This window comes from Chitinophaga sp., assembly GCF_039596135.1.
Lineage (GTDB): Bacteria > Bacteroidota > Bacteroidia > Chitinophagales > Chitinophagaceae > Chitinophaga.
Window position 1 is genome coordinate 1 of the sequence record NZ_JBCNKH010000009.1, and the last position, 115,343, is coordinate 115,343.

A 115,343-nucleotide genomic window follows, 5' to 3' on the forward strand; every position below is an offset into this window, starting at 1 on the left:
AGAATCACTAAGACGAAGAAATAAATAATCATTGTATTTTACATAGCATTTAGCTCTTACTTTTATTACCTGCTACGCAGGTGGGGCAACATCCCAGAGACCCGGGTCAACATAAACAGAATCTACAATCATACGCGGGCCTCACTCTTTTCCTGTCCTGCTGTTTGGTCGGTTCGGCAGTAGAGAGTGATAGCCTTAAATATTTCTCAGGCGTAAATATAGCCTAAGATATAAAATAAAATTAAATAAACAGTTATAACTGCTGCTAATTTAAATGCGGCTGTTATAATAGATGTTGTTTTAACTGTCTTTGTTTAAATTGCTCAAATGAAGGAGAAAAAACAAGAAGAAGAAGCTCAATTTGAGATTGTATATTCCAAGATAGGAAAACGCTTACGTAAGCTCAGGAAAGAAAAGGACTTCACCAGCGGTGAACACTTTGCCCACGAATATGGCATAAAAACTTCACAATATATGAGCTGGGAGAGAGGTCAAAATATGACACTTGCTTCCTTACTCAAATTAGCCAGAATCCACGAAATTAAATTATCCGAGCTTTTGAGTGACGTAGATTAATCTATTTGTAATAGATACCCTCATTAGCAAAGTTCAAATGAAAGGTGTTTTAAAATAATAGATTAGTACAAAACATCTTGTCATCAGATCCTCTTTAATGATCTTATAGCCAGTATAAAGAATTAATACTACATCGTTATGAAATTATCCCCTTTGGTACTTAGAAAATTGGAACAATTTATTACTGGTGAAGATGAAGTAATGCCTACAAAATCTGGAAAGGACTTAATTGCACTTTTTAATGCTGTTGGAATTAAAGATGTCTATGAACAGGGTATGCCTGAAAGTCTAAGCCGAACACAATATACACGGAAACAGCTTACTGAAATAAATGGAACTATTAAACTTCAAAACCTATTGGAATTATTAGTATCACCGGCATGGTTTGATGTGTATATGCCAATAGCAGCTGCCATTAAGAAAATGAATACTGTATTAATGATGGATGGATTTAGATTTGAAGAAATAGATGATACTTATAAAATAATTGGTGATAATTTAATTGAAGAAACTTCAACAGAAGTGCATTTTGAAGAAATACAGGCCCAAATAATTGAACAAATCCAACAAGCAAAATTTTTAATTTGGGTAGCAGTCGCTTGGATTACCGACCCTGTTATTCTTCGGGAAATTTATAAAAGAAAATTGCAGGGAGTAAATGTTCAAATAATAATGATTGATGATGAGATCAACCAAAAATCAGGCTTAAATGTAGACAAGCATTTTGATACTTATCTTAAAAAACCTTCTGGCCCATATTCCAATATAATGCATGATAAATTCTGCGTTATTGATTTAAAAGTTGTAATACATGGATCTTATAATTGGACAAAAAAAGCCCAATACAATAAAGAAACATTTGTAATTGAAAAAGGTAGAGAAAATGCCGAAAAATTTGCAACCGAATTTATTAAGTTAAAATTATCGTAACTAACTATATATTTTTATTCTGCGATAACAAATCCAGAACCGAACTAAATGGATTCAAGGTTTGTATTTTTGAATTAGTATCATAAAATTCTTACAGCTTATTGCTTAATTCATTATTTTTCTAGAATTGTTTGGTGAAGCCCAAAATAAAGTAATGCTAGAAATACCCTATCAGCATACAGTTCACTAAAATGACCTTCTTCTGTTATCCCATGACAAATTAAATTGCGAAGGTTCCAGCCGACGTTAGATGTAAAGATGGCTCTAAAATAAATTGATACATCTACACCAACCACGTCTATAAATACCTTGTCGTTTAAAATATTGTCCAAGATTCTCCAATTCATCCCATCGTTCTTCTTTGCGCCCGTTAACGTTGCTTCACCAGCATTTTCAAGAATTGCAAGGCAAGCTGCTTCAATTTGAGGAATCATAAGATGTAGTGATATTATATAATCTCCTTTTAGGTATGCTGCTAATGCCTTTTCGATTATCGGATATTTGGATGGCGCAATTGTATAAGATTGTTTTATAAAATCCATTATATTATCCATGGTAATAATTCCCCTTTCTATACCTTTTCTAAGTGGATAATGAATTACTGGAGAAGACGCCTTTAAAAAGGTTCCGTAATAATTAATTACTTGTCCTTCCTTATCCTTATCAATTGGCTTTATTGTCGCAACTTTTCTTCCAGTATTATCGTGTAAGGTTCTGGTAATAATAGAAGCCAAATTACTATTGGAATCTACTGATGTAAAAACATCATGTGGGTTAAATATGAAACCATAAGCTAGTTTACTCAAAATAGTATAACTATCCCCTGATAGAGTTTCCTCAACTACATTATTAACCATTTCCATTGATATATCAATCTCAATTGATAAAGGCTTCATTTCATCCAATATTTTTGGATTATTATTTTGGATGGCTTTGTATATTGGAGGTAACATGCTTTTATCTCCAAATTCATCAGCAATGTTTAATAGCTTTTCATAATAGTGATTGGCCATTAATGGATTTGCAATTTTAGCAACAGCCCAATATTGATTGGACATAGCTATTAATAAATTCTTTAAGTTCTCAGGGAATTTATGCTTCTTGAAATAAGGTGCTAATTTTGAAAAAGCAGCTTCTGACCCTGATAAATCAAACTTTCCATCCTTATCAGCTACTAGGGAAGCATTAAATCTGTAAGCAAGTTCATTAATAATTTCATTCCTTAATTCGTCTGGAATATTAAACTTCTTATCAATTAGAAGTTCGAAGGATTTTACCCACGTACCAGGCTTACTTTGTTCTGAATACTTATGCTCTAAGCTTCTTACTGCATCAATGCTATCCTTAAAAATAACATCTAGTTTTAGACTACTTGATAAATCAAGTAATCGTTCAAGCTTTAAATAACAAATTAATGGGTTTGTTAAATAACCATCTAAAACACTCTTCAGCAGGTTCTCCAAATAAAGAGTTATAATATTCAAATCTGTTTTTGATCCAGTAACTTTTTTCTTAAATGAATGTACTAGCCCCGCATATCGTGCAATTAATATTGGATGCGAACACTCTTTTGCTCTAGTCTCCCAATAAATTATCATATCCTCACTAATATCCTGCAAGGTAAATGAAGGTTTAACAGTACCATCTATAAATCTAATAAATGAAGGGCCGTAGTAAATATTCCAATTATCACCCTCATATCTACTTCCTTCTACCGCAATAAATGCATACCACTCAGCCAGCTCTTTGCCTACTAACTTATGACCTACCGGCAAGGATGACCTTATAGCTTGTGAAATATCTGCTTCTGACCGAATAGTTTGTTTTTCATTTAAAATGAAATCAATGGCTCCCAGAATAATTGTATGAACATTTGACATTATGAAAATTTTATATGATAAGAGTATTAGCAAATATTGGAACAAACTGCGTAATCTTTTTGCGTAGATGGGCACAAATTTTTTATACCTTTTAAATAAAGCTTTTATCGCCAATTATTATCCTTGTATATAATGTTAATGATATACTAAGACATACTATTATGACATTAATACTATGTTATTTACTTTTTTAATTTAATTATGAGTTTGAAATTTGCATCTGTTAACAACTTTATAGAGTTTATAAACCCGTAAAAAGGTATACTCAGTTTTACATCTTCCATAAATTCTTTCATATGTCCACTCTCATTTTAAGGATATTTAAACAGGAAGTTCTGTGTATTCGTGGCTTTTAAAACAAGAAAGTTATGATAAAAAAGTATAATAATTTTAATGAAATCGCAGATGAGATTAGAAGTAATACACCACCGACTGTGTATAAATACAGAACATGGGAGAATGATAATCACAAAAGAATTATTATAGACAAGGAGGTTTGGTTTGCACACCCTCATTCGTTAAATGACCCATATGATGTACGACCTCCTTATAACTTTGTGATAGGAGCAATTGACTGGAATACAGCAAGAACCAAAATACGGGAAGCAGGAAGGGTATTTGAGCCTGATTTAACAGCGCAGGAATTAGAAGAACAGGTGGATATACGGATTGAGGCGATGAGAGCTGATCCAGTAGCCTATTTTCAACAGAACCGTGGGGAGTACATTTTAGAAAGAGAACATTACGATCCCATCGGTGTGCTTAGTTGCTGTAAATCTGCTGAAAATGAGGCAATGTGGGCCTATTACGGAAATCATTTCGGCTTTGCCGTCGGGTTTAATACAGTGGAACTGGCAAGAGCGCTACATTGCACTGTTGGGGATATAAAGTACGATGATACCCCTGTCGATTACCATGTTCTTGGCAATAATGAAGGCATCTTAGATAATGAATTATTCCAAAAATCAACCCGTTGGCAAACGGAAGAGGAATTACGCTTTATTACAGCCGGAATTGGTCTGATAAGGCCGAGAGCGGCGAATTTTCCAATCGAGGCTGTATCGGAAATCGTCTTTGGACTTAATACTTCTCAACAGGCACAGGATGAGATGGTCGCAGCTGCTGCAATCTCTCTTCCCGGTGTGCCGATTTATCGTGTTCGTACCAGAGCAAATGCGTACGGGCTTGAGAAGGTAAGACTATAAGGAATAAAGAGCCTGCTGTTGCAGCAGGCTCTTTATTTTTAGCATTAAAATGCAAAGCCGAACATTTAGTAACCCTTGCTAAAAATTAGCTGCTAAGATTTGTACTTAAAAAAGTAAATTTATCCCCCAGGCAACACATTCCTTATATGAAATCCAACAACAAAATTCCTTGGCATGAGGTGTACAGTAAAATTGCCGCGGAGCTGCATCTTTTCTTTAAGAAAAATAAAGAATTATCCGGGCAGAGATTATACAAATTACTCGCAAAGTCAAAAGTATATAGGGATAACAATGATTGGCTGTCGAATACTTCCCGCATTAAAACTCCATCTTTAGACCCAATTCAACTATTCGTAAGTTTTAACCGCAGCAGACAAAAAGAAGAAAACCGTTTAAAAATAATAAATGCAATATGGGCAGTGTTATCGCCTCTGCAGCCACAAAGATGGAAGGATATCAATTTTGAAGGATGCCCAACACCAATGGCCCTTAAACTTCAATATGTACGGTCAGAAACAACGCAGGCTGACATCTGGGATACTTTTGACCACATAATGACAAATGGGAAGAATGCATTAACGCAGGAAATATGGGAAAAACCAAAGAAATGGCGCGGCATTGAAATACCGTCTTTCACTATTTTCTTGTTTTGGATTAAAAGTTCAGATTTTTTGCCTCTGGATAATAACACACAGCAATACTTAATATACAGGGAATTAATGTCAGCAAGAGGTAGCTTGTCGTTCCCTAACTATCAGTCATTACTTGCCAATCAAGAGATTGAAGACTATCCTCTATTATCAGAGCAAGCGTATTACTTTATTAATTTTCCAGACCTATATACAAAAAAATTTCAAGAATACACCTCCAATGAACTTAGGCGTAAAGCTAGGTTCAGGCTTGTAGGCATACGAACATTGACTAAAAGCAAAAACATTCATAAAATACTCTCTCCATTTCAATACTATCCTATAGATCAAACAATAGAACCTGAAAACCCGGCAATAAAGGGTAAGAATAGCATCCAAAAATTTATCCAGACACCGATTGAAGCTGAAGCATTATACAGGCTGGAAAACAGGTGGGTCAATATTAGTGCTATTGTTGGCAAGAATGGTTCAGGTAAAAGCAGCTTGCTAGATTTAATACTTATGGGTATTTACAACTTTTCATTGCAGCAGAAATATATTGACCATCTTGAAAATGAACCATTGAAGTATCTGAATTTTGAACTGTACTGGCTTGCCGACACTTTATACAAAATGGTTTTTGAAGATAAAATAACGCTTTATCGATTTGACCAGGATAATTCAGAAAAAAGCCAGAATATAATTTATAAATTAAATAGAACCCCCATTTCCATTAAAAACATCACAAGCAGTTTCTTTTACACCATACTGGTCAATTTTTCACATTACGCATTAAATAGTGTAGATTATACCACAGACTGGATTACGCCTTTGTCTCATAAAAATGACGGCTACCTTACGCCAATAGTAATTAATCCTCAGCGAACGCGGGGAAACATAGACATTAATGCGGAAAGGACATTGTTAAATATGCGACTTTTGGTGAATTTATTGGAATTGCATGATGCAAATATTCTTGACCAAAGTTTCCGTGTTTTAGACGACGGTAAACGCATTGACTACTTTTCCGTGTACTTTAATAAAGGGAAAGCCAATTCTGTCAGGCAATCTGTCAATCAAAAAGTATATCAAAACGAGAAGATTGTGCAAATAATAGCACATGCTGTAATACGTGCATTTGAGCTGGATGAAGATTTATTACAGCAATGTGAATACAAGACTGAATGTGAATACTACATTGCTTACAAAGCCTTAACGATCATTGACAGATATACCTATTACTTAAAGGAATACAATGGGCTTCATAGATTAATCGAACTGTCCTCTGTATCTCAACCGGCCAACGTGAATGAGCAGGCAGAAATAGCTTTTGAAGAAAGGATAGGCGAGTTTTTCAATGATATTAAAAACGATAACAGCCACGTTACATTAAAGCTGAAACAAACAATATATTACTTAAAGCATCCTCAACTGCAAACTATTGTAACACAATCCATAAAAAATAAAATCACCGTTATTCAATTAGATGAGTATAATAAAATAGCAACCGATATCATTAATACAAACGATGAAATTCAATCAATAGCAGAATTATTGCCTCCGGCAATTTTTAATCTTGATTTTCATTTGAATGACGAAAGTAAAAGCAGTTTCAGCAAGGCAAGTTCAGGAGAATATCAGATTGTTAGTGTTTTGAGTAGCATATTATACCACATACGAAATATTGATTCAATCCAGGACGATGAGAATAAGTATAATTACGTTACAATCCTCCTCGATGAAATTGAACTATACTTTCATCCAAACATGCAGCGGCTTTTCATCAAGAAGTTATTACATGCATTATCAAAGTTAGATAGTGGTCTTTACGGCATCCATATTTTGCTTGCAACACATTCTCCCTTTATACTCTCTGACCTGCAGCAACAAAAAATTCTCAAACTGAAAAAAGGAAAAGTTGAATCGTCAGAAAACGGATATAATAGTTTTGCCGCTAACATACATGACTTACTGGCTGACGAATTCTTTTTAAACGATGGTTTTATGGGGGCATTTGCAAAAGAAAAGATTGAGATTACAATCAACATACTCAATTATCTAATAGCGAAAGGCAAGGGCTTGAAAGACGAAATGAAGCTATATAAAAATAATTTAGAGATGCTGGATTATTGGACTGGTAAACCTCAAGGGTGGGATGTTGAACTTGAAAAATCCAACATAAGCCAGTTAATAGACATAATAGGAGAACCGTTAATAAAGGATAAGCTGAACGCAATGTATCGCATTGCGTTCCCGGACGACACAATCTCAGATGTTGAAAAATACAAAGCAAGAGAAGACATTTTGCGCATAATGAAGGAGTATAATCTAAAAACAGAAGACCTTTAAAATCTATGTTGTATATAAACGATAGCTTGCCACATATAGCGGCAGCACGCCAAACGCACGTAAAAAACACCTCTTGTTACATTAAGAGAAAGCTATATGGTAATACGAGAGCAAGTAGATGTTCTGATTCGGCCTGCTCTATATGCACTTCCCGAATGGGAAAGGTAAAGACCGTTCCCGCAGCCTGGGTTAAAGCATTTGAAGATGTAGGTATTGAAAAAATAGTTGAAAGCACTCCAAAGCAATTACTCACTTTAAACAAAAAATTCTGGAACAAAGTCGGAACTCAATATAAAAACCTATCTGTTGCAAAAAAGAATTTGTTCGAAAAAATCATTAATTATACCGATTGGTCCTCAAAGCCCCAAAGTGGCCAGAATCGGTATAGTGCTTATGACCTGTGCAGTAATCTAAAAATATCCACCTGCATTTATTGTAATAGACTTTATACAGTAACCGTAGTTACAAATTCAAAAAAGAATGAAAGAATTATTCGCCCTACTCTTGACCATTGGTATTCTCAAGAGGTGTATCCTTTATTAGCTCTTTCCTTTTACAATCTGATACCATCTTGCACTCCTTGCAATACTTCTGTAAAGCATCGCATGAAATTCAATTTAAAGAATACTATTCATCCTTACATTGACCAAAAAATAACCGCAGATTACCAATTAGTTTCTACATTTGATAGTAAAATTAATTCTTATAAGATTACAGTCGACAGTCGAAATAAAAAAGTCAAATCCACTATAGAAAGGATGAAGATCAAAGAAATTTATGAACATCATCAATCTGAATTGGCTGATCTTAATTTATTGAAGCAAAAATATAATGAAAAATACTTAACTAGCTTAGGTAAGCTCCTAGATAAAACCTTAACGAAAAGAGATGTTTACCGTATTCTATTTGGAGTAGAATATGAGGACGAAAACTTTACTAACCGCCCTCTTAGCAAACTAAAGAAAGACATTCTTAGCTTAAAAATATAAGCTAACTCATTAAATAATCGTATACCACCGGGCAAGTGCATGTTCATAGCTCCATTGCTTGGCGCTAGATTTGGCATCTAATAATTTAATAAATGTCAGATCCCAAAAGCCGGCCTGTAAATTATCGCAGATCAGTAACTTAAAAGAAACGCTTGCTAACCTAATGGCAGGCCAGTACTTTAAAAATGAAAGATTCCTGTGAGAAGAATGGTGTTACATTATCCAGTCTTAAAAACATGGGTAACGCAATATAACATAGGCCGTAAGCACTGTATAGGAAGCAATACGACAGCAGGATTTGTCAATTAAAAATTAGGGAGGCGGCCATTTTATATGATTCTATAATCATTTTTATTAAAATATGAATAGTAAAATACGATTTTCAAAATATTTATCTTCTTCTTTGCAGGCGGCTTTTTCGCAAGAATGACGGCCTGAATATTTCAATTATTGACCACATCGCTTTGGAAAATATACATTAACAACCAAATGATTTACATTGCAGCGCCATGATTTTTACATTATCATAATGATACATGATTTCCCAATCATAAATAAAAAGCAGTGTAAATATGATTATCTTCATTTGCTTGTTCCATTCTTCAGCACTTCTGATTTGACAGTCATTCAAGCCTAATTTTTTTTGTTTTTAAAATAAATCCTATGCAAAAAAATTTTCATTGCATGTATAACAATCTTTTAGAGTAGGCTTTGGTTGGTTACTAATATCTGCTTCAAAATACCATCAACATTCTTTCTGATTGATAATTTCAACACTGCGAATGCTTATCGGTAGATGCTGTTAGTTTTTACCTTAAATTTTGAACATAATATTATCATACTTTTGCGGAAGCGGTTACATCAACTTGCAAATCTATTTTTATTGGAACTAGTGCAGAATATTCATTCCTAACCTTCGAATAAATATCCATTTTTGCCTTAGGAGCATCTACAGTTAAAACTAGAGCGAATTTAACTTTGTTACTCATTGTTCTTGCTCCTGCTCTGTTAATTGCGTGAAGATGAAATACTGGATAATTTATCCCAGAGGCTCGTTTAGAAATAGCCCGAGTGTCAACACTATCCCATTTAAGATCCGCCCTTAAATCATGTTCTGTTTGAAAACCAGATGACTTTGATGCTGTTTTTGGATATGCTGAGCGTTTCCATCCATCCATTTCCAACTGAGCAACTTCATCTGCCTTAAGCTCGACATTTAAATATTTAGGTGATTGACCTGCTTTAGTAAACCCGTATATTTTAGAATTAGGGTAGAATGCTATTTCAATTGTTGATGAAGTGTAATCGTCTGGACTTTGCGGATCAACCCCTGTTAATACAGCTAATGTCCATCTAAAGTTTACAGTTCCCTGTGTCAAATCTTTGGGCCATGGAATTTGATATTCGCCATATTTACCTGGATCAATCTCTCCTTGATATATTAGTGTATAAGACATCTGAGGGCATACAGCTATGTCATTTATATTATCTGGTAACGTACCATGCCCCATTTCAAAGCAATGCTTCTTTTCAGTTTTCTCAGCGGTTGAGTGAACCAGAAGTGCTCTGGCAACGGTTGAATCAATAGCAGAGTTACTCTTGTCTATTAGGCGGGCGGCAACACTTGCCACAATTGGACTAGCGAAGCTTGTACCTGATGTATATGATTTATGCCCAGCTGTAGTGGAAAGTAGCTGGATAGGATTGCGGTCGCAGCCACCGAATCCAAGTAAATCTGGTTTTAGTTTATTACCTTCACGGCCCGGTCCTATACAACTATACGGTGCACGAACTTTGTCATTACCGATAATAGTATATGCACCAATGGCTAATCCATTTACCATATCGGAAGGAGATTGTATTCTATCATATCCAGTCTGCAGCCCATCATTGCCAACAGCTGTACAAAATAAAATATTGTGCTGAGCAGACAGCAAATCTAGTGCGAAAGTGAAACGGCTGATAACATCATCTAGAATGGGACCTCGGGGACCGATACTCAAATTATATACTTTGATGTCTGGATTTTTAGGAACCAAGCCTTCAATCGCGTCAATCGTTTCATACAATTCCCTGTCACGAATATTTTTTGAAGAGAGAACCCTAAAATTTCTGACGAAAACTTTTGGCTCCGGTAAAGTCTCATTATTATTGTAATGATTTAGTGGACCGAATAATGCAGCACTTGAAACTTGAGTTCCATGTTCTATTCCAGCAGCTAATGCCTCATCAGGTACAGCATCAATAGCCTCCACATAGTTTTTCAAATGATCGCTAGTTGGCTCAATTCCTCCATCCAATACTCCTAGTATTGTGGATGGCCGAGAGGAAAAGATGGGAGCTTTGGGGATTCCTAAAGAGACTGTACCACGAATTAAGCTAGGTAAATCCCGAATACTAAGAGGATGAACCATACGTAATGGATTGTAGCCTTGTAAGATATCTAGAAGCTTTCGGTCCCCATCTATGCTGACAAATGTCACTCCCCCGTCGTATTGTTTATATTTCAGACTATTGGGATCAATTCCATTTTTCTGGAGAAGTTGAACAAAATGAAAAAAAACCTGCTCGCTATCCAAAGCAAATGGATGTAGTACTGCTTCAATTCTACCTGCCTGCCATTCTTTATGAAATCCCAAAACTTGTTCTTCATTTCTCAAAAGATCTATACCTGATAACTTGCGCACATCTTTCATGAAACTCTTGCTCAGTAAGTCTTCCGCACTGTTCAATTTCTTTTGCAAAGTTACTAGTGCTTCTTCCGTTGTGCGTACGAAGAGTAGCTTACCTGGTTTACTTTCAATATTTTCATCCCCCTTATTTTCTTGTTTAGGACGCCAAAGCCGTGAACCTATCTCCTGCATTCCATCTATATCATCAAATGCGCTGAATAATGAAGACGGATAATAGCTTTTGGCTGAAAATTCAGGCTGCATCCTTAAGCACACAATTGCCTCATTAGGCATTCGCATTTGGGCTGGGACATTTCGTAATTCATTTGAAGTTGACTGGATGTCCTTAATTAAAAGATCACGTGCTTCCTCATAGCTTATTTTAGGTTCAGGTAACGTTCGCTTTCCTCCCTTTAGTATAGGAGAACTATACTGTTCTCCTCGATATAAAATTGGCCGTCTAGAATTGTCACTCATGAGATATCTTTTTTAAATGATGTTGTACTGCTGTAGAACTAAGCTTAGTAATCTCAGCGATTCTCCTAACCGTTATTTTAGCACCAAAATGTTGTTTAAGTAAGATGCAAATAGTGCCTCTTGTTTTCTTCTCTGATTTGTCAATATCAAGTTCATTAAAACAAGCTTCAATAGGATCTTGTTCATTAAGAATAATTTTTCTTTTAACATTATTACAAAACTTAATAACATCTGCGGCACTTTTCCCTTCTAAGAGCTTTGCTATAACTACAATTATGCCGCCGCCTTCTTTTTCAATATTAACAAAAGAGCCCAAATCTCTTTCTAACAATAAAATCCGCTGCTTTTCTTCAGGCACGCCAACTTCAATGCTATGATCAAATCGACGCCAAATTGCACGATCTAAAAGTTCCGGATGATTACTCGTTGCTATTAAAACGGAAGAAACAGGCCATTCTTCCAATTCCATCAATAGAACATTTACGACACGTTTAATTTCTCCTAAATCCGTTGAATCATCACGCCTTTTTGCAATTGCATCAAATTCATCAAGTAAAAGCACTGCGGAAGTCTTTTTTGCATATTCAAGAACCTTTTTTAGATTATGGCCTGTTTTTCCCAAAAGGCTAGAAATACTAGCAGATAAATCTAGGACAACAAGATTTTTATTCAACTCACGCGCAATATAGTGTGCTAGCATCGTTTTCCCAGTTCCGGGCAATCCTACAAATAATAAACTATTTGAGGGCTTTATTCCATTCTCAATTAATTTTCCCACATTCACTCTTTCATTTAGAAAGGCCTTTATTCGCACCTCAGTTTCTAAATTTAAAATTGGCAGACTCAATGTGAGATTTGCGGGTGATATAACTTTTGCCATTTCAGCATGTGTATCTGCGTCAATTGGAGGTGGAGGAACATCACCTCCGCGCATAGCTGAAGAACCTCTCAGAGAAAACAAACTTAATGCATCGTCAATCTTTTTAGCTACAATAAGATTTTCTTTCCGCAAACTTCTTGATAAACTTAATGCAATAACCTCGGCACGCTGAGAATTTCCTTCTAAAGCTGCTGTAACCAAATCCACTAAGTATTTTCCCACAACCTGTTCTACTATATCCATTTTTTAATTTTAACAGTACAACAAATTTAACAATAAATAAAGCAACAAAACAACTCTTTGTTCTACTGAATTAAATTTAATCAATTATTAGAACAATATCCAGATTAATGAATCTTTTTTTGATGACAATACCATCTATCAGAAGCTTAACACAATCTCCAAAGGAAGAGTTCGATATTTCTTACACCTCTCATCGCATTCCTAAAGAATTCCCCCCTCGGCATTAAATGATTCAGCCGCAGCACAAGTAGCCCAGTTGTTGAAGAGATTAACCTTCTTCATAAAACGTGAAGGATACATATATCTATTGATTTTTAGGGTTTGGCTATGTTACCCTCTTACAGTAAGAAAAAAACAGGTGTAACTATTATTTGAGCAGGTTTCAACCTCGGATTAAAAAAACTTGGAGACAATATTCCATTTCTGATCATTTCGTTGGAAATGATATACCACCATAAAAAATAATTAGACAACCAATTTGTGTCATCCTATTCACTAATAGATATTATGTTGCTAACCTAGTAAAGTAATTATCTACTAACTATTCTGTAGTTTTCCAAATGACCCTGAAGTAAGATTGATTGCTGATTTTGTTCTAACGACCTCAAAATCAGCAATTCTATTCCAGACGGATTATCTATCCCTTCTATTTTATATGGCTCGCCTTCGCTAGGCTTCAGAAAGCGAAATTCAACCTGATACTCCCAGCTAACAATTGAATATTGATAAGGATACTCAAGCTGATTTTCAATATTAAGAATAGCTGTAGATTCTTCAATCTGGTCTTCAATTTTAAGCGTGAGCTGGATTACAACTACTAATCCTCTTTGGGGTGGTTTCTCTTTTAACATGATAATATTTCTTAATTAATCAAATAGCAAAAAGTATTGAAATGTCCTTTTGAGGTTGCTCTAATTGGCCTAACAAAGATAGGCTGCTAAATAAATAACAATATTGTTTGTTTTCAACATATGGGGAAATCAAATTTGATTTTTCTCGAAAGTTACGCCCATCGGGGTTATACAGTCATTTCTAACTTATCACAGATCCAAGCATTGCAAGGGCAAGGTTGAATAAAATAATTTTGGAGGTGTATGTTAGAAATTGTGCATGTTAAATCAAGAGGCAAATAGAAAATTTAACTATCAGCTTGATAATTTATTATTCAAATTAATGTAAAAAATGAGCAATTTTAGACAAATCTTCACTAAAAAGATTCGAAAGTTGTCCCTCGTAGCCCGCGAAATTCCGAAGAAACCCGCGCTAGTCGCGGGTTTTCTATTTAGTTCGATTAGTTAGTCGATTTCACCCCATAGCGATTGACAATATTATTTTCTTCACACACCTTATGCTTGACAATGCAAAAGTCTATAGAAGTATAGTGACTGCACTGGAACTAAATCGTAAGTTCAGTGTGTAGTAAATCACATTATTTCGAAATCAGGCTTAGGGTTTCTTTTTAAACAATGCACTATTCATACAGACCGGGGAACTCGTAAAGGCTAAAGTTTCCGAACTCACACAACTAACATGATGATACAAATCTTCATCATCACCTCGTAGGCTGACAGCAGTTACTGACAGTTCTTGTTACTATATCCCATCCTGGAGATTTATTGAGGGTATAATTAGAATATTAAGCGGGAAGTTCAGCTTGGGTTGCTACTATTTGGTACATAGAAAAGTAAAAACAAAGCTACAAACTACTTAACGTATTCTGCGGCTTTGCTCTTCTGCTCTCTTAACAGATAAAGGTAATCGACGTTTTTAAACATCCAACTATTAGTATCTGGGTCTAAATCCAGGTCTTGGGCCGGATCTGGAGAAACGATTATTTTCTGGTCCTTCAGGTTTTGGACGAGCCTCATACACTACTATTGTCTGGCCAGCAACTACTGAATTATTCAATTCCTTAATTGCCTGTACTGCATTGGAATCGTCTGGCATTTCAACGAATGCAAAGCCTTTAGAACGGCCACTGTACTTATCATAAGCCACATTAATACTATATACAACTCCAAATGGGTCAAATAAAGACCATATTTCATCTTCAGTTGTTCTTTCACTTATATTACCTACAAAAATATTCACAATTATAATTTTAATTAAACACATATACTGCTAAAAAACAGCAACTTAGGAAGAAAAAGAAACCCAAAATAAATCAGAAGGGGCCAAATGCAACCTTGCTAAAGTTAGAGCAATAAATTGGGTAATACAGGATTAATTTATAGGGATATTACATTATTATTAAATTCTCTAATAAGGATTGCTGTATTAGTAATAAATACGAGCTACAAAATGGTTGACGTAGAAAGCGTTTTTCCTCACAGTATGTTTAAAATAGAATTAACTATTCCTGTACTGCGAAGGTGATAGCTGTAACTGTCTTTTAATAAAAGTACTGAAATGTGTAGGCCCTTCAAAACCCAGGGCATAGGCAATATCTGCAATTGGCCAGGAGGTATGTTTTAGCATGATCTTAGCTTCCTGCAGGAGCCTTTGCATGATAATACCAGTAGTTGATTTATTAGTGATTTCCTTCACAGATTTATTCAGATGATTAACATGTACGGCCATTTGATTGGCAAAGTCAGAAGGTGTACGTAATTGTACTTCTGCAGAAGTACTGTCGATAGGGAACTGACGTTCCAGTAATTCTAAAAATAAAGTAGTGATCCTGCGGGCTGCGGTTACTTTTTCGGGTGAAGTTGTCATAGCAGGACGTATTTTTAGTGCGCTATAGATCAATTGCAGTACCAGGGTACGGATCGCATCATCTTTAAATGCAAATGCCCCGTTCTTTTCTGACATGATCTGTTCAAAGATGACTTTGATAGCGGATAGTTCTGCTGGCGTCAATTCATATACAGGAAAGCCTCCTGGCTTAAATACAGGGTATTCTTTTATTCTGCCAAAGTGTTCAAAGTATCCTTCATTGAAGATACAGCTAAATCCCTGCTGGTTGGTGGATAAGGGTTCCCAGTTGTAAGGGATCTGTGGATTGGCAAATAATAACCCATGTTCCTTTACTTCAAATGTTCTGTCGGCATAATGGATAAGACTGTTGCCTGTGATAATACAGATCTTGAAGAAATCTTTCCGGCCAAATTGATTGGGGATGTCCTGTATATCCGGATCACCTATTTGAAAGATATTAAAATGAGCGGTGTCTTTTCCTGTCCCTGTGGCAGCAAGGAAAGGGCGGCTTGCATAGTATTCTTCTATTGTTTCCGGTTTAGCCATTTTCTTTATCAGGATCTGTTTCGGAAAAATAAAATTACGCAAAAAATTCATCGGTCATATATTAAAACGACCGCAAACAAGGGTTTGCGGTCGTTATGTGTTGAAGGTTCAGGATACGAAACTGGCAAGTGGTTGATTGATAGATTCCATTGCCACCAGTGGGTTCCAGAAGTCCACATATTTCACGATCTTCCCATCTTCATTTGTTGTCACCACTGATATGTATTTCTGATTGTAAGGCTTGCCGGTTGAAATGGCGTGTCCGCGGCTGGTAAATTCTGCGATCACAAGGGTTGGATCTTCTGTACCATGGAAATGCAGGTTTTCAAATTCAACCTTAAAGTGTTCCGGGAAGTTTTTCATGTAATCATACAGGGCTGTTTTACCAGCTACATGGCTGGGAAAATCTGCCGGGCCATAAGGGAATTCAAGTACACCATCTGCTGTGAAAAGGTCTACCCATTCACTGATACGGCCTGAAGATAAATAAGTAAGATGGTTCTGAAATGCCTGTTGAGCAAGTGTCCTGATCTGATCTTTTGTTTTCATGGTATTGTGTGTGTTTTTGTTATTACTTGTAATGCAAAAGTAGTTGTAGAGCTACCCCTGCTGCTACAAAAAATCAAACCAATACTTTTAAAATTCAATCAATTTTTCAGGAGAATAGAAAAGATAATTTTCACTACGCAGAAAATCTGCGCAAGTACCTGGTAACTTTGTAATATCAACAAAAGGGATAGAAAAGCTACCCCTTTGCAATTTGGACTGATTGTTTGTTAACCCAGGTTTGTTTTCCCTAAAGCTATTTTATCCATTGGTTCTGTTAACCCCGGGGTTTGTTAATTTCCTTACTTAATAGATATTTATAGAAGGATATTTCGTAATGATTGCCCGCAAAAAATCACCACGCAAATCTAACGTGTAATATGAGATCACACTCTACTTTCCTTTCGCATCATGCTTAAGAACGCCGGCGTGATGCCTAAATAGCTGGCGATATGTTTTTGGGCGATGCGTTGCTCCAGCCCCGGGTGGCACTTGCGGAACTCGAGGTAGCGTTCTTCGGCACTCTTGTAAAGTTGAGAGGTGATGCGGCGCTGGTACAGCTCAAAACCATTTTGGGTGAGGATACGAAAAAAGCGCTCAAACTTCGGAATGGTTTGGAACAGTGTTTCCAGTTGTGGTAACGAAATATAGTATACCTCGCTATTTTCCAGTGTTTGAATCGCATTCGATGCGGGTTTCTCATTAAAGAAGCTCACAATATCGCAGACCCACCAGTTTTCGGGGTAAAAACCGATGTTGTGCTCCTCGCCACTCTTATCGGTATAAAGCATCCGTAAACATCCGCTTTTAACGAAATAAATATAGCGGCCGTTTTTTCCCGCATGCAGCAACCAGGTTCGTTTCTTCACCTCTCTGAGCTGAAAGAAGGCAAGCGCTTGCTCCTGTTCATGAGGGGCAAGCGCTACATGAAGGGCAAAATTGTTCAGGATTAGCTGGTGCATGTACTAAGGTAGGTATTACAACGCAAACTGGCACGTCATGTACAATTTTAGGTTGGCAAGAGAAGCCACACGCAGCGGTTCGGCTATATCGTGGTAAGCACCGCTAGCAGTTCCATCACACGGTGAAATGCCGGGAGGTATTCATCCATGTACAGGCGGCGGTCCGCGAATTTAAGCAGATCCCTGTGCCTTGCACGGTGTCCGGAATCGTTACAACTGTCATGCTTAAAAGAAACCCACAATACGGGTAATGCGGTTCTGTTCGTCGAACTCAAAATAATCCATGCCCTCTGCCGGGTAACCCTCGGGTCGGATGACCAGCCAGCGGAAACGGCCGCTGTGGTTGTGCGTAACCGGCTCAGCCAGTACTATAAAAGTCCGCGGACCCATTTGACCGTACGAACTGATAATAAGGTCGGTAATAGCATCCCGTCCCGTAATGGTGTTGGTTACTTTGTCGGTGAATGTTCCTTCTGTCGACCAGCATTGGTCGATCTTTTCGCGGATGGCTTCACGTTCGGTCTCGTTCCACGCACTGGTGTAGATGAGAATGATTTCTTCTATGCTTTTTATATTTTCCATAATACAAAGGTCACCCGACCCGGCTACAAAAAAGTTCATCTAGTTGAAGATTTTAAAAAAGTAAAAGTGGTGCCGGCACGGTTTCTTCCCGAAAGCATCGAAATGTTCTGTATCACCTTAATTGTGTGAGTCTTTTTACCACTTTGTACCAGTAATGTAGCGATTCGCTCTTCGTAACGGCTCACATTATCCGGATAACTGAGTTTGACCCAGGCAATGCCTTTGCCGGCAGCAGGGGTTACAGTCAGCCAATTTGAAGTATCACTAATACTCCAGCTATCCGATGCAATTATCTCAATGGAGTCTATCCCCCTAAAGGGCCCAGGTAAAGGGTGTCTTTTAATACTGTTAACATCGAATCCGACTGTTCGGGTTGTGATTTTAAGCAAGAAATCAACATAACAATCACAGACAACAGGAATATAACCTGGAAATTTCGTTCATTTAGGTATATGGATATAATTAACTTATTGACAACTCGCTCATTCTTCTCAACTCAATCTACTATTTATACGTATTCGAATTACGTATAAGCTGTATCGAATATTATACTGGTTACAAGTTAGTGCTAAAATTTTGACTCCTCAAAGGCTGTTTTTTCAACAACAGCGGCTACCAGTTAAGCAATTCACAACCAGGCTATTACATGCAGCGAAGCCTCTTTAACTCGTAATATGTGTCCTTTCTCAGTTTGTTATGTTGGTGCCTTACTTTTGAACGCATAGATAATGGGGTCTGGCTATGTATCCTTAAAAGCGGTACAAAGTGGTATTTACATGGATACACTTAGCAACCAACAAAATATAGCATTATGTGTATCGGACCTGGCGAAAGGGTATGAGCAGCAATCACACAATTATTACGATGGATTTATCCTTAAATGTTGTGACCTGGCATTATCATACTATCCCCTGAATGTACAGGCTATATTATTGAATGCAGAAACGATTAAACGAATATACCTAAAGCAAAAAGCGAAAGCAGAACCGAAGCAGCAACAACCTATGCCCAAATGGAAGTACTTTTTGGAAAGCCGGCAGCATTAGGATACCGTGAAATGCCTGAGAAAATGTACCATAAATGGTTAAACGAGCTTAATAATGCAAAATATTCCAACCAACATTTGGTATCCACTCTCTCCTCCAGAAAATAACGGAATCCCCACTAATAATTGTGAACAGCACTTTAAATAGCAAATCGCACTAATAAATCAGTGAATATTAGATAAATTTTCTAAAAAACCAATTTGAAATTAGTTCCAACCTGCATTAAAATAAAAAGCTCATGCCAGGGATGAGTTTTTTATTTTAATGATTGGACGCTATTTTTTGAAATTATTCCTATTACTTCAGTTTAGCTTTTATTACTTTTGTCAAGTTAGTATTTAAGCGTTGCCCAATAGTTATAAACCTATACTTTAATTACCCTGATAAGTTTATACATAAAATTTGCAACGAGCCTCCCGCCACGCTGTATGCGGCCCATTAAAATGCATTGTTCAGGTGACTTCGAGGCTAATTAACATAGTGAACTTTCCACAAGACGAATTTTATATGAGTTTTAAGTTGTGTTACCTATCATTGCCTATTATGGCCTTTATTAACAGATATGGAGGAATTGTTCGGTCAAAACTGTTTACAGACATGCCCCATATATCGTCCTTCCCATAGGCGGGAATATAGTCTATATCTGCCAATAGATAATTTTTACCGGATACCCACTTAACTGGATAAATTACAAAATTAATTGTAGCATGAAACTTCTCTATACCATACTATCCTGTGCTGTCATTATATCACCTTTTTATGTGAAAGCACAGAATAATTACCCTAATGGTTCCACGCTTCCGGCTGCTACGCCGGTCAGTAAACCTGGCGCTACGGCGGACGCTAACCAACCCAATTATCTTACCACCTGGGAACCCAATATGCCTATCAGCGATACGGCGAATGTTGTTAATAAGACCCGGACAATCAGAGAGATAAGACAATCTACTACCTATTATGACGGTTTGGGACGTGTAAAACAGGCCGTCACAAAGGGCGCCTCTTTTGGTGGCAGGGACATGGTGTTACCTTATGTATATGATGCTTATGGGCGTGAACAATATATATACATGCCATATGCCCAAACGACTGATAATACCAATGATGGTAAGTTTAAAACGAATCCATTTTCTGCCCAGGAAACATTCTATAAAAATGCTACCCTGAATCCCGGTATGGCAGGTGAAAGCATTTTTTACAGAACAATAGAATATGAAGCCTCCCCATTGAACAGGGTAGTGAAAAATTATGCTGCCGGCAATAGCTGGAGTACCCGTGCAACTGAAAACAGGCATATGGTTAATACCGTGGCAGACTCTGTTCGGATATGGAACATGGGTACAGGTATTCCAACAAGTCCAGGTTTCTATGCTGCCGGCCAATTATTCAAAGAAGTATTCACAGATGAACAGCAAAACCAGATAGTTGTATTCAGGGATAAAGAAAGTAATGTAGTGCTTAAGAAAGTACTGCAATCTGCTACCTATACCGCACATGTAGGCTGGTTATGTACTTACTATGTATATAATGACAATAGCCAGGTGGGCTTTGTAATTCCTCCTGCTGCGACCAATTATGCAATGATTAATAGCTGGAGTAAGGTGAGCGATGTGGCTAAAGAGTTGTGTTACCGCTATGTATATGACGATCGTAATCGATTGGTAGTCGAAGAAATACCTGGGCATGGAGAGGTATATAAAGTATATGATCTTCGTGACCGGCTTGTTTTTACACAGGATGCTGAACAGCGGGCGAAGTCACCAATGGAATGGTATACCGTATTTTACGATAATACGAATCGTACTATCATGACGGGTATTTATAAGAGTAATACAACGAGAGAGGCTTTACAGACTGCTATGAATTCCGCTACTGCTACTTCGTCTATTTCCTACCAGGCACCTGTGGAAAAAGGGTTGACTTTATATGCTGATGATGGAAGTGCAAACTATAATGCAACCGATGAGATCTACTTTATGCCCGGCTTTGAATCCATTACCAGTACATCGTTTGTAGCTGAATTAGTATCAGCTGCTTCGGGAACTACTACCAGTATGACGGCTACCTATTCATTGCCTGGCATCAATATGTCTTCAATAACGCCGTTGATTTATATGTATTATGATAATTATAATTATCCGGGTGTATATAAATTTAGAACGGATGATTTTGCAAAGCTGACTGCAGCAGACAGCCTCTATCCTGAAACGTTTTCAGGTAGCTACAGTACGCTCACCAATGACCTTCCCACAGGAATGAAAGTACGGGTGTTGGGTACTGATCAATGGATCATGACGACTACTTATTACAATGATAAAAGCAGACCTATACAGGTGATCAGCAGCAATAGTGTGGGCGGAAAGGATATAACGAGCTTTTTGTATAGCTTCGGTGGCAATATGCTGGCAAACTATATGCGGCATCAGGCCCCTAAAAGCATTACTGCTGAAATTACGTTGTTAACCACTCAGACATATGATCATCGGGATAGATTAATCAGCGTGAAAAAGAAACTAAATGATGATTCAAGGTTTGAACGAACTATTGCTTCTTATAGTTATGATGAACTGAATCGGGTGAATAAGAAGTGGTTGGGTATTCCAACAGGCGGCACGCCGATAGACTCCATGTTATTAACGTACAATGCTCGTGGTTGGTTAAATAGCATCAATAAGGATTATGTGGGAATGGATGGTAGCACAAAAAATTGGTTTGGTGAAGAACTGAGTTATGATTATGGATTTACCTCCAATTACTATAATGGTACAATAGCCGGTAAAAAGTGGAAGACGCGCTCAGATGGTATTCCCCGTTCTTATGGTTATTCTTATGATAAAACTAATCGTTTAACGGCCGCTGACTTTTCACAGCAGGATGTAGCAGGTGCAAACTGGGGAAATGCTAAAATGGATTTCTCTGTAAGCAACCTGACGTACGATGCAAATGGAGGCATACAAACGATGGTACAGCAGGGTATGAATGGTCTTTCCAGGGAGACAATGGATAACCTGACCTATCAATACGTTGGTAATTCCAATAAATTAAAGACAGTTGCAGACGGAAATACGAAGACAAGTACGACATTAGGTGACTTCATCAACGGTACGAATTCAGGGAATGATTACACCTATAACCTGAATGGCAATATGACATCAGATGAGAATAGAAATATATCTTCCATCACTTATAATCATTTGAATCTGCCTGATGTTATAACTGTAAGGGAAAAAGGCAGTATTACCTATCAGTATGATGCTTTGGGAAATAAAATTCGTAAGACAGTAGTTGATAATAGTAGTGGAACGACAGTAAAAACAGTTACAGATTATTCCGGAGGGTTCACTTATCAGAATGACAGTCTTCTTACGATCGGACATGAGGAGGGCCGGATCCGCCCTTTGTACATTACCGGAAAGCCTGTTAGCTATGCTTTTGATTACTTTGAGAAAGACCATCTGGGTAGTATCCGAATGGTATTGACTGATCAGCCTGATTCCAGTGCATATGCAGCTACGATGGAGACAGAAAATAATGCCGTAGAAACTGCTACCTTCAGTAATATCGAAACTACCCGGGTAGAAACACCAACAGGGTATAATCAGGCAGGGTCAACAACTACTAACAAATATGTAGCTAAAACCAATGGTAGCACTGGTGGCAATAAAATAGGTCCTTCCATCGTATTGCGGGTAATGGCTGGTGATACGATTCAGATTGGTGCAGACGCCTTTTATAAATCTTCTGCATCTGTTGGGAATACGAGCAATTCTCCTGTATCCTCAATAGTAGCAGGATTTTTGCAGGCACTTACAGGTAGCAGTTCTACCAGTGGGGAACATAGCCTGACAGCAGCAGATAATTCAGTTATGACTACCAGCCTGAACAACAATGATTATAGTCAATTGATAAATAGTGATAATGGGGATGCTGATCCTAATCGCCCGAAGGCTTATTTGAATTATGTCCTTTTTGACGATCAGTTTAATATGGTTAATCAGAATAGTGGTTTGAAGCGGATAGCCGCTAATCCGGATGCGGTGCAGCATTTAGGAGTGGATAAAATGGTGATGCAGAAAACTGGGTTTCTGTATGTATATACAGATAATGAAACAACTGAAAATGTTTATTTTAATAATGTACAGGTATTGCTGCTGAATGGGCCGGCATTGGAAGAGACGCATTATTATCCATATGGTTTGACAATGGAGGCGATTTCTTATAATGCGTTGAAAGGGTTAAATTATGCAGAGAATAAGTATAAGTTTAATGGCATTGAGTCAAACCGCGATTTGGGACTGAATCAGTATGATGCGTTTTATAGGAATTATGATCCGCAGATTGGGAAATGGATGGAGATAGATCCGAAGCCAAATGAAGGTTCCAGTTTATATACAGGGATGGGTAATAATCCGGTGTTGCTGAGTGATTTGTTGGGTGATACTGCTATAGTAGGGACGCTTACATTACCTGTAGTTGAGGTAAATGGTCGGTCTTATCGCAGAGATGACCTAATCCAGGCATTGATTGATCAATGGTCCCGGATATCAGGACTTGATTTGAGTGTTGTAAATAATAGGATCCAAAATAATGGAATAAAAACAAATATAGGTATAAGTATGGAGGCACGTGCGGATATATTAAAGACACTTGATGAAGGTAAAATATATATCGATTTTCGTAAAGGTGGATCTCAGACATTACCACATTGGGTTTATAATATTGTGGATCCCAAAACTGATTATATAGTTATCGACCCAAATCAGATTGAAAGACTTGTAGAAGGTACTTCATCAGACCTGGATCCGATGACAGTTGGTATAGGAATGGTAGTATTGCATGAGATGGAGCATACATTTTTATTTAACAATCGTACTCACAATGAATATACTAAACTCTATTTAGGAAATATTGATCGGTCTGATGAAAGAGGGAATAGAATAAGAGCTGAACTAGGTAAAAAATGGGGCCAACGATTATCTTATAAACTAGAGCGGTTTGGCCGTTATAGTTACTTGCCTATGTCAAAAAGTGCTTTACAGCTTTTGCAAACAGCAACAAAATATAGAGAGATAGCAATGCGGTCCAAATCTCCTATCGGGGCATTCAATGCAGCGAGTAAGATAGTATTGCCTACTAAAGGTGTAGTAATATACAGGAACTAAAAAAACAAATTACAATATGGTAAAATATTTGGTAATAATTGTAATATTAAATGTCTTTCAACCTGGTATTGAGGGGGTATATACTAAGTCAATACAAGAAGCTTCTTTTGTTGAGTCAGTGAATAAAAGGTGGGAATTGACAATAAAAAATGATTCGAGTTTTAATTATACTATTCATGAAAGATTCCCGTCATCAAATCTGGATTCTACCTATCGTGCCACTGGAAAATGGGATTTAATTCATGATACGCTAATACTAAAAACATACACTTATCCCTACCTTTTTGAGTTTGTCGTGAAAGGTGATAGGCTAATACCAATTGCTGACAAGCCGGTAAGAAGAGGAAGTTTAATCATCAAGCTGGATTATTTATCAAGAGACCCGTCGTAACTTTTTTTTCATAAAACTGAACAGATTAACTGTTCAGTTTTATGAACGCCTGTCATCTTTTGAACTGCTCCTTTCAAGGATTAAGATCCTGTCATTATATTATCTTTTAAATTATACCTACCAATCCCTATGTTATGAATAGAATTAGTAGCTTTTTTATTCTCACTGTCATTTGTCTGTTCCCATTGTTAACGATAGCCCAAACAATGAAGACAACCGTTGATGCTAAGACGCCCGAAGTAGTCGCTTTTAACCGGTTTATAGAAACCCCTGTCTCCTACTTTACAGGTGTCCCTGCTATCAGCATTCCATTATATGAAATCACGATAAATGGGGTTTCGGTTCCTATCTCACTAGACTATCATGCCGGTGGTATACGTGTAGACCAGGATGCGACCTGGGTTGGACTGGGTTGGAGCCTTAACTATGGAGGACAAATATCAAGAACTGTAAGAGGCGGAATTGCTGATGAGAAATGTTTTTTCCTGGATACAACTATTAAACGCTATCTGGCCCTGCCCAATGCAGCAGAAGATCAATATCTGGTACAGAGAGGCATGTTTATGTGGTATGCCAAGCATCCGGCACTTATCCAGAATGATTTGATGCCTGACGAATTTTATTACAACTTTCTTGGGTTTTCCGGAAGATACATGTACGATCAGAACAACAAAAAGTTCGTGCTCTTTCCAAAAGAAGATCTTACGGTTAAATACCAACTTAAAAGCACATATAATATCGATTACTGGACTTTGCAGTTACCAGATGGTACAAAAGGTACCTTCAAAAGAGGTACAGAAAGCTCTATTGGCGGCCCCAATTCCTATGCAGATAATAGCTGGGTGCCAACCAAAATAGAAAATCAGTATAACGATAGTATCACCTTCTCTTACGATACACTTCCTGCTTATACAATCGATAAAGTTTTAAATGAAAGTTTTACTAAATATAGAAGCATAAGTTCTCCTGGTTATGTGATCAGCTCCGGCACATGTTACTATCATGAAAATATCCTAAAGCAAATAAAATTCAGGGACGGTAAGATTGATTTTTATACCACGACCAGGGTAGATATGCCCAATAAAGCTTTGAGTAAAATAGTGGTATCAGACAATCAGGGTAAAGTAATAAAATCAATCGTTTTTAATTATAGTTACTTCACTGCAGACGCATACAAGTCAGTTAATTATACCTGGCCTGTAGCTACTTCAGATTATGCCAATAAGCGATTGAAACTTGATTCACTGGATATTTATGGTAGTGATGTAGCTAAGGTCAATACTTATAAGTTTGACTACTATACTTATAGTCAAATGCCATCTAAATTTTCTGCAGCGCAGGATCATTGGGGATTTTTTAATGCTTATTCCAATACGACAACCATCCCTAATATTGCTCCTGATTACATTGTAGGAGGAGACCGAAGGGTAAAAGGAGATACCAGTAAAGTCTTTTCACTGAAGAGCATCACCTTCCCTGAAGGAGGCAAAACTGAATATATTTATGAAGGAAACAATATAGCTAAGGGATATGGGCAAAATAATATTCCATGGGAACTTGAGTCTACATACCAGGATGACAACTTCACAGAGAAAAGTATGTCAATCAGCATATCTGGTTACGATAGAAATAATTTTACGCCCGCTCCCGATTCTACAACTGCGATAGCAGGAGAACGCTATTATAAGAAATATTTCACAGTACCGGAAGGTAGTTTCTTTACATTAGATTGGGACTTTATTTCTTCTACGAACATCGGTCAGACTTCAATTGATAAAAGCCTTAATATCAGCTGTATGTCAGCCAATGTAAACTTTGATCTGTATCTGCTCAATAATGATGGTAGCATTTCGAGAAGAATAACCAGTCATACGGCTGTTGACTGTAGCTCAGGCACAAGAACACCTTCCACCAACCAATTTGTGAAAATGTCTGCGGGGAAATATCTTATGCAGGTGCAGATATTTTCAAATGTGAGTGGTACTGCACTGAATCAACCACATAGTACATTTTTTCAGATCAAATGGAGAGAGCCGGATGCCAATGGGCATAAGTTAAATATCGGAGGTATCAGGGTGAAACAGATCAATACCTATGATATGGATGGGAGTTTAGCATTACAGAAGCAGTATGATTATGCTGATCCTAATACGAAAGTTACTTCCGGACAGGTATTATCCATGCCACAGTACATTAAGTATATGTATAAGCAGGAATCCTCTGGTAATGCGGGCTATGGCCTGCAGTTCCTGGCTACATCCAAATTGCCGCTGGAATCTACCTCCGGCTCTTATGCGGGGTATAAATACGTGACAGAGAAAGCAATTGGTAAGGCGGGTGATACTTTGAAAACAAGATATAGTTTTGATTTTAGTCCATCACTCTTTAGTGAGTTTTATAGTGGTACAGATCTATGGCAATATGAACAGAAGGAATGGTCAAGAGGTAAATTATTGACAAAAGAATATTTGAAGGGAAATGCTACAATTGCTAAAGAGGAATATACCTATAACTTCTACTCACCTCATTTGAATGGGAATAGTTATGAAGATACCGTCAGAGAAATTAATACGGATTTTATCAGCTTCTGGAAAGTGACTTATCATATAACTCCGAGTGAAACGGAAGATTTCTATGATCCGCAAGTAAACCCCGGAGGGACATATCCAGGATTTCATTATGGCGAGGATGATTACAAAACATATACGATCTCTGGTAATCCTATTGAATATTATCAGGTACAACTGCCAATATTTTATCGCCTTACCGGGTTTGATAAAATCCAGTCTAAAAAAATAACTACATACGATGATAACGGTAATAGTATCGTTCAGACTGAAAACTATTACTATGATAAAACACCCGGTCATTACCAGTTAACACGTATGGAAACAACAGACAGTAAAAATAACGTACTGAAAACTGTGCTCAAATATCCTTTGGACAAGTCATCTCTTTCAGGTACTACTACCAATTCTTCCAGGGCGATTGATAGTCTGGTAAAAAGAGAGGTTAAAAACACTTTGCTGGAAACTGATAAATTTAAAGCAGGCACATTAGTGGAACGTGTCCGAAATGACTATAGGGTATGGCCTACCGGCAATACTATCCTGCAGGAATACAGTCAATTTCAGAAAGGAACGGCAACAATGACTACTCAGTGGCAGGCATTTAATTATGATAGTTCAGGTAATCTGTTGGAACAGGCTAATTACAATGACGCCCATACCGCATATATCTGGAATTACAATCGTACCAGTCCGATCGCAATTGTACATAATGCAACTATTGCTGATGTCGCTTATTGCGGGTTTGAGGATGCAGGAACAGGCAACTGGACCGTACCATCTACAGGTGTCAGTGTTACCGGGGGAATTACAGGAGCTAAATCCTGGACCATTAGTGGCAATATTACAAAAAGCGGGCTAACAGCTTCTCAGACATATATCATTTCTTATTGGAGTAAAACAGGTTCTGCAACAGTGAATGGATCAACAGCTACTTCCACTGTCAGCAAAAGAGGATGGAATTACTTTGAACATAAGGTGTCAGGTGTTACATCTGTGACCATTACAGGGAGTATTACTATTGACGAATTGAGGCTTTATCCTGCTGATGCGAAGATGACTACTAATACGTATAATCCACTAGTAGGGTTGACTAGTCAGTGTGATCCTGCTAATCATATTTTTTACTATGAGTATGATGGAATAGGCCGGTTGAAAGTAGTGAGAGATATGGATGGTAATGTAATGAAAGTACATGATTACCATTATAAAAACTAAGTTTCTTTACGGTTCCTCAGTGCCTTTTCCTAAAGAGTAAATGCTGTATCCTATCATATCCATTTATTTAGGCATACTAAAAATATAACGACAAGTTTAAAGCATTTTAAAAGAAGCTGCCTCATTTATTTATGAGACAGCTTCTTTTTTTATAAAAGCCTTTTCGTATTTCAGAAATCGGTTTAGTTTTATTTTGGTTGTTGAAATTTTTCTTATTAGTTTCTTATAATGAAACTAGAATTTCAGATAAATCGTCTACAAACAGTTTCGATACTTGCTCCTGCTATATCCATTTTTGGGCAAATTCATCAGCCTCCCTCTCTTTGATGAGATCTTTGTCGGAATATTCTACTTTCTCCAGGAAGATATCCTTTTTCCCATGTAAGAGAATATGTCCTGCCTCGTGAAAGAAGGTAAACCAAAAACTTTCGTTATTTTGTTCTGTTAACTGAATGAAAGGAGTATCATTTAGCCACCTGGTAGCTCCTCTTATAGGCGCTTTATTAATACGAGGAGTATACACTACTTTAACACCTGCTTCCAGACAAATTCTTTGTATTTGGTCAATTTTTTTTTCAGTGGAATTTGCATTGATTGATTTTAACTTCTTTAATGCATCTTTAAACTTCTTTTCTGAATACTCATTCGCCTGTAATTCCATTGCCTGCAATTCACCTTTGCGAAGCCATACAGATATAGCATAAGGTTCAATTGTTTGTGCAAGCGAAATACGGAAAGCTACTTTTAATTGTTGGTTAAAGTAATAGTCTTCCCATGCTGTATGATTAGAGAAGCCAAAAAAAGAAAGCATCTCAATTGTTTTTTCCTGTATGCTGGTTGCAGCGGGCAACCACTCTTTTCTTATCATTTCAGCCAATGGAAATTGCTTTGCCCATCCTATTGCTGACTGAATAACTATTTGTCTTTTTTCTCTTGCAAGAAATTCATCATAATGTCTCTGATGGTTCATCCAAAAATTAGCGGGTATCCTGGTAACGCTTTCAAATTGAACAGCCATGTCAGGGGTAATAGAACTATCACCTTTGATGATGGCAATAATGGTTTTTTCAGGCTTTCCAGTGCGAAGCGCGAATTCTTTTGGCCCCATCATCATTTCCTCCAGTTTTTCCCTTAAGGTTTCTCCCGGATGAGGAACTGACTGTGGAAAGTATTGATTCTGTTTTACCATTTTATTTCTCTTTATGATAGTTGACTATTTCTAAAATTTCTATTCCTATGATCTCCATCCAAATGTACTGACCATGCTTGTTGGTCGGTATTGGTTCATTATGAGGTTTAAATACCAACCTATAAGGTTGATCAAGATTGCAAGCCCATTCCCCTTTCCGACCATTGCTAAGTTCATGAAATACACCCACGGGGTTCCATAAACCGAAGGTATAATAAGCCTGTAAATATTAGGGGTGCTGGGGCAGGGGTTTGCTTCACCGGTTATACTTTGCGCGAGCATAGGGGCATAGCAGGACAGCACTAAGCTGAACATTAGTAGAATTTTCTTCATGGTTATTTATTCGAGTTATAAATTCAATGAATATGGGTTGTTATGGGTTTAAAATAGAGATTGGGTTGGTATATTTTAATTCTAGTGTACAGGTATTTTCTTTAAATATTTTCAATCAATCTTGCGAAGATATATATTTCCCTGATTTTGGGTTTGTGAAATAATAATGGTTGATTTTAAATTTTATTCCTCGTTGAATCAATAAGCCCGTCTTTATGAAGCAACACAGAAATAGCCTTCATTCTCATATAAGCAACACTCAGGTACATAAACCCATGCTGTCCTGCTGTTGGCCCCCACGAGTTTTTACATGTATAGTAAATATTACCGTACTGGTCTTTTGCTTTGCCCACGATGTGCATTAAATGATCATCGGAAGTGGCGAAAGTTTCAAATGCACCCTGTCGCAATTGCTGGGTCACTTTCTTTTCCGGGCGCACATTATACCGGATGGAATCATTGTCCGCCGGATTTTCGGGTAAGACTCCGATGCCTTGTTCTACGAAAAATGTGGGTTCTGTCCCATCCAGATCAAGGGAGAGCGAAAAACCAGCATCCAGTGCATGATCGATATTTGCCATAAATTCATCCAGTGGAAGATTATAAAATTGTCCATTTGCCCAGTTGGCAGGGATACTTAATATAAATGGCTTGTAAAAAGGTACGTGGGAGAATGATGTAATGGTTAGATAATCTTCGGGATGTAATTGCGTGTAAGTTAAAAAACTGGTCGGTGTGTATGACTTGCCTTCGTATTGAAAATCCACCGGCACCTTCCCCATAAAGGTATCTAACACCGCAGGCACATGAGTTCTCCATGCTGCACCTAATTGGTTTGATGGCTGGGCATATTGCTTCACCCGCTTTTCCAGTGTTTCGAACATTTTGGAATGGTTGTGGTTTGTGTTGCCATTTATTAATCCTGTATAACCTGATTCCGGCAACAGGCCGTATTCTGCGGCACTCAGGATAGGATCGTGACTAAGCCCGCCCTCAGTAAACCGGGAAGTGCCCTGGCGCAGGATGTAATTCTGCGCTTTTGCCAGATAGGCACTACGTACAAAATACATTTCTGACAATTTGATTTGCTCACCTTTTATTCGAATGATCTCACTTTCGAGAAAAGAAGTGGTCGCAAAACTCCAGCAGGTACCGGAATAACCTTGTCCACTAGTAACAGGCAATGCAGGAATGTCTACAACAGATGAAAAAACATAATTGATTTTTCGCGGTGGCTGTGGTTTTTGTTTTTTATTACAAGCCAGTAATAGCACTGCAACGGATGCATACAACAAATACTTTTTCATGAAAGGTCTTTTTGTTTTTTTAAATAGAGATAATATGCTCCAAAACCAAGAGAAATACAGATAATTAATATGCCAAATGGCAACGGCCCGGAAGGGAGCCGACTGGTCACAGCAAAACCAATACCAGCAGACAACAGGAGAAAAAACCATTTGACTGCACTATGCTTACTGGCAGTTCCTTTTTCCAGCATCCTTTCTGCTTCAGCCCCTACAATCCCCATGGTAATCATCTTGCTTTTAAGACGATGATTCAGTAGTATTTTTAATAGTTTTAATAAAAAGCTACTTACGATAAAAAAGAGCAATACCACGATGACTGTACGGACTATTACAGTAGGAATATCAACACCCTGTACCAATGTTATGACTTCAGAATCTGCGCGTGCTAAGGCGGGACAGGCCATTAGGAGGGTTATGAATGTTAGTTTTTTCATGTGCATAATTTGTTTTCGATTTGTGTAATAAAAATCCATTAACTGGATAGCGATCACCACTAAGAGTACTAATACGATCCCGATTATACCGATACCTGAAAAGAGCCAGCTGATGGTGCTCCAACAGGCTATTAATGTGGCCATCAATAACGCAAATGCGCCGGCCAGTAAGCTATAGAGATACCGGGATTCCTTACGGGATTCCTTCCTCACATCCGGGAGCTGAGCAGGAATAAATGCTGCTGTATTGAAATTCAGGGCAGGCAACTCTTCGGCTTTGATATGGCTATAGAGCAGCTGATATGCCCTGATCTGTAACTGGCAATGGTGACAGACTTGTACATGTGCGTTTGCCACTGGATTCATTGCATATTCCTGCAATTGTTCTTCACTTAAATGCTCATTGTTCATAAATCCTCCTTTGAATAATAATCAAGTAATCGCTCTTTCAGCATTTTTCTCGCCCTGAACAAATAACTTTTAATCGTACCTGCAGGGAGGCCGGTAATGTTTATTATTTCGTCTATACTGAGTTCTTCCTTGTGAAATAAAGTAATGAGTGTACGATAGACGGGTGGTAGGGTGGCACTAATACTTTCCAGTATCTCTGATTTTTCTTTTATAGCAAGTTGCTGACCGGCGTCCGGGATATAGCCTTCGTCTTCGACAGGCAGATCGATGAGTTCCCGTTTGTTTTTTAAATGATCGAAACAGGTGGTATAACTTATCTGGGCCACCCAGGTAGATAGTTTGCATTGGAAACGGAACCGGGGCAGGTAGCGGAAGGTTTTTAAATAGATATCCTGCATAAGATCCTTTCGATCTGACGGGTCGGTGATCATTTTAAAAACGATATGTGTTACCAGCTTTTCGGTATCCCGGATCAACAACGACGCGGCATAGCGGTCTCCTGACAGGATCTTTTGGATCATGACTTCGTCAGAAAGCATAGTGGGTCGTCCAGGGTACATGTATACATGAGACGCTGGTTTGGGAAAAAGGTTGCAGGAAAATTAGAAATTTATGATTTTTTCAGGGGATAGGACTTGTTTCAGGAAAACAGAATGGTGTCTCATATTTCACGACCAAATAGATACTAATATATTTATCCTGATACGAATCTTATCATCACTATATTTGCATCATCCAATAACCTATTCTCATGGTAGAACCTGCGATTGTGTTATGTGTAAAATTTTATCTTCAATTTTTCTAAAAATATTATACAACGGAGTTGTCAAAATTTTCTGATATACACAGGTGGAAAACTGTTGCAATTCTTTTGGTATAAGATCGAAACTAAGTGTAGCATAATGTAAATAAGTACCCCGAACTCTTGTCTTTTCTTTGATGAGTTTCATCTCTTCCGGTGTGAAATCAATTTCATTAATGTTTTCCAGATATGTCATACCCTGCTTGTTTAACTCTACTATTATTGTTAATCGATGCCTGGAAGTAAAAACCTCTGGCATCCAGATTGTAAAGCAAACCGGGCAGGTTTGCGAAAAGAAATAACGTAATGAGGAGTGATACGGAGCACCTAATTTCAGTCCGAGCTCTATACAAGCTACGGACAATTGAGTGAACATATCAGCTTTAATAGTCTGCTCTAACCTACTAATAGAACGTATCTTCTCTTCGTATTGAAAGTAAAACGCATATTGGCTGGTAAGATCTTCAACCATAGAAAAAGATTGTATATGTGTGATAAATTCTTTTAACCAGAATACCTGCCTCGCATTTAGCTCTCCCCAAATATTGGATAGTTTTTCTTCTACTTTTGCAATTAATTCACTATGTGTAATATTAACATAACCTGGATGGGCAGGCACCTCCTTCCGTAAGGAAAGTACAACCCCCACTTTTCGGCCATGAACATCTATATAGTCAAAATAATCTTTCAGGTCATTGTATAATAATGCATTAATCTTATTTTCTATGATAATTGCATGACCGGCGATCGAACTTCCCTCCAAGGGCTCTATTACAACCAAATCGATGAAGTTCCCCATATTTGTGCATACCTCTGTTTGTACAATGGCCCACATAGTATTTTCCAATGTGGGTTGAGCCGTTTTTTCAGTAACCAGAACGCACAAAGCATTCAGGAATAAATCCCGTAGCCCATGGTCGGCAATGGGATTTAAATAATACGCATACAGGTTGCTGAATACTTTTTCGCTATATGTCAATCCTGCGATATCGAAAAAAGTTGAAGAACGTGATGGTAATTGTATATCTTCTTTCAGCAGATCGGCAAATTCAGCTTCAATCATTTCCATTTCGATGTAGCTTTTCTAGTAGTGGTAAATAATTATTTATCTGCATCTACACCTAACTCCCAGAATTCTTCTACCCGCCAATTAAACCATCCTACCTTACTTCTGACTAATTCCACTATTTTCCAATAATTATCGGAATCAAGCATTGTCCAGTTATACTTTGCTAACATTTGTAAACCATGTACCTCTTTAGACAGTTTTTGCAATAAAATTCTATCTAATGGTGGATGAATCACCTCACTTTTCTGGCAGGCGGCATTATTACAAAGAACTAAAGCCGTTTTCAAATAAACAGCAATAATCTTTGATGCCCGTCCATAACTCGCATTCTGGATATTTTTATTTTCAAGTGTGTCTATTATTGAGGCCGCAGAAGCTTTTTGAAAAAAGTCAAAATCATTACGGCTACTACTGCTACAACCTTCTACATAACCGCGCAGATTAGCATTTTCGACGGCTACCTTTATATCTTCTATTTTTACACTGAAGTTTCGTTGAACAGCCCTTGCCGCAGTCCAGATAGCATACCGGTGACGATGATCGTTAAATGTATAAGGCATATTATTATTTTGAGTCTTTTTATACTACAATATACTTATTACCTATTGCTTAGCCTCACCAGCCTGCTTCATTAGTAATAACATCTTCTTTTGTAATTCCATCTGGTGAGCAATTGTTTCATCATAGTCATTCTTCTCTTCTTTAAACTTACTAGCTACAATAAACAGCTCGAGCCCCAACAATAAAATAATCCATAAAATATAGATAAAAAGAGCTGAAGTAGATTCCTTTAAAATTAACACCATTACATCTATTTCATCCAAAAAACCAGTCTTTGATTTATACTCCCGCAGCAAGGTATTCCTTAACTCAATCAAAGCATTATCCTGCTTCTGTTTTTGCTTTCTCAATTCATCTATCTGCTGATTAACTCCTTTTTGAATCTCAATATTAGGGTTTGGAACAGGAACCGATCTAACAGTGGTTTGCTGGGCATTTTTAATAGTACTTACCTGGTTTCCCGATGAATCCATTTTTACAGTATTCATGGGTACAAACGACTTTTCTGTAGTAATACTATTAATCATGGGATGTTTATTAATATCGATCAACAACTCCCTGACCAGCCTTTCTTTCATCTGAATAGCCGAATCCGTCTCGGCTATTTGTTGCTTCAATTCTTCCGCCTTTGCCGGATAATCCCTACTTACTTTTGACTCAATCAGACTAATATTCCTCAAATCAATATCATCTTTAAAAATAATCTGATCAATGATCAGGGAACCTATTCCCGCCATCAGTAGACCAATCACAAAACGGAATGCCAGCAGTAAATTATTCTTTGCAGTTCCCATTATGATTTGTCGTTCGATCTGAATGACAATTATTAAGAGTACAACAGCTCCAATTATTGAGGCCACTGTATCTCCCCTTAGATACCTGTGCGTAAAATTATAACCAACAAATGCCCATAAAATGCATACAATAAGCAAGGCAGATGTATACTTTTTGACGGTCTGTGCTACGACTTCACTTTTTGTCCGTACAATATTATAATTATACCCTGTAAGGAAACACCCCGTTCTGAGCCACCATTTATTCATAAAAAATAATTTAAAAATCCTTTCTTATAATATTATGATGAGATATAGCTGCCAATCCATTCTTAAATCCGCGGGTATAACTTAGTATCAGTCCCTGGCTGTCTCCTTCATTGTTTTTTGTGTCTGTTTCAATTTCAATTACTTTTTTAATATGATCTTCCGCAATTTGCTTTTTCATTTTCAATTCTTCTACGGTATCTACCATTCCACTACGCCCCCTGCTCTCAATATGGAAATTTATTTCTCGGATGAAACTTTCATAAAATGTCTTTACCTTACGAATGGTACGTAAAAGTTCACTCTTTATTGCAGCAATATTCTCCTGGAGATTGACTGTATCAGGATTAATCATCGCATCATCATATCCCTGCACTTCAAGGTTTTTGTCGAGGAATGTAAATAGCATATTAATATTATCCTGCAGATCTGTGGTTCTTTTATCAGAAAGGCTCCCCTCATTTTTAACACTTTCCGTAAAGATGTGTTCTGGTATTTCAGGAGAGGGGAAATTGGAGCTTTCCTGCTCCAAAACGGGAGATCCATTAACAGGAACGGGGTCTGGTTTTCTGCTAAAAAACTTCATAACTAAATAATAATTATTGGAATTTTAAAAATATTATGACCTTTCTGATGACATTTGGTACAAAGAGTAATCAACAAACTGTTATCATAATCCCAGGGAGCCTTATACTTTTCAATTGTTTTCAGGTAATGATATTGACGATGGTGTACATGGAGGTCTTTATCTGCATGACAGATTATACATTGAAATTTATCTCTGGCTAATATTTCCTGTCTCTTATTTTTCCATCTGACATCAAACAATAGTCCCCCATAACTTCCGTGTATGGGATGTTTGCTGATTGGAGGTTTTGAAGTTTTTTGAGGTTGACTTAAATAACGTCCAATTTGAGAATAATAATACCTCCGAAAAGGTTTGTCTGTTGATAACATATGGATATTGGGGATTCGGTGTGTATAAAGTTCATGCTCATCAGAGACATTCAGGTAATTCTAATAAATTATCATTCCATTGATCATCTGCATATGTTCTGAGATACTTTCCAGCAGGAGCATTTACTATCCCTATCTCTGTCCTGTTGCCTCCAACAAGGGTATAAAATGATTCCGCTCCGCTTTCTATAGCTTGTATTACCTGGATTTTTGTCAATTTCCAACCATACCCTCCTAAATGAGTAATCCCATAATAACCGTGTTCAATAGGATGGCTACTAATGCATATTACCTGATGGCTTGCCATACGACTTATGTTTTTGAGTGATAACAACAAAGTTATGAAGGTATAATCAGCCCGGAGAGGGGGATTTTTCCGGTATTTTTGAACAAAAAATCTACTGATATTTAAAGAATCTTTCTAAAATACCGTTAAAAAAAATCCCTTAAATACTTTCATTCAGGGAATATATTTACTTTCTTTGTCCTACCAGACCAGTAGACTATTAATTAACATCGACCTTTTAAATTACCCAATTATGTTATTACGCCCATTTGGTCTTCTTTGCGTCTTGCTGACGACAGTGTTGTATATGCAGGCGCAAAACAGACCTAACATCATCTTTATCCTGTCTGACGACCATGCTTACCAGGCCACGAGTGCTTATGGCAATAAGCTGGTGCAGACACCGAATATAGACAGGATAGCCAATGCAGGGGCATTGCTGAATAACAACTTTGTGGCAAATTCTATTTGTGGACCCAGCCGTGCAACTTTGCTAACGGGAAAGTACAGTCATAAAAATGGGTATACGCTGAATGAGAAGCGGTACGATGTGAATCAGACTAACTTTCCTACTCTATTGCAGCAGGGCGAGTATCAGACGGCGTGGATCGGGAAACTTCATTTGGGAAGTTTACCAGTTGGTTTTGATTACTTCAATATCTTGCCAGGGCAGGGTCAGTATTATAATCCTGAGTTTATCAATAATCATAATGATACGATTCAATACAAGGGGTATGTGACTAATTTGATTTCTGAGTTCTTCTTTGACTGGTTAAAGCAGCGGGATACGAGTAAGCCATTTTTTGCGGTGGTAGGAGAGAAGGCAACGCATAGGGAGTGGTTGCCGGATGTGCAGGACCTGGGGGCGTATGATAATATTGATTTCCCATTGCCGGATGATTTCTTTGATAATTATGATACGAGGTTGGCTGCGAAGGATCAGGATATGACGATAGATAAGACGATGCGGCTGGATTTTGATTTGAAGGTGCATCAGAAATTTGGAAAATCTTTGAAGGATGGGGCTGGGGATTCGCCGGCCGCGAAGTATGTGAACAGGTCGTATAGCAGACTGGATGATGAGCAGGCGGCAGCGTTTGAGAAATATTATGGAAAGATTTCGGATGATTTTGATGCCCGGAAATTAAGTGGAAAGGAACTGGTGAAGTGGAAGTTTCAGCGATATCTGAAGGACTATTATGCGACGGCTAAGTCTTTGGACAGGAATATCGGGCGTATATTGGATTACCTGGATAGTACGGGGCTGAGCAGGAATACGGTAGTGATTTATGCTTCTGACCAGGGGTTCTATTTGGGAGAGCATGGATGGTTTGATAAGCGGTTTATTTATGAGCAGTCTTTGAAGACGGCGTTTTTGGCGAAGTATCCGGGGGTGATTCAACCGGGAACGAAGGTAGATGGATTTGTGTCTAATGTGGATTGGGCACCGACTATTCTGGATCTGGCGGGGATTAAGGCGCCGGCGGATATACAGGGGAGGTCGTTCTTTTCTTTGTTGAAGGGGAAGGAGCCGAAGGATTGGAGGAAGGATGTGTATTATCATTATTATGAGTATCCGCAGCCGCATCATGTGAGTCCGCATTTTGGGATAAGGGCGAAGGATTTTGTGTTGGTGAGGTTTTATACGGGGGTGGAGAGTTGGGAGTTGTTTGATTTGAAGAAGGACCCCGGGGAGAAGGTGAATGTGTATAAGGATGTGAAGTATGCGAAGGTGGTGAAGGATTTGAAGGAGCGGTTGAGGAAGTTGATAGTGGAGTATGAGGATAAGGAGGCGTTGGAGATATTTAATAAGGAGATATAGAGAGTAGCCCCCTGACGGGGGCTATTTTTATTTGATGGTGTCAGCCAATTCCAACCTGATTCTATCATCTTCAATCAATCGTTTTAATTCATTTTCATCTGGTAGATAGAGCCGATATTTGCTGGCGAATAATTTTTCATTCTCTGCAAGTATTGAATATTTTACGATTGTTTCGTCTTTTTCCGTACATAATATAATTCCGATAGTAGGATTATCATCATCTCCCTTTTTCAGGCTGTTATACATTCGAACATACATATCCATTTGTCCAATAGCCTCATGGGTAAGCTTGTGCGTTTTCAAATCTAATAAGACAAAGCATTTAAGATAGTAGTTATAAAATACGAGATCAATAAAAAAATCAGAAGTATCAGTTACAATATGTTGTTGTCTTGCAACAAATGCAAATCCCTTTCCCAATTCCATTAAAAATTGTTGTAAGTGGCTTATTAAAGCGGATTCGATTTTAGTTTCCCAATAGGTCTTCAATAAAATAGTATTAGTGCTTTTATAAACAGCTGTTCTTGCATCTACTATAACCTGTGCTATTGCATTATATAAAGCTTGATGGTTACTTTCTAAATTAGTATTCATCATGATGTGTATATGTATAAACGAATTTATCTTATTAAAAGACAATCAACAAAACTTATCACGAATAAACACAAACATAAAAACATGATTATCAACAATATAATCAACCATTCGATTTAACTTTGAAACCTCACAATTAATAATAATCTGGCGCTGATGTTCATATTAATTTCGCTGGGTAAAAATGGATTTCAAATCTTTTGGAGAAGCGCAGAAATACCATTGGAATATTAATCCGCAAAGAATGATCTGAACACATTAACAGCAAATATTTACAGTAAAGTCTCTGCACTAGTGCAGAAACTTTACTGTCATATAACTAATCGGTAACCACTCATATCCTTTCCCCTCCTTTTTCACATGTCCAATTCCGGGGAATGATAAATGGGGCGCTGCAATCCAATATCTTTCTTTCGCAGCTTCATCAAATGTTTTTGTACGTGCAGCTTCAGCACCTGCAAAATCTACATCGAAATCGATCGTCACTGCAGGATCGGCAAATTGTACTGCACCGGCATGAATGATATCACCTACAAAGAGGAGGTTCTCCCCCTTGCTGGTTAAGAGGAAAGCATTGTGACCAGGTGTATGCCCTGCTAATGCAATCGTACTGATACTGGGGAAGAGCTGCGCACCCGGTACATAGGTTTTTAACTTTCCTGCCTGCTGGTAAGGCGCTATTGATTGCTGGGCAGGGTCAAAGAACGGGGTGGCTCTTTTACTGGCAGTGGCTTTGTTTGCAGGGTTTAACCAAAAATCTGCTTCCGGCTGACTGATGTACAATGTCGCATTTGGGAAGACCATTTTACCTCCATCACTGAGGCCACCTACGTGATCTGCATGCAGGTGTGTTAGTAATACTGCATTGATGTCTTCTGGTTTATAACCTGCTGCTGCAAGGTTGTGACGGAGCTTACCGAGTGTGGTGCCCAGAAAGCTACCGCTACCAGCGTCGATCAGGATGAGTTGATGATTTGTTTTTACTAAAAAGGCAGAGATGGAAGTCTCGACGATGGTATCGAGGTAGTGCTGTTTTAACAGGGATGCGACTTCTCCGGGTTTCTTTTCGTGTAATAATCCTTTCATATTCAAGGGAACGGTACCGTCGGAGATGGCGATTACTTCGCAATCGCCTAATGCCATGCGGTAATAACCAGGCTGGTCTTGTGCTTGTGTAGCGAGTGTGCTTAAGAACAGCAATGAGAAGAACAAAAATTTCATGTCGTTTATAAATTTGAGACACAAAATTGCTGTTTGAGAGAGGTCTGTCGAAGGACATTTGTCACTTTAAAATTGTGACATTTCTGACATTATTTACAGTGTAAACAGCTTATAGCAAGGCAGACGGGGGATATTATTTACGGTATAAACGACTTATCGTCTCGCGGGTCACACCCAAGTAAGTAGCAATCATCGCCTTGGGGATACGGCTGTATAACTGTGGATATTGCTGTACAAAGTTTTCGAAACGCTCCCGCGCACTTCCCATAATCATGAGCTGCAACCTCTTTTGCAAAGCGACATAACCATGAGCGGACTTAACACTCTTATAATGTTCAAACTTCCAGAGCTCCCTGCCCAGCTTCATATTGTCTTCAAATGTCAGGGCAAGTAGTTCACAATCTTCCAGGCATTCAATGGCAGTTCTGGCAGGGGTATGTTTTAAAAAAGACTCTCTTTCAGATATCCACCAGTTCTCTGCAGCGAACTGATAGGTAAACTCTTTACCGGTTTTCTCATCTGTGATGTAACTACGCAAACAACCTTTCAATACAAAGTATTCACTCTTTACCAGCTCTCCCTCCCTGACTAACAGGTGATGTTTCTTCAGTTTTACAGGCGTAAAATGAGACAGTATATATTCAAATTCTTCATCTGTTACTTTGCTGATGGCTTCTATATGAGCTCGCAGTGGGTGCATCATGCTGCAAATGTAGGAAACTAATGTAAGATAACTTATGCCATGGATTTGAACACAACAACCTTAGATTTGAATACGTCCATGCCCTCCCTTATCAGGATTTTTGTGTTACAAAAATCAAACATCATGAAAATTGTATTAACAGGTTCATTAGGACATATTGGATTACCATTGGCACAGCTCCTTCACGAACATGAGCTGACTATCATCACCAGCAAGGAAGATAAAAAAGAGGCGATCAAAGCACTTGGCGCTACCCCCGCGGTGGGTTCCGTGACAGATGCAGCTTTCCTGGCTAAAACTTTTTCCGGTGCAGACCTGGTGTATACCATGATTCCGCCCATTGTCAACTACTTCGATCCCCACGTAGACCTGTTTGCCGAAGTTCAGAAAGTGGCGGACAGCTTTACACAAGCTATAAAACATGCCGGTGTAAAGAGAGTCATCCACCTGAGCAGCATTGGAGCACACCTGGAGCACGGTTCCGGATTGATTAAACTACATTACATTGTAGAACAGGCTTTGAATACCCTCACTGATGTAGACATCACCTTTATGCGACCAGTAGGTTTCTATTACAACTTATATGCTTTTATAGGTTTGATCAAACAACAGGGTGTGATTGCTTCCAATACCGGTGGAGACGATATTGCCACCTGGGTAGCGCCGTCAGATATTGCCGCCGCTATTGCAGATGAAATCACCCTGCCAGCCAGTCACCGAAAAGTTAGATATGTGGTGAGTGATGAAATAACCTGCAATGAAACTGCGCACATTTTAGGTGAAGCGATTGGCATGCCCGATCTGCAATGGATCACGCTTACCAATGAACAATACCTGCAAGGGTTAATAGCCGCAGGCATGCAACCCACCATTGCACAGGGTATGGTAGAAATGTATGCCTGTGCACATGAGGGCCACCTGGCTGCCGATTACTTCAAAAACAGACCTGTTGAATTTGGCAAGGTGAAGTTGAAAGATTTTGCTCAAGAATTTGCCATCGCCTTTGCAGCAAAATAATCAGCATTGATGGTTAACTCCTTTTTGCAGCAAAATAATTACCTTGTATCATGGCCGGAAAACGCATCTTTACTTTTAATACAATATCTGAATTTCATGAATTCAGGGGATTTCCCAAACCGGAGCATCCACTGATCAGTGTCATCGACGTGGCGCCTATCAAAGATATCCATAATGAAGAGCCTGTCAACATTGTGTTCAATTTTTATTTGATCAGTATGAAGAAAGGATACAATGTGAAAGTGAAATATGGGCAGCAGGAATATGATTTCAATGAAGGTGTGATGAGCTTCATGGCACCGGGGCAGGTATTTAGTATTGAGCCACTGGCAGAAGAAATAAATCAATCGGGATGGGTGTTACTGATCCATCCCGATTTTTTGTGGAATACACCACTGGCCAAAAAGATCAAACAGTACCAGTTCTTTGACTACGCCGTCAATGAAGCCTTGTTTCTTTCAGAGAAAGAAGAAGTGACGGTTTCTGCTATTGTTGAAAATATCAAAAGAGAGTACCATACCAATATCGACCAGTTCAGCCAGGAGATTATCATTGCACAGCTGGAATCGCTGCTGGCATATTCGGAACGGTTCTATCAGCGACAGTTCATTACCAGGAAAATCAGTCATCACCGGATTTTAGAAAAACTGGAAACATTGCTCAGTGAATATTTTAACAGTGATGAATTAGTACGAAAAGGGCTTCCCAGTGTGAAAGATATTTCAGCCTCTTTGAATGTTTCGCAGAACTACCTGAGCAACCTACTGAAGGTATTAACAGGGAAGAGTACACAGCAGCACATACAGGACAAAGTGATTGAGAAGGCCAAGGAACAGTTATCCACCACAGATCTGTCGGTAAGTGAAATTGCCTATGGATTAGGGTTTGATTATCCACAGTCATTTAGTAAATTGTTCAAGGCAAAGACACATTTGTCGCCATTGGAATTCCGGCAATCATTTAATTAATATGGCAGATTTTATCGTTGGATGAGGAAATATTGCAGGAACTAGTGCAACAAACAATTACTTATGGCAGATTTCACTCTGTATTGTCAGCAATTTTCACCGTTGGAAGAAGTGATATTGCAGGAACTGGTGCAACAAACAACTACCAAGACTTATAACAAAGGAGAATTTCTGCTGCGCAGCGGGGAGACCTGCAAGTATCTTTATTTTATCAATGAAGGATTGATCAAATCATTTTCAGAGAAGAATGATAAAGAATTTATCATGCGGTTCTTTTCTGAAAATGTACTCTTTTCTGTGTTCGACAGTTATGTTACCCAAACCCCGTCTAAGTTTAACCTGGTAGCACTGGAAGATACGATTGTCACCCTGATCCGTTATGAAACTATGGAAGCGTTATGTAAACAACATCACGCCATGGAAACGTTCTTTCGCAAGCTGGTAAGTGTGGCGACCACTAAGATGATGAAAAGGATCAGTGAGATGCTGGAAGAGAATGCGACGGATCGGTATCGATTGTTTGTAGAAGAGAATAATGCAATTCATCAAAGGATCAGTTTGGGAGATATGGCAAAGTACCTGGGGATCACACAGCAGTCGCTGAGCCGGATCAGAACTATTCGTTGATTTTTTACCCTATGGTAAAATATTCCTTCCCGCCCCGCTCTAGCTTTGACAAAAAAATCAAGCTATGACACAATGGAACATTGATCCCGGGCATTCCCAAATAGGCTTTAAGGTAAAACACCTTGGCATCGCCAATGTATCAGGATACTTCAGAAAGTTCAGCGGTACCGTGCAAACAAATAACGACACCTTTCAACAGGCCGTGATAACCTTTAGCCTGGAAGTACAAAGCATAGATACCAACAATACCGAACGCGATGGCCATCTTACTTCGAACATTTTCTTTGACGCTGTGCAATTTCCTGTCATTACATTCAGTGGTATACTAGACAATGATACGTTAAAAGGATCACTCACTATCTTGAATACTACCCGTCCTGTCACTTTGCAGGTAGAACATACAGGTAGCGGCATTGGTAGATTCAATGATTACAGGGCAGGATTTGAACTGAATGGAAAAATCAACCGAAAAGATTTTGGATTGAACTTCCACCTTCTCAATGACGCCGGCAACCTGATTGTGGGCGACGATGTAAAGTTATCTGGTGAAATAGAGCTGATCCGTATTTAGCAAGGTTTTTGTATATTCAGGCATATGAAATATACAATCCACCTCATCTGTTTGCTGATGAGCATCGTTTGTGCCGGTCAGACCAATAACCCGACTTTCAATCAGATTTATACGCTTATCATGCAAAAGAATTTCTTTCATGCAAAAGCGTTATATGACAGCAATCACGCCTCCCTTCCAGGTGCCCAACAAAATTATTTAGCCGCACTGCTGGACAACGCATTTAATAAAGTATCCCTTTCAGAACAGCGCATCGCCACCCTGAAGGGAGATTTTTCTGATAGCCTGTGGTTCCAGCTATACAAAGTAAAAGAAGACAATGCAGTCAAGGCATATGACTATAAAACCGCCAAAGGTGCCGCCCAGACCATGCTTCAGCAATATAAATACCTGCTATCGCCAGACGGGCAGGATGATCTGAAAAATAGTCTTCGCATGTGGACAGCGCTTGAAAACACACCGCCACAGCGGGTAGTAATACATGGCACGAACAAGTTAAAAATGAAAAAAGATAAAGCAGGGTTGAACAATCTGCTGGCAGTAGCAGGCAAAGACACAGCGGATTTCATTTTTGACACAGGGGCGAATATGTCGACCATTTCCCTTTCGACCGCCAGGCGGTTACATATGCAACTCATTCCGGCTGATATAGAAGTAGGCGCTATTACAGGTGCTACTGTAAAAGCCCAACTGGGGGTATGCAGGCAATTCAAACTGGGGAATATAGAAGTGAATAATGCAGTATTCCTGGTACTGGCCGATTCTGCATTGGCTTTTCCGCAGATTAATTATAAAATTGAAGGCATATTGGGGTTCCCCGTAATCAGTGCTTTGAAAGAAGTACAGCTCACACAGGATGGTTATCTCATTGTGCCGGAAAATGAAACTGTCATTCATAGTGTGCCTAATATGGCTATTGACAGGTTATCGCCCATGATCTTTATCGATGGTAAGCATTATACTTTTGATACGGGTGCTGATGAGACTTTCCTTTATCATAGTTTTTATGAAGCTAACAAGGAGGAGATTGCGGCCAGTTATCAACCTGTACATATCCGTTTTGGGGGTGCAGGTGGTAAGACGGAGCTGGAAGCTTATAAGATCAAACATCATTTTAATATTATGGAGAAGGATGTAGTGCTGGATAGTGTACCGGTCATCAAAGAGAAAATCAGCAATGAGATGGTATATGGCAATATAGGGCAGGATATTATCAGGCAATTCAAAACGATGACGATCAATTTTGATAGGATGTTTATCAGGTTTGACTAACAAAGAAATTGACAAAGGAGATATTTGACTACGAGAGAAATTGCCAAGGGCATATTTGACCTCCCAAAGAATATTGCTAAAATTTTGCACTGGCACCTACAGTCAGTATTTTCGCGGCATGTATTCCAAACAGGAAGTTTCCAAACTGAAAGAGAATTTCTGGACCGCCTTCGGTAAGTATATGAAACCCGTGCTATCTGCAGATGGGGAGGCCATTAGCTGGTTGAACTACAAAACAGGTATCCCCGGTGTATTTTTTAAAATGGATGCCGATAGCCGGCACGCCAGCATTGCTATTGTCATTACCCAATCCGATCCACGGTTCTATGAATTGTTTGTAAACAACAAAGCCATCCTGGAAACTACCCTTGGCGAAAACTGGCAGTGGCAGGCTAATGCCAGCGATGAATATGGCAAAACAATGAGTACCATCAGCACCCGGCTGGAAGATGTAAATGTGTTACGTGGCGAAGACTGGCCGGCGATTATCTCATTTTTCAAACCCCGTATCATAGCCCTGGATGAATTTTGGAGCATGGCTAAATATGGATTTGAAGGATTGTTATAACCCTGTACTATTGCACCAGCTTATAATAAATATTTGTTAAAATGAGTTGGACAGAATTACAACTAAAAAATTAGTTTATTTTTGATTTGATAACCTGGAGGGACACGTGTAGACGGATTAACCCATGCATCAAAATTTTACAAATGAAAGCAGGACCTATACTCCTTCTTTTTTGTTTGTGCTCATGTTACCTATATGCCCAGCAGCCTTATGCCGTAAAAGGAAGTTTGACCGATTCAGCTGCCGGAATAAAGATTACTGATGCCACGATCAGCGTACTCAGAGCAAAGGATTCCACCCTTTGCAAGTTCACCTGGAATAATTCCAGTCACAATTTTTCTGTGCCACTCAAAGAAAGCGGCCACTTTATTTTGCTCATATCCTACCCGGGATATGCAGATTACACGGCGGAGTTTAGCCTGGATTCAACTAAACCGGTATACGATTTTCAGGGCATCAACATGCTCCTGAAATCGCGACTATTAACGGAAGTACTGATCCAGGGCAAGAAAGCGGAAATGAAGATCAAAGGCGATACTACCGAGTATGATGCCTCTGCTTTTCATGTAGAGCCCAATGCCAAGGTAGAAGACCTGCTCAGGCAGTTTCCGGGAATGGCCGTTGACAAAGATGGAAAGATCACCGTTCAGGGCAAAACCGTCAATAAGGTGCTCGTGGATGGCGAGGAATTCTTTGGCGACGACCCTACACTTGTAACCAAAAACATCCGTGCCGACATGGTAGACAAAGTACAGGTCTACGATCGATCCAGCGACCAGGCAAACTTTACAGGGATTGATGATGGTAAGAAAGAGAAAACTATCAACATCAAACTCAAGGAAGATAAGAAAAATGGTTACTTCGGCAAGGTGGAGGCTTCCGGCGGTACTGATAAATTCTATACCGGCAAGCTTATGTTCAATGCCTTCAAGGGCAAGGAAAGGTTCTCTGCTTATGGTATACTTGACAACACCGGCCATTTTGGTATGGACTGGGGTGAAAACAGCAAGTATGGGATGAGTAACTACAACTTCAATTTTGGAGACGATGGTAGCATCCGCATTACCGGCGAGAGCAATGATGAACTGGAAAGCTACAATGGTGAATACTATGGCGAAGGTCTGCCTACCGCGAGAAACGGCGGCCTGCACTATGATAATAAATTCAATAATGACAAGACTACCGTCAATGTCAATTATAGAATAGGATCGCTGGCAGTGGATGGGAGTAAGAATGTGATCACACAAAACACGCTGCCCTCTTCCTATATCAACACGACTTCAGATCAAAAATTTCATAATTACCTCTTCCGTCACAAAGGAAATGGTCGCTTTGAATTTAAACTGGATACCACCAGCACCCTGCTGGTAAATGCCGCCGGCGGTTCCCGAAACAGTTCCGTGGATAATGAGTATAATACCACCAGCCTGCGACAGGACAGTACGCTACTCAATACAAACAGCAGGGCGGTGCATTCCAAAACTGATGAAACCACCTTCAACGCTGGTGTTTTATTCAATAAACAACTGAAAAAGCCCGGCAGAAAATTCTCCATGGGCGTCAGCGAAAGCCATACCAGCAGTAATGGTAACGAGTTCCTGAACTCTGCTATTCATTATTATAATGAAAAAGAAGCACTGGATAGTAGTGTAATCAATGACCAAAACAGGGTACAGCATAGCGACAACAATACGCTGACCGCCAATGCTACATTCAATGAGCCCTTGTCTGCCAAAGCACAGCTTGCATTTTCTTACGACTTCGTGCTGACGAATGCCAACAGCAACCTGAAAACGTACAAAAAATCAGGTTCCGATAAGTACGATGTGCTGGACAGCCTGTATAGCAACGATTTCAAGATTGACAATGTCTCTCACCAGGGTGGTGCCATGTTTATTTACAAGACGACCAAATTCAGGCTCAGCGCAGGCACCAAGGTATCTAATGTTTCGTTTGAACAACTGAACCGCTTTGACAACAGCACGTTTAAGCGCAACTTTGTCAACTATAATCCACAGGTCTACTTTACTTATACATTCAGTCAGTCCAAATCTATGACCCTCAGTGCCACCAGGAGAACGCAATTACCCACAGTGACACAATTGCAACCAGTCAGGATCAACACAGACCCGCTGAATGTACGCCTTGGTAATCCAGACCTGAACCCATCTTATAGCGAGGATATCTATTGGAATTACAATTCCTATAAGGCCATTACCCAACAATACACGTATCTGAATGCCAACTTCTCTCTCAAACATAATTCGATCGTATCGAATGTAGCGACAGATTCTGCCGGCGCCAGTACCTATCAATATGCAAATATTAATAAGAATGGATACAATGGAGGTATCTGGGCAATGCGTGATTTCAAGACCAACTGGTGGGGGATGAGCTTTGCAACCATGCTGTCGGCCAATACAAATGTGTCTTACAACATGGTGAACAGTATTCTGAACAAGGCGACTTCTTACAACATTGCACCGGAATTCACCCTTAGAAAGAATGCAGAGAAAAAGGGTTACTTCGAACTGACTGCCAGCCCGAATTATACCATTCAAAAGTCATCGCTGTTACCCAACCTGAATAGTAATGGGGTAGGATTCACTGCCGGTGGCGAGTTCCGGGTGTACCTGCCCTCAAATTTCGAGTTTTATTCCAGGACGAGTTTTACTTATACACCAAAAACTAAGTCGTTTAACACAGACCTGAAGAGAACGATCTGGAATATGGAAGTAAGCCGAAAATTCCTGAAAGAGAAACAACTGAGAGTAGCAGTTGCTGTAAATGACCTGCTGAATCAGAATGCTGGTTTTAACAGGGATGTATCTGGTAGCCAGATTACACAGAATACCTATAGTACGATCAGAAGATATTTTATGTTCACCATCGCCTGGGACTTCAATAAAATGGGTGGTGCAAAACCTAAATCATGAGAATACTTTATATATTGATTGCTGTATGCCTGACAGGCATACAGCAGTTGACAGCCCAACAGCGTTTTCCAACCAGTGGTACGATCACGTTTGAAAAAACGATCAATCTGCATGCGTATATTAATAAGCGCATTAAGGAGAGACCTGATGATGGTATTTCCAAACAATTCCTTGAATCGTATAAGAATTCCAATCCCCAGTTCAAAAGACTCAATTCTAAACTGAGTTTTTCGGGTAATCATACCTTATTTACACCTGAACCTGATCCGGCGGCACAGGATTTTATGTCGAATTCACCGGGAATTTATCAGGCGAATACAATCTATACGGATCTGACCACGGGCTTGTATACCTGCCAGAAACAGGTGTATGGCGATAACCTGTTGATCAATGATACAGCAAGGGCGATTCAATGGAAGATTACCAGCGAGACCAGGGAGATAGCAGGGTATCAGTGTCGGCGGGCGAATGCGATTGTGTTGGATTCTATTTATGTAGTGGCGTTTTATACAGATCAGATACATGTACCGGGTGGGCCGGAATCTTTTACAGGATTGCCGGGAATGATATTGGGTATTGCCCTGCCACATGATAATGTGACCTGGTTTGCTACGAGTGTAGACCTTACGAGTGTACCTGCAGGGAGTATAGTACCGCCTAAGAAAGGAAAAACAGTGACAGCTGCAGGTATGACGGAAAAGATCAAAGCTGCATTTGGAAGTTATGGCGCTGGGTATATATGGTGGCTGGTATTGTAACTGTAAGCATAAAAAAGGAATTTGAAGATTATGCTGCTGGATATATATGGTGACTGGTATTGTAGCGGCAATCATAAAAATCCTTATATTATCTCATAGGATAAGGTGCATGAAATTTGCCTTTGGCTATTTTGCTCAATTTGCTGTGGAGTAGTTTTCTTTGCAATGCACTGATATGATCGAGGTATAGTTTGCCTTCGATATGGTCATATTCATGTTGAATCATTCTCGCCATTTCTCCATCAAAGTTTTCAGTATGTGAATGAAAGTTTTCATCCTGCCAGGTAATGGTGATTTCCTGTGCGCGGGGAACCGGGGCAGAAATACGGGGGATACTTAAACATCCTTCATCATCTGTTTGTGTTGCTATAGAATAATGAGTAATTGCAGCATTGATAAATACCCGTTCCAATACTATAAAAAGGCGGATGGGTTTGCTGACCTGCGGCGCAGCCAGTCCACAGCCATTGGCATTGAGCATGGTGGCGTGCATATTGGTAATGAGTACCTGCAGGTCAGGATAATCTACTGTGATGGGTGTGCATATTTTCCTTAATATTGGATGACCATAAGCAACGATGGGAAGAATCATGTTTTTTGATGCAAAACTGCCCCTTTGCGATAAAATGGTATAGTATATTTTAGACAGATTTATGCCTATTGTATTGTTTGAACATATCATCAATCAGCAATTAAAACGGATCGTGCCGGCGAAAGCCCTGCGTGATTATATTGATTGCTTTTATGTGCTGGATTGGCGGCAGCCTTGTCTGGCATTTAGTGATGGTATTCCTACAATGGCTATTTTGGCGGATGGGGAGGCGAGTGTGCGAATGAATGGGGAGTTACTGAAAGGGGCATGGTTGAGTACGGAAGTATTGGAACAGGTGCAGATAGAACCTGTTAGCCACAGGGGAGAGATCCTGGTGGTAAGATTTAACCCGGTCACTTTTCACCAGTTAAATAATATAGACGCAATTGCGGCAGCTGCATGGGCTGCCGATACCATTGCCGGGAAAATAAAAGCAATTGAAGCGCTGGTATATGAAAAACCGAATCTCAATTACCTGTTTGAACAGGCATTGAGATTATTGGATGAAGAAAAAGGTGCCATGGCAATACAGTCCATATTGGCACAACTGAAGGTAAATTATAAATGGCTGGAAAGAAGTTTTTCAGCACATATGGGATTATCCCCAAAAGCATATGCAAGACTACAGCGGTTTATTCATGCATATGCAGCGCTGGTAAAAGAAGGAGGCCACGATCTGAGTGCGGTGGCGATCCATAATGGGTATTACGATCAGAATCATTTTATTAAAGAGTTCCGGAAGTTTACGGGAATGAGCCCTTTGAAGTATGTAAAAGGCAGGGCTATGATGACTTTATTCTGATTTTAACCCAGGTTAAAATTATCCTTACTGATTCCTTCGAGATTTGTATTACTAAAATAACAACAATATGATCTCTTTATCCGTACTCGGCACCATCCATACGATCATTGCGATCGTCGCTATCATTTTTGCAATTGCAGCCTTTATCCAATCCGGCAAGATCCAACCCGGCACCACTACAGGGAATTACTATTCCATTCTGACTGTATTTGCCTGTTTCACCGCCTTTGGCCTTTCAAAAGCAGGAGGTTTCAATCCCGGTCACGCGCTGGCTATCATGATTTTATTATTCTTGGCAATCGCCTACTGGCTGAACCGCTCCAAACAGGCATGGACCAGATACGTACAGACCTTCCTCATGACCACCACCTTATTATTATCCCTCATCCCGGCTGTGAATGAAACACTCACCAGGATACCACTGGGACACCCACTCGCCACAGACATCACCTCACCGGCTATCACAAAAACACTCATGGGATTGCTCATTCTTTATGTAATTGCCCTGATCATCCAGACTATATTCATCCGTAAAATGCAGACGGCTACCCACAAAGAGTAGCCGCAAATCAGGCTTTAGAATGGCGTTCTTTTACCTTGTCCTCAAAGATGTTTATTCTTCCTTTCTTTAACTAATTTATTCAACCATCACGGTTATATTTTCAATAGTTCATTGAATAAAGTACCCGGATGGTTGAATTGAGAGGAGCGGAAAAGCAGGATTTGGTATTTTTATTCCGTGGAACGCGTCATTTTCAATTTCAGTATTCGGCAATTGCAGTGGCTAGGCTGGGGCCTCATCTGCATTTTCCTGTTCACCTCGCTGCTATCTATGGATGGATGGCAACAGGCGGCTTTTTTTTCGCTGTACTATACCGGCTTTTATGCCATTGTGATCTATACAGACCTGCTGGTACTACAGCCACGCCTTTACAGGCAGGGCAAAAAACTGCTGTACGTGCTCTGTGTGATCTGCCTGATTATCATTACAGGTTGCATCCGATCCTATGGCAGCTGGTACATCTATAACCGTATCATTTACAACAAACCCGAAGAAATTTATAACTCCGACATGATCATTAGCTCTTCTATGGGCATGACCATTGTATATTTCCTGGGTTTCCCCATCAGAATGACTATGGCCTACTTCAAGCTACGCAAGCAAACTGCCGCCCTGCTGCTTGAAAAAAGCCAGGCAGAACTAAACCTTCTGAAATCCAAGGTACAACCACACTTTCTCTTCAATACCCTGAACAATATTTATTACGAAGCTTACCTGGAAGCTCCCCGTACCGCCCTGCTTATAGAAAGGCTGGCAGAAATGATGCGCTACTTTATGGAAGAAAGTCCCCGGGAAAAAGTAATGCTGGAAACAGAGGTTCGTTTTATTGAGAACTATATCGGCCTGGAACGCATCCGGGTGCGCCACGGTATTCAACTCGACTTTCATCAGCAATACGATGGGCAGCTGATGATCCCGCCTATGCTTCTCATCACCTTTGTCGAGAATATTTTTAAACACGGCATTGATAAATGTGCCGATGAAAACAAAATCAGTATCTCCCTGACTACTGACAGTGAGCACCTCCTGTTTGAAGCCGTCAACCACATCCCGGACTATCAAAGCCCCGTCAAAGCTGGTTTGGGATTAAAAAACCTGACGCATAGACTGGATATTCTGTACGGCCATAGAGCCCAGCTGGTATGTGGATCCAAAGATGGTATCTACACTGCCTCTTTAAAAATACCACTTGTATGAAACTCAACATCATCATCACCGACGACGAGCCTAATGCCGTAAACCTGCTGGAGGTACTCATTTGCCAAACGACCGACTGGCAGATTGTGGCCAAATGTTTTAACGGACTGGAAGCCCTGCAGGCGGTAAAACAGCATAAAACAGACCTGATCTTCCTGGATATCAACATGCCCCTGCTGGATGGTATGTCGCTGGCAGCATTGCTGCCTGCCGGTATTAAGATCGTATTTACCACCGCTTACTCCGAATTTGCGGCAGATAGTTACAATTACTCTGCCATTGACTATTTGCTAAAGCCCATCACCCTGAAAAGGTTCCTCGACGCTCAAAAAAAGATCGAAGCCGCCTTTGAAAACGGCAAAAATGTGGTGGATAATGGGTATTTCTTTGCCAAAACCGGCAAAACCATCAAAAAAGTGCCTGTTAACGACATCTTGTATGCCGAAAGTGAGAAAGAATATGTAAAACTGGTACTGGAAAAGGAAAACATTCTCGTTTACCGCCGGCTCAAGGAAATTGAGGAAATGCTGACCCTGCCATTTCTCCGTATACATCATTCTTTTATTATCAACCTGGACCACCTGCAGCAAATCCAGGATAACCACGTTTATATTGGGAATAAGCGCATTCCGGTAAGTGATAAATACAATGAAGCATTTTGGGAGGTCATCAACCGAAAAAAAATATAACCCAAATCAGGCAAAAAGCCTGAGCTACATCAGTACAAGAACTGCTCACGGTCAGGAATCTGCACAGAATATCTGGTGAACTTTACCCAATGAACACTACGACGTTGCACCACTTCCATATCCCTGTTCTTGGCCTGGGGTATACCATCGACACGCCAGCCAAAGTGGCGAGATTCGGGATCTCGTCAGTCATATCGATCACCGACGATGTTGTGATAGAGAGCATGCGGGCACATTATTCTAAACTTTTAGATCATCCTTACGAACCTATCAGCGAGCGCGCAGAAGACCACAGAGCCAGACGAATTACAGGTTACCTTAACCTGATCCACGAAATGGTGGAACGCCAGATGACCACTTTACGCGAATTGCCTTTCTTTGAAGATAACGAACTGAGTAAATATTTCGAGCTACTTCCCGACGATGTTCCCGTAAAACAATTGTACCTGAAAATGCTGGATGGCGAACCTGTAGACCAGGATTACCTGCGTAGCCAGCTGGTAGCAGGTGCCATTGATGTGAACATCATGTGTAAGGTTGATAATTTACGTACAGATGCCAATGGGGATCTGCTGCCGGAGAAGTACTCTGATGCTATTGCCGCATTGAGAGGCTTTGCTGATAGTAAACTGAACAGCTCTGTCGTACTATCCGCAGGCTATAATCCACGCCTGTACAACTATGTAGAGCAATTGACGGACTTTCTCCCCGACGAAAATGGGCAGCTGAAGAAGAAAATCATTCTGAAAGTGAGCGATTATCGCTCTGCACTGATACAGGGTAAACTGTTTGCCAAAAAAGGTATCTGGATCTCTGAGTTTAGAATTGAATCAGGCCTGAATTGCGGCGGACATGCTTTTGCAACCGATGGCCTACTGCTGGGACCAATCCTGGAAGAGTTTAGAACGAAGAGAGCCGAGCTGGCTGCCGAGTTATTTGCCCTGTGCAGTAATGTTAAAAACTATCCGGTACAACCACAACAGTTAATTACCGTACAAGGTGGTATCGGAACCGCGCATGAACAGGAGTTTCTTTTAGAATATTATTCCATGGATGCTACAGGCTGGGGCAGCCCATTCCTGTTAGTGCCGGAAGCGACTAACGTAGATGCTGAAACCCTGCAGTTACTGGCTACTGCCAAACAGGAGGACTATTATGTAAGTGATGCATCTCCACTGGGGGTACCGTTCAACAACCTGCGCAATACTTCTGCCGAAAGACAGCGGGAAACACGCATTGCGAAAAACAGACCGGGTAGCCCCTGCTATAAAAAGTTCCTGGTAACAGATACGACTTTTACCAAATTACCTATCTGTACTGCATCAAGAGAATACCAAAACCTGAAGATCAAAGAACTGGAAGCACAGCACCTGACAGGTGAAGCATACAAAGAAGCGTTCGAAAAAATAGTTGTTAAAGATTGTCTCTGTGAAGGATTGACCAGTTCTGTACTGATCAATAATAACCTGCCATTAAACCACAACCTGTCTGCAGTAACTATATGCCCGGGGCCCAACCTGGCTTATTTTTCAGGTACTTTTTCGTTGGCTGAAATGGTAAATCATATATACGGCAGGGTGAATATTCTGAATAAACTGTACCGTCCGAATATGTTTATCAATGAACTGCATCTTTATATAGATTATTTCAAAAAGAAGCTGGCAACCACCAGTTCATTGACAACACAGCAGGTAAAGTCATTACAGACATTCAAGAAGAACCTGCTGAGTGGTATTGAATACTATAAACAACTGGCGGAGCAGTTTAAGAAGGAAAGCAACGAGTATATTGCACAGATGCGGGCAGAACTGGATAATGCGGTGATGACGTTGAATTTGCCCAACTTTAATCCTTGCCCGGCGGTTTAGTCAAGAGAATTTGCATGCCTATCCACTCCTACCACACGGCATTACGTCCACATGGTAGGAGTGAATTCCTGCTTATAACCAACAAAGCCTACCCGCTGTTTAAAAATATTTTTTTCTCAGTGTGCTCATTAAAATTGACACATTTTTGATGGTACCCTCATGTTTTGCGGCATGTTCCCATCAAAAAACACATATTTTTTATATCCGCCCCACAATTTCAGGCACCTCATTCTTAAAAACCTATTTCCCAATATTTTGCAGTTATATACGATTTGTTAAAACTTTTTTGGAATTCGAAAAATAGTTATAACCTTTGTATGGTAATAAAATTTACAATGTACACGAAGCCCGCAAATTGCAATTTTCGTAATCTGCACTACTTAATCTTCACCATCTTCAATACTTCCCCACCAGTATTTAATTAAAGATTTATTGCTATTACGACACGCGCACGCGTAGTTATTTACAGGTATCGGGACATACCTGACATGAACTCCCATTTCTTATACATTCAAACATAAACCAACAACTTCTATGCAAACAACTGATGTAATCAGGTGGCTGATGCTGCTTGGCATCCCCGTACTATGCCTTGTATTGTACCGTTTCATTCTCCGCGTATTCTTTGGCCTTGTGATCGTACCCGAAGATAAAATAGGTCTTGTCACCAAGAAATTCGTATTGATGGGTAAACAGGAACTCCCGGCAGGCCGCATTCTGGCCACCAACGGAGAAGCTGGTTTTCAGGCCCAGACACTTGCCCCAGGTGTGTACTTCTGGAAATGGTTCTGGCAGTACGACGTTAAGTTCCAGCCTTTCACTGTGATTCCTACAGGTAAGCTTGGACTGGTATTGGCCAAAGACGGTGCTGAACTGCAACCCGGCGCCATCCTGGCACGCCGCGTAGATTGCGATGCTTTCCAGAATGCTGAAGCATTCCTGAAAAATGGTGGTCAGAAAGGCCGTCAAACGGCGATCATGACACCCGGTTCTTACCGTATCAACACCTTCATCTTTGAAGTGGAAATAACTGATATGGTAAATGTACCTGACAATGCAGTGGGCATTGTCACTACTATGGAAGGTAAGGCGATCGAAAACGGCCAGATCGCTGGTAAAATTGTCGAAGGTCACAGAAACTTCCAGGATGCCGATGCCTTCCTTGAACAAGGCGGGTACAAAGGATTGCAGGAACAGGTGATCCTCTCCGGTTCTTACTTTATGAACCCATGGTTTGCCAAGGTAGAAATGCGTACCATGACTGAAATTCCTATCAGCCACGTGGGTGTAGTCATCTCCTATGTTGGTAACGATGGTGAAGACCTGAGTGGTACCGATTTCAAACACGGCAACATCGTAGCTAAGAACTACAAAGGTGTGTGGGCAGAACCATTAGGCCCCGGTAAGTATCCTATCAATACTTACATCATGAAGGTAGAATATGTACCTACTACCAACCTGGTACTGAACTGGGCTTCTGCCCGCAGTGAGGCCCACCAGCTGGATAAGAACCTCTCTACCATCACCGTGCGTAGTAAAGATGGTTTTACTTTCAACCTCGATGTGTCACAGATCATTCACATTCCCGCTACAGAAGCGCCTAAGGTAATTGCCCGCTTTGGTAACATGAGCAACCTGGTTACTCAGGTACTGGAACCTACCATCGGCAACTACTTCCGTAACTCTGCACAGGATGCCGAAGTCATCGACTTCCTGAAGAGCCGTAAGGAAAGGCAGGAATCTGCAAGACAGCACATAGGCCGTGTACTGGAACAATACAACGTATTCGGCGTAGATACACTGATCGGTGATATCGTACCTCCGGAAAGCCTGATGAAAACCCTGACAGACCGTAAGATCGCAGAAGAACAGAAGGTGACTTATGATACGCAGATGCGTGCACAGGAAACCAGGCAGGCACTAGAAAAAGAAACTGCTATTGCAGAGATCCAGAAAGATATCGTAAAAGCAGACCAGGGTGTATTGATTGCAGAAAGAATTGCAGATGCTGCTGTGAAGAAAGCAACGGGCGATGCAAACAGTGTACGCCTGCAGGCCAATGCTGAGGCAGACCGCATGAAACTGCTGGCAAGTGGTGAAGCAGAAAAAGTAAGAGTGCTGGCAAAAGCTGAAGCGGAAAGAACTGAATTAACCGCAAGAGCAGAAGCCGAAAAAATATCCTTAACAGGTAATGCAGAAGCTGAAAAGATACTGGCAATTGGTAAATCAAGCGCTGAATCTTATAAGCTGGCGGTAGAAGCAATGGGTGGTAACAACTTCACTCAATTGAAAGTGATGGAAGCGATCGGTGAACAGCATATTAAGATTATGCCTGACATCCTGATCGGTGGTGGTGGCGATAGCAATAATGGTCCTATTAGCGGACTGCTGGGTCTGAAGCTGCTGGAACAATTAGGTGAGAAGAATAATCAACAAACACCTAAAGAATAAACCGGCTTTGCATCCTGTGTTATCCCTTGTACCAAGGCCATTCCAAGTATTTGGAATGGCTTTTTTGTTTATATCCCACAATCGAATGGTTTAATCACATTTAAAATTCGGTGCGATCCGGCTGACCTAATATTGCCTTATCAAAATTGCACTGACATGAAATCCATTCTTATAACAGCCCTGCTGTGTTCCTGCCTGTCATTGTCCGCACAGGATTTTCAGATGCTCAATGGCAATATTCTGATGGCTCAAAACGGGAAGGTGGCATCCCGTCTTTCTTATGGCTATGCCGACATTCCATCCCATACACCGAATACTATAGAGACACCTTTTAACCTTGCTTCTATCTCAAAGATATTTACAGCTACCGCCATTCTACAGCTGATGGAAAAAGGGAAGTTAAAACTGGATGATTCATTCCAGCAATACTTCCCTGACTTTCCTTATCCTAACGTTACGATCAAACACCTGCTCACACACACTTCCGGCTTGCCTGACCTGGAACTGTTTGAATCACTGATCAAACAATATCCCGATACCATTATATCCAGTCATATAGTGATTGATCAATTGAAAACAGCGAAATGGCCGCTGGCATTCAAGCCGGGTGATCAGTTCCGCTATTGTAATAATGGATTTGTTTTATTAAGTCTGCTGGTGGAACAAATCAGTGATGAACCATTTGAGAAATATCTACAGGATCATATTTTTAATCGTGCGCACATGTATGAAACATTCGTTTATGATCCTACCAAAAACGAACTGCCCACACAGGTAACTAAGCATGCGTATGCAAGTTTTGCGATCGATACATTGTCAAGAACAAGTGATGTAGCAAGATACCGGTATACAGATTATAACAATGACGCCGCTACCGGTGCATCCAATATCATCACCACGGTGAATGATATGTTATTATTTGACAGGGCATTCTTTGGCTACAAACTACTCAAACCGGCTACTGTAGCATTGGCCCTGACACCCGTAAAAGGAAGCACTAACAAGGTAATGGATACCATGCAGGGCGAGGGAGAAAGTGCACATGGCATGGGCTGGGAATTATTTGATCAACCCGGCTATGGCAAAGGCGCCGGGCATGGTGGTTTTAAATTTGGCTTAGCTACTTTTTACTACCACAACCTGGATAAAAACCAAACGATCATTGCCTTTGACAATACCGCTGCTCCTTCCTTTGGCGCTATTGTTACAAATGCACTGCGCATCCTGAACAATAAGGCTCCAAAACCAATTGACAATAAAAAATCACTGGCCCGGATATATGTAACGACCTTAGTAAAAGAAGGTGCCGATGCTGCTGCTACCCAATTGAGCCTGCTCAAAACCGATACCGTACATTACTACCTGAGTGAGTGGGAAATGAACAGGGCAGGCTATGAGCAGCTATACGACTACTATCGCATCGATGCTGCGCTGGAAATATTCAAGCTCAACTGCCTGCTATTTCCGCTTAGTTCCAACACTTACGACAGCTATGGAGAAGCCCTGAACAAAGCAGGTAAAAAAAAAGAAGCGATCGCACTCTATGAACGGTCCATCCTGATCAATCCGAATAATAAAGATGGAATCAAAGCCCTTAATCAGATCAAAGCCCGTTAATAATTTATCACTCTGGGAGAAGATAAAATCACTTTAAAAATTATTTTAAAACTAACCCCTTTACTTGTTATTTTTAGGACTCATTATTCAGCTAAATGAATGATTGTCAATAAAATTTAACAGGTAACGATGAATATCAGACAACGAATTATCATGCTTGGGGTACTGTTGCTGGCCATTGGTCAGGCTGGTGCACAGACCTACAAAAACGCCAAAGCACCCGTGGAGGCAAGGGTAAAAGACCTGCTGCAACGAATGACGCTGGAAGAGAAAGTCGGGCAGCTGAATACACTGCTTGGTTGGCCGATGTACGAAAAGAAAGGAGATGCTGTTGGTATAAGTGAAACGTTCAAAGAGGAGATTTCCAAAAGACATATTGGTAGTTTCTGGGCTACGCTCAGGGCCGATCCATGGACACAGAAAACGCTGGAAACTGGTCTGAGCCCACGCCAGAGCGCTGAAGCAACTAATGCCATGCAAAAGTATATGATAGAAAATACCCGCCTGGGTATTCCACTGATCCTGGCAGAAGAATGTCCGCATGGGCATATGGCGATTGGTACCACCGTTTTCTCTACTTCCATTGGGCAGGCCAGTACCTGGGATCCTGCACTGATACAGGAAATGGCGGCGGCCATTGCTGCTGAAGCCCGCGTACAGGGTGCACATATTGGTTATGGCCCGGTGCTTGACCTGGTACGTGAACCACGATGGTCACGACTGGAAGAAACTTATGGCGAAGATCCATACCTGATTGGTCAGATGGGTATCGCGATGGTAAAAGGTTTCCAGGGTAGCAATATCAACAGTGGTAAAAACATTATTTCTACCCTGAAGCACTTTACAGCGTATGGTTCTCCTGAAGGTGGTCATAATGGTGGTATTGCACTCACTGGTCAGCGCGACCTGTTTATGTCTTACCTGCCTCCGTTCAGGGCCGCGATTAAGGCAGGTGCACTGTCTATCATGGCATCGTATAACTCTATCGATGGTATTCCCTGCAGCGCCAACGCTTTTCTGCTGAAAGATGTGCTGGTGAAAGACTGGGGTTTTAAAGGATATACTGTTTCTGACCTGCATGGTATTCCAAGTATGAATACAAATCATCGTGTAGCGGCGGATATGGAACAGGCGGCAGCGATGAGTATGAATGCAGGACTGGACAATGACCTGGGTGGTGCTGCTTATGGTGAAGCACTGATCAAAGCGGTGAAAGATAAACTGGTGACAATGGCCACCATCGATTCTGCTGTAGCACATGTGCTACGTGTAAAATTCAAAATGGGACTGTTCGAAAATCCATATGTAGATCCGGCAGCTGTAGAGAAAGTAGTGGCTACTCCTGCACATATTGCGCTGTCTAAAAAAGTAGCACTGGAATCTATTGTTTTATTGAAGAATGAAAACAACCTGCTGCCACTGAGTAAGTCAATTAAGAATTTAGCCGTTATCGGGCCGAATGCAGACAATATCTACAACCAGCTGGGGGATTATACTGCGCCGCAGCCGGAAGAGAAAATTGTGACCGTTTTAGAAGGTATTAAAGCGAAGTTAGGTGCTGGTACCAATGTGACTTATGTAAAAGGTTGTGCTATTCGCGATACGGCGAACGATAATATTGCAGCGGCTGTTGCGGCGGCGCAAGGTGCAGATGCGGTGGTATTGGTGTTAGGCGGTTCCAGCGCCCGTGATTTCAAAACTTCTTACCAGGCTACAGGTGCGGCTGAAGTAAAATCAGGCGAAAGTTCTGTGAGCGATATGGAGAGTGGGGAAGGTTATGACAGGGTGAGCCTGGACCTGATGGGGTTACAGAATAAACTATTGAAAAGCCTTGCGGCTACCGGCAAACCGATTGTGCTGGTGCTTATCGAAGGTCGGCCTTTGAATATTACATGGGCGGCGGATAATATTCCTGCTATTGTGAATGCATGGTACCCTGGCCAGGAAGGTGGGCATGCAGTGGCGGATGTACTGTTTGGCGATTACAATCCTGCAGGAAGGTTGCCGGTGTCTATTCCTAAATCAGTAGGCCAGCTGCCGGTGTATTATAACTATAAGAATGCTTCCAGGCATGATTATGTGGAGATGACTTCTAAACCACAGTATAGCTTTGGATATGGTCTGAGTTATACAACTTTTGGTTATGACAATTTGCAGGTAAGTGTGAATGGAAAGAAGGTGGCGGTGAAGTTTACGGTGAAGAATACTGGTAAGGTGGATGGTGATGAGGTGGCGCAGTTGTATGTGAGAGATGATTATAGTTCTGTGGTGACGGCGAATGAGCAATTGAAACGGTTTCAGCGGGTGCATTTGAAAGTTGGGGAGGTTAGGGAGATTAGTTTTGAATTGAATGCGGAGGATTTGCAGTTGCTGAATGTGCAGAATAAATGGGTAGTAGAGCCGGGGATGTTTAGTGTGATGGTAGGGGGGAGTAGTGATGAGGCGAGGTTGAATGGAAGTTTTACTATAAAATAGCATTTGCCTTCGGCAAAAGATGTAAGGGTCTCTTTCTTGAGGCAGAGAGGTCCTCTTTACTGGGACAGTGAGGTCCTCTTTCTCGAGGTAGTTTTGCAAGTGCCTATGGCACTTGCAAAACTACCTCTCTTTGTTTGACGGGTATCCCGATTACAAATGTCGCCCCTTGTTCCAACTCCCCCGAAGCAGTAATGAACCCATTATGCTGCTCCATAATCTTCTTACAAATAGACAACCCAATGCCCGTACCTTCTATCTCATGGTAACTATGCAGCCGCTTGAAAACGATGAAAATATCTTCTGCATACTGGCTCTCAAAACCCATTCCATTATCAGTAATATAGATCTTATACAATTGACTGACCGCATCTTCCGACATTACTTTCTGTGCATAGATATGTATTTCCGGCGCCACATCCTTTTTCCTGAACTTAAGAGCATTGCTGATTAAATTATAAAACAACTGCCGCATCAGGGTAGGAATAACCTGTATAGATGGTAACGGATCTATTATGATCACCGCATTGTTCTGCTGAATTTTTATTTCCAGTTCGGTCAATGCATCTTTGACTATTTCATTCAGATCAGCGTAAATAAAATCACCCCCCTGTATAGAATGGCGGGAAAAGCGGAGTAAATCGCTGACCAGTTGTTGCATACGAATAGTAGCGCTTGTGATTTTCATCACATACTTATTCACCTCGTCAGTACTATTTTTTTTCTGAACGATCATATCACTAAACACCCTGATCTTGCGCAGCGGCTCCTGCAAATCATGCGAAGCGATGTAAGCAAATCTGTCCAGTTCTTCATTCACCGCCTTCAGGTGAATATTATTTTGCAACAATTGTTTATTCAGCTCTGTTACTCTCAGCTCTGAAGCTTCTCTTTCCTCTATTTCCTTTTGCAGTGAGGCATTGGTGTTCAGCAGCTTTTGTTCCTGTGCAATGAGGGATTGTGTTTTCCTGTACAGCTCTACGAACAGGCCCACTTTGATGCGCAGCAACTCCGGGTTAATGGGTTTGTAGATAAAATCGACAGCACCCGCCTTGTAGCCTTTGAAGATGACTTCTTCTTCATGGCTATGGGCAGTGATGAAGATGATAGGAATATCCTTCAGCTTCTCGCGCTGATAAATGAAAGCAGCTGTTTCAAAACCGTTCATATCAGGCATCTGCACATCCATCAGGATCAGGGAGAAATCAAACTCCCTTAGCAGGATCTTCAATGCAGCCCGTCCCGAGTTTGCCTTGACGATGGTGTAGCTTTCCCTTTCCAGTATGGATTCTATCGACAAGAGATTATCCGCCCGGTCATCAACTACTAATATTTTTATGACATCGTGGTGCTGCACCTATTCAAGTTTTTCGGGATGAATATATATTAACGGTATAGCCATACTCTCATCAATGATAACAGCTGATCGATCTTCAATGGCTTCGTGATATAATCAGATGCTCCTGCTTCCAGGCACTTCTCTCTATCTCCCTTCATTGCCTTTGCAGTCACTGCTATGATCGGCAATGCACTATTCTTATGCTCCCTGCGAATTTTCTGCATCGTCTCATATCCATCCATCTCCGGCATCATAATATCCATCAGCACAATATCGACCTGGTTATTCTCACTGAGAATAGACATCGCTTCTTTTCCACTTTCTGCCGTAATTGTATTGATATGGAAACGCTCAAATGCGGTAGTCAGGGCAAACAAATTTCGTACATCATCATCAACTACCAGTACATTCTTGTGCACTAATACATCCTTCTGAGAGCGCAGATCTTCGATCAGCTTTTTCTTCTCAGGCAGTAAGGCCTGGTGGTTCAGGTGCAACTGCATGATCGTCTCTTCCAGCAATAAATCCAGGGAATTAACGCCTTTCAGCAATATTTTATTGGCATACTGCTTCAGTTTGGATTTTTCATTGGTTGAAAAGTCCCGCGCAGAATATACAATGACAGGGGTGGCATTATACCTGTTCACGGTATTCAATCCAGCCACAAAATCTGCACCATCAATATCCGGCAACATATAATCTGCTATGATACAATCATAACTTTTTTTATTGATGGCGTCAAGGGCAGATTTGCCATTATCTACAAACTCCATTTCTATCAGCTCTCCATTGTCCAGGATACGGGCTATCTGTGATGCATCCGGCTCATTGTCTTCTACCACCAATACTTTCTTGGTTTTGCGCTCATGCTGCTCGATGATACTATGGAAAAGTATATTCAGTGCTTCTGTTTTCAACGGCTTCAGGTTAAAGCTACGTGCTCCACGGTGCATGGCCAGCAACCTGTTTTCCTCGCCGGAGATCAGGTGAATAGGAATATGCCGCAGGTTGATGTCGTTCTTGAACAGGTCGAGCACCCTCCATCCACTGGCATCCGGCAACTTCACATCCAGTGTCACTGCGATAGGATTGAACTTGTTCGTAAGGTCGAACACCTCTCCAAAACCGGTAGCTACCACCACTTTCAGCCCCATTTCATGTGCCTTTTCCTGCATGATCTTCGCAAAGCGTACATCGTCTTCCACGATCAGTACAACCCGGTCTGTATCCATGATGTGCGTTCTGTCATCACCTACTTCGTTGATGATTTCATTCAGTCCTTCCAGGTCCTTGGTTTCGCTCACTACACGACCCGGCAACATCGGTGGTTCATATGGTTGCGGCATGGTGTATTCACCCACCGTGAGGCTGCTTTGTTTCTCCTTCCTGATTACTGCCGGATTGTAATCCAATGGCAGGAAGAGGGTGAAGGTACTACCCTGACCAGCTTCACTTACCAACTCAATAGACCCACCTAACAAATCGGCCAGGCCACGGCTGATACTCAGCCCCAGACCAGTACCACCATACTTACGGCTGGTAGACCCCTCTGCCTGCTGGAAGGCTTCGAAGATAATATTTTGCTTGTCTTTGGAGATCCCGATACCTGTATCCCTGATTTCAAATGCCACCACTTTGGAGGCACTTTCCAGGCTGTCATTCTGTTGTTTCCAGTTGTGACGTGCTTCATAAATACGGAGTCGTACTTCTCCTTTGTCTGTAAACTTAAACGCATTGGAAAGGAGGTTTTTCAGGATCTGGTTCAGGCGCTGTACGTCTGTTTCCAGTGTTTGTGGCAACTGATCATCCATTTCAATTCTGAAGCGCAGGTTCTTGCTTTCAGAGATATGTTTGAAGGTGGTTTCCACAAACCCGATCACCTCATTGAAGCGAACCTTGATAAAGTCGGTAGAAATGTAACCAGATTCGATCTTAGACAGGTCGAGGATGTCGTTGATCAACTGGATCAGGTCATCGCCACAGCTATGGATGGTCTTGGCGTAGCGCACCTGTTTTTCATTCAGGTTACCATCATGGTTTTCGTACAGCTGCTGGGCCAGGATGAGCAATGAGTTCAGCGGTGTACGCAACTCGTGCGACATATTGGCCAGAAATTCTGATTTGTATTTAGATGTCAGCTGCAGCTGTTCTGCTTTTTCTTCCAGCGAGCGACGGGCTTCTTCTACCTCCTTGTTCTTTTCTTCCACTTCTTCCTTCTGTTTTACCAGCAGGTGGGCTTTATCCTGCAGCTCTTCATTGGTACGTCTCAGCTCATCTGCCAGTGACTGGGATTGCGCCAGCAGGTCTTCTGTACGGGAGTTTGCTTCGATCGTGTTCAGTACAATACCAATAGATTCTGTGAGCTGGCTGAGGAAGTCGAGGTGTGTTTCACCAAATACATCGAAGCTGGCCAGTTCGATCACCGCCTTGATCTCAGTTTCAAAGAGCACCGGCAGTACGATCAGGTTCATAGGGGTAGCTTCGCCCAGGCCAGAGCTGATCCTGATATAATTAGAAGGTACGTTTGTAAGTAAGATACGTTCTTTGTCGAGGGCTACCTGTCCTACCAAACCCTGTCCCAGCGAGAATTCGCGGCTAATGCTTTCTTCTTCACCATATGCATAGGAAGCGAACAGTTTCAGTTTAGGATTTTCCAGGTTCTCTTCCTGTTCCAATATGTAGAACATCCCTTTCTGCGCCCGCACTACCCGCGCGAGTTCTGAGAGAATGCGGCGGGTCACGGTATTGAGGTCTTTCTGCCCCTGCAGCATTTGTGTGAACTGGGCAAGGTTCGACTTCAGCCAGTCCTGTTCCTGGTTACGGAGGGTAGTTTGTTTCAGGTTGGCAATCATCTGGTTGATGGTATCTTTCAGTTCTTCCACTTCACCTTTTGCTTCTACGCGGATCATCTGGGTCAGGTCACCTTTCGTTACCGCAGAGGCTACGGCAGAAATGGCACGTACCTGTGTGGTGAGGTTTTCTGCCAGCTGGTTCACGTTTTCCGTCAGGTTTTTCCAGATGCCAGATGCTCCCGGCACACTTGCCTGGCCGCCCAAACGCCCTTCCACACCTACTTCGCGGGCCACGGTAGTTACCTGGTCGGCAAAGAGTGCAAGGGTATCAATCATTTCATTGATGGTATCTGTGAGCTGTGCTACCTCACCGCGGGATACGATGGAGAGTTTTTGCTTCAGGTTGCCGGTAGCTACGGCGGTTACAACTTTTGCAATACCCCGTACCTGGTTGGTGAGGTTAGAGGCCATCATGTTTACAGAGTCGGTGAGGTCCTTCCAGGTACCACCCACACCCTGTACTTCTGCCTGACCACCCAGTTTACCTTCCGTACCTACTTCGCGCGCTACACGCGTAACTTCTACGGAGAAGGAGTTCAGCTGGTCCACCATCGTATTGATGGTATTTTTCAGATCAAGGATTTCTCCTTTTACATCGATCGTTACTTTTTTGGTAAGGTCACCAGATGCCACGGCTTTCGTTACTTCGGCGATGTTTCGCACCTGCGAGGTCAGGTTACCCGTCATCTGGTTTACAGAGTCGGTGAGGTCTTTCCAGGTACCTGCTACACCGGGTACGAATGCCTGCCCACCCAGCTTACCATCCGTACCTACCTCACGTGCCACACGGGTTACCTCAGAGGCAAATGCACGGAGCTGGTCCACCATCGTGTTGAGGGTTTCTTTCAGCTGGAGAATTTCTCCGCGTACATCCACCGTGATCTTGCGGCTCATGTCTCCATTTGCCACGGCAATGGCCACATCGGCAATGTTACGTACCTGTGCCGTGAGGTTGCCCGCCATCTGGTTTACAGAGTCAGTAAGGTCTTTCCAGGTACCACCTACCCCCGGTACATTTGCCTGCCCACCCAGTTTACCTTCTGTACCTACTTCACGCGCCACACGCGTCACCTCAGAGGCAAAGGCGCGCAGCTGTTCCACCATGGTGTTGATGGTATTTTTCAGTTCCAGGATCTCTCCTTTTACATCTACTTCAATTTTGCGGGAAAGGTCTCCATTCGCCACCGCAGTGGTTACCTCTGCGATGTTACGTACCTGGGAGGTGAGGTTGGAGGCCATGATATTTACGGAGTCGGTCAGGTCTTTCCACAATCCTTCTACACCCGGTACGTCTGCCTGACCACCCAGCTTACCTTCAGAACCTACTTCGCGGGCCACGCGGAATACCTCACTACCAAAGGCGTTCAGCTGGTCCACCATCGTGTTGATGGTGTTTTTCAGTTCCAGGATTTCTCCCTTTACATCCACCGTGATCTTGCGGGAAAGGTCTCCTTTCGCCACGGCGGTGGTCACTTCAGCAATGTTACGTACCTGTGCTGTGAGGTTAGAACCCATCTGGTTTACTGACTCTGTAAGGTCTTTCCAGGTACCACCTACACCCTGTACTTTTGCCTGCCCACCCAGCTTACCTTCTGTACCTACTTCCAGCGCCACACGCGTTACTTCGGAGGCGAAGGAGTTCAGCTGATCCACCATGGTGTTGATGGTCTTTTTCAGTTCCAGGATTTCTCCTGCCACATCCACGGTGATCTTTTTGGAGAGGTCGCCGTTTGCCACGGCGGTAGTTACTTCAGCAATGTTACGTACCTGGCCGGTCAGGTTAGAGGCCATCTGGTTTACAGAGTCGGTCAGGTCTTTCCAGGTACCACCCACACCCTGCACTTTTGCCTGACCGCCCAGCTTACCTTCTGTACCTACTTCCAGCGCCACACGCGTTACCTCGGAGGCGAAGGAGTTCAGCTGGTCCACCATCGTATTGATGGTGTTTTTCAGTTCCAGGATTTCTCCTTTTACATCCACCGTGATCTTGCGGGAAAGGTCTCCTTTTGCCACGGCAGTGGTTACTTCTGCGATATTCCGCACCTGGGCAGTCAGGTTAGAACCCATCTGGTTTACTGATTCAGTGAGGTCTTTCCATACACCATCCACACCTTTTACAGTTGCCAGACCACCCAGCTTACCTTCGGAACCTACTTCACGTGCCACACGGGTTACCTCGGCAGAGAAGGAGTTCAGCTGATCCACCATCGTGTTGATGGTGTTTTTCAATTCCAGGATTTCTCCTTTTACATCCACGGTAATTTTGCGGGAGAGGTCACCTCTCGCCACGGCAGTGGTCACTTCCGCAATGTTTCGCACCTGCCCTGTAAGGTTCGAAGCCATCTGGTTTACAGAGTCGGTGAGGTCTTTCCAGGTACCTGCTACTCCTTTTACTTCGGCCTGACCACCGAGTTTACCATCCGTACCTACCTCACGGGCCACACGGGTTACCTCGGAGGAGAAGGAGTTCAGCTGGTCCACCATGGTGTTGATGGTATCTTTCAGTTCAAGGATTTCCCCTTGTACATCTACAGTGATTTTTTTAGAGAGGTCACCTTTTGCCACGGCAGTGGTTACTTCAGCAATGTTTCGCACCTGGTCAGTGAGGTTACCGGCCATCTGGTTCACAGAGTCCGTAAGGTCTTTCCACACACCAGCTACGTCTTTTACCTTGGCCTGACCGCCCAGCTTACCTTCGGAACCTACTTCGCGCGCTACGCGGGTCACCTCGAGGGTGAAGAGGTTCAGCTGCTTCACCATACCATTTACCTCGGTGGCGATGCGGGCAAATTCTCCCTGCAGCACGTGATCCTCAATTTGTAAGGGCATTTCCTGGGAGAGGTTACCTTTTGCCACGGAGCTGATTACATGGGCAATTTCGATGGTAGGATGAACAAGGTCAGAGATCAGGTTATTGATAGATACTTCTGCCATATTCCACGAGCCCCGGGCTGTGCGGGGCATTTGTACCCGATGATTCAGTTTCCCCATTTTCCCGATCGTATTCCGGGCCAGCATGAGTTCTTCCACCAGTGTTTCGTTGAGGGCAATAATATCGTTGACAGTATCACAAATTTTACCACTTAAGCCGATATGATCTGCCGGCATCCGGGCAGTGAAATTGCCATTCTTAACTTCGGAAAGAACCTGTAACAACTGGCGCATATCCAGTTCGTCCATGACGCTGTCGGTCGCATGGCTGGCCTTTAATGGGGAAGACTGTGGAGAATTTTCCACATCCTTTACAGGCAAAGGGGTGGTATCAGAATTTTTCTTCCGGGTGTTCATGCTGAAGGTATTAGCGACTTTATACTTATATATGCTGAAAAACTACCTTTAATGTGCGCTCCAACAATGATTTTGAAAGATTACAAGGGATTGTTTCAGGTAATCATACATTGTATGGTTTGAAATGGTAATTTAGCGTTACAGAAACATAAAATATTATCAAAAGATGCAATTTTCAGGCCATTCAAGGCGGCTTATCCTGTTAGCTGAAGATGATATTGATGATCAGGAATTACTAGAAAATGCATTTAGTGAAATAGATCCTACCTGGCAGCTGGTGTGTATCCCAAACGGCAGAAAATTCATTAAATACCTGGAGAGTATAGAAGACCAGGAATTGCCTGCGTTGATAATCCTGGATTATAATATTCCGGAGTTGACGGGGGTAGAAATTGTAGAGGAGCTCAATGACCAGTCGAGGTACCTGGGAATTCCTAAGATCATATGGAGTACGTCCAGCAGTCCCGTTTTTAAAGCAAGGAGTATTGAGCTGGGAGTGGCTGATTATATCACCAAACCCAGTGACCTGGCATCTTTTTTAACTATAGCCAGGTATATGTTGTCATTTGTGAAGGAATCATAAGATGGTTGATAGCGCACATTATCTGGACATTTATCACTCCCGGAACGAGGAAACACAACTGGTAATAGACATACTAGCCGTTTACATCTACCCGGTAGATAAATACATGCTCACAGATGCTGCGCTGAAATTCACTGACATACCGCAGGATGTAATTACTGACATATTGCAGGAGCTTATAGCAGCAGGTGTAGTGGTCAAACATGTGACCGGCAACTATTCACTCGACCCTGCCATGAGCTTTTTATTATTCCCCGAAAAAGTAAGGCAGCCACATTACCTGCAATTAATCCAACAGGTAAAACCATACTCTTTCTACAATAGCAGCGCAAGGATACAGGAACTGCAACAACTGCTGATTGCTTTTTTTACAGGCGAAAAGTCGTTATTGCGAGCACCTGTGATGCGCATCAGCGGGGAGATCAGCGAATACCTCCCTCATCTCTGTTACCTGCTGTATTACCCGGAATACAAACCTTTATTACAGCTGTTTGATGCCGACAGTGTGGAGGTCATTTATCAGGCGGCTATTAATTTGCAACTGCAAAGTATGTCGCCGGTTTCGGAGGCGCCCAATACCAGTTGGAGCTTATTGGAAGGCACACTCAAACCCGGAGAGGATTTCTTTTCACAGGCAGTCACTGCCCTCTATGACCAGCAACCCGATGCTGCGTTTCTTTTATTCGAACAAGGCATCAAACAGCAACCTAAAACAGACCGTAAACATATGGTACCGCTATCGCCGGTACTATCCTTTATATACGCCTTTAACCTGACCTTACTCCCTGATTCCAGGTCTTACCCCCTGATTACGAAAGTTGTATCCTTTTACGAAAAGAAGCTGAAAGCAGAGATCACACCTGCTGTCAGTTTACTCCATTTCCACCAGGGCCGAAAAGAAAAAGCAGAAAACATGCTGCAGATCCTGCTACAGGGCAATCATGGAAACCTGGTCAGTTATCTGGCATTGATCTGCCTACAAATCTACCTGCCTGCCAGTAAACTGCTGAAGACCTACCAGGACCTCAGCACACAATTACTCTATAGAGGCATTCAAAACCACTACCGGTTCCTCACTTACGAATACCTCTACCTGTTCAAAGATGAAGGCTTTCGCAGGAAGGAAGATGCCTACCTGGAGGCGGCTTCCGTGATTGGAAAGAAACCTTTGCTCTCCCAGCTCAAAAGAACTGCTGAATGGGAAAGGTTACTGAAATTACTCTCCGTACCGGAAGCACCTGCCCCCGAAAAACCACAGCAAACCACCCGTATTGCTTACCTGGTAGATCCAACTTCCAAAGAGATCCAGGTTATTCTCCAATCCTTTACGAACGCCGCCGGCTGGAGCAAAGGCCGGCCTGTAGACATGAAGCGGTTCAGGGAAGGCGTGATTGCCGGTATGACACCGCAGGATGTACGAATAGGGGAATGCCTGATCAAACAAAGCTTCTATACTTACGGCTCAGACAACTATGTATTTGAAGACAGGGTATGGCCTGAAATGGCCGGGCATCCATACCTGTTCATGGCCCATAAGCAGGATATTTCCTTCGATATTGTAAAAGGGGAACCTGAATTACTCGTCAATAAAACCGGTAAGGGATTCACTTTCGACAGCAATCTTCCTACTACCGATTTATCAAAAGAGATCATCTTTATCAGGGAATCTGAAACAAGACTGAAAGTAATCAGGTTGACGCCTAAACAACGTACCCTTTTACAAACCGTTCAACAGATTCCTGTTGTGCCTGCCGACGGCAAAGAGCAATTGCTCGCAGCATTACAGCAGATAGGCGCACACATCACCGTGCACGCCAACCTGGAAGGAACGTCTCTCAATATTCAACAGCGAAAAGGCGACACCCGCATCACAGTACAGTTACAACCTACTGCCAATGCCCTGAAAGCTTCTTTCTTTGTAAAACCTTTTGGTGCAGATCCTCCTTATTGCAAGCCGGGAGAAGGTGCTGCCCACATCATCGGTATTATGAATGGCGAGCGCTGTCAGGCTACCCGTGACCTGGATGAAGAGAAAGCTAACTATGCCCGCTTACTGGAATTGATTCAACAGGCAGTGGCACAGGAAATAGACGATGACCACATCATCTTTTCCGATCCAAAAGATTGTTTGCAACTGCTGGAAGTGATTCACGAATACCCTGAACTGGCCATTTCAGAATGGCCGGAAGGCGAAAAACTGCGCATCCGAACGATAGTTGCTACCCGCAGGATGGCACTGACAGTGAAATCGAACCGTAAATGGCTGGAATGCCAGGGTGAGCTGAAAGTAGACGAAGACCTGGTGCTATCGCTGAAAGAATTGCTGGATAATACGGTACAACACAGCAGCCGTTTTATTCCACTCAAAAATGGCAGTTATCTCGCGCTCACCAAAAAGCTGTACCGCCAGTTGCAGGAGATCAACAGCTTTGCGACTGCTGACCATGAATCTTTGAAAATACAGCCCATGGCCGCCCACATGCTGGATGAAATGCTGGACGATGCGGGGAGTGTGGAAACTGATGCTGCTTTCCAGGCACAAAAACAGCGATGGAAAGACATTATTTCCGTAACACCTGTTATCCCCGAAGCATTGCAGGCTACGCTGCGTCCCTACCAGGAAGAGGGTTTCCGCTGGATGGTGCGATTAGCCAATCTTGGTGCCGGGGCCTGTCTTGCAGATGATATGGGTTTGGGAAAGACGATTCAGGCCATTACCTTATTGCTCCACAGGGGTGCAGAAGGGCCGGCGCTGGTGGTATGCCCTGCTTCTGTATTGCCTAACTGGATCAGTGAGATCAATCGTTTTGCCCCCTCACTGAACGTAGTCATGCTGCATGCCGGTGGAGACAGAAAAGAGTTGTTAGCAGCGGTAGGAGGTCGCACTGTGGTAGTCACCACTTATGGTCTCATGCTGTCAGAAAGGGCATTACTCACTACTATAGAATGGGATACCGTGATCCTGGACGAGGCCCATGCCATTAAAAACTACCAGACCAGAACGGCAAAAGCTGCCATGGCACTACCCGCGCATTTCCGGCTGATACTCACAGGTACTCCTATCCAGAACAACCTGAATGAGATCTGGAGTCTCTTCCATTTCATCAACCCGGGATTGCTGGGTACACTCAAGCATTTTACAAAACAATTTACCACACCGGTAGTATATAATCCCGACAGCACCGTGAAGGTGCACCTGAAAAAACTGATTGCGCCTTACATGTTGCGCAGAACGAAGGGCGCAGTGCTGGAAGAGCTGCCGGAAAAAACGGAGATTGTAAAACTCATTCCACTCTCTCACGACGAAAGGGCTTTTTATGAAGCAATCCGCCTCAAAGCCATCGAGAATATCCGCAAATACAGGGTGAGCGACAGCAAGCAACACCTGAATACCCTGACTGAAATCGGGAAACTGCGCATGGCAGCTTGTCATCCACAGATGTTGCATACGGAAGTGAACATCCCTTCGTCCAAGCTGACTACCTTTCTCGAAATTGTGGAAGAACTGATCTCCAACAAGCACAGGGCACTGGTATTTAGCCAGTTTGTGAGACACCTGGAACTGGTGAGGCGGGCACTGGACGACAAAGGGATCTCCTATCTGTACCTGGATGGAGCCACTCCTATTCCTGACAGGGAAGAACGTGTGAAAGAATTTCAGCGTGGCACCGCAGACCTCTTTCTTATCAGTCTCAAAGCCGGTGGCCTGGGCCTGAACCTTACCGCAGCAGATTATGTGATTCACCTGGATCCATGGTGGAACCCGGCTATAGAAGAGCAAGCCTCAGATCGTGCATACAGAATGGGGCAGACTAAACCTGTGACCATTTATAGACTGGTGATGCAGGATACCATTGAAGAAAAGATTATTTCCCTGCACCGGAATAAACGTGACCTTGCAGATCAGTTGCTGGCAGGCAGCGATATTTCGGGTAAGCTTTCCACAGAAGAGTTGATTGCCCTCATCATGAAATAATTTGATTTATATTGTAGCCAATATTAGGTTATGCAAGAGAATCCCTTATCTGACCAGGTCGCTCATGGTGATCAGGAGATGCAACAGATTAAAGCCGCTCTTCATGCCGCAGGCATCGGTACCTGGGATATAGATGTACTTCATGGTAAAGTCATATTGGACACCAAATGCAAAGAGCTATTCGGCTTACCGCCAGTAGCAGATATTACCTATGAAATGCTGTTAAACAGCCTGTACCCGGCTGACAGAGAACTGGTACAGGAAGCAGTACAGCAGTTTAACCCAAAGCAATCAGACAACAATATCAACCTGCGATTCCGAACTGCTGATGTAGATAATCGCTCCCTGCGCTGGATACAGGTAAAAGGCCAGGTTTACTTTACGCAGGATACGACAGTGGCACGCCTCTCCGGCATGGCGATGGACATTACCAACGAGGTGGCTGCCAACGAAAAAGCGGAAGTCGCAGAAAGACTCTCCGCCATTGCCATGGAAAGTTCCGGCGCCGGATCATTCACCATCGATTTTGCCAGTGATACCATCACCTATTCCCCCGCACTCGCATACATGATCATGGGCGAGCGGATAGGTGGCAGTAACTTCAGAGATATATTTCTCCCGTATGTACACCCCGAAGACCGCAGGATCAGGGAGTCGGCATACGAAGAAGCAATGGACACCGGTATACTGAACTACGAATGCCGGTTCATATGGAAAGATGGCTCTGTACACTGGGTCAAGATCAAGGGTAAATATTACTACGACGGTACGGGCAAACCGGCATCTTTTTCAGGCATTGGCCTGGATGTAACAGCATCCAGGGAGCGTACCCGCCTGCTCAAAGAAGTAGAACAACGCTTTCTGCTGGCATTTAATAATTCCAGTATCAGTATGGCCTTCCTGGATAGAAATGGGGTTATACAGGAGGTCAATAAAGCCTTTGCCGGTTTGCTGGGTTATACACAGCAGGAGCTATCCGGCATGCACTACAGGAATATTGTACAGGCAGATTACAGGCATGAAAGCGACAAGTTATTTGCCACCCTTGTAAATAGCGAACAGGAATTTTACAACCAGATAAAACAATATTACAACAAGGATGGCAGCGTACGCTGGGTACAGGTAAACATAGCCCGGGTGGCCATGGAAGAAGCCAATACCACGCATATACTCGCCATTGCTTTTGACATAGGCAATGAGGTAGCCGTGCGCAAGGAACAGCAACAGCTGCTCTCACTGGTAGAAAACAGTAATGACCTGATTATGGTGTGCAACCTGGAAGGCAATATTACCTACCTCAACGAAGCGGGAGTACGGCTGCTGGGCCTACCTAACAAAACGGCTGCCATTACCCATTCAATGAAAGACTTTTTTGAACCTTCCTTTTATAACTCCATCATTCCTGAACTGATAAGGGAAGGCAAATGGACGGGCAGGCAAACCTACCAGCACCAGGAAACAGGAGAATCACTACCATTCATGACGAACGCTTTCAGGCTGGATAGCCCCATGAGCGGGAAACCTATTGCCATAGCAAGTGTAGCCAGAGACCTGCGTACGGAACTGGAAACACAAAGAGCCCTCAGGGAAAGTGAAAACAGATTCCGGTCCCTGGTAGAAGAAGCCCCTGTGCCTACCGCACTTTTTGTAGGCAGGGAACTGATTATTGAAGTAGCCAATGAGGCCATGCTCACTCTCTGGAGCAGGGACAGCTCCATTATCGGCCTTCCACTGGCCCAGGCATTGCCCGAACTGCCCGAACATCCCTTTTTGGATACCATTGCTGAGATCTTCAATTCCAGAGAAGTATACCATGGCCGCGAAATGCCGGTCAACCTTATGATCGATGGCAAAGAAACACTGCTGTACCTGAATATTACCTACAAGCCATTGCTGGATCCGCAGGGAGAAGTATACGCTATCCTGAATATGGCCACCGATATGACCCAACAGGTGCTGGCCAAAAATAAGATCCTGGAGAATCAGAGTTTCCTGGAATCGGAAGTATTAGAACGTACAGAAGAACTGGCAGCATCCAACGAGGAACTGGCAGCTATGAACGAAGAACTGCAGGAAGCAAATATGCACCTGGTACGATCTAACCAGGAACTGGAACAATATGCATATGTAGCCAGTCATGACCTGCAGGAACCCCTGCGCAAGATCAGGATCTATGCCGACCTGCTGTCAAAAAAAGATGACCTGAATGTAGAACATAAGCGGCTGGTGGACAAAATCAATCAATCTTCTGAGCGGATGTCTATGCTGATCAAAGACCTGCTGGAATTTTCCCGCCTGCTGGAAACGGGGAATATGATGCGGGATGTAGATCTGACAGAACTGCTGCTGCTGGTGAGCAAAGATTTTGAATTGGTCATTGAAGAAAAGAAAGCCCGGATTAATATTGGCAAACTACCTGTGGTACAGGGTGTGCCCCTGCAAATGAACCAGTTGTTTTACAACCTGATGAGCAATGCATTGAAATTCACGCAGGCAGGAGTAACCCCATTTGTTGAAATACAGGCCCGGTTGATCTCCCTGGCAGAAGCAGCTACTTACCTGCGAATGCCGGAGCCAGGCAAGGAGTATTACGATATTTCATTCAAAGATAACGGGATAGGTTTTGATAATAAATATTCGGAGCAGATCTTTGAAGTGTTTAAGCGCCTGCATAACAGGGACCAATATCCCGGATCGGGCATTGGATTGTCGCTATGCAGAAGAATAGTAGGGAATCATGGCGGACATATGTATGTACTGTCAGCGCCGGAGGAAGGAACCGTCTTTCACATCATTCTGCCTGGAAAGCAGATAGGAGTATAAAATCATTTTTTTATTTTTACACCATGAACATTTTTGGCTTCTGGAACAACTCCTATTACCTGATTATTATTTTACAGATTGTTTGTATTATCCATTGTCTTAAAACGGGCAAAAGGGATTATATCTATCTATTGATTTTCTTACCCATGATCGGATGTATCATCTACTTTGTCCGTGAAATATTGCCAGAAATCAACAGGGGAGAATTCTTTCCTAACCTGCAACGGGTATTTTTTCCAAAAGCCGTGATCAGGGAATGGGAACACCGTGTCAGGATATCTGATACGGTAGCCAATAAAATGGGGCTGGCAGTCGCCTATGCTGACCAGCAGCAATATGCAAAAGCCATTGAACTGGCAGAAGAATGCCGTAAAAGTTTTCCCAAAGACTTAGGCATTTTACAACAGCTGGGGCGTTTTTATTTCTTTGATCAGCGCTATGCAGAAAGTATTGCCTGCATGGAAAAAGCATTTGCACAAACAAATGCCAACCTGGTTAAACAGGAAGATGAACTGATGTATGCACGTGCCCTGGAAGCTACGGGTATGCTGCCGCCGGCTGAAGACGTGTATAAGAAAGTGATTCGTGTACACCACTCTATAGATGCCATGTACCACTATGGCATGTTTCTCAAAAAACAAAACAGGAACAAAGAAGCGTTGCAACAGTTTCAGACCATCAAAGATGAGTTTCACCTGCATCCAAGATATGTACGCAGGATGAATGCACAATGGTTACGGCTGGCGAAGAGAGAAATGGCAGGTTTATAAACCAACAACTCCCGGCGTCACAGTAATTGAATTACTGCTCGGCCAGGAGTGTCTGTGACTATACTTATCGAACTGCTTGTCAACTGCTGATCTTGTGTACTACAAGATTGTCATAGTAGATGTACCCATCTGCTGACGCTTCCCAATAGTCTTCACTGCCACCCCGGAAGGTGTGGAAGGTCAATCCCCTGATCAGTCGTTTGCTGTCATTGGTTGTCCAGCGGATATCCCTGTCTAATACGATGGTATTGTCGATCACGTATTGTACGTGGCCGTCTGTATTACTACCGGTATTACTTTTTACATACAGGTGTACATGGTACCATTGTCCTTTATTGAGGCTACCTGAAGCAGGGTATGACTTACCAAAAGTTTCCCCGTAGGTGCCTGATTGGTCTTTGAAGTAGAGATAGGGTTGGAAGAACACACGGCCGGCATCGGTTTGATACCACATGAGTCGTGCGCTGCCACCATTACCATCCCAGCCCGGATCACCACCGGTATTGCCATCGCCAATGGAGAAGCCGAAGCCCAGTTTACCACCCCGGGACCATTCGAACTGGCTATGAAAGCGGATGTCGTAATCTACTTCGTAGGCAGAGCCGTCAGAGATGTCGATATTACCGATTACCCCACCGGCGCCGGAGAGGGCGTTGGCAAGGAGTTTAATGCGGCAGGTACCGCTGGAGATCCAGCAACGGGTGTCTACCCAGCCGGTGATATTACCGAAGTCTGAGGCAGCAGAAGTGCTGGCGTAGGTACCATCGGCATAGTTATTCCAGTTTACAGACCAGCTGCTGTTTATTGCTGAACCGACAGCAGCGGTTTGAAGGGCGGCGGCGGATGCGAGGGGTGGAGGTGAAGCGGCCTCCTTACTGCAAGCGCAGAATAGGGTAAGGGCGTAGCAAGCAAATACGCCAATTTTTGATGTCATGTAATTGGGTTTAAAGAGGGAAAAAATGGTTTTTCAGGAGGGATGTCGTGTAGGAGGGGAGGAAGTACTATTTATATGGCAAAAAAAATGCTTCTACCTTCGGTAGAAGCATTTTTTTTTTGCGGGTGGGGGAGTGCGGCCTGCAGCCAGCTTAATGTTTTGAATTATTTACAATGATTTTTTGTCTGCTTATTGTTCGCTGGCGTTCATCAGCTATTATCAGAATATATAGCCCAGTAGGTAAGCTGTTTACATTCAGGGTGATGCTATTCCCCTGCGCGATGCGCGAAATATGCTTCACACCATTAATACCATATAATGATACTACATACTTCGCTACCTTGCCTGGCAGCGATACATTTACATACCCTGATGCAGGATTTGGCCATACATGGCAACCCGGTACTTTTACCGTATCGATAGTGGTGGTATCAGGTACTACCGGTTCGTCAGGATAGGTAAATGGAAAATCGATCTGTGCCTGCTTAAACTGCATTTCCAGTTCATCGTCCCACTTAAAGGCTGTATCCGCCTGCTTTTTCAGGCTATATTTTACTGCACCACTCCAGAAATGTACAAACTCACCCAGGTTCAGGTCCCTGGTATACTCGCCATTATGCTGTGGAAAATATTCAGACAATAATGTAAAGTACCTGTTCAGTGCAGCACTGGAATCAGAACGGGAATAAATAGGATAGAACCAGTCTCTGAACCAATGTGTACCTGGCTTGGGATAGTTTTCAACATTGCCAATTACATCACTGTAAGTGCCCGCTGCATCGTCATTCCAGCCCAAACGTTTTTCCACATCATAGATGAATATTTCCATCCATTTGCTATCATGCCAGATGGCAAATGCAGGTGAATTTTTTACACCTTTGCTACCTCCTTCTACAATATGCCCGATCTCGTGTATAGATGCACCAAGGTTCCAATCGCTTCTTGTGGTCCAGTCACCACCCAGATCAGCCACATTGCGATAATCGTGTGAGTCATCAAATACAGTAGCCGGATGGCCGCCGGAGAAACCACTCACACTGTGATACACCATATTTACTTTTGGATCGCTAAAGGTGCCGTAATTTGATTTTACATAATCCCACACCTTTGTCATGTCATCATTCATCCAGGTCACTGTGCGGGGCACTGCACTATCATAATACATATTGATGCTGCTATTGCTGTAGACCAATGACAGTAATTCTCTGTGCTCAAACCAATGCTCCTTCCAGGTAGCAGGTGGTGTGCTTGTCAGTGTAGTATCGCCCACATATACCCATTCAGAATTACCATCGCTGTTTTCTGCTCTTACGCGATAGTAGTAGGCAGTGAGCGGAGACAATTCCAGTGAATAGAAATGGGTTGAATTTGCATTCAATACTTTTGAAAAATCCCAGTTGCTGCTATCTGTAGATCGCTCCAAGCGATAACTGGTTTCAGTCGTTGCATTGTCTGACCAGTCCAGTATAATCTGGTTGCCTGAAACGCTTGTGGCAACTAAGTCTGAAGGCGCTGCAGGTGCACCTGTAGGGAATGTACCACTACCGGTACCATAGATTTCCAGCTCTGAAAACTGGATCAGATCATCTCCGTTATTCGCTGTGATGTTTAAGCGGTAATATTTATAAGAGGTCGTGTTAGAGAATACAAAGGTTCTCTTTTTTTGTCTGCCTGTAAATACCTGGTTTGTTTCACTATGCAGTGTTACCCACGTAGTACTGTCGTTAGAACCTTCGAACAACCAGTCTTTGGGGTCTCTGCCTTCCGCATCATTGCCGGATGTAATGGCATACTGTGTAGCAATACCAGCCTGAGCCAGGTGATATACGACCCAGGTAGTAGGATGGTAGGCGAGGTACTTGGTATAGATGCTATTGTCAGTCGCTTTGGCAATACCTTCCACGCCGGTAGTATTATACTGATCTGATACGATGCCATTTACATAATCAGTCAGATCTGTTGCATGGGGCGCTGTGGCGGTTCTTACTACACCTGACTTTGCGATAGCAGATACGCCTGTAGCATTCACGGCCCTTACATGATATATGTAAGCCGTGGCCACACTCAGTCCGCTATCAGTATAGTGGTGTACATTGGCGGGCACAGTATCCAGCGTATTGAAAGTGACACCATCAATAGAACTGGAAATAATAAACCCTGTTTCATCTGTAGCATTATCCGTCCAGCCCAGGTGTGCATTATAAGCAGCAATGCTGGCGGTGAGCTGAGTTGGCGCAGCAGGACCTGCAGCAGATCCTGCGAGTTTCCATTCTGAAAACTGGATAGCTCCTGCGCCACCACTGGCGGTTATGTGAAGACGAAAATACAGGTAGGCGGCAGCGCCAGATACGGTGTAAGTGTTCGTCTGGTACCGTGCCGCAAATGTCTGTGTGGTCTGACTATCCAGCGTGACCCAGTTACTGCCGTCGTTGGAGCCGGAGAGTACCCAATCTTTCGGGTCTCTTGTGGCAGCATCGTTGGCGGAAGTAATGGAGTATTGACTCAAAATGGCTGAATAGGCAGACTGGTACTGTACCCAGATGTCTGTATGGGCAGTGTAGTACTTGGTGTTAACATCATTGTCAGTGATGTTCTGATAATTTTCCTTTGCGTTGTCGTTGTTATACTGTACTGTGACGGTACCACCATTGGCGGTAAGGTTTGTCTGGGCAAGGGTGCCAAGACTACTGCACAGGCATACAGCGTACAAAGATAGCTTTGTAAAAGTACGGGTCATCATAATGGGCGTTATGCGTTTTGGTAATGTGGATTTTGATTTTGGTCTACAGCGGCAGGTCAACACGATTCTATATAAAAATAAGCACAGGTCGGTTACCAACCTGTCAATGGATTTCAAACGGATTGTTAATGGATTTTAAAGATATCTTTCAGGGCTTTCTTTGCAGCATGGTAGCCACACATGCCGTGTACGCCGCCACCGGGGGGAGTTGCAGAGGAACAAACATAAATACCTTTGGCCGATGTGCTATAGGGAGATAACCTGATAGCAGGTCTTGTGTATAGCTGGGTAATATCTAATATACCACCGTTGATATCGCCACCGATATAGTTGGGATTGTAGTGCTCCATTTGCCGGGTGTTCATGGTATGCCTGCCAATGATCAGGTCGTGGAAACCGGGCGCAAAGCGCTCTACCTGGTTTTCGATATGCGCAGTCATGTCTACAGTAGAACCATGTGGTACGTGGCAATATGCCCAGGCAGTATGTTTACCTTCAGGTGCACGGGTATGATCGAAGATGCTTTGCTGAGCCAACAGCACAAAAGGTTTGTCAGGATGGTGCCCCTGGGAAGTGAGTTGTTCATTGGCTGTGATCTCTTCCAGCGTATTACCTAAGTGCAGGGTACCTGCTTTGCGACAATGTTCGTTGGTAAAGGGAATAGGGCCTTTCAACGCCCAGTCTATTTTGAACACCCCCATACCGTAGCGGTAGTGTTGCAATTGATATTTGTAAAAACCTTTTATTTTATCGCCAGCTATTTCCAGCAGCTGTTTGGGGGTTACGTCCAGTAGTATAGCGCGGGCAGGCGGTAAATCGTTCAGTGAACGAACATAGGTATTCACCTGGATCTCGCCACCTATTGATTCGAAATAAGCAGCCAGTGCATTGGCGATTGCCTGTGAACCACCTTGTGGTGCAGGCCATCCTTGCAGGTGACCGTTGGCGAGTAAGACCATTCCAATAGCCGACGTAGTGAGGTTCGTCAATGGTTGTATAGCATGTGCCGCCATACCTGCAAATAAGCCACGGGCAGTTTTTCTCTGAAACCTGTTCGCTAAGGTTTTAGCTGGTAATAATGCATTCAGCCCAAAGCGCACCATGGCGCCGGGATGCTTTGGAAACTTCAATGGACCCAGTAATGCAGGTGCCAGTGCCGGCCAATCCCTGACTACCGGGTCCATGAGTTGATGATATTTATTTTCGTCTATTCCTAATCCTTTGGCTGTTTCATCCAATGATCGGTTTAACACAGCTGCACTGCCATCGTCAAATGGATGTGCTGCGGCTACTTCCGGTTGCAGGAACTTCAACCCATAATCTGCCAGTGGCAGGGTACGGAAAAATGGAGATCCTGCTGCTAAAGGATGAATAGCAGAGCATACGTCATGTACAAAACCAGGCAAGGTGAGTTCTTTGGAGCGGAGACCACCACCAATGGTATCCTTTCCTTCCAGCAGCAATACCTGTATGCCCTGCTGCTGCAGGGTAATGGCTGCCGCCAGGCCGTTGGGACCTGCACCTACTACGATTGCATCATATGCTGGTTTGTTCATACTATTATTAATATTGCCCTGCTTCGATGGTACTTTCAGACAATGTAAATCTTTTATCTACCTTATCCAAAATTACGTAAATGGAGTCTTTGTGATCGTTCAGACCATAGAGAATAATACGCCCGGGAGCAGGTTGTTCATAATGCCATACCAGTGGCGGATCTTTCTCCTTTTTGGTATTGGGGCGATCTGTGCTGCCTTTTCTCAATGCACTTCTGTTCTTATCTCTCAATGTCAATGTTCCATTTGTCGTATCCGCCTCGTAATAAAAGAACCTTCTTCTGCCAGCCACACCTGCCAGTTCAAAATTGCGGTCTATATCTTCTTTAGGCGAGCCGCCACCGTTACTTAAGTCCAGTTGCACGGCTTTATTCACCTGGTAGGTAATAGTAGACCATTTTTCGAAAGTGACCTGCGACCAGCGGAGAGAATCTTTAGGAGAATAAGGGATCACTTCATTATTCAACCTGAACTCCGTTACATTGTACAACCCTCTTGTACCAGCCAATCCTTTGTGTACCGGCTGCTTATAAGGATCATACCGATAATTCCACCATTGCAGGTAAAACAACACAATTACAAAGACAAAAAACGCTCCCCATTTTAATGTCCAACGGGCAATGCGCTGCCACTGCCGCTTAAATACCGGGTAGTGATACACTGGTACAGTATATTGTTGCAATACAAACAGCTTATAAATAGACGGCACATCATACCACAGTACAAACAAGGCCAGCAGCACAAAGTAAGCACTGTATACATGTACTCCGCCATCATAAGCAAAGTTCACAAACGTAATATTTGCAAGCGCCCCTGCCAGCAATACAGCACCTATTGAAGCTGTACGCCTGAAGAACAACAACACCCCTGCCGTTACTTCTATAATGCCTGCAAACACCTGGTACCAGGGCACTATACCGATCGATAACCAGTAAATCTTTTGTGCTGTGAAATCACCAAAGTCTGTGACCAGGTTAGAAATAGAAGGATAAGGCATTTGTACGGGGAACAATTTGGTAAAACCGAACCCGATAATACCAATCCCCGCACGATAACGAACTATCACGCGCAGCCAGTAATACAGTAAGTTATATTCACTGCGCTTTTTATCAATCAATCCCCAGATGATGGCACCGATTATTGCAATTACCAAAGCTATGCCCCAACTGGCATAACTAGCTATGCCCCATCGTCCACTCTCTGTATTGATATTGATAAAGTCAGGCTGAAAGCGGGCTACATCGTATACATCCCTGTACCCCGGATGGAACCAGTTGGTAGTAAACAGGTTCCTGTACCAGCTCCACGACGAAGGTATACTGATCAGTATAAAGAAGATAAATGCAATACGGAAGGCCACCTTCTCATATGTTTTCCACATAGTATTACAGCTTTAATGGTTTACGACGACCGATGATCAATGGGTATTTCTTATTCAGTTTACTGAGCACTACGTGCAATGAATCGTTGTACAGGATAATGGTATTACTATCCGGGCGTTCATAATGCAGCAGCAACCGGTCATCTTTGTAGTGATTATTTTTGTTCTGAAGATATAAGATGTGCTTTGCTGTGTCATTGACATAAGTATAGAACCGTCTGCCGGCATTGCCGGAAGATTCGAAGTTTCTATCTGCATCATTGTCGTATATTTCTTCTGTGTTAGACAGATCGGGGGCAAATGTCTGATTGCTGCTTACGCTGAGTGTAGCCCAGTTTTCGAAAACGACGTCTTTCCAGCGAATGCTATCTGTCAATGAGTAGGGTAATGTGGCGCCTTTATATTTAAAAGCATCTACGTTGTAAATGCCGGCAGCACCCGATAATCCAGCCTGCAAAGGATATTGATAAGGGGTCTTATTGGCTGTTATGCCATACACACCTACAAAGAAAAATATAAACAGGAGTTTTAAACTTATACCGGCGTATCGAAGCCATGCCTTTTTATACTGAGGTTTTACAGGATCCGGAGCAGTAGGCTGCTGCAAAGATATTAATGATATAATTCTTTGCAGGTCGTATACAATCAGAAACACAGCCATACTGATCAGGTATAAACTATATACATATTCACCGCCTTCATAGGCGAGATTGGAAAGAAATACATTTCCTGTAAAAGTCAATATAATCCCCGCACCAATAGGCGCTGTCCGCCGGCTTAACAGTAACAGCCCCGCAGTGGTTTCTACCAATCCCAGAAAGGATTCCATAGAAGGTACAATACCTGTACTGATTGCGAACAACTTCCACGCTGTAAAATCGCCATAGTGCGTGTTTAGCTGACTAATGGATGGGAAAGGCATTTGTTGTGGAAATACTTTCAGTAATCCATACGCGATAATACCCGCTGCCAGTCTATATCGCAGTATCACTCGCAACCAGTAATACAATTGCTCATAAGACTGATTTTTTCGTTCTGTCAATGACCAGATGATAGTACCCGCCAATGCAATGATGGCTATAATTCCCCATGTCGCAAAACTATCACCAGGCATATACCTGCTGATATAAAAAAGCGATCGAAAGCCAAAGCCAGCAGGCACCCGCTCAAAATATTTAAAATTAAACGGCACCGCCTGCAAGACGAAATAGATGAAAAAGAACCGGAATAAAATCCGTTGATAACCTGACATAGTAAATGGTTTTATTTGTAACCAGGATTTTGTTCCAACGAAGCATCTGCATTTAATTCAGCAATCGGAATGGGCAGGAGATAGCGATTTGCATCTGTTACGCCCAGTACATCGCCGGCTCTGTTAGTACGTACCAGGTCGTACCAGCGATGGGGCTCAAATGCAAATTCCAGCCTGCGTTCATTCTCTATTGCTAATAAGATATCGCTTTGCGAAGTGGCGGTACTGGCACTCAACCCCGCCCTGTCACGCACTGCATCCAGGTCGGCCAGCGCACCTTCCAGTTCATTCAGCTGTGCCCGTGCCTCTGCACGGATCAGGTACTGTTCTGCTATTCTCAATATATAAGCAGGGTCTGTAGCCGGACTACGGTAGTAGAAGTTGCCATACCATAATCCCTGGTTAGTAACAGCAATTGCCGTGTTTCTGTTACCTGCTGCATTGAGTAAGGATACCAGTGCATCGTTTGGTGCCCACTGCCGTGTACCACCATTTGCAGGTGGCTGCCAGTAGTTACGATGACCATTGGTGTTCGTAGCACTGTAGGAGATTTCAAAAATAGATTCTGCAGTGGCGACTACATTGTTTGCAAAGAAGGCGCCGTACGGCTTCAGCAATGTATAGCTGCTCGCATCACCTATCAGTTTGGTTGAATAGATGACTGCAGAATCCCATTTTTGCTGGTAGAGGTAATAGCGGGATAGTAAGGCCCATACTGTTTTGCGGGTGGCGCGATAGCGATTGGTTGTTTCAGACAGTAATGATTCTGCCGTATGCAGATCGCTAAATACCTGTGCATAGGTATCTGCCAGCGTACTACGCCTGATGCCTTTTGTATCATTGATGGTAACCGTAGGTTTCGTTACCAGCTGTACCCCGCCCCAGGTGCGGGCAAGGTCAAAGTAAGATAAGGCCCTTACAAAATAAGCTTCACCCAGCAGGGTATTTCTATCTGCAGCAGCAAAGGAGCTATCTGCAATACCGGGGATCTTGTCAATAACCTGGTTAGCCCTGTTAATGGTTACATAAATACCGGACCATACGGTGCCAACATTTGCATTATCTGCTGTAACAGTATGAGAAATGAACTGCTGAATTACTGCCTGTGAGCCCGTCCATTGTATATTATCACCAGAGAGATAACCGAAGGTCTGGAAGAGTGAACCATAGTAATCATCATCGCCCAATGCGCGATACATACCTCTCACAGCGGTTTGCGCAGAGGCTTTGTCTACGATTGTTTGTTCATCAGATACTGCATCGCGTGGCTGTACATCCAGGAACTTTTTGCAGGCAGCCAGCGATAATATTAAGAGTATATAAATAGCTTGTTTCATGATCATGTTGAATTTATAAGGTAAGGTTCAGGCCAAACTGGAAACTACGTGGTTGTGGTGGTGTTCCCAGGTCAATGCCCTGTACCGTCTGGGTGGCAGTAACGTTTGCTTCCGGGTCAGGTCCTGTGTATTTGGTAAGCAGCCAGAGGTTGGTACCAGATGCATATACCCGCAAAGCATGTATCTTTTTCAACCTGAAAGTATATCCAATGGTCAGTGATTGCAGCCGCAGGAAGGAGCCATTTTCGATAAAGCGGCTATTTTGTTCCAGCTTATAGTTGTTACCTACGCTGGTCAGGCGGGGTACGTCTGTCACATCGCCCTCTTTTTGCCAGCGCTTCAGCTGACTTGCAAATAATACCCTGTTTGCATCACGGGTACCACCACCCTCACCAAAGAAGCGGTTCAGGTTGAGAATCTTGTTTCCATACTGAAAATTAAACTGTACAGCAGCGTCAAACCCTTTATAGGTAAAGCTATTGTAGATACCGCCATAGAACTTAGGTAAGGCATTACCTACAATCTGCCTGTCTGCCACCGTGATGCTTCCATCCTTATTCACATCTTCAAACACAGCGGCACCGGTCTTGGTATCTACATACAACTGTTTATACATCCAGAAGCTATACATAGAATATCCCTGTTGCATCCTGATCCAGTCACGGTTATATTGAGTAATAGGTACCGGCAATTTATCCACACGGTTTACATTGCCTGAGATAGTAAATGCCGTATTCCAGGTAAGATCTTTACGATGAATATTATCAGTACGGATAGCTACTTCATAGCCTTTATTACTGATCTCGCCTGCATTGGAATAATAGGTACTAAACCCGGAAATAGAGGCCACGGGCAGTTCTAACAATACATCCGTCGTTTTCTTCTGATACAGGTTCAGCTCAATGCTGACACGTCCATCCAGCACACTGGCATCCAGCCCGATGTTTACCTGTCTTGTCTTTTCCCAGCGCAGGTCAGCATTTGCAATCTGGTTGGGCGCAGTAGCGGCTTTATCGCCACTGCTTTCATTGTCAGGATAACCTCCTGCGCCACTCCATAATCCTTTGGCAGCAAAATCATCGATGCCATTGGAGTTGCCCGTGATGCCATAGCTGGCGCGGAGTTTCAGGTCACTTAAAAAGTGTACATCTTTCAAAAATTGCTCTTCCTTCAATCGCCATGATACACCTGCAGAAGGGAAATAGCCCCAGCGGTTATTTGCACCAAAGCGGGAAGATCCATCTGCACGGGCACTCAATTCTACATAATATTTGCCTGCATAGTTATAATCGAGCCTGGCAAAGAAGGAGGCCAGTGTAGACTTTGTCCATGTTTGCTCAGATGTGCGGGTAGAAGCAGAAGAGATATCTTTATAACTGTTGTTTGGAAAACCAGTTCCCTGTGCAGATGTTTTGGCGCGTGTATTACTCTGTACAGTATTCCCCAACAGTGCACTGAGGTTATGACCTCGACCCAATTGTTTTTGATAAGTCAGGGTCTGCTCATTGATCCAGGTACTATTCTGTGTGAGTGCCGATGTAGCCAGGCCATTGGTAGGAGAGGCTCCCAGCTGGGTCAGGTTATTCCAGTATTCTGATTCATCGTAATGATTATAATCCACACTCCAGCTGGAACGGAATTTCAAAGCAGGCAATAACTGGGCATCTACATACAGGTTCCCGATGTAGCGCAGGCTCACTGTATGTACATCATAATTATCCAGCAATACCTGCAGGTTATCAAAACCTGCCCAGCGTGCAGGAGTGCCATCTGCATTTGTCTCAGGCAGGTAAGTAGGGGTATGCAAGGCAGATTGCAGCAAGCCACCCTGCGGCCCGTCGCCGGCACGGGCCTGGTTGCGATAGGAGCGGGTGATACCATTACTTACACCCACCTGTACCTTATCGCTGATGCGATGATCTACATTCAGTTTCAGACTTGCTCTTTCAAAGTAAACAGGTTTAATATCCGCTTCCTGTTTGGAATAACCTGCGCCGAGATAAAACTTAGTTTTATCGCCACCACCATTTACAGCAATGTCATAATTGGATAATTCTCCTGTGCGAAATAATTTATGCAGGCGATCATATGTCTTTTGCTCTTCCGGCAATCCCCGGCCGCCTTCTGATGCGGGGCGGAATGGGCGGTTGGCATATGTTTGATTGAGTGCAGGATTGTCTATACCTGAATTGATCCAGTACTCATTGATCAGTGTGGCATGCTCAGGACCAGTGGTGAGATCCCATAGTTTAGGTGCTTTTGCATAGCCATGAGAAACGTTCGCACTTACTTTGGTAGGTTGGTTATAATTACCCCTTTTAGTGGTTACAATCACGACCCCATTTGCCCCCCTTGAACCATAGATAGCAGTTGCACTGGCATCTTTCAGTACCTGCACATTTTCAATATCACCGGGGTTGATATCTGCCAGGGGCGAGGTATTGCGACCACCTGTGCTCACCGTCTGCAAACTGGTATTGTTTACAAATACCCCATCTATTACATACAGTGGATCATTGCCGGCATTGATACTGGTAGTACCGCGCACTCTTACAAACACGCCATCACCGGGTACGCCTGTATTACTATTTATTTGTAATCCTGCGGCCTTGCCCTGTAGTTGTGCATCGAAGCTGGCTACCGGCAGCTGGCGGGTTTCAGCGGCATTGATACTCGCCACACTGCTAATAAGGTTACGTCTTTCCTGTGTACCGTAGCCGATCACTACTACTTCGCTGAGTTTCTTATCATCAGGCAAAAGAACTATATTCAATAATGCCTGTGTCGCTTTTACCTGCTGTGACTGATAACCTAAATAAGTAAAAAGCAATGTGGAATTCTCAGGTACCGTTAGCTGAAAAGAGCCGTCAGCACGGGTGAGCACACCTCTTTTTGTGCCGGTTACCTGTACACTTACACCCGGCAATTGCTGCCCGTTATTGTCCGTCACCCGTCCTTTAATGGTGATGTCTGCAGCCTGCACATGTATATACAGCAATACAAGCAGGCAGGCATGAGTAATAAATTTTAGCATACTATATCCATTTTTCTGGTTGATACAATACTTGTCCGTCCCTCCTTATCTGCCAGGAGGTAACGGGGTTCAGGTGGTAGCCGGTGCCGATACCCCTGTCGGCGATGATCTGTTTGAGAAAAGGTTGTATATAACCGGTATCATCTATTGCACGGCTCATGATTTCAGTTGACTGCCCGTTCCACTGCCACAGGTAACGGAAACGGGTGTGTGCCTTATCGAATACAGGTTCCTGTAAGCGGGCCGGGTACCAATGTTTTCCCCCATCTGTGCTGATTTCTACTTTCGCTATTTTGCCATGCCCACTCCATGCGATGCCCTGAATTTCTATCCATCCTTTTTCTACCTGTACGGGATAAGCTGGATAGGTGATCACCGACCGCGCATCCATGGTAAAGCTGAACTGGCGGATCTTACCGTCTTTTACAGGCTCTGTATATTTCGATGTTTCTTCTCTTGTCATGAAAGGAGCATCTGCTACTTCTATGCGGCGCAGCCATTTGATACTGGTGTTGCCTTCCCACCCCGGTAGCAGCAACCTGGCCGGATACCCTTGCTGCGGGCGGATGGCCTCCCCATTCTGTGCATAAACAATCATAGCATCGTCCAAACCCTTACTCACAGGAATGCTTCGTGTCATCATTGCAGCATCGCCACCTTCCGCCAGGAACCATGTAGCTTTTGGAGCGATCCCTACTTCGCGGAATATGGTAGAGAGCATTACGCCTGTCCACTCACTCTGACTGGTGAGTCCGCATATTTCCTGCGGTGTAATAGTTTCTTTATCCGGTTTTCTGAAGTTGCCGGAGCATTCTATAAAACAGGTTCTTGTCACAGCGGGAAACCGCTTCAGATCGTGCAATGAAAAAATAGTAGGCCGCTCAACCATGCCATGGATCATGAGTTCATATGTATTGGGATCAATAGCAGGCACACCGGCATGATGTCTTTCAAAGTGCAGATCGGATGGTGTGATGGTGCCAAACAGATCCTGCAAGGGTGTTTGTGAAGAAGTCAAAGAAAACTTCCGTTGCGGTTGCTCAAAAGGGGAACGGCTGCCCAGCGGCCCTGGCAGCGGTCCCTGTACTTTAGTAGGATCCATCGTGCTGGCAGGAATACCTGTCTGCACCATTTTTCCAAAAGCAGATTTTACCAATACGACCGCAGCGGTCATGGCTCCGCCAAGAAGCAGTTTCCTGCGACTCAATTGTTCCTGCATAACTCATGATTTTTTATCCTGCCTGTTCAATTATCACTGACAACGTATTTACTCCTTGCTGGCATTACGACCGTAGGCAGTGTGTGCGCGTTTATGACAAAGTTTTCATTAATCAGCTGATTTCTATATAATAACCAGGCCGTGATACTGTATACTTCCTGGTCTGTTAACGATCCTGGTGCATTAAAAGGCATGGCGCGACGTATATAATCAAATACAGTAGTAGCATAAGGCCAGTAATTGCCAATGGCTTTTACCCTGAATACAGTCTGATCAAAAGGAATGGCATTTGCAGTATCAGGCGCTACCAATACATTGAAAGGGCCTTCAGTACCCGTGTTGCCATGGCAGGAGGCACACTTTGCCGCATAGCATACACTACCTTCACTAACAGTGCCTTGCCCCGGAGGCAATCCTGTACCATCAGGTGGTATAGCTGCAGGTACAGCAGCGATTTCCTGCTGCGTAGCAGCACGACCAAAGCCAAAATGATCAGGTTTGTTTTCTGAATGACATGCGATGATTAATACACAACAATACAGTATGTGTTTGAACATTTATTACAGTAAAGATTGCTTACCTGGGTTACGACCTATGCTGATTTTTGGTGGGAAATCCTGGTGGGCGCATGGGTTGTGGTACAAATATATAACGCAGAATTTTAAAGTCCACTATTTATGTAGACTATTTTAATAAAAATAATGGCATCACAAATTGTGATGCCATTCCAATCCATTATCTGGGGCATATCAACGTTCCATCATATCCAGGATATCAGTCCAGATAATTCGCGCGATCTGCTCACTCTCCACCATTCTGATTCTCTCTGCCGGCAATGCCATACTATCTTCCTGCCAATCCATATTGTCCGGCATGAAATCTTTCAGAATGTTACCACTTGTGACTACTTCATAGGTGGTTTCATGGCGTGCCTCATTTACACTGATCACAATCTGATAGGACCGACCTTCTATATATACTGTAATTGTATTTTTTTCCATAACAAACAAAAATTAGTTGTGCTATTGCGACAATACGTCGCAACAGTGGGGTACAAATGCTGTGAGATCAGATATAGAAAGCTAACCATGATTGGCCACGCGATGTCCTGCTTTTTTCGCCTCGCCGGTAGGATGGGGGCCCCTGTTTTTTTCCTTGTTGGTGGTCAGGCCAATGGCTTCGGCCTGACTGGGGTGCTTCACTTTCTTTCCACCTTCATGCTTTGTTCCTGCATACTGTTTTTTTGCCATGTCAACTCGCATTTTAATGGGTGAGTAATAGAAGAACACTTAGGCTAAATCAAAAGGTTTGCCAGCTTGTGAAGCGCAGGGTTAAATAATGTTAAAATGCTGATAATCAATACACAATAAATAAGAGCGGGACTGACTCTGTTACCGTGTAAAAACCGCACGCTGCACGCCAGGGGGCTATTAGAATGAAAAACCTGTTGAGACCTGGTTCTCGGCCTGGCTTGCAGCATGCAGTTTTAAAGCTGAGTACTTGTATCGTGGTAATATTTAACACAAAGGAGAGGATGCAACCTCTGGTAATAACGGTAAACTATGTATTGCTAAATTACCAATCCCGATCATTAAAAGTTGTCAATGAATTTCAAACGAATTGTAAATGAAATTTAAATTCCCGATATTTAAATATGAACAGAAAAACGCGGATGGGGCTTAAACTGGCGATTGAAAGAATATATTTGCCTTTCAGGAATTATTTCATGAGGCATCCGGTTAAGGTTTATATCACTTCTTCTGTTATCTGTTTCATTGTATTGGCGATTGTCCAGGTCATGTTAGTATACAATACCTATGATCTACTGAACAGGAGATTCTACTATGAAAAGAAAGGACGTATCAATGAACGTTATACAAAAGCTATCATTAACGACCACGTCTTTCCAGGTGGAAAAGATATTATAGAAGGCATGTTGTCTCCCCGGTACCATGAACTCGAAAACCTTTATAAATCCGGCGATACCGCCCGTTTCAGCCAGGCAACACAGGTACTGCTCCGTCATATTTTTCATGCACTCATCAACAAGCAAACCGCAGATGCGCTATTGAGAGATATCAAACTCAGGGAAGGCATCCATGATTCGTTAAAATACCTGCTCGTTGTAACACGCATCGACCTGCAGTTTGCCGATCTGAAATACGTGAACATCTACGATAAGCGAAAAAAGTACCCACTCATAGACGAAGCTATTCAGACCCCCAAAGGGATCCACATCTTTGGCGACCTTACCAACCCGGATGAACAAAGTCAGATTATCGGCCTCTTTGTATCTGATCCAAAGCCTTATACCTACTCCATTAGTTTTTCACTCTACGCGGACCCTTACAACCGCCGGCAGCTGGTGTTCAAACAAATGCAGGGCATTCTCACCATGAGCCTGCTCTCGGTATTGGCTATCATCATCCTGTTTTTCATCACGCTCCGCAACTGGATCAAACAGAAACATATTGCCGATGTAAAAACTGATTTCATCAACAATATTACCCACGAGTTCCATACCCCACTCTCCGCCATCATGGTGGCCAACAAGAATATTCAGAACGAACGGGTACTCGAAAATAAAACTGCCATCCGCTCTCTCTCTGATATCATAGAGCGGCAATCCCAGCGATTGAAGCTATTAATCGGCCAGGTGCTGGACATTGCTACCGTCGATCAGCTATACGTGCAGAAAGGCCCTGAAGACCTGAATGTACTGATCAGTGAGATCCTTACAGATTTTAGTATCAAGTTCCCTTCAAACAACCTGCAATTGTCATTTATTCCTGCCCCGGAAACGATTGTAGTCGAGGCAGACAGTTTCCATTTTACCACCCTGCTACTCAACCTACTGGATAATGCAGTGAAATACAATCTACAGGAAGTAAAACATATACAGGTCGCCACCATAGAAACAGAACCAGACATCCAGATCTCAATCAGTGATAACGGAATAGGCATGGATAAAGAAACAATCCGTTATATCTTTGATAAATTCTACCGAAATCAGAAAGACCTGACGCAAAATGCCAAGGGTTTAGGGCTTGGCCTGCATTATGTAAAACAATGCATAGATGCGCACCAATGGACAGTAAAAGTGGAAAGCGAGCCTGGCATGGGAAGTACATTTGTAATCATTATACCTAAGTGAAAATTGTAAGGGGATGAAACACAAAATTCTATTAGTAGAGGATGAAGCAGACCTCGGAAACGTTGTAAAACAATACCTGGAATTAATGGATTTTGATGTGGACTGGCAGCAAAATGGCCGGACTGCCCTGGACGTGTTTGAGAAATCGCCCAATGCCTATCACATTCTGCTCATAGATGTAAATCTACCGGGGCTGAATGGATTCGAACTGGCGGAACAGATTATCAAACTCAACAATCATGTACCTTTCCTTTTCCTCACTGCAAGAGGGGAAAAGAATGACCGCCTGAGCGGCCTGAAGATAGGTGCAGACGATTATGTGGTCAAACCTTTTGATGTGGATGAACTGGTACTGCGCATCCGCAATATCATCAAGCGAAAGCAACCCATTGTCAGCGCAGAGCCTGCCCAGCAGCGGGTGATTAATATAGGCACAACCCAGCTTTTTATAGATTCACTGAAGCTGGTAACGGAGCAGGGAGAAGAGATTATTCTTACCCCCCGGGAATGCGATTTGCTGGTGTTGTTCTTCAACAATGTAAACCGTGTATTGAAGCGGGAAGAAATTCTCACTAAAGTATGGGGATCCAATGACTACTTTGTAGGGCGCAGCCTCGATGTATTCATTTCGCGTTTCCGAAAGTATTTCCAGCACAATATTAATATTAGTATCAAGAACGTATATGGTATTGGTTTTGTATTTAATGTAAAATAGAGATCGCCCTGTTGGCGCGGTTATAGGCCGTTTGGGTTTTGTATTCAAACCACTTTTTGCCCAGCAGCTTACGCATTGCATCGTCAAAGCGGCGGGTGATAAAGATGTTCCTCACCCCAATGGCCCTTTTAGTGAGTGATACAGGCAACGCCCTGTAAGCCACAGAATATCCTGCCGTTTCGTATTGTATATAATGCCAGTATCCAGAAGGAATAAAGATCGTATCTCCCACATTCAGCGTACACTCATATCCATCTAAAAGGCGCAAACCGGGGTATTTATCATAGTCAGGATGCCGAAGGTCTGCCAGGCCATGGAAATTCCAGGGTAAGCGATAGAGCAGGCTTGCCTGGTTATTAGGGAATAACCATACCCGTTTTACCCCATGCAGCTGTGTAAGAAATACATGCGACATGTCGATATCATAATGGTACCTCACCGACGAACCCTCACCGCCAAAGAACAGGAATGGCAACCAGGTAAGCAGATTGTCTGCCAGCTTTCGTACCTGCAGCTCCTTCCGGATATCTGGTCTTTCGCGCAGCAGGTTAAAAAGAAATAACCGGCTTTCAGTAGGTCCGGCGGCTATCAGGTCGAGGTAATCCCCAAACTTCATTTTATTGCCAGCCTGGCTGGTGGCCTTGTCCAGGTGCGCATTCTCTTTTTCATGCACTGCGACCAACGTATTACCGGCTTCTTTCTTAAAATAGTCATAGTTCCATTTTGTCAATATATCCTGGCTCTCCGGTAAAATAAAGTCCTTAATCAACGCTGGTTTTCCGGGTTTTACAAATTCAGAGGTGAACTGCTCCCGGCTATAGCCGCTGACTATGTTTACAGGTTTCAGATGCATATGTGTACTTGTCTTTTTATTTAGTGCCTGGTATCGATACAGACAATCTTTGATGAGGAATCAGCGTTGGCTGCTGCTACCTTCATGGCAGGTGTCTCCTGCTGGTTATTTAACTGATGCTGTTCTACACTCACCGATATGGTAAATGCGGTGATCACCGCGATGACACCCAGGGAGGCAAGTGAGGCCGCATACTGTCTGCATAAGTTCAGTTTCATAACTTTTCATTTTAAAAAGGACTGCAAGGCTGCTGACACAGCCCTACAGACCAAACAACAGAGAACAGAAGGTTGATTTTTGGACCCTGACCGGCAGGTATATGCATAGCAATACAGGTCCGATAAAGGATCAAATTATTTCCAGGGTGAATAATAAAACTGAATTTGTTTGAACAGTGGTGGGCTGTATCAGGTGGTGGTAAGAACAAATTTAATGGGAGCTAACCTATTTTCCAAAAAATAGTCCATAATTTTTGTAGACTAAAAGAAAGGAAATGATCTTCAATATGATACAAAGGAACATGCTTACGAAAATTCCCTTTCGCAGTAATTTTAGGTTCTCTTAAGTGCGGGTTATCAATGCGTTGCTTTTCTGCTGCTGTAGTGGTATACTGTTGTCTGATGTTTTTCTTTGCTCACCTTGCCCTTGTGGCCGTAGATTTTATTTACTAGTACAAATACAACTGTAATGCTCGCAATGATAACATAATGCAATACTATTGACGGCATATGTCTGTGGAATAAATTGTTGATAGTGCTGTTTAGTGCTATTTGTAGTGCGCCCTTAAACTTAACCGATTTCGTAGGAAAAGATACTGCACTATTGCGAATTTCACATCACACTTTCCTGTTATTAACAAACATTAACACGGCCCGCTGAGGCTGCATTATGTATCATTGCGAAACATATTATATTAATAATTAAGGCACTCTCAATTCCGTCTTTACAGACACTGGTTTGCCCAGAACAGGCATGCCATTTTTGTCCCAGGTGAAGGGTTGCATACGGGGAGAACGCTTATTTCCACACCCATCGCCAGGATGATCATTGGCATGGTAGAGTATCCAGTTTTGCTTACCGTCAGGTGTGGTAAAGAAGGAATTATGCCCCGGTGCATACACACCTGTTTCGGGCGATTGCAGGAACATGGGCTTTGCACTCTTCTTCCAGCTGGCGGTATCCAGCAGGTTGCTATTGGCATCTGCTACCAGCATACCTAATGCATAATGATCTGTCCAACACGCAGATGCGCTGTAAAACAGGAACAATTTATTGCCATGTTTCAGTATCTCCGGTCCCTCGTTTACATTTACGTGTGGCAGGTTTGGATCATTCAGGTCACCAAATCTTTCCCAGTCATACACAGGGCGGGAGAGTCTCACCCGTGGGCCCGTAATAGTGAGTGGATCCTTCATTGCTGCAATGTAAATGTCCTGCTCTCCGTTGGTATCTCCTTCCCAACCTGACCAGATCATATACAACTTTTGTTTGTGCTCAAATACAGACGCATCAATGGCCCATTTATCTGAAGGGTCGGCCACCTTTCCCTTCATTACCCAGGTACCTTCCATAGGATCAGGGGCGCTGTTTTCCAGCACATAGATGCGGTGGTGCTGGTTGTCGCCCCCGTCTGCACAGAAGTATACATACCATTTTCCCTGCAGGAAGTGGATTTCCGGCGCCCAGATGTCTTTTGAATAAGGACCGGTGGCAGGCGGGGTCCAGATGTTTTTGTGCGGGGCATCGCCCAATCTGGCCATATTGGCGGTTTTCCAGAGCTCCAGGTGATTGCCCACGGTATGCATGTAGTAGTAATACCCATCCTTGTACGTCACCCAGGGATCAGGTCCGGAGGATAACAAAGGATTGTGAAAGGTACTTTTCTGCTGTGCATTGCAGGCAAAGGCACAAAGCAGGATACAAAGCCGGAATACAGATTTCATATACAAAAATTAAAAAACCGCTGAATACAAATTTTCATTGCACTCAGCGGTTCGGTGATGACTAATATTTAAAGGTCAATTTTTACTACGGTAGAATAGAGCAGATCTTCCACACCGGCGATCTTCACTCCAATCCTTGCGTATGCATAATTCTGCGCACCTGTGGTACCTATAGATGAAAGAGAAGCAGGTATGTCTACAGACATGGATACGTTATTCAGATCGGTGATACTACTACCTGCCAGCGTAGTCCTCGCCACATAATTGCTCTGGTCTACGATGGCCGTCTGGTTCAGGTAAAGATACACGTTTTCAACACTTCTCGCATTGGCATCGGTGATAATCTGTTCCAGTTTGAAAGTGGCTGCTGCTGTGGTACCACTCTTTGCAATCTGCTGGTTACGGATCATGTAATAAGGCATTACCTCTATATTCATAGTCGTGCTGCCAGACAGGTTCAACGGAATAGTATCACTGTTAGTGGCATTGTTCGTTACGGATCTGAATGGACCCTGACCAGCAGGAATAATCAGCTTATAAGTACCGTTGAACAGGAGGGAAGAAAATGAACCATCTTCTTTGACCTGCACTGCGATCGCGCCACTCTTACCCCAACCCGGTTCCCACAGTTCAAAATATACAGCCAGCGAAGCAACATTGATGGCTTCACCCTGGTAAGTGATACTACCCTGGAAGGTAGTTTTTGGTTCATCATAATTATCCTTCTTGCATGCAAATGCAGTCATGGCAATCAATAGACCGGTGATATATTTTCTACGAAACATAATTTTCATTTTACTGATTAGGATTCTTTACCAGCTTAGGGTTATTACTCAGAATGTCTGCTGAGATAGAAGAATAGTAATTACCCAGGTTGAAACGGTGTGCCGCTGTTACGTTAGCAGGTTTCACTACTTTGAACACATATTTACCATCGTTTGCACTGCCTGGGTTATAAATTTTATAAGGCCAGAGACCGTAGATCATGGTATTTACTTTATCAGCTTTCCCGATATTGGCCTGTAACTCTGTGGCATTAATGCTTTCTCCGTTCCATACTTTATGAGCCAGGCGCCAGCGTTTGTTATCAAACAGTTCATGCCCTTCAAATGCCAGTTCTACTCTTCTTTCATGCACAATTCTGTCAAAGGTGATGTCTGCAGCAGTCAGTGGAGTGGTCAAACCTGCTCTTGCGCGCACCGTGTTCATATAACCTGCTGCCACATCGGGCTGATTCAGTTCGAAAGCGGCTTCCGCAGCGTTCAGCAATACTTCGGCATAACGATAACGTACCCACCAAACTTCACTCTGTGTACCCAGCTGTCCGGAACCTACAGTAGGATCCATGAATTTACGTACCAGGAAACCTGTCTGTGCAGAATACTCTTTACCATCTATAGGGCCATCAGTACCTACTATCTGTACACCTGTAGGGCCACCGGGAATATTGCCGATTTCGCCATAGGTATCGCCACTGATGATGCTGTAAGCACCATTGTTCCAATACATAATACCTGCCCATATGTCAAGGTCCTTGCCTTTGAATTTAGAGCCAGGCAGCATGATGGTACCACCTAATCTTGCATCTCTGCCAGCGAAGATGTCGCCCGGGTTGTCGTAATAGATGTAGTCACTGCCGGAGTTAGTGGCAAATGGCGCATATGTGTTGTCCAGTTTTTCATACTGCTCAGCAAGGTTAAGGGAAGGATTCACGCGACCACCCTGTTGTTCTTCGGCTGAAGACCATGGCTGGTTAGCGATTGTCCATCCCTGTACCTTTCCGCTTTTCAATTTGAAATCCTGTGCAAAGATCACTTCCGGGTTATTGGACTTATCATAAAATGTTGCTGCAAAATTTTCCTGCAGATCTTCTGCTTTCTTCTGATAAAGGGAATATTTACCTCCATTGATCAGTTCCTGTGCTGCAGCCAGTGCTACCTGGTAGTAGCCGGCAGCTTTATCAGCAGGGATACCTACTTCGCCACCGGCCGTGATTACAGCAGGTGTAGTAGTTCCATACTTTGCGATAGAAGCTGCATAAAGCGCTGCCCGGGCCTGCATGGCCAATGCTACGCCTTTGGTAGCTCTTGACTGTGTGCCGGCATCATCAGGTAGCATGGTTTTGATCGTATCCATTTCTGAAATTACGAAGTCATATATTTCAGATTCTTTCGCTCTTGCATGTTGCAAATAGGTAGGATCGCCACTGAAATCGTAAGTCATAGGCTCGGTGATCAAAGGCACACCACCCATCCGTTTTACCTCTTCAAAGTACAGTGCAGCACGCAGAAAGCGGGCTTCGCCCAGGAAACGGGTACGTGCATCGTCACTCAAAGCCGTTGCTGCAGCACACTTCTGAATAAACAGGTTCAGGTCGCGCATCTGGCCGTAATCCCACAATGACCACCAGTCATAAGGATAGTCAATCTGTTGTACACGCCAGTATTCACTGGCCTGAGAAGGGAATGCTTCGTCAAAGTTGGTAAACTCCACCCAGTTGGTAATGGTCTGCTGATCTACATAACGATTGTAAAGGTCAGCGAGTACTGACAGTACCAGGCTTTCACTTTTCCACACAGCTTCGTCTGTCAGAATATTGGAAGGATCAGTTTGCAGAAAGTCAGCATCCTTTTTACAACCAAACACGAACACAAGGGCAGCTGATATGATTAAAAGATATTTTCTCATCTAATTGCTGTATTAATGGATCAAAAGGAAAGGTCAAAACCAATATTCACATACTTACTTTGTGGATACGTGAGACCGTTATCATCAGCGACTTCAGCGTCTATACCTGTCTTATGCAGATTGTCGATAGAGAACAGGTTATAAGCGTTGATGTAGGCACGGAAACGTTCAATCCTGGCCTTGGCAAGGATGTGCTTAGGAATGGTGTAACCCAGTTCCAGTGTACGTGCCCTGATGTAATGAACGTTAGTGAGCCAGAAGTCGGAGTTCTTATTGTAGTTACTATGACCTCCATTGTTGAAACGCAGTGCAGGATATTTACCGGCAATCCATTTGCTGTTCAGGTCATAAGGATCTTCCCTGTGCCAGCGATCGTTGTAGAACTCTGCCAGCAGGTTACCCTGGTTGGTATAAGGAATACGCATTTCGTAGTTACGGTTGAAGGAGTAACCCGTACCTGCAGAAAAGTCGGCCCTGAAATCGAAGTTGCTATATGCTACTGTAAAGTTGAAACCACCGTTGATGATTGGGTTCTTACCGGTACCCCATCCAATAGGACGGGTATCCAGGTCGTTAATCACACCATCATTGTTCCAGTCTTTGTAAATCAGGTCGCCTGGTAATAATGTTTTGTTTCCGGCTCCGTCGATGTTTACAGGATAGTTGTTGATCTGCTCCTGTGACTGGAACTGCCCGATTACGTTATATCCCCAGAATGTATTACTGTACCGGTTTTCGGAAGAGTTACGATAGTGATCCCATGAGTTCAGGAATACAGGTTTGTAGCTTTTCAGGTTTTTTGGACGTGCGTAAGAGAAGTTAGCACCTACTGTGAAACGAACTTTCTTGATCTGCCCCTGGTAGTTGACAGAAAACTCAGCACCGGATACCACATCGCTCTTCACGTTTTCGTATGGCAGTGTATAACCCAGTTCGCTTGGTACGAGGATGTCGTATTTGGTACCCAGCAATCCTGTTCTTTTTCTCTTGAAGTAATCTACTGCACCACTGAGCTTGTTGTCCCAGAAACCAAAGTCAGCACCTACGTCCAATGTTTTACTTACATACCAGGAGATGTTATCAATAGGTACGCCTTTGTAAGCAGAACCGATCACTGACTTACCATCCAGGATCACCGTAGAGGAGTTGTAGTTATAACCGGAGAGGTAGTCGTATGCAGTCAGCGGAATTGCATCATCACCCAGCTTACCATAGGAACCTCTCAGTTTCAGTTCGCTCAGTATTCTTTTGCCACCTACGAGGTTTTGGAAGAAAGGTTCTTCAGTAAGACGCCAGCCGGCCTGCACTGCAGGAAAGGTACCCCAGCGTTTGTTAGGTGCGAACTTCCAGGAGGCATCTCTTCTTGCAGATACTTCCAGGTAGTATTTGCTGGCGTAGTTATAAGTGAACCGGCCTATGTAACCCAGACGGGCAGTAGTAGAGTCGTAATCATTATAGGTATCCATCGTACTGAAGTAGATCAGTGGCAGATCGTTGGTAGTTGGCACGGCATGCAGCCAGTTGTCAATTTCCCTTCTCTTGATCCTTTCTGCTACTACGGTACCGCCTACGTTATGCTTGCCAAATGAATGTCCATAATTCAGTTGTAACTGAATGGTAGGAGACAGGTTGGTATGGTTATCTCTTTCCCGCCATGGGTTGGAGCTACCACCTGTTACATTGTAGGTGTCAGTATTTGGATCATAAGTATATACATTATAAGTATACTCGTGACCATTCATGATCCTGTTTGCATAGAAATAAGAGAACAGACCTTTTGCGCTCAGACCATCGATGGGAAACTTGTATTCCGCAGTCAGGTTAGTTTGCAGTACGCGCCAGTCTTCGTGCCAGTAGCCGGACAACTTCTTGTTTTGCAAGGCCCAGTTCTCCGTATTGTGCCCGATATTGTTGGGATAATTGGGGTTATCGTTCGCATAAGGGCGTTCGATAGGCGTGTTTCGCAGGATAGCGAAACGAGCTTCCCAGTAGTCGTCCACACCGGGTACACCTGGCTGATCACGGGTTTCCACGCGGCCGTTGATCTGTGCACCGATTTTGAAGTTGTCAGAAACTTTCGCTTCGATATTGCTCTGAATATTGGTACGTTCGAATGTGAATTCTCTGCCCAATACAGAATATTGTTTCAGGTGAGTAGCAGATACGTAGTAGTTGATCCTGTCGGAACCACCGCTGAAGTTCAGGTTCAGGTTAGTCAGCGGCGCATTGTCTTTCACAATAAATTTATACCAGTCAAAGCTCTTGTAACCGGTTTCAGTACCTGCTTTCCATTTTTCCAGTTCAGCCTTGGTGATGGTAGTAGAACCATACTGGTTCATTTCTGCATCTGCTTTACCAGCCATCCATTCATAAGCGTTTACGCCTTTGGGAAAGCGGGTCCAGTTTTGCCAGCCGGTATACGCTGCAAGGTTGATTGTATTGCGGCTGTTCAGTTTACCTCTCTTGGTAGTAACCACTACTACCCCATTCGCGGCCCGCATACCATAGATGGCAGCGGAAGCGTCTTTCAGTACAGTGATGGTTTCAATATCGTTCGGTGCGATGTTGTTGAACTGACCCTGATCCTGCTGGATACCATCAATTACGTACAACGGATCACCCATGTTGCGGATCTGTACAGATGCACTCGCACCCGGACGTGCGTCGGACATACGAAAGGTTACACCCGGCAGTTTACCTGCCAGTACGGTACTTACAGTAGATCCAGCGTGTACATCGCCCAGGTCTTTAGAAGAAACTGAAGCGATGGCACCGGTGAGTGATTCTTTCTTTTGTGAACCATAACCTACGATCACCACATCGTTCAGCGAAGTGGCAGAAGGTTCCAGTGTGACGTTGATGACGCTGAGTCCATTCATCTCTACTTCTTTGGTAGTATACCCTACATAAGAGAAGATGAGGGTACCGGAGAGGTCTGGTGCATTGAAAGCGAAATTACCTCCGGCATCAGTAACGGCACCGGCGGTACCGTTTTTGAGTTTTACGTTTACCCCAGGGAGTGGTGTTCCTTTTTCGTCTACCACTTTACCCTGAACGCGTACGACAGCATCCGCGGCATAAGTAATTTCCTCTACGTTGCGTAATCGATTGAGTACAATTTGCCGCCCATCGACCTGGTAGGAGAGTTGCAATGGGGCAAGTAGCTTATCGAGTACTTTACCCAGTGGCTCCTGTCTGGCTTCCAGGTTGACTTTGCGGGAAGCGCTGATAAGCGTGGAAGAATAGAGGAATTTCACATCAGCCAGTTTTTCGATCTTAGACAGCACCTGGTCAACGGATTGCTGACGGGCATCGATAGATACAGGCTGGGTGAGAATTTCCTGGGCCTCAGTGGACTTTGAATAAGTGAGACCGGTACATAACGTGGCAATTAGCAGCTGGTAAAAGCATGTACGCATGACCATAAAGATTAAATCATGGATTCGTAGTCTTTTTTTCATAACTTGAATTGTGTTCCTGTTTGTAATGGGAAATAGAAAGGGTGTCTTATCCCAGTGGAGCGGGTATAAGGCGGTGCCGCAAGAGTATTCATTTCAGCCAGTGGTACGGCCATACCGCTGGCTTTTTCATTACGTGATGTAAAGCATAAGTATCAGTGTAATTTTTTTTGTTCTCAATAACGTATTTCGTGGAATAGTGTGTCGACGGGGAACTCTCTACATTCCTTGCAGCAATGCTACGCGTACGTGAACACTATTAATGACATCCTTTGGTTGTTATCGTAATCTCATTTCCTTCGATCGTACAGTTTGCTTCCAGTGCCTGGCAAATAAGTTTTAATTTTTCCTTCAGTGGTTCGTCATCCAGGGAGGCTGTGAGTCTACAGCCAGCCATCAGGGTTTTATCATAGTTGATATGCACACCATAGGCTTTTTCCAGCAGGGTCAGCACACTATCTGCAGGGGCGTCTGCGAATACAAACGAGTACAGTTCAGTTACAGTTGGCTGGGCGGTTGCTGTTACAGTCATGGGCAATACATTTAACGCATGAGTGGAACGTTTCAGTATCGCCTGTTGATTGGCAGATATACTTGCCCGGGCATCGTTCTCTTTTGGTTGTATTGCAATAGCAATCTTTCCGGTTTTTACGGCCACACTTACCAGGGTATCTTCGTCATAGGCTTTGACCAGGAATGAGGTGCCGAGTACGTTGATTACCATTTCGTTGGCATATACTACAAAAGGTTCAATGTTTCTTTTTACTTCAAAAAATGCAGCACCGGAAAGGTATACCTGGCGGTGGCATTTACCACTGGGGCAGGAGGAATAACTGATCCGGGCGCCGGGTTGCAATATCACAGAACTACCATCGGGCAGGCTGACGGTTTCAGGTTTTTTGCCTTTGTTGATGCGCTCAACAAAGGTATTTTGGGCTGTTTCAGCTTTTGCCACCAATTCGTGATAAGCGCTGTGATCCTGCTTTTGCATGGTGTACCACATAATGGTGGTAGCCACCAGGGCAATGAGCACAGCAGCGGCAGCTATATACCAGGGGCGGAGTCTCCGCACTGGTTGTTGGGGCGCATCCATGCTTTCGCGGATATTTTGCCACATGGCAGCATCAACATTTTCCTTCAAACCAAATGCAGGAACCCGGGAAGCTGCCTGTATAATGGCGCGTGCCTGCAGCATGGCAGCCCGCTGCCCGGGAAAATCGCGTGCTATGGATTCCCAATGGCCTGCGTTTTCGCCATTCTTTACCCAGGCGACGAAACTATCGTCGGTTACAAAATCGGCGGTATCGAAGTTTGAGTAATCCATGTATAGGTATAAAGACGGGGAAGAGGGGTTTTAACTCACTTATGTTAATGTTTTTTAAAAAAATCTTCTACAGCAGCTCCCGCAGTTTGACAACTGCACGCTGCACAAGGTTTCGGACAGATTGTTCGTTTACGCCCATAATGCCGGAGATCTCCTCCCAGCTAAAATTATCATAAAACCGGAGGCGGATCGCCTCCTGTTGCCTTGCCGGCAATTGTAGCATCGCTTTTTGCAACCGAAGCTGTTGCATCAGGTCTTCTTCTCCTGTAATACGGATATCCTCTGCCGAAGCTTCTTCCTGCAATGACCAATCCAGTACGGGGGCCGCCTTTGCATCAGATAAGCGGTGCAAACGCCTGCGCAAAGACCTGAAAAGGTAATATTTGACAGAAGTAGTCTCAGAAAGATTGTGCCTGGTACGCCAGAGATCGGCAAAAAGGTCCTGCATGGCATCCTGCACCTGTGCAGCATCGCCCGCAAGGTGGTAGCCGTAGTTATACAATACAGCAGCAAAACGTCTGTACATCTCACTAAAGGCCTGTTCGTCGTCCTGTCTGAAGGCATTCCACAGTACCTCTTCCGCTATGAATGACTGATAGCTGTTTCCGGACCCCAATTTACCTGATTTAAAAAAGTATCACCTGTAGTAATAGTATTGTTCACCAGTCCATTCTCACTGGCTGCGGGGACTAAACTACGAACTATAAAAATCATTTACGAATCATTGCTTATTCCGGGATGAGTAATACCCAAAAAAATGGGGCCTGATAAATATCAGGCCCTCCCCAAATTAACCATTAAAAAAACTCATTTGAATTTTGCTTGAATCAAAATTAGAATGAATCTTTTGTAAATCTGTTAATCATAAGTTAATGATTCTAAATTATATGGGAAGGTGAAAACCGTAGAATTAGAATGATATTTACATGATCAAATTGATTAATAATTTAATCTATACCCGCAAAGACCTCTATAAAAAAAAGGTCCCCGCAAAAAATTGCAGGGACTTACCATTTAACCTATATTCTGTACTGTAGCATCAAAATTTTAAATATTTTTCAGAGGCTTAGACTTTTTCGCTTTTTCTATACTTCAATTCGTTTCTCTAAAGTATTGCTCTCAAATATTTTCTGTATATAAGACGGTGATTAATATCCGAAGTTTAACGGGTTTCGTATTTTTTTTCAATTTATTTCTAAATTACCTGCTATGAACAGGATCGACCGCCTCTCTGCCATACTTATTCAGCTGCAGGGCAAGAAAATTGTGAAGGCTGCTGAGATTGCAGAACGCTTTCAAATCAGCCTCAGAACTGTATATCGCGACGTCAGGGCCCTGCAGGAAGCAGGGGTACCTGTAGGCGCGGAGGCCGGTACAGGTTATTACCTGGTAGAAGGTTATCACCTGCCCCCTGTAATGTTTAACAGGGAGGAGGCAGCCGCTTTGCTGACGGGAGAGAAGCTGATGGCCCAACTGAGCGATCATTCCAATAAAAAACAGTTTGGCAACGCCATGCAAAAGATCAGGGCGGTACTGCGCAGCAGTGAAAAAGACTTCCTGGAATCGCTGGAAGAGAATATTGCCGTCATTGCCCGCAGACCACCGGAGGATAGCGAGTTTCCGAACCGTTTTCTCTCAGATATTCAATATTCGCTGGGCAAACACCTGATGCTCAAAATGGATTACTTTGCCCTGCACAACGAAACCCTGACACATAGGGAAATTGAGCCCATTGGTATTATATATATGATGGGATACTGGTACCTCATTGCCTGGTGCAGGCTACGCCATGCCTATCGCAATTTCAGGATGGACCGCATCAGGAACCTGGCTGTTACGGATGTTGCTTATGACAGGGACAGGCATATCTCACTGAAAGAGTATATGGAGAAATATGCAGAACCTGCTGCTTACCCACATGTGGTGAAGCTAAGGTTTACGCCATGTATGGCGAAGAAACTGGGGAACCAGCGGTTTTATTATGGCCTGATGGAAGAGCAGACGGTAGGAGAGTGTGTGGAAATGGTGTTTCTGACCAGTCACCTGGATTGGTTTGGGAGATGGGTGCTGACGATGGGGAAGGAGGTGGAGATTATAGGGCCGGAGGAGTTGAGGGAACATATGCGCATATTAGCTATTGAAATATCTGAGCAATACCTATCGGATCGTTTAACGGATCGCTCCGCGATCCGTTAAACGATCCGCGACGATCAAAAAGTTGGGGTTGCGAAGCAATCCCAACTTTTTGATCGCTACTGACATAACGCTGTCACTTGCCATCTCGTCCTTTGCATTATTAACGATAATGCATATGTCCAAAATCGACCTTACTAAAACCTATAAGGAACTCTACACCGCCACCGCAAAACCGGCCTTACTCTTCGTCCCCCCCGGCCACTACCTCACCATCGAAGGCCAGGGTGACCCAAACGGCCCCCTCTTCGCTGCCAGCACACAAGCCCTGTACACAGGCGCTTACAGCATCAAAATGCACTACAAAAAGATGGAACTGGACTTCGTAGTTTGCAAACTGGAAGGCCTCTGGTGGGTAGACGATGTGGAAAACTATGGAGACTTCAAAGAAGTGATGCAGGTTCCCCGCGATCAGTGGCGCTGGCAGCTCCTCATTCGCATGCCCGACTTCATCAATAAGAACGATGTGAAGAACATCCTGAAAAAGGCCTATCAAAAGAAACCCATTCAATACTTCAACCAGGTCTACCTGCAGACCCTGGCCGAAGGCCAAAGCATACAGATCCTACACACAGGCCCCTATGCTACTGAACCGGTATCCTTACAGTTACTACACGACTTTATGGAAGAAAAAGGGCTAACCTGGAATGGCCGGCACCACGAGATATACCTCAGCGACCCACGCAAAACTGCGCCGGAAAAACTGAAAACGATCTTAAGACAACCGGTAAAATAATTCAGAAAGGTTACTTTTCCCCCAACCCCAGCAGTTCTATTGCCTGCTGTGCCGCAATCTGGCTGGCATCTTTCTTATTGAATGCCTTACCACTGCAAATGAGCTCCCCATCTACTACTGCACCTACAGTAAAGATGCGGCGACCATTGTCCATCTGTTCTTCCAGCAGGTCGAACTCCAGGACTTTACCATGCTTATTGGCCCATCCGTACAACTTGTTTTTGTGGTTCATTTCCACACTTTCAAGCAGTTCCAGGTCAATGTAAGGCATGATAATGCGTTGGTGCACAAACTGTTTGGTACGGTTATACCCCTTGTCAAGGTATACAGCGCCGACCAGGGCCTCGAGGGTATTGCCGAAGATCTGGGAGATCTTCAGGAAACTATTGTACTTATCGTAAATGGTGAGCTTGCGCAGGCCCATCTTGATAGCAATATCATTAAGCTGCTGGCGGTTCACAATTTTGGACCGCATTTCGGTGAGATAGCCTTCTGTCTTATAAGGATATTTCTTGAAGAGGTAATCGCCGATAATGGCACCAAGGATGGCATCACCCAGGTATTCCAACCGTTCATTGCTCTCCAGAAACTTCTCCTTGCTCGAGCGATGGCTCAGGGCCACTTCATACAATGAGAAATTGCCCGGGGCAAAGCCCAGCAGGTTATACAGATCCTTGTAAAGACTTCTCTTACCGGATACAAATCGATATAAAAATCCTGGCAGTAATTTCACACAATCAAGCAACAAATTTTTTGAAAATCACGGATGCATTATGCCCTCCAAAACCGAAGGTATTGCTTAATGCAGCGTTTACTTCTCTATGTTGTGCGACGTTAAAGGTAAAATTTAATTTGGGATCCAGTTCAGGATCGTCCGTAAAATGATTAATGGTAGGAGGAACAATACCATGTATGACAGACATGATAGCAGCAATCGACTCGATCGCACCGGCTGCGCCTAATAAGTGACCAGTCATAGACTTGGTGGAGCTGATATTCAATCGATATGCATCTTCACCAAATACCTGTTGGATCGCTTTTACTTCGGCAACGTCTCCAAGGGGAGTAGAAGTACCGTGTACGTTAATGTAGTCAATTGCATTGGGTTGCAGTCCAGCGTCTAACAGCGCCATTCGCATGACGTTCATAGCGCCTAATCCTTCTGGATGGGGTGCTGTGATATGATAGGCATCTGCTGTAGCGCCACCTCCTGCCAGTTCAGCATAAATTTTGGCACCTCTAGCAATCGCATGTTCATAGGATTCTAGCACCAGTGCTCCTGCACCTTCTCCCATTACGAACCCATCACGGTCCAGGTCAAAGGGTCGGGAGGCTGTGGCCGGGTCATCATTTCGCTCGGATAGGGCCTTCATAGCGTTAAAACCGCCTACACAGGCATCGTTTATAACGTTTTCAGATCCTCCGGTGATCATTACATCCGCCCTGCCGTACCTGATGTACTGCATGGCCTCAATAATGGCATTGGTAGCGGAAGCACAGGCAGACACCACCGAGAAATTGGGTCCTCTGAAACCGTGGCGAATGGAAATGTGCCCTGCCGCAATGTCGATAATTAACCGGGCTATCAGGAAAGGGCTAAAACGGGGAGTTCCGTCGCCCTGACCGAAATCTTTCATTTCCTGACAGAAATTGATCATACCACCAATACCAGAACCCCAGATAACCCCAACCCTGTCTACGTCAACAGAATTGCGGTCGATCCCGGCATCTTGTACGGCCTGGTCAGCAGCTATAACAGCCGTCTGCGTGAAGGGATCCATTTTACGGGCCTCCTTTTTGTCCAGGTAATTGGTCGCATCAAAGTTCTTCAGTTCGCAAGCAAAACGGGTTTTGAACTTGGAAGCATCAAATTGTGTAATAGGCCCGGCGCCGGATACACCGTCCGTCAATCCCTTCCAATATTCGGATACGGAATTGCCGAGCGGTGTAAGTGCGCCTAAACCTGTAACGACTACTCGTCTTGGTTGCATTAAAACAAATCTGATTAAGTAGGATTATTTTACATGTTCTTCCAGGTAGGCAACTGCCTGGCCAACAGTAGTAATAGTTTCAGCTTGTTCGTCAGGAATGGAGATGTTGAATTCTTTTTCGAATTCCATGATCAGTTCTACCGTATCCAAAGAGTCAGCGCCCAGGTCGTTGGTGAAGGAGGCTTCAGGAGTTACCTCAGCTTCGTCAACGCCCAATTTGTCAATAATGATCTTTTTAACTCTTGATGCAATGTCTGACATAATTTTAAGTGTTTTTGGTTTAAAACTTGAGTGCAAAAATATAATTTTTATTGAATTGACAAGAACAGAGGCGAATTTTACCCAATTTACTTTAGTGTTATAGGCCCTAAACCCATCCCCACAAAGGATTAGACAGATATTTTGAATTCTCCCCATGCCTGGAAAACACCCCCTTTTCGCACCGTATATGCTTCAAAGTACACATATAATATTCCTACATTTGCCATTCAACCTCCTTTTATGCCTCCTATATACGGTTAAAGGTCGATTAACTTTAATTAACACATGAAACTCCCTATCAGCACGGGCTTTTATTAAATTTGCCCGGGGCAATATCCCCTGCAACATAAATATGCGAACAAATGGCTGGTAACAAAAAGTTCCTGAAAACAGTCGTTTACCTGATACTGGCTGTAGTTATTATTGGTATCATTTATACCAGGTTCGCTGCTCCTAAAAAAGAAGCAGCACCCAACAACAAAGAAACTGTACGTGGTAGCAAAGGGAACAAACCCTTGCTGGTAGACGCTTTTATTGTACACACCTCCTCCCTGGACGAAATTATTGATGCGAGCGGCACCCTCCAAAGCAATGAAGAAGTCCAGATCCAACCCGAAATTACCGGCAAAGTTACTGGCCTCTTCTTCAAAGAAGGTACCCAGGTAGCCAAAGGCGCCCTCCTCGTCAAAATCTATGACGAAGACCTCAAAGCCCAGCTGGCTAAACTGCAATTGCAGCAACAACTGGCCAAAACTACCCTCGAAAGACAGGAAAACCTCCTGAAGATCAACGGTATCAGCCGCCAGGATGTAGATGTAACCCGCAACCAGGTGAGCGCATATGGAGCCGATATAGATTATACACGCACCCAGATCCAGAAAACAGAACTCAGAGCCCCCTTCAGTGGCCGGCTCGGTCTCCGTAATATCTCCCTGGGCGCAATCGTCAATAATACTACTGTTATTACCACCCTCCAGCAAATCGATCCCCTCAAGATCGATTTCACTGTTCCCGAAAAATACCGCAATGCCATCAGACAAGGCGATGCTGTAGACTTCAAAGTAGCCGGCGACTCCCATTCTTATAAAGGACAGATCTACGCCATCGATCCTAAAATCGACCTGGCTACCCGTACCATTAAATTAAGAGCCATCGTACCTAATCCCGGCCAGTTACTGCCCGGCGCTTTTGCTAATGTACAAATCGCCCTCCGCAATATGCCCGATGCCCTCATGATCCCTTCGCAGGCCGTAATTCCAGGTACCCGCGACAAGAAAGTGATCATCGCCGACCAGGGCAAAGCAAAATTCGTAGTAGTGGAAACAGGTATCCGGGATGCTGACAACGTACAGATCACCAACGGTCTCAGCAAAGGTGATACAGTGGTTACCAGCGGTATGCTGCAACTCAAACCCGGTATGGTATTAAAGTATAACAAGATCAACTAAACAAACCAGACCATGAGCCTTCCCTCTCTATCGCTCAAACGTCCCGTATTTGCCATCGTGATGAACATTATCATCGTCATCTTTGGCATTGTGGGCTTCAACTTTCTGGGGGTAAGAGACTTCCCTGCCATAGATCCACCCATCGTAAACGTACGTACCTCCTATGCAGGTGCCAACTCAGATATTATTGAAACACAGATTACCGAACCCCTCGAGAAATCGATCAACGGGATTGCCGGTATTAAAAATATATCGTCCAGCAGTAGTCAGGGGACTTCCAATATCACGGTTGAATTTGAACTGGGCATTGATCTCGAAGCCGCTGCCAACGACGTACGCGACAAAGTATCGCAGGCACTCCGTAACCTGCCTCCTGATATTGATGCGCCACCAGTCGTATCTAAAGAAGATGCCAACTCGGACTATATCCTCTCCATGACATTGCAGAGTAATACCCGCAATCAACTGGAAATCACGGAATATGCGAACAACGTACTGCTGGAAAGACTGCAAACTATTCCCGGCGTCAGCTCCATCCGCATACTGGGCGAAAAGAAATACGCCATGCGCCTCTGGATGGATCCGGCCCGCCTCTCCGCCTACAGCCTCACACCTTCTGATGTGCAGGATGCACTGGCCAGGGAAAACGTAGAACTACCCTCCGGTAAAATAGCCGGTAATGCCACCGAACTAACCGTACGTACTTTTGGCCGCCTTAATACCGAAGAGGATTTCAATAACCTGATTATTAAGAATGTAAATAGCAGCGTGATTCATTTCAGGGATGTAGGTCAGGCCGTGTTAGGCCCTGAAAATGAAGAAACTATCCTGAAAGAATCGGGAGTGCCTATGATTGCCCTGGCACTGACGCCACAGCCAGGGTCTAACTATGTAGCCATCACCGACGAATTCTATAAAAGGTATGAGCAGCTAAAAAAAGACCTTCCACCAGATCTGAGCACCAATATCGCCATCGATAATACCCGCTTCATCCGCAAATCCATCGAGGAAGTGGAAGAAACCCTCATCGTGGCACTGGTGCTGGTGATCCTTATCATCTACCTTTTCTTCCGCGACTGGCTCATGGCCTTCCGTCCACTGGTGGATATCCCGGTATCCCTCATTGCGGCATTCTTTATCATGTATGTGAGTGGCTTCACCATTAATATATTGACACTGCTGGCCATCGTACTCGCTACGGGGCTGGTGGTGGATGATGGTATTGTGGTCACGGAAAATATCTATAAAAAGATTGAAGCCGGCATGCCACGTATGCAGGCAGCCAGGGAAGGATCTGAAGAAATATTCTTTGCTGTTATTGCTACCAGTATCACCCTGGCGTTTGTATTTCTGCCAATTGTGTTTCTGCAGGGGTTCGTAGGCCGCCTGTTCAGGGAGTTTGGGATTGTGGTAGCAGGTGCCGTGCTCGTATCTGCTTTTGTATCGCTCACACTTACGCCTGTATTGAATGTAAAACTGGGCCGTAAAAAACATACCCATTCCTGGTTCTATACCAAAACGGAACCTTTCTTTACCTGGATGGAAGATAGTTACCAGGGCGCATTGGAGAAATTCATGCAGGCACGCTGGATAGCGATCCTGATTCTTTTAGGTTGTGTGGCCATGATTTACGTCATCTTCCGCAACCTGCAATCAGAGCTGGCCCCGATCGAAGACCGTAGTCAGTTCCGCCTCTCCATCACAGCACCTGAAGGTACTTCGTACGATTATATGGAACGGTACATGGATGGGCTCACCCAGTTTATGATCGATTCTATTCCTGAAAAGAATATCGTACTCACCGTCACAGCGCCCGGCTTTAGTGGAGGGGGTGCGGTGAATAGTGGTTTTGCAAATGTGGTACTCACAGAACCAAAGGAGAGAAACCGCTCTCAGAAGGAAATTGTGAACATGGTGAACCGGAATATGTACAAGTTCTCCGAAGGCAAGGTATTTGCCATCGAGCAGCAAACCATCCAGGTAGGGCGTCGTAGCGGACTGCCCGTATCCTTCGTATTGCAGCATATCAACTTCGATAGTTTATCCAGGGTATTGCCGCTCTTCCTCGATGAGGCAAATAATGATCCCACCTTCGCCGGTGTGGACGTAGACCTCAAGTTCAATAAACCTGAATTGCGCATTCTGATCAATCGTGACAAGGCGAGTGAACTGGGTGTATCTGTAGATGATATTTCACAAACGTTGCAACTGGCTTTGAGTAACGTGCGCTATGGTTACTTTATCCGCAATGGTAAGCAGTACCAGGTAATGGGCCAGGTATTTCGTGGCAATCGTGATAAACCTGCTGACCTGCAGAACTTCTATGTACGCAATAGCAGGGGAGAGGCCATTCAGCTGGACAACGTGGTGACGATTCACGAAGAAACAAGTCCGCCGATTATTTATCACTTTAATCGTTATAAATCTGCCACCATCTCCGCAGGACTGGCGCCGGGTAAAACAATCGGGGATGGTATTGATGCCATGTACCGTATTTATAATGACCTGCAAAAGAAAGGGGTAATCGATGATTCTTACAATGCAGCATTGTCAGGATCTTCCAGGGACTATGCAGAGAGTGGTTCCAATACCATGTTTGCATTAGTACTGGCATTGGTGCTGATCTACCTGGTACTGGCTGCACAGTTTGAGAGCTGGGTCGATCCGTTTATCATTATGCTCACAGTACCACTGGCATTTGCAGGGGCGCTGTTCTCACTGTGGATCTTTGGTCAGACCTGGAATATCTTCTCACAGATCGGGGTGATTATGTTGATTGGTTTGGTGACGAAGAATGGTATCCTGATCGTGGAATTTGCGAATCATAAGCGGGACGGAGGGCTGGAAAAAGCGAGGGCTGCGATAGAAGCAGCTACTATGCGCCTGCGCCCGATCCTGATGACGAGTCTTGCCATGGCATTGGGTGCACTGCCAATTGCGCTGTCGCTGGGGGCAGCGGCTACGAGTCGAATTCCTTTGGGTATAGTGATTGTGGGAGGTATCGTCTTCTCCCTGATATTGACCTTATTTGTGATTCCGGCGATGTATATATTTCTGAGCAGAAGAAAACAAGTAACAGAACCGGTAAATGACTGACATGAAACGTATCCTCATATGCTGCCTGTTGCTACCCGCCTTCCACCTTTCTGCACAGCAGGTACTAACGGTGGAGCAGGCGATAGACCTGGCGTTAAAGAATAATTATGATATACGGCTGGCAAAGAATGATGCCGCCATTGCAGCTAACGA

Annotated in this window: 83 protein-coding genes (1 of these 83 running past the window's edge); 37 read left to right on the forward strand and 46 right to left on the reverse strand. The window is 42.9% G+C overall.

Annotated elements, in window-relative coordinates; genetic code table 11:
- The first annotated feature begins 327 nt into the window (after positions 1-327).
- Complete coding sequence (locus ABDW16_RS08570) at positions 328-576, forward strand: helix-turn-helix transcriptional regulator (RefSeq protein WP_343669056.1); 249 nt, start codon at positions 328-330, stop codon at positions 574-576.
- Positions 577-714: 138 nt separating this feature from the next.
- Positions 715-1,506 (forward strand): phospholipase D-like domain-containing protein, encoded by a 792-nt coding sequence (locus ABDW16_RS08575; protein WP_343669057.1) that lies wholly within the window; start codon positions 715-717, stop codon positions 1,504-1,506.
- 113 nt (positions 1,507-1,619) lie between these two features.
- On the opposite strand, the gene ABDW16_RS08580 is transcribed toward ABDW16_RS08575, so the two are convergent.
- Positions 1,620-3,386: a DUF4209 domain-containing protein gene (locus ABDW16_RS08580; protein WP_343669058.1), complete on the reverse strand. Its 1,767-nt coding sequence runs from the start codon at positions 3,384-3,386 to the stop codon at positions 1,620-1,622.
- 368 nt (positions 3,387-3,754) lie between these two features.
- Here ABDW16_RS08580 and ABDW16_RS08585 point away from each other — a divergent pair, with 368 nt between their 5' ends.
- The 3 genes from ABDW16_RS08585 to ABDW16_RS08595 all read left to right on the forward strand — a co-directional run bounded on the left by ABDW16_RS08585 (position 3,755) and on the right by ABDW16_RS08595 (position 8,558).
- Positions 3,755-4,591 carry a hypothetical protein gene (locus ABDW16_RS08585; protein ID WP_343669059.1) on the forward strand — a complete coding sequence of 279 codons (837 nt, stop codon included), beginning with the start codon at positions 3,755-3,757 and terminating at the stop codon, positions 4,589-4,591.
- 146 nt (positions 4,592-4,737) lie between these two features.
- Positions 4,738-7,569, forward strand: coding sequence for an AAA family ATPase (locus ABDW16_RS08590; RefSeq protein ID WP_343669060.1), 2,832 nt, complete (start codon positions 4,738-4,740; stop codon positions 7,567-7,569).
- A 155-nt stretch (positions 7,570-7,724) separates the two neighbouring features.
- Complete coding sequence (locus ABDW16_RS08595; protein ID WP_343669061.1) at positions 7,725-8,558, forward strand: hypothetical protein; 834 nt, start codon at positions 7,725-7,727, stop codon at positions 8,556-8,558.
- Positions 8,559-9,394: 836 nt separating this feature from the next.
- On the opposite strand, the gene ABDW16_RS08600 is transcribed toward ABDW16_RS08595, so the two are convergent.
- The 8 genes from ABDW16_RS08600 to ABDW16_RS08635 all read right to left on the reverse strand — a co-directional run bounded on the left by ABDW16_RS08600 (position 9,395) and on the right by ABDW16_RS08635 (position 18,205).
- Positions 9,395-11,707, reverse strand: coding sequence for a S8 family peptidase (locus ABDW16_RS08600; protein WP_343669062.1), 2,313 nt, complete (start codon positions 11,705-11,707; stop codon positions 9,395-9,397).
- Complete coding sequence (locus tag ABDW16_RS08605; RefSeq protein WP_343669063.1) at positions 11,700-12,830, reverse strand: ATP-binding protein; 1,131 nt, start codon at positions 12,828-12,830, stop codon at positions 11,700-11,702. The genes ABDW16_RS08600 and ABDW16_RS08605 overlap by 8 nt, the downstream gene beginning before the upstream one ends.
- Positions 12,831-13,360: 530 nt before the next feature.
- Complete coding sequence (locus ABDW16_RS08610) at positions 13,361-13,681, reverse strand: hypothetical protein (protein WP_343669064.1); 321 nt, start codon at positions 13,679-13,681, stop codon at positions 13,361-13,363.
- Between the two features lie 931 nt (positions 13,682-14,612).
- Positions 14,613-14,921, reverse strand: coding sequence for an RNA-binding protein (locus tag ABDW16_RS08615; RefSeq protein ID WP_343669065.1), 309 nt, complete (start codon positions 14,919-14,921; stop codon positions 14,613-14,615).
- 258 nt (positions 14,922-15,179) lie between these two features.
- Positions 15,180-16,076, reverse strand: a complete 897-nt coding sequence (locus tag ABDW16_RS08620; RefSeq protein WP_343669066.1) for a helix-turn-helix transcriptional regulator — start codon at positions 16,074-16,076, stop codon at positions 15,180-15,182.
- 108 nt (positions 16,077-16,184) lie between these two features.
- Positions 16,185-16,625, reverse strand: a complete 441-nt coding sequence (locus tag ABDW16_RS08625) for a nuclear transport factor 2 family protein (protein ID WP_343669067.1) — start codon at positions 16,623-16,625, stop codon at positions 16,185-16,187.
- Between the two features lie 383 nt (positions 16,626-17,008).
- On the reverse strand, positions 17,009-17,584 hold the full coding sequence (locus tag ABDW16_RS08630) for a Crp/Fnr family transcriptional regulator (protein WP_343669069.1): 576 nt from the start codon (positions 17,582-17,584) through the stop codon (positions 17,009-17,011).
- 225 nt (positions 17,585-17,809) lie between these two features.
- Complete coding sequence (locus ABDW16_RS08635; protein ID WP_343669071.1) at positions 17,810-18,205, reverse strand: hypothetical protein; 396 nt, start codon at positions 18,203-18,205, stop codon at positions 17,810-17,812.
- Between the two features lie 737 nt (positions 18,206-18,942).
- On the opposite strand from ABDW16_RS08635, the gene ABDW16_RS08640 reads away from it, so the two are divergent.
- The 4 genes from ABDW16_RS08640 (at position 18,943) to ABDW16_RS08655 (ending at position 28,550) form a co-directional block, all read left to right on the forward strand.
- Entirely contained in the window at positions 18,943-19,212 is a 270-nt protein-coding gene (locus ABDW16_RS08640; protein ID WP_343669072.1) for a hypothetical protein, read from the forward strand.
- A 707-nt stretch (positions 19,213-19,919) separates the two neighbouring features.
- Positions 19,920-24,374, forward strand: coding sequence for a DUF6443 domain-containing protein (locus ABDW16_RS08645; protein ID WP_343669073.1), 4,455 nt, complete (start codon positions 19,920-19,922; stop codon positions 24,372-24,374).
- A 16-nt stretch (positions 24,375-24,390) separates the two neighbouring features.
- On the forward strand, positions 24,391-24,765 hold the full coding sequence (locus tag ABDW16_RS08650) for a hypothetical protein (protein ID WP_343669075.1): 375 nt from the start codon (positions 24,391-24,393) through the stop codon (positions 24,763-24,765).
- A 206-nt stretch (positions 24,766-24,971) separates the two neighbouring features.
- The gene (locus tag ABDW16_RS08655; RefSeq protein WP_343669077.1) at positions 24,972-28,550 is read left to right on the forward strand and encodes a hypothetical protein; all 3,579 of its coding nucleotides are present in this window, start codon (positions 24,972-24,974) and stop codon (positions 28,548-28,550) included.
- 283 nt (positions 28,551-28,833) lie between these two features.
- On the opposite strand, the gene ABDW16_RS08660 is transcribed toward ABDW16_RS08655, so the two are convergent.
- The 9 genes from ABDW16_RS08660 to ABDW16_RS08700 form a co-directional block, all read right to left on the reverse strand.
- Positions 28,834-29,739 carry a HigA family addiction module antitoxin gene (locus ABDW16_RS08660; RefSeq protein ID WP_343669078.1) on the reverse strand — a complete coding sequence of 302 codons (906 nt, stop codon included), beginning with the start codon at positions 29,737-29,739 and terminating at the stop codon, positions 28,834-28,836.
- 509 nt (positions 29,740-30,248) lie between these two features.
- The gene (locus ABDW16_RS08665) at positions 30,249-31,379 is read right to left on the reverse strand and encodes a C1 family peptidase (protein ID WP_343669079.1); all 1,131 of its coding nucleotides are present in this window, start codon (positions 31,377-31,379) and stop codon (positions 30,249-30,251) included.
- Positions 31,376-32,224, reverse strand: coding sequence for a hypothetical protein (locus tag ABDW16_RS08670; protein WP_343669081.1), 849 nt, complete (start codon positions 32,222-32,224; stop codon positions 31,376-31,378). Before ABDW16_RS08670 ends, ABDW16_RS08665 begins: the two co-directional genes overlap by 4 nt.
- Positions 32,221-32,745: a sigma-70 family RNA polymerase sigma factor gene (locus ABDW16_RS08675; protein WP_343669082.1), complete on the reverse strand. Its 525-nt coding sequence runs from the start codon at positions 32,743-32,745 to the stop codon at positions 32,221-32,223. The genes ABDW16_RS08670 and ABDW16_RS08675 overlap by 4 nt, the downstream gene beginning before the upstream one ends.
- A 228-nt stretch (positions 32,746-32,973) precedes the next feature.
- Positions 32,974-34,095: a PD-(D/E)XK nuclease family protein gene (locus tag ABDW16_RS08680; RefSeq protein WP_343669083.1), complete on the reverse strand. Its 1,122-nt coding sequence runs from the start codon at positions 34,093-34,095 to the stop codon at positions 32,974-32,976.
- Positions 34,096-34,127: 32 nt separating this feature from the next.
- Positions 34,128-34,655 carry a hypothetical protein gene (locus ABDW16_RS08685; protein ID WP_343669085.1) on the reverse strand — a complete coding sequence of 176 codons (528 nt, stop codon included), beginning with the start codon at positions 34,653-34,655 and terminating at the stop codon, positions 34,128-34,130.
- A gap of 42 nt (positions 34,656-34,697) precedes the next feature.
- Entirely contained in the window at positions 34,698-35,699 is a 1,002-nt protein-coding gene (locus ABDW16_RS08690) for a DUF4407 domain-containing protein (protein ID WP_343669086.1), read from the reverse strand.
- A gap of 10 nt (positions 35,700-35,709) precedes the next feature.
- Positions 35,710-36,228 carry a hypothetical protein gene (locus ABDW16_RS08695; RefSeq protein ID WP_343669087.1) on the reverse strand — a complete coding sequence of 173 codons (519 nt, stop codon included), beginning with the start codon at positions 36,226-36,228 and terminating at the stop codon, positions 35,710-35,712.
- Between the two features lie 465 nt (positions 36,229-36,693).
- Positions 36,694-36,960, reverse strand: coding sequence for a DUF3892 domain-containing protein (locus ABDW16_RS08700; protein ID WP_343669088.1), 267 nt, complete (start codon positions 36,958-36,960; stop codon positions 36,694-36,696).
- A 232-nt stretch (positions 36,961-37,192) separates the two neighbouring features.
- Between ABDW16_RS08700 and ABDW16_RS08705 the strand changes: the two genes are divergently transcribed.
- Complete coding sequence (locus ABDW16_RS08705) at positions 37,193-38,761, forward strand: sulfatase (protein ID WP_343669089.1); 1,569 nt, start codon at positions 37,193-37,195, stop codon at positions 38,759-38,761.
- A 27-nt stretch (positions 38,762-38,788) separates the two neighbouring features.
- Here the strand turns inward: ABDW16_RS08705 and ABDW16_RS08710 are convergent, their stop codons facing one another.
- From ABDW16_RS08710 to ABDW16_RS08720, 3 genes are all read right to left on the reverse strand, one after another.
- On the reverse strand, positions 38,789-39,358 hold the full coding sequence (locus ABDW16_RS08710) for a PDDEXK nuclease domain-containing protein (protein ID WP_343669090.1): 570 nt from the start codon (positions 39,356-39,358) through the stop codon (positions 38,789-38,791).
- A 288-nt stretch (positions 39,359-39,646) separates the two neighbouring features.
- Positions 39,647-40,576, reverse strand: a complete 930-nt coding sequence (locus ABDW16_RS08715) for an MBL fold metallo-hydrolase (protein ID WP_343669091.1) — start codon at positions 40,574-40,576, stop codon at positions 39,647-39,649.
- A gap of 133 nt (positions 40,577-40,709) precedes the next feature.
- The gene (locus ABDW16_RS08720) at positions 40,710-41,279 is read right to left on the reverse strand and encodes a Crp/Fnr family transcriptional regulator (protein ID WP_343669093.1); all 570 of its coding nucleotides are present in this window, start codon (positions 41,277-41,279) and stop codon (positions 40,710-40,712) included.
- Positions 41,280-41,402: 123 nt separating this feature from the next.
- Here ABDW16_RS08720 and ABDW16_RS08725 point away from each other — a divergent pair, with 123 nt between their 5' ends.
- The 8 genes from ABDW16_RS08725 to ABDW16_RS08760 all read left to right on the forward strand — a co-directional run bounded on the left by ABDW16_RS08725 (position 41,403) and on the right by ABDW16_RS08760 (position 49,996).
- Positions 41,403-42,296 (forward strand): NAD(P)H-binding protein, encoded by an 894-nt coding sequence (locus ABDW16_RS08725; protein ID WP_343669094.1) that lies wholly within the window; start codon positions 41,403-41,405, stop codon positions 42,294-42,296.
- Positions 42,297-42,346: 50 nt separating this feature from the next.
- Positions 42,347-43,264: a helix-turn-helix domain-containing protein gene (locus ABDW16_RS08730; RefSeq protein ID WP_343669095.1), complete on the forward strand. Its 918-nt coding sequence runs from the start codon at positions 42,347-42,349 to the stop codon at positions 43,262-43,264.
- A 63-nt stretch (positions 43,265-43,327) separates the two neighbouring features.
- Positions 43,328-43,891, forward strand: a complete 564-nt coding sequence (locus ABDW16_RS08735) for a Crp/Fnr family transcriptional regulator (RefSeq protein ID WP_343669096.1) — start codon at positions 43,328-43,330, stop codon at positions 43,889-43,891.
- A 64-nt stretch (positions 43,892-43,955) separates the two neighbouring features.
- Positions 43,956-44,462, forward strand: coding sequence for a YceI family protein (locus ABDW16_RS08740; RefSeq protein ID WP_343669097.1), 507 nt, complete (start codon positions 43,956-43,958; stop codon positions 44,460-44,462).
- Positions 44,463-44,486: 24 nt separating this feature from the next.
- Entirely contained in the window at positions 44,487-45,734 is a 1,248-nt protein-coding gene (locus ABDW16_RS08745; RefSeq protein ID WP_343669098.1) for a retropepsin-like aspartic protease, read from the forward strand.
- Between the two features lie 118 nt (positions 45,735-45,852).
- On the forward strand, positions 45,853-46,302 hold the full coding sequence (locus ABDW16_RS08750; protein ID WP_343669100.1) for a DUF4268 domain-containing protein: 450 nt from the start codon (positions 45,853-45,855) through the stop codon (positions 46,300-46,302).
- Positions 46,303-46,445: 143 nt separating this feature from the next.
- Positions 46,446-49,238: an outer membrane beta-barrel protein gene (locus ABDW16_RS08755; protein WP_343669101.1), complete on the forward strand. Its 2,793-nt coding sequence runs from the start codon at positions 46,446-46,448 to the stop codon at positions 49,236-49,238.
- Positions 49,235-49,996: a GLPGLI family protein gene (locus ABDW16_RS08760; protein ID WP_343669102.1), complete on the forward strand. Its 762-nt coding sequence runs from the start codon at positions 49,235-49,237 to the stop codon at positions 49,994-49,996. The genes ABDW16_RS08755 and ABDW16_RS08760 overlap by 4 nt, the downstream gene beginning before the upstream one ends.
- A gap of 88 nt (positions 49,997-50,084) precedes the next feature.
- Here the strand turns inward: ABDW16_RS08760 and def are convergent, their stop codons facing one another.
- Positions 50,085-50,588 (reverse strand): peptide deformylase, encoded by a 504-nt coding sequence (gene def, locus ABDW16_RS08765; RefSeq protein ID WP_343669104.1) that lies wholly within the window; start codon positions 50,586-50,588, stop codon positions 50,085-50,087.
- A gap of 61 nt (positions 50,589-50,649) precedes the next feature.
- On the opposite strand from def, the gene ABDW16_RS08770 reads away from it, so the two are divergent.
- The 8 genes from ABDW16_RS08770 (at position 50,650) to ABDW16_RS08805 (ending at position 62,249) form a co-directional block, all read left to right on the forward strand.
- On the forward strand, positions 50,650-51,390 hold the full coding sequence (locus ABDW16_RS08770) for a helix-turn-helix domain-containing protein (RefSeq protein ID WP_343669106.1): 741 nt from the start codon (positions 50,650-50,652) through the stop codon (positions 51,388-51,390).
- A 67-nt stretch (positions 51,391-51,457) separates the two neighbouring features.
- Positions 51,458-51,952, forward strand: coding sequence for a hypothetical protein (locus tag ABDW16_RS08775; RefSeq protein ID WP_343669109.1), 495 nt, complete (start codon positions 51,458-51,460; stop codon positions 51,950-51,952).
- A 177-nt stretch (positions 51,953-52,129) separates the two neighbouring features.
- A complete protein-coding gene (locus ABDW16_RS08780; protein ID WP_343669110.1) occupies positions 52,130-53,149 on the forward strand; it encodes a sensor histidine kinase in 1,020 nt (339 codons plus the stop codon).
- A complete protein-coding gene (locus tag ABDW16_RS08785; protein ID WP_343669111.1) occupies positions 53,146-53,838 on the forward strand; it encodes a LytTR family DNA-binding domain-containing protein in 693 nt (230 codons plus the stop codon). Before ABDW16_RS08780 ends, ABDW16_RS08785 begins: the two co-directional genes overlap by 4 nt.
- 89 nt (positions 53,839-53,927) lie before the next feature.
- Complete coding sequence (locus ABDW16_RS08790; protein WP_343669112.1) at positions 53,928-55,706, forward strand: hypothetical protein; 1,779 nt, start codon at positions 53,928-53,930, stop codon at positions 55,704-55,706.
- Between the two features lie 534 nt (positions 55,707-56,240).
- On the forward strand, positions 56,241-58,157 hold the full coding sequence (locus tag ABDW16_RS08795) for an SPFH domain-containing protein (RefSeq protein WP_343669113.1): 1,917 nt from the start codon (positions 56,241-56,243) through the stop codon (positions 58,155-58,157).
- Between the two features lie 156 nt (positions 58,158-58,313).
- On the forward strand, positions 58,314-59,774 hold the full coding sequence (locus ABDW16_RS08800) for a serine hydrolase (protein ID WP_343669114.1): 1,461 nt from the start codon (positions 58,314-58,316) through the stop codon (positions 59,772-59,774).
- Positions 59,775-59,903: 129 nt separating this feature from the next.
- Complete coding sequence (locus tag ABDW16_RS08805) at positions 59,904-62,249, forward strand: glycoside hydrolase family 3 N-terminal domain-containing protein (protein WP_343669115.1); 2,346 nt, start codon at positions 59,904-59,906, stop codon at positions 62,247-62,249.
- 103 nt (positions 62,250-62,352) lie between these two features.
- Here the strand turns inward: ABDW16_RS08805 and ABDW16_RS08810 are convergent, their stop codons facing one another.
- Positions 62,353-63,603, reverse strand: coding sequence for a response regulator (locus tag ABDW16_RS08810; RefSeq protein WP_343669117.1), 1,251 nt, complete (start codon positions 63,601-63,603; stop codon positions 62,353-62,355).
- Between the two features lie 29 nt (positions 63,604-63,632).
- Positions 63,633-69,725 carry a HAMP domain-containing protein gene (locus ABDW16_RS08815; protein WP_343669119.1) on the reverse strand — a complete coding sequence of 2,031 codons (6,093 nt, stop codon included), beginning with the start codon at positions 69,723-69,725 and terminating at the stop codon, positions 63,633-63,635.
- Between the two features lie 166 nt (positions 69,726-69,891).
- On the opposite strand from ABDW16_RS08815, the gene ABDW16_RS08820 reads away from it, so the two are divergent.
- Genes ABDW16_RS08820 through ABDW16_RS08835 form a run of 4 tightly spaced genes read left to right on the forward strand, consistent with a single transcriptional unit; the run spans position 69,892 to position 77,877 of the window.
- Positions 69,892-70,308, forward strand: a complete 417-nt coding sequence (locus ABDW16_RS08820; protein ID WP_343669121.1) for a response regulator — start codon at positions 69,892-69,894, stop codon at positions 70,306-70,308.
- Position 70,309: 1 nt separating this feature from the next.
- Entirely contained in the window at positions 70,310-74,284 is a 3,975-nt protein-coding gene (locus ABDW16_RS08825; protein ID WP_343669122.1) for a DEAD/DEAH box helicase, read from the forward strand.
- A 30-nt stretch (positions 74,285-74,314) separates the two neighbouring features.
- Complete coding sequence (locus ABDW16_RS08830) at positions 74,315-77,107, forward strand: PAS domain S-box protein (protein WP_343669124.1); 2,793 nt, start codon at positions 74,315-74,317, stop codon at positions 77,105-77,107.
- A 23-nt stretch (positions 77,108-77,130) separates the two neighbouring features.
- Positions 77,131-77,877, forward strand: a complete 747-nt coding sequence (locus ABDW16_RS08835; protein WP_343669125.1) for a tetratricopeptide repeat protein — start codon at positions 77,131-77,133, stop codon at positions 77,875-77,877.
- 79 nt (positions 77,878-77,956) lie between these two features.
- Here the strand turns inward: ABDW16_RS08835 and ABDW16_RS08840 are convergent, their stop codons facing one another.
- The 11 genes from ABDW16_RS08840 to ABDW16_RS08890 all read right to left on the reverse strand — a co-directional run bounded on the left by ABDW16_RS08840 (position 77,957) and on the right by ABDW16_RS08890 (position 92,580).
- Positions 77,957-78,811 (reverse strand): polysaccharide lyase, encoded by an 855-nt coding sequence (locus tag ABDW16_RS08840; protein WP_343669126.1) that lies wholly within the window; start codon positions 78,809-78,811, stop codon positions 77,957-77,959.
- 151 nt (positions 78,812-78,962) lie between these two features.
- Positions 78,963-81,551: a T9SS type A sorting domain-containing protein gene (locus ABDW16_RS08845; protein WP_343669127.1), complete on the reverse strand. Its 2,589-nt coding sequence runs from the start codon at positions 81,549-81,551 to the stop codon at positions 78,963-78,965.
- Between the two features lie 125 nt (positions 81,552-81,676).
- Positions 81,677-83,107, reverse strand: coding sequence for an NAD(P)/FAD-dependent oxidoreductase (locus ABDW16_RS08850; protein ID WP_343669128.1), 1,431 nt, complete (start codon positions 83,105-83,107; stop codon positions 81,677-81,679).
- Positions 83,108-83,114: 7 nt separating this feature from the next.
- Positions 83,115-84,488 carry a hypothetical protein gene (locus ABDW16_RS08855; RefSeq protein WP_343669129.1) on the reverse strand — a complete coding sequence of 458 codons (1,374 nt, stop codon included), beginning with the start codon at positions 84,486-84,488 and terminating at the stop codon, positions 83,115-83,117.
- Positions 84,489-84,492: 4 nt separating this feature from the next.
- On the reverse strand, positions 84,493-85,740 hold the full coding sequence (locus ABDW16_RS08860; protein WP_343669131.1) for a DoxX family protein: 1,248 nt from the start codon (positions 85,738-85,740) through the stop codon (positions 84,493-84,495).
- Positions 85,741-85,751: 11 nt separating this feature from the next.
- Positions 85,752-87,077, reverse strand: a complete 1,326-nt coding sequence (locus ABDW16_RS08865; RefSeq protein ID WP_343669133.1) for a RagB/SusD family nutrient uptake outer membrane protein — start codon at positions 87,075-87,077, stop codon at positions 85,752-85,754.
- A gap of 13 nt (positions 87,078-87,090) precedes the next feature.
- A complete protein-coding gene (locus tag ABDW16_RS08870; RefSeq protein WP_343669134.1) occupies positions 87,091-90,111 on the reverse strand; it encodes a TonB-dependent receptor in 3,021 nt (1,006 codons plus the stop codon).
- 1 nt (position 90,112) lies between these two features.
- Positions 90,113-91,330, reverse strand: coding sequence for a sulfite dehydrogenase (soxC, locus tag ABDW16_RS08875; protein ID WP_343669135.1), 1,218 nt, complete (start codon positions 91,328-91,330; stop codon positions 90,113-90,115).
- 26 nt (positions 91,331-91,356) lie between these two features.
- Positions 91,357-91,887, reverse strand: coding sequence for a cytochrome c (locus ABDW16_RS08880; protein WP_343669136.1), 531 nt, complete (start codon positions 91,885-91,887; stop codon positions 91,357-91,359).
- Between the two features lie 192 nt (positions 91,888-92,079).
- Complete coding sequence (locus ABDW16_RS08885; RefSeq protein WP_343669137.1) at positions 92,080-92,331, reverse strand: hypothetical protein; 252 nt, start codon at positions 92,329-92,331, stop codon at positions 92,080-92,082.
- Positions 92,332-92,412: 81 nt separating this feature from the next.
- Positions 92,413-92,580: a hypothetical protein gene (locus tag ABDW16_RS08890; protein WP_343669138.1), complete on the reverse strand. Its 168-nt coding sequence runs from the start codon at positions 92,578-92,580 to the stop codon at positions 92,413-92,415.
- A 404-nt stretch (positions 92,581-92,984) separates the two neighbouring features.
- Between ABDW16_RS08890 and ABDW16_RS08895 the strand changes: the two genes are divergently transcribed.
- Entirely contained in the window at positions 92,985-94,484 is a 1,500-nt protein-coding gene (locus ABDW16_RS08895) for a HAMP domain-containing sensor histidine kinase (protein ID WP_343669139.1), read from the forward strand.
- Between the two features lie 13 nt (positions 94,485-94,497).
- On the forward strand, positions 94,498-95,199 hold the full coding sequence (locus ABDW16_RS08900) for a response regulator transcription factor (protein WP_343669140.1): 702 nt from the start codon (positions 94,498-94,500) through the stop codon (positions 95,197-95,199).
- Here the strand turns inward: ABDW16_RS08900 and ABDW16_RS08905 are convergent.
- The 8 genes from ABDW16_RS08905 to ABDW16_RS08940 all read right to left on the reverse strand — a co-directional run bounded on the left by ABDW16_RS08905 (position 95,186) and on the right by ABDW16_RS08940 (position 106,081).
- Positions 95,186-96,052, reverse strand: a complete 867-nt coding sequence (locus ABDW16_RS08905) for a cupin-like domain-containing protein (RefSeq protein ID WP_343669141.1) — start codon at positions 96,050-96,052, stop codon at positions 95,186-95,188. The genes ABDW16_RS08900 and ABDW16_RS08905 overlap by 14 nt on opposite strands.
- Before the next feature lie 20 nt (positions 96,053-96,072).
- The gene (locus ABDW16_RS08910; RefSeq protein ID WP_343669142.1) at positions 96,073-96,270 is read right to left on the reverse strand and encodes a hypothetical protein; all 198 of its coding nucleotides are present in this window, start codon (positions 96,268-96,270) and stop codon (positions 96,073-96,075) included.
- Positions 96,271-96,972: 702 nt separating this feature from the next.
- Positions 96,973-97,995 carry a glycoside hydrolase family 43 protein gene (locus tag ABDW16_RS08915; protein WP_343669143.1) on the reverse strand — a complete coding sequence of 341 codons (1,023 nt, stop codon included), beginning with the start codon at positions 97,993-97,995 and terminating at the stop codon, positions 96,973-96,975.
- A gap of 68 nt (positions 97,996-98,063) precedes the next feature.
- Positions 98,064-98,780 carry a DUF3823 domain-containing protein gene (locus ABDW16_RS08920; RefSeq protein WP_343669144.1) on the reverse strand — a complete coding sequence of 239 codons (717 nt, stop codon included), beginning with the start codon at positions 98,778-98,780 and terminating at the stop codon, positions 98,064-98,066.
- Between the two features lie 10 nt (positions 98,781-98,790).
- Positions 98,791-100,683 carry a RagB/SusD family nutrient uptake outer membrane protein gene (locus tag ABDW16_RS08925; RefSeq protein ID WP_343669145.1) on the reverse strand — a complete coding sequence of 631 codons (1,893 nt, stop codon included), beginning with the start codon at positions 100,681-100,683 and terminating at the stop codon, positions 98,791-98,793.
- Between the two features lie 20 nt (positions 100,684-100,703).
- A complete protein-coding gene (locus ABDW16_RS08930; protein WP_343669146.1) occupies positions 100,704-104,102 on the reverse strand; it encodes a TonB-dependent receptor in 3,399 nt (1,132 codons plus the stop codon).
- 298 nt (positions 104,103-104,400) lie between these two features.
- Entirely contained in the window at positions 104,401-105,465 is a 1,065-nt protein-coding gene (locus ABDW16_RS08935; protein ID WP_343669147.1) for a FecR family protein, read from the reverse strand.
- Positions 105,466-105,532: 67 nt separating this feature from the next.
- On the reverse strand, positions 105,533-106,081 hold the full coding sequence (locus tag ABDW16_RS08940) for a sigma-70 family RNA polymerase sigma factor (protein ID WP_343669148.1): 549 nt from the start codon (positions 106,079-106,081) through the stop codon (positions 105,533-105,535).
- 593 nt (positions 106,082-106,674) lie between these two features.
- Between ABDW16_RS08940 and ABDW16_RS08945 the strand changes: the two genes are divergently transcribed.
- The gene (locus ABDW16_RS08945) at positions 106,675-107,661 is read left to right on the forward strand and encodes a YafY family protein (protein WP_343669149.1); all 987 of its coding nucleotides are present in this window, start codon (positions 106,675-106,677) and stop codon (positions 107,659-107,661) included.
- A gap of 115 nt (positions 107,662-107,776) precedes the next feature.
- Positions 107,777-108,394: a GyrI-like domain-containing protein gene (locus tag ABDW16_RS08950; RefSeq protein WP_343669150.1), complete on the forward strand. Its 618-nt coding sequence runs from the start codon at positions 107,777-107,779 to the stop codon at positions 108,392-108,394.
- Between the two features lie 10 nt (positions 108,395-108,404).
- Here ABDW16_RS08950 and rnc read toward each other — a convergent pair whose 3' ends face one another.
- From rnc to ABDW16_RS08965, 3 genes are read right to left on the reverse strand one after another with little or no spacing between them, the layout of a single operon-like run.
- Positions 108,405-109,127, reverse strand: a complete 723-nt coding sequence (gene rnc, locus ABDW16_RS08955; protein WP_343669151.1) for a ribonuclease III — start codon at positions 109,125-109,127, stop codon at positions 108,405-108,407.
- A gap of 4 nt (positions 109,128-109,131) precedes the next feature.
- A complete protein-coding gene (gene fabF / locus ABDW16_RS08960; protein ID WP_343669152.1) occupies positions 109,132-110,385 on the reverse strand; it encodes a beta-ketoacyl-ACP synthase II in 1,254 nt (417 codons plus the stop codon).
- 24 nt (positions 110,386-110,409) lie between these two features.
- Positions 110,410-110,646 carry an acyl carrier protein gene (locus ABDW16_RS08965; RefSeq protein ID WP_012788038.1) on the reverse strand — a complete coding sequence of 79 codons (237 nt, stop codon included), beginning with the start codon at positions 110,644-110,646 and terminating at the stop codon, positions 110,410-110,412.
- 362 nt (positions 110,647-111,008) lie between these two features.
- Here ABDW16_RS08965 and ABDW16_RS08970 point away from each other — a divergent pair, with 362 nt between their 5' ends.
- The 3 genes in view from ABDW16_RS08970 to ABDW16_RS08980 are tightly spaced (at most 12 nt apart) and all read left to right on the forward strand, a layout consistent with a single transcriptional unit that may run on beyond the window.
- Positions 111,009-112,094: an efflux RND transporter periplasmic adaptor subunit gene (locus ABDW16_RS08970; protein ID WP_343669153.1), complete on the forward strand. Its 1,086-nt coding sequence runs from the start codon at positions 111,009-111,011 to the stop codon at positions 112,092-112,094.
- A gap of 12 nt (positions 112,095-112,106) precedes the next feature.
- Complete coding sequence (locus ABDW16_RS08975) at positions 112,107-115,190, forward strand: efflux RND transporter permease subunit (protein WP_343669154.1); 3,084 nt, start codon at positions 112,107-112,109, stop codon at positions 115,188-115,190.
- Between the two features lies 1 nt (position 115,191).
- A protein-coding gene (locus tag ABDW16_RS08980) for a TolC family protein (protein WP_343669155.1) crosses the window boundary here: on the forward strand, positions 115,192-115,343 show its 5' portion. 1,162 nt of this gene lie beyond the right edge of the window; the window shows 152 of its 1,314 coding nt (coding positions 1-152); the start codon lies at positions 115,192-115,194; its stop codon lies off the right edge, out of view.

Coding starts and splice junctions, on each gene's coding strand:
- ABDW16_RS08570 (WP_343669056.1), top strand. CDS start 328: ATGAAGGAGAAAAAACAAGAAGAAGAAGCTCAATTTGAGATTGTATAT.
- ABDW16_RS08575 (WP_343669057.1), top strand. CDS start 715: ATGAAATTATCCCCTTTGGTACTTAGAAAATTGGAACAATTTATTACT.
- ABDW16_RS08580 (WP_343669058.1), bottom strand. CDS start 3,386: ATGTCAAATGTTCATACAATTATTCTGGGAGCCATTGATTTCATTTTA.
- ABDW16_RS08585 (WP_343669059.1), top strand. CDS start 3,755: ATGATAAAAAAGTATAATAATTTTAATGAAATCGCAGATGAGATTAGA.
- ABDW16_RS08590 (WP_343669060.1), top strand. CDS start 4,738: ATGAAATCCAACAACAAAATTCCTTGGCATGAGGTGTACAGTAAAATT.
- ABDW16_RS08595 (WP_343669061.1), top strand. CDS start 7,725: ATGGGAAAGGTAAAGACCGTTCCCGCAGCCTGGGTTAAAGCATTTGAA.
- ABDW16_RS08600 (WP_343669062.1), bottom strand. CDS start 11,707: ATGAGTGACAATTCTAGACGGCCAATTTTATATCGAGGAGAACAGTAT.
- ABDW16_RS08605 (WP_343669063.1), bottom strand. CDS start 12,830: ATGGATATAGTAGAACAGGTTGTGGGAAAATACTTAGTGGATTTGGTT.
- ABDW16_RS08610 (WP_343669064.1), bottom strand. CDS start 13,681: ATGTTAAAAGAGAAACCACCCCAAAGAGGATTAGTAGTTGTAATCCAG.
- ABDW16_RS08620 (WP_343669066.1), bottom strand. CDS start 16,076: ATGGCTAAACCGGAAACAATAGAAGAATACTATGCAAGCCGCCCTTTC.
- ABDW16_RS08625 (WP_343669067.1), bottom strand. CDS start 16,625: ATGAAAACAAAAGATCAGATCAGGACACTTGCTCAACAGGCATTTCAG.
- ABDW16_RS08630 (WP_343669069.1), bottom strand. CDS start 17,584: ATGCACCAGCTAATCCTGAACAATTTTGCCCTTCATGTAGCGCTTGCC.
- ABDW16_RS08635 (WP_343669071.1), bottom strand. CDS start 18,205: ATGAACTTTTTTGTAGCCGGGTCGGGTGACCTTTGTATTATGGAAAAT.
- ABDW16_RS08640 (WP_343669072.1), top strand. CDS start 18,943: ATGGATACACTTAGCAACCAACAAAATATAGCATTATGTGTATCGGAC.
- ABDW16_RS08645 (WP_343669073.1), top strand. CDS start 19,920: ATGAAACTTCTCTATACCATACTATCCTGTGCTGTCATTATATCACCT.
- ABDW16_RS08650 (WP_343669075.1), top strand. CDS start 24,391: ATGGTAAAATATTTGGTAATAATTGTAATATTAAATGTCTTTCAACCT.
- ABDW16_RS08655 (WP_343669077.1), top strand. CDS start 24,972: ATGAAGACAACCGTTGATGCTAAGACGCCCGAAGTAGTCGCTTTTAAC.
- ABDW16_RS08660 (WP_343669078.1), bottom strand. CDS start 29,739: ATGGTAAAACAGAATCAATACTTTCCACAGTCAGTTCCTCATCCGGGA.
- ABDW16_RS08665 (WP_343669079.1), bottom strand. CDS start 31,379: ATGAAAAAGTATTTGTTGTATGCATCCGTTGCAGTGCTATTACTGGCT.
- ABDW16_RS08670 (WP_343669081.1), bottom strand. CDS start 32,224: ATGAACAATGAGCATTTAAGTGAAGAACAATTGCAGGAATATGCAATG.
- ABDW16_RS08675 (WP_343669082.1), bottom strand. CDS start 32,745: ATGATCCAAAAGATCCTGTCAGGAGACCGCTATGCCGCGTCGTTGTTG.
- ABDW16_RS08680 (WP_343669083.1), bottom strand. CDS start 34,095: ATGGAAATGATTGAAGCTGAATTTGCCGATCTGCTGAAAGAAGATATA.
- ABDW16_RS08685 (WP_343669085.1), bottom strand. CDS start 34,655: ATGCCTTATACATTTAACGATCATCGTCACCGGTATGCTATCTGGACT.
- ABDW16_RS08690 (WP_343669086.1), bottom strand. CDS start 35,699: ATGAATAAATGGTGGCTCAGAACGGGGTGTTTCCTTACAGGGTATAAT.
- ABDW16_RS08700 (WP_343669088.1), bottom strand. CDS start 36,960: ATGGCAAGCCATCAGGTAATATGCATTAGTAGCCATCCTATTGAACAC.
- ABDW16_RS08705 (WP_343669089.1), top strand. CDS start 37,193: ATGTTATTACGCCCATTTGGTCTTCTTTGCGTCTTGCTGACGACAGTG.
- ABDW16_RS08710 (WP_343669090.1), bottom strand. CDS start 39,358: ATGATGAATACTAATTTAGAAAGTAACCATCAAGCTTTATATAATGCA.
- ABDW16_RS08715 (WP_343669091.1), bottom strand. CDS start 40,576: ATGAAATTTTTGTTCTTCTCATTGCTGTTCTTAAGCACACTCGCTACA.
- ABDW16_RS08720 (WP_343669093.1), bottom strand. CDS start 41,279: ATGATGCACCCACTGCGAGCTCATATAGAAGCCATCAGCAAAGTAACA.
- ABDW16_RS08725 (WP_343669094.1), top strand. CDS start 41,403: ATGAAAATTGTATTAACAGGTTCATTAGGACATATTGGATTACCATTG.
- ABDW16_RS08730 (WP_343669095.1), top strand. CDS start 42,347: ATGGCCGGAAAACGCATCTTTACTTTTAATACAATATCTGAATTTCAT.
- ABDW16_RS08735 (WP_343669096.1), top strand. CDS start 43,328: ATGGCAGATTTCACTCTGTATTGTCAGCAATTTTCACCGTTGGAAGAA.
- ABDW16_RS08740 (WP_343669097.1), top strand. CDS start 43,956: ATGACACAATGGAACATTGATCCCGGGCATTCCCAAATAGGCTTTAAG.
- ABDW16_RS08745 (WP_343669098.1), top strand. CDS start 44,487: ATGAAATATACAATCCACCTCATCTGTTTGCTGATGAGCATCGTTTGT.
- ABDW16_RS08750 (WP_343669100.1), top strand. CDS start 45,853: ATGTATTCCAAACAGGAAGTTTCCAAACTGAAAGAGAATTTCTGGACC.
- ABDW16_RS08755 (WP_343669101.1), top strand. CDS start 46,446: ATGAAAGCAGGACCTATACTCCTTCTTTTTTGTTTGTGCTCATGTTAC.
- ABDW16_RS08760 (WP_343669102.1), top strand. CDS start 49,235: ATGAGAATACTTTATATATTGATTGCTGTATGCCTGACAGGCATACAG.
- def (WP_343669104.1), bottom strand. CDS start 50,588: ATGATTCTTCCCATCGTTGCTTATGGTCATCCAATATTAAGGAAAATA.
- ABDW16_RS08770 (WP_343669106.1), top strand. CDS start 50,650: ATGCCTATTGTATTGTTTGAACATATCATCAATCAGCAATTAAAACGG.
- ABDW16_RS08775 (WP_343669109.1), top strand. CDS start 51,458: ATGATCTCTTTATCCGTACTCGGCACCATCCATACGATCATTGCGATC.
- ABDW16_RS08785 (WP_343669111.1), top strand. CDS start 53,146: ATGAAACTCAACATCATCATCACCGACGACGAGCCTAATGCCGTAAAC.
- ABDW16_RS08790 (WP_343669112.1), top strand. CDS start 53,928: ATGAACACTACGACGTTGCACCACTTCCATATCCCTGTTCTTGGCCTG.
- ABDW16_RS08795 (WP_343669113.1), top strand. CDS start 56,241: ATGCAAACAACTGATGTAATCAGGTGGCTGATGCTGCTTGGCATCCCC.
- ABDW16_RS08800 (WP_343669114.1), top strand. CDS start 58,314: ATGAAATCCATTCTTATAACAGCCCTGCTGTGTTCCTGCCTGTCATTG.
- ABDW16_RS08805 (WP_343669115.1), top strand. CDS start 59,904: ATGAATATCAGACAACGAATTATCATGCTTGGGGTACTGTTGCTGGCC.
- ABDW16_RS08815 (WP_343669119.1), bottom strand. CDS start 69,725: ATGAACACCCGGAAGAAAAATTCTGATACCACCCCTTTGCCTGTAAAG.
- ABDW16_RS08820 (WP_343669121.1), top strand. CDS start 69,892: ATGCAATTTTCAGGCCATTCAAGGCGGCTTATCCTGTTAGCTGAAGAT.
- ABDW16_RS08825 (WP_343669122.1), top strand. CDS start 70,310: ATGGTTGATAGCGCACATTATCTGGACATTTATCACTCCCGGAACGAG.
- ABDW16_RS08830 (WP_343669124.1), top strand. CDS start 74,315: ATGCAAGAGAATCCCTTATCTGACCAGGTCGCTCATGGTGATCAGGAG.
- ABDW16_RS08835 (WP_343669125.1), top strand. CDS start 77,131: ATGAACATTTTTGGCTTCTGGAACAACTCCTATTACCTGATTATTATT.
- ABDW16_RS08840 (WP_343669126.1), bottom strand. CDS start 78,811: ATGACATCAAAAATTGGCGTATTTGCTTGCTACGCCCTTACCCTATTC.
- ABDW16_RS08845 (WP_343669127.1), bottom strand. CDS start 81,551: ATGATGACCCGTACTTTTACAAAGCTATCTTTGTACGCTGTATGCCTG.
- ABDW16_RS08850 (WP_343669128.1), bottom strand. CDS start 83,107: ATGAACAAACCAGCATATGATGCAATCGTAGTAGGTGCAGGTCCCAAC.
- ABDW16_RS08855 (WP_343669129.1), bottom strand. CDS start 84,488: ATGTGGAAAACATATGAGAAGGTGGCCTTCCGTATTGCATTTATCTTC.
- ABDW16_RS08860 (WP_343669131.1), bottom strand. CDS start 85,740: ATGTCAGGTTATCAACGGATTTTATTCCGGTTCTTTTTCATCTATTTC.
- ABDW16_RS08865 (WP_343669133.1), bottom strand. CDS start 87,077: ATGAAACAAGCTATTTATATACTCTTAATATTATCGCTGGCTGCCTGC.
- ABDW16_RS08870 (WP_343669134.1), bottom strand. CDS start 90,111: ATGCTAAAATTTATTACTCATGCCTGCCTGCTTGTATTGCTGTATATA.
- soxC (WP_343669135.1), bottom strand. CDS start 91,330: ATGCAGGAACAATTGAGTCGCAGGAAACTGCTTCTTGGCGGAGCCATG.
- ABDW16_RS08880 (WP_343669136.1), bottom strand. CDS start 91,887: ATGTTCAAACACATACTGTATTGTTGTGTATTAATCATCGCATGTCAT.
- ABDW16_RS08885 (WP_343669137.1), bottom strand. CDS start 92,331: ATGGAAAAAAATACAATTACAGTATATATAGAAGGTCGGTCCTATCAG.
- ABDW16_RS08890 (WP_343669138.1), bottom strand. CDS start 92,580: ATGGCAAAAAAACAGTATGCAGGAACAAAGCATGAAGGTGGAAAGAAA.
- ABDW16_RS08895 (WP_343669139.1), top strand. CDS start 92,985: ATGAACAGAAAAACGCGGATGGGGCTTAAACTGGCGATTGAAAGAATA.
- ABDW16_RS08900 (WP_343669140.1), top strand. CDS start 94,498: ATGAAACACAAAATTCTATTAGTAGAGGATGAAGCAGACCTCGGAAAC.
- ABDW16_RS08905 (WP_343669141.1), bottom strand. CDS start 96,052: ATGCATCTGAAACCTGTAAACATAGTCAGCGGCTATAGCCGGGAGCAG.
- ABDW16_RS08910 (WP_343669142.1), bottom strand. CDS start 96,270: ATGAAACTGAACTTATGCAGACAGTATGCGGCCTCACTTGCCTCCCTG.
- ABDW16_RS08915 (WP_343669143.1), bottom strand. CDS start 97,995: ATGAAATCTGTATTCCGGCTTTGTATCCTGCTTTGTGCCTTTGCCTGC.
- ABDW16_RS08920 (WP_343669144.1), bottom strand. CDS start 98,780: ATGTTTCGTAGAAAATATATCACCGGTCTATTGATTGCCATGACTGCA.
- ABDW16_RS08925 (WP_343669145.1), bottom strand. CDS start 100,683: ATGAGAAAATATCTTTTAATCATATCAGCTGCCCTTGTGTTCGTGTTT.
- ABDW16_RS08930 (WP_343669146.1), bottom strand. CDS start 104,102: ATGCGTACATGCTTTTACCAGCTGCTAATTGCCACGTTATGTACCGGT.
- ABDW16_RS08935 (WP_343669147.1), bottom strand. CDS start 105,465: ATGGATTACTCAAACTTCGATACCGCCGATTTTGTAACCGACGATAGT.
- ABDW16_RS08945 (WP_343669149.1), top strand. CDS start 106,675: ATGAACAGGATCGACCGCCTCTCTGCCATACTTATTCAGCTGCAGGGC.
- ABDW16_RS08950 (WP_343669150.1), top strand. CDS start 107,777: ATGTCCAAAATCGACCTTACTAAAACCTATAAGGAACTCTACACCGCC.
- fabF (WP_343669152.1), bottom strand. CDS start 110,385: ATGCAACCAAGACGAGTAGTCGTTACAGGTTTAGGCGCACTTACACCG.
- ABDW16_RS08965 (WP_012788038.1), bottom strand. CDS start 110,646: ATGTCAGACATTGCATCAAGAGTTAAAAAGATCATTATTGACAAATTG.
- ABDW16_RS08970 (WP_343669153.1), top strand. CDS start 111,009: ATGGCTGGTAACAAAAAGTTCCTGAAAACAGTCGTTTACCTGATACTG.
- ABDW16_RS08975 (WP_343669154.1), top strand. CDS start 112,107: ATGAGCCTTCCCTCTCTATCGCTCAAACGTCCCGTATTTGCCATCGTG.